The 115,343-nt window shown below is 35.2% G+C and carries 98 protein-coding genes and 2 tRNA genes (2 of these 100 cut by a window edge); 63 read left to right on the forward strand and 37 right to left on the reverse strand.

The window, feature by feature from the left end:
- The 5 genes from LBU54_RS00225 to LBU54_RS00245 all read right to left on the reverse strand — a co-directional run.
- A protein-coding gene (locus LBU54_RS00225) for a thioredoxin family protein (RefSeq protein ID WP_224523704.1) crosses the window boundary here: on the reverse strand, positions 1-103 show its 5' end (the start). 194 nt of this gene lie to the left of the window's left edge; 103 of the gene's 297 nt are visible here — the first part of the coding sequence; its start codon is at positions 101-103; its stop codon lies off the left edge, out of view.
- A 62-nt stretch (positions 104-165) separates the two neighbouring features.
- The gene (locus LBU54_RS00230; RefSeq protein WP_224523706.1) at positions 166-1,410 is read right to left on the reverse strand and encodes a metallophosphoesterase; all 1,245 of its coding nucleotides are present in this window, start codon (positions 1,408-1,410) and stop codon (positions 166-168) included.
- Positions 1,411-1,452: 42 nt separating this feature from the next.
- On the reverse strand, positions 1,453-3,939 hold the full coding sequence (locus LBU54_RS00235; RefSeq protein ID WP_224523709.1) for a beta-mannosidase: 2,487 nt from the start codon (positions 3,937-3,939) through the stop codon (positions 1,453-1,455).
- Positions 3,929-4,618, reverse strand: a complete 690-nt coding sequence (locus LBU54_RS00240; RefSeq protein WP_224523711.1) for a copper homeostasis protein CutC — start codon at positions 4,616-4,618, stop codon at positions 3,929-3,931. The genes LBU54_RS00235 and LBU54_RS00240 overlap by 11 nt, the downstream gene beginning before the upstream one ends.
- 1 nt (position 4,619) lies before the next feature.
- The gene (locus LBU54_RS00245; RefSeq protein WP_224523714.1) at positions 4,620-6,914 is read right to left on the reverse strand and encodes a beta-N-acetylhexosaminidase; all 2,295 of its coding nucleotides are present in this window, start codon (positions 6,912-6,914) and stop codon (positions 4,620-4,622) included.
- A 39-nt stretch (positions 6,915-6,953) separates the two neighbouring features.
- On the opposite strand from LBU54_RS00245, the gene LBU54_RS00250 reads away from it, so the two are divergent.
- The 3 genes from LBU54_RS00250 to LBU54_RS00260 are packed head-to-tail and all read left to right on the forward strand — an operon-like array spanning position 6,954 to position 12,235.
- Positions 6,954-9,899 (forward strand): GH92 family glycosyl hydrolase, encoded by a 2,946-nt coding sequence (locus tag LBU54_RS00250; protein WP_224523718.1) that lies wholly within the window; start codon positions 6,954-6,956, stop codon positions 9,897-9,899.
- A gap of 15 nt (positions 9,900-9,914) precedes the next feature.
- The gene (locus tag LBU54_RS00255) at positions 9,915-11,222 is read left to right on the forward strand and encodes a sugar MFS transporter (protein WP_224523720.1); all 1,308 of its coding nucleotides are present in this window, start codon (positions 9,915-9,917) and stop codon (positions 11,220-11,222) included.
- Positions 11,219-12,235, forward strand: a complete 1,017-nt coding sequence (locus LBU54_RS00260; RefSeq protein ID WP_224523724.1) for an isoaspartyl peptidase/L-asparaginase family protein — start codon at positions 11,219-11,221, stop codon at positions 12,233-12,235. The genes LBU54_RS00255 and LBU54_RS00260 overlap by 4 nt, the downstream gene beginning before the upstream one ends.
- Here LBU54_RS00260 and LBU54_RS00265 read toward each other — a convergent pair.
- A complete protein-coding gene (locus LBU54_RS00265) occupies positions 12,219-13,631 on the reverse strand; it encodes an aldehyde dehydrogenase family protein (protein ID WP_224523727.1) in 1,413 nt (470 codons plus the stop codon). The two genes, LBU54_RS00260 and LBU54_RS00265, sit on opposite strands and share 17 nt — an antisense overlap.
- A 279-nt stretch (positions 13,632-13,910) precedes the next feature.
- Here LBU54_RS00265 and LBU54_RS00270 point away from each other — a divergent pair, with 279 nt between their 5' ends.
- The 15 genes from LBU54_RS00270 (at position 13,911) to LBU54_RS00340 (ending at position 30,576) form a co-directional block, all read left to right on the forward strand.
- On the forward strand, positions 13,911-14,171 hold the full coding sequence (locus LBU54_RS00270; RefSeq protein ID WP_224523730.1) for a hypothetical protein: 261 nt from the start codon (positions 13,911-13,913) through the stop codon (positions 14,169-14,171).
- 126 nt (positions 14,172-14,297) lie between these two features.
- Positions 14,298-17,144: a DNA polymerase I gene (gene polA, locus LBU54_RS00275; RefSeq protein ID WP_224523733.1), complete on the forward strand. Its 2,847-nt coding sequence runs from the start codon at positions 14,298-14,300 to the stop codon at positions 17,142-17,144.
- A gap of 25 nt (positions 17,145-17,169) precedes the next feature.
- Positions 17,170-18,129 carry an L-threonylcarbamoyladenylate synthase gene (locus tag LBU54_RS00280; RefSeq protein ID WP_224523763.1) on the forward strand — a complete coding sequence of 320 codons (960 nt, stop codon included), beginning with the start codon at positions 17,170-17,172 and terminating at the stop codon, positions 18,127-18,129.
- Between the two features lie 86 nt (positions 18,130-18,215).
- On the forward strand, positions 18,216-18,650 hold the full coding sequence (locus LBU54_RS00285) for a universal stress protein (protein WP_224523778.1): 435 nt from the start codon (positions 18,216-18,218) through the stop codon (positions 18,648-18,650).
- A gap of 195 nt (positions 18,651-18,845) precedes the next feature.
- Positions 18,846-19,301 (forward strand): 50S ribosomal protein L13, encoded by a 456-nt coding sequence (gene rplM / locus LBU54_RS00290; protein ID WP_224523780.1) that lies wholly within the window; start codon positions 18,846-18,848, stop codon positions 19,299-19,301.
- Complete coding sequence (rpsI, locus tag LBU54_RS00295; protein WP_111684899.1) at positions 19,301-19,687, forward strand: 30S ribosomal protein S9; 387 nt, start codon at positions 19,301-19,303, stop codon at positions 19,685-19,687. Before rplM ends, rpsI begins: the two co-directional genes overlap by 1 nt.
- Positions 19,688-19,898: 211 nt before the next feature.
- Positions 19,899-20,687 (forward strand): 30S ribosomal protein S2, encoded by a 789-nt coding sequence (rpsB, locus tag LBU54_RS00300; protein WP_224523782.1) that lies wholly within the window; start codon positions 19,899-19,901, stop codon positions 20,685-20,687.
- A gap of 82 nt (positions 20,688-20,769) precedes the next feature.
- Positions 20,770-21,600: a translation elongation factor Ts gene (tsf, locus tag LBU54_RS00305; RefSeq protein WP_224523784.1), complete on the forward strand. Its 831-nt coding sequence runs from the start codon at positions 20,770-20,772 to the stop codon at positions 21,598-21,600.
- A 122-nt stretch (positions 21,601-21,722) separates the two neighbouring features.
- Positions 21,723-22,430 (forward strand): UMP kinase, encoded by a 708-nt coding sequence (pyrH, locus tag LBU54_RS00310; RefSeq protein WP_224523786.1) that lies wholly within the window; start codon positions 21,723-21,725, stop codon positions 22,428-22,430.
- 43 nt (positions 22,431-22,473) lie between these two features.
- On the forward strand, positions 22,474-23,028 hold the full coding sequence (frr, locus tag LBU54_RS00315; RefSeq protein WP_224523788.1) for a ribosome recycling factor: 555 nt from the start codon (positions 22,474-22,476) through the stop codon (positions 23,026-23,028).
- A gap of 64 nt (positions 23,029-23,092) precedes the next feature.
- The gene (locus LBU54_RS00320; protein ID WP_224523791.1) at positions 23,093-24,373 is read left to right on the forward strand and encodes a DUF5686 family protein; all 1,281 of its coding nucleotides are present in this window, start codon (positions 23,093-23,095) and stop codon (positions 24,371-24,373) included.
- Between the two features lie 165 nt (positions 24,374-24,538).
- Positions 24,539-26,959, forward strand: a complete 2,421-nt coding sequence (locus LBU54_RS00325) for an efflux RND transporter permease subunit (RefSeq protein WP_224523794.1) — start codon at positions 24,539-24,541, stop codon at positions 26,957-26,959.
- Positions 26,960-26,980: 21 nt separating this feature from the next.
- A complete protein-coding gene (asnS, locus tag LBU54_RS00330; RefSeq protein ID WP_224523795.1) occupies positions 26,981-28,414 on the forward strand; it encodes an asparagine--tRNA ligase in 1,434 nt (477 codons plus the stop codon).
- Positions 28,415-28,491: 77 nt separating this feature from the next.
- The gene (gene rpoN, locus LBU54_RS00335) at positions 28,492-29,958 is read left to right on the forward strand and encodes an RNA polymerase factor sigma-54 (protein WP_224523797.1); all 1,467 of its coding nucleotides are present in this window, start codon (positions 28,492-28,494) and stop codon (positions 29,956-29,958) included.
- Between the two features lie 9 nt (positions 29,959-29,967).
- Complete coding sequence (locus LBU54_RS00340; RefSeq protein ID WP_224523804.1) at positions 29,968-30,576, forward strand: hypothetical protein; 609 nt, start codon at positions 29,968-29,970, stop codon at positions 30,574-30,576.
- On the opposite strand, the gene LBU54_RS00345 is transcribed toward LBU54_RS00340, so the two are convergent.
- From LBU54_RS00345 to LBU54_RS00380, 8 genes are all read right to left on the reverse strand, one after another.
- Positions 30,571-31,260 carry a porin family protein gene (locus LBU54_RS00345; RefSeq protein ID WP_224523807.1) on the reverse strand — a complete coding sequence of 230 codons (690 nt, stop codon included), beginning with the start codon at positions 31,258-31,260 and terminating at the stop codon, positions 30,571-30,573. The genes LBU54_RS00340 and LBU54_RS00345 overlap by 6 nt on opposite strands.
- 86 nt (positions 31,261-31,346) lie before the next feature.
- Positions 31,347-31,811, reverse strand: coding sequence for an ExbD/TolR family protein (locus tag LBU54_RS00350; RefSeq protein ID WP_224523825.1), 465 nt, complete (start codon positions 31,809-31,811; stop codon positions 31,347-31,349).
- Between the two features lie 11 nt (positions 31,812-31,822).
- Complete coding sequence (locus LBU54_RS00355; RefSeq protein ID WP_224523828.1) at positions 31,823-32,458, reverse strand: ExbD/TolR family protein; 636 nt, start codon at positions 32,456-32,458, stop codon at positions 31,823-31,825.
- Positions 32,459-32,464: 6 nt separating this feature from the next.
- Positions 32,465-32,917: a hypothetical protein gene (locus LBU54_RS00360; RefSeq protein WP_224523831.1), complete on the reverse strand. Its 453-nt coding sequence runs from the start codon at positions 32,915-32,917 to the stop codon at positions 32,465-32,467.
- A 15-nt stretch (positions 32,918-32,932) separates the two neighbouring features.
- Positions 32,933-33,703 carry a MotA/TolQ/ExbB proton channel family protein gene (locus LBU54_RS00365; RefSeq protein ID WP_224523834.1) on the reverse strand — a complete coding sequence of 257 codons (771 nt, stop codon included), beginning with the start codon at positions 33,701-33,703 and terminating at the stop codon, positions 32,933-32,935.
- 75 nt (positions 33,704-33,778) lie between these two features.
- Positions 33,779-33,866, reverse strand: a tRNA-Ser gene (locus tag LBU54_RS00370).
- A gap of 76 nt (positions 33,867-33,942) precedes the next feature.
- A complete protein-coding gene (locus LBU54_RS00375; RefSeq protein ID WP_224523837.1) occupies positions 33,943-34,971 on the reverse strand; it encodes an asparaginase in 1,029 nt (342 codons plus the stop codon).
- 2 nt (positions 34,972-34,973) lie between these two features.
- On the reverse strand, positions 34,974-35,741 hold the full coding sequence (locus LBU54_RS00380) for a TatD family hydrolase (protein WP_224523840.1): 768 nt from the start codon (positions 35,739-35,741) through the stop codon (positions 34,974-34,976).
- A gap of 45 nt (positions 35,742-35,786) precedes the next feature.
- Here LBU54_RS00380 and LBU54_RS00385 point away from each other — a divergent pair, with 45 nt between their 5' ends.
- Both LBU54_RS00385 and LBU54_RS00390 read left to right on the forward strand, forming a co-directional pair.
- Positions 35,787-36,254: a retropepsin-like aspartic protease gene (locus LBU54_RS00385; RefSeq protein WP_224523843.1), complete on the forward strand. Its 468-nt coding sequence runs from the start codon at positions 35,787-35,789 to the stop codon at positions 36,252-36,254.
- A 31-nt stretch (positions 36,255-36,285) separates the two neighbouring features.
- Complete coding sequence (locus LBU54_RS00390; RefSeq protein ID WP_224523845.1) at positions 36,286-36,912, forward strand: response regulator; 627 nt, start codon at positions 36,286-36,288, stop codon at positions 36,910-36,912.
- Positions 36,913-37,413: 501 nt separating this feature from the next.
- On the opposite strand, the gene odhB is transcribed toward LBU54_RS00390, so the two are convergent.
- Both odhB and LBU54_RS00400 read right to left on the reverse strand, forming a co-directional pair.
- Positions 37,414-38,640 (reverse strand): 2-oxoglutarate dehydrogenase complex dihydrolipoyllysine-residue succinyltransferase, encoded by a 1,227-nt coding sequence (gene odhB / locus LBU54_RS00395; protein ID WP_224523847.1) that lies wholly within the window; start codon positions 38,638-38,640, stop codon positions 37,414-37,416.
- A 19-nt stretch (positions 38,641-38,659) separates the two neighbouring features.
- A complete protein-coding gene (locus LBU54_RS00400) occupies positions 38,660-41,437 on the reverse strand; it encodes a 2-oxoglutarate dehydrogenase E1 component (RefSeq protein ID WP_224523849.1) in 2,778 nt (925 codons plus the stop codon).
- A 114-nt stretch (positions 41,438-41,551) separates the two neighbouring features.
- Here LBU54_RS00400 and LBU54_RS00405 point away from each other — a divergent pair, with 114 nt between their 5' ends.
- From LBU54_RS00405 to LBU54_RS00420, 4 genes are all read left to right on the forward strand, one after another.
- Complete coding sequence (locus LBU54_RS00405; protein WP_224523850.1) at positions 41,552-42,097, forward strand: alpha-ketoglutarate decarboxylase; 546 nt, start codon at positions 41,552-41,554, stop codon at positions 42,095-42,097.
- Between the two features lie 208 nt (positions 42,098-42,305).
- Positions 42,306-42,704, forward strand: a complete 399-nt coding sequence (locus LBU54_RS00410) for a hypothetical protein (RefSeq protein ID WP_224523852.1) — start codon at positions 42,306-42,308, stop codon at positions 42,702-42,704.
- A gap of 73 nt (positions 42,705-42,777) precedes the next feature.
- The gene (locus LBU54_RS00415; RefSeq protein WP_224523854.1) at positions 42,778-45,045 is read left to right on the forward strand and encodes a TonB-dependent receptor domain-containing protein; all 2,268 of its coding nucleotides are present in this window, start codon (positions 42,778-42,780) and stop codon (positions 45,043-45,045) included.
- A 129-nt stretch (positions 45,046-45,174) separates the two neighbouring features.
- Positions 45,175-45,642 (forward strand): c-type cytochrome, encoded by a 468-nt coding sequence (locus tag LBU54_RS00420; protein WP_224523856.1) that lies wholly within the window; start codon positions 45,175-45,177, stop codon positions 45,640-45,642.
- Here LBU54_RS00420 and LBU54_RS00425 read toward each other — a convergent pair.
- Positions 45,639-45,986: a hypothetical protein gene (locus LBU54_RS00425; RefSeq protein WP_224523858.1), complete on the reverse strand. Its 348-nt coding sequence runs from the start codon at positions 45,984-45,986 to the stop codon at positions 45,639-45,641. The two genes, LBU54_RS00420 and LBU54_RS00425, sit on opposite strands and share 4 nt — an antisense overlap.
- Positions 45,986-46,960 (reverse strand): polyprenyl synthetase family protein, encoded by a 975-nt coding sequence (locus tag LBU54_RS00430; protein WP_224523861.1) that lies wholly within the window; start codon positions 46,958-46,960, stop codon positions 45,986-45,988. Before LBU54_RS00430 ends, LBU54_RS00425 begins: the two co-directional genes overlap by 1 nt.
- A gap of 120 nt (positions 46,961-47,080) precedes the next feature.
- Between LBU54_RS00430 and LBU54_RS00435 the strand changes: the two genes are divergently transcribed.
- The 8 genes from LBU54_RS00435 (at position 47,081) to LBU54_RS00470 (ending at position 58,147) form a co-directional block, all read left to right on the forward strand.
- The gene (locus tag LBU54_RS00435; RefSeq protein ID WP_224523863.1) at positions 47,081-47,686 is read left to right on the forward strand and encodes a TetR/AcrR family transcriptional regulator; all 606 of its coding nucleotides are present in this window, start codon (positions 47,081-47,083) and stop codon (positions 47,684-47,686) included.
- A 3-nt stretch (positions 47,687-47,689) separates the two neighbouring features.
- On the forward strand, positions 47,690-49,096 hold the full coding sequence (locus tag LBU54_RS00440) for a TolC family protein (protein WP_224523878.1): 1,407 nt from the start codon (positions 47,690-47,692) through the stop codon (positions 49,094-49,096).
- 10 nt (positions 49,097-49,106) lie between these two features.
- Positions 49,107-50,273 carry an efflux RND transporter periplasmic adaptor subunit gene (locus tag LBU54_RS00445; protein WP_224523879.1) on the forward strand — a complete coding sequence of 389 codons (1,167 nt, stop codon included), beginning with the start codon at positions 49,107-49,109 and terminating at the stop codon, positions 50,271-50,273.
- Between the two features lie 5 nt (positions 50,274-50,278).
- Positions 50,279-53,821 (forward strand): efflux RND transporter permease subunit, encoded by a 3,543-nt coding sequence (locus LBU54_RS00450; protein ID WP_224523881.1) that lies wholly within the window; start codon positions 50,279-50,281, stop codon positions 53,819-53,821.
- Positions 53,822-53,954: 133 nt separating this feature from the next.
- Positions 53,955-55,712, forward strand: coding sequence for an aspartate--tRNA ligase (gene aspS, locus LBU54_RS00455; protein WP_224523883.1), 1,758 nt, complete (start codon positions 53,955-53,957; stop codon positions 55,710-55,712).
- 41 nt (positions 55,713-55,753) lie between these two features.
- Positions 55,754-57,535 (forward strand): chloride channel protein, encoded by a 1,782-nt coding sequence (locus LBU54_RS00460; protein ID WP_224523890.1) that lies wholly within the window; start codon positions 55,754-55,756, stop codon positions 57,533-57,535.
- The gene (locus LBU54_RS00465; protein WP_224523893.1) at positions 57,532-57,777 is read left to right on the forward strand and encodes a hypothetical protein; all 246 of its coding nucleotides are present in this window, start codon (positions 57,532-57,534) and stop codon (positions 57,775-57,777) included. Before LBU54_RS00460 ends, LBU54_RS00465 begins: the two co-directional genes overlap by 4 nt.
- 178 nt (positions 57,778-57,955) lie before the next feature.
- The gene (locus LBU54_RS00470) at positions 57,956-58,147 is read left to right on the forward strand and encodes a cold-shock protein (protein ID WP_262899703.1); all 192 of its coding nucleotides are present in this window, start codon (positions 57,956-57,958) and stop codon (positions 58,145-58,147) included.
- 50 nt (positions 58,148-58,197) lie between these two features.
- Here the strand turns inward: LBU54_RS00470 and LBU54_RS00475 are convergent, their stop codons facing one another.
- Entirely contained in the window at positions 58,198-58,647 is a 450-nt protein-coding gene (locus tag LBU54_RS00475; RefSeq protein WP_224523898.1) for a nucleoside deaminase, read from the reverse strand.
- A 13-nt stretch (positions 58,648-58,660) separates the two neighbouring features.
- Positions 58,661-61,294 (reverse strand): T9SS-dependent M36 family metallopeptidase, encoded by a 2,634-nt coding sequence (locus LBU54_RS00480; protein ID WP_224523901.1) that lies wholly within the window; start codon positions 61,292-61,294, stop codon positions 58,661-58,663.
- Positions 61,295-61,511: 217 nt separating this feature from the next.
- Between LBU54_RS00480 and LBU54_RS00485 the strand changes: the two genes are divergently transcribed.
- Positions 61,512-63,296: a 1-deoxy-D-xylulose-5-phosphate synthase gene (locus LBU54_RS00485; protein WP_224523904.1), complete on the forward strand. Its 1,785-nt coding sequence runs from the start codon at positions 61,512-61,514 to the stop codon at positions 63,294-63,296.
- On the opposite strand, the gene LBU54_RS00490 is transcribed toward LBU54_RS00485, so the two are convergent.
- Together LBU54_RS00490 and LBU54_RS00495 are read right to left on the reverse strand one after the other, a co-directional pair.
- A complete protein-coding gene (locus LBU54_RS00490; protein WP_224523907.1) occupies positions 63,270-63,440 on the reverse strand; it encodes a hypothetical protein in 171 nt (56 codons plus the stop codon). The genes LBU54_RS00485 and LBU54_RS00490 overlap by 27 nt on opposite strands.
- A gap of 81 nt (positions 63,441-63,521) precedes the next feature.
- Positions 63,522-64,862 carry a deoxyguanosinetriphosphate triphosphohydrolase gene (locus tag LBU54_RS00495; RefSeq protein ID WP_224523910.1) on the reverse strand — a complete coding sequence of 447 codons (1,341 nt, stop codon included), beginning with the start codon at positions 64,860-64,862 and terminating at the stop codon, positions 63,522-63,524.
- Positions 64,863-65,110: 248 nt separating this feature from the next.
- Here LBU54_RS00495 and LBU54_RS00500 point away from each other — a divergent pair, with 248 nt between their 5' ends.
- Both LBU54_RS00500 and LBU54_RS00505 read left to right on the forward strand, forming a co-directional pair.
- The gene (locus LBU54_RS00500) at positions 65,111-66,382 is read left to right on the forward strand and encodes a hypothetical protein (RefSeq protein WP_224523913.1); all 1,272 of its coding nucleotides are present in this window, start codon (positions 65,111-65,113) and stop codon (positions 66,380-66,382) included.
- A 64-nt stretch (positions 66,383-66,446) separates the two neighbouring features.
- The gene (locus tag LBU54_RS00505) at positions 66,447-69,278 is read left to right on the forward strand and encodes a TonB-dependent receptor (RefSeq protein ID WP_224523916.1); all 2,832 of its coding nucleotides are present in this window, start codon (positions 66,447-66,449) and stop codon (positions 69,276-69,278) included.
- Positions 69,279-69,350: 72 nt separating this feature from the next.
- Here LBU54_RS00505 and LBU54_RS00510 read toward each other — a convergent pair whose 3' ends face one another.
- Positions 69,351-69,707: a toxin-antitoxin system YwqK family antitoxin gene (locus tag LBU54_RS00510; RefSeq protein ID WP_224523918.1), complete on the reverse strand. Its 357-nt coding sequence runs from the start codon at positions 69,705-69,707 to the stop codon at positions 69,351-69,353.
- Between the two features lie 221 nt (positions 69,708-69,928).
- Here LBU54_RS00510 and LBU54_RS00515 point away from each other — a divergent pair, with 221 nt between their 5' ends.
- The 3 genes from LBU54_RS00515 (at position 69,929) to LBU54_RS00525 (ending at position 73,591) form a co-directional block, all read left to right on the forward strand.
- Positions 69,929-70,513 carry a hypothetical protein gene (locus LBU54_RS00515; protein ID WP_224523922.1) on the forward strand — a complete coding sequence of 195 codons (585 nt, stop codon included), beginning with the start codon at positions 69,929-69,931 and terminating at the stop codon, positions 70,511-70,513.
- Entirely contained in the window at positions 70,500-71,180 is a 681-nt protein-coding gene (locus LBU54_RS00520) for a DUF2490 domain-containing protein (RefSeq protein WP_224523926.1), read from the forward strand. Before LBU54_RS00515 ends, LBU54_RS00520 begins: the two co-directional genes overlap by 14 nt.
- Positions 71,181-71,314: 134 nt before the next feature.
- Positions 71,315-73,591, forward strand: coding sequence for an inorganic phosphate transporter (locus LBU54_RS00525; RefSeq protein WP_224523929.1), 2,277 nt, complete (start codon positions 71,315-71,317; stop codon positions 73,589-73,591).
- On the opposite strand, the gene LBU54_RS00530 is transcribed toward LBU54_RS00525, so the two are convergent.
- Positions 73,588-75,345 (reverse strand): Na/Pi cotransporter family protein, encoded by a 1,758-nt coding sequence (locus tag LBU54_RS00530; RefSeq protein ID WP_224523931.1) that lies wholly within the window; start codon positions 75,343-75,345, stop codon positions 73,588-73,590. The two genes, LBU54_RS00525 and LBU54_RS00530, sit on opposite strands and share 4 nt — an antisense overlap.
- A gap of 139 nt (positions 75,346-75,484) precedes the next feature.
- On the opposite strand from LBU54_RS00530, the gene LBU54_RS00535 reads away from it, so the two are divergent.
- Positions 75,485-76,336, forward strand: a complete 852-nt coding sequence (locus tag LBU54_RS00535) for an OmpA/MotB family protein (protein WP_224523934.1) — start codon at positions 75,485-75,487, stop codon at positions 76,334-76,336.
- A gap of 189 nt (positions 76,337-76,525) precedes the next feature.
- On the opposite strand, the gene LBU54_RS00540 is transcribed toward LBU54_RS00535, so the two are convergent.
- The 3 genes from LBU54_RS00540 to LBU54_RS00550 form a co-directional block, all read right to left on the reverse strand.
- The gene (locus LBU54_RS00540) at positions 76,526-78,997 is read right to left on the reverse strand and encodes a ribonucleoside-diphosphate reductase subunit alpha (RefSeq protein WP_224523938.1); all 2,472 of its coding nucleotides are present in this window, start codon (positions 78,995-78,997) and stop codon (positions 76,526-76,528) included.
- A 180-nt stretch (positions 78,998-79,177) separates the two neighbouring features.
- Positions 79,178-80,158: a ribonucleotide-diphosphate reductase subunit beta gene (locus LBU54_RS00545; RefSeq protein ID WP_224523941.1), complete on the reverse strand. Its 981-nt coding sequence runs from the start codon at positions 80,156-80,158 to the stop codon at positions 79,178-79,180.
- Between the two features lie 438 nt (positions 80,159-80,596).
- Positions 80,597-81,169, reverse strand: coding sequence for a DUF3109 family protein (locus LBU54_RS00550; RefSeq protein ID WP_224523955.1), 573 nt, complete (start codon positions 81,167-81,169; stop codon positions 80,597-80,599).
- 89 nt (positions 81,170-81,258) lie between these two features.
- Between LBU54_RS00550 and LBU54_RS00555 the strand changes: the two genes are divergently transcribed.
- The 3 genes from LBU54_RS00555 to LBU54_RS00565 are packed head-to-tail and all read left to right on the forward strand — an operon-like array spanning position 81,259 to position 82,669.
- A complete protein-coding gene (locus LBU54_RS00555; RefSeq protein WP_224523957.1) occupies positions 81,259-81,840 on the forward strand; it encodes a MarC family protein in 582 nt (193 codons plus the stop codon).
- A 17-nt stretch (positions 81,841-81,857) separates the two neighbouring features.
- Positions 81,858-82,058 carry a hypothetical protein gene (locus LBU54_RS00560; RefSeq protein WP_224523960.1) on the forward strand — a complete coding sequence of 67 codons (201 nt, stop codon included), beginning with the start codon at positions 81,858-81,860 and terminating at the stop codon, positions 82,056-82,058.
- On the forward strand, positions 82,058-82,669 hold the full coding sequence (locus tag LBU54_RS00565) for an FAD-dependent oxidoreductase (RefSeq protein WP_224523963.1): 612 nt from the start codon (positions 82,058-82,060) through the stop codon (positions 82,667-82,669). Before LBU54_RS00560 ends, LBU54_RS00565 begins: the two co-directional genes overlap by 1 nt.
- On the opposite strand, the gene LBU54_RS00570 is transcribed toward LBU54_RS00565, so the two are convergent.
- The 4 genes from LBU54_RS00570 to LBU54_RS00585 all read right to left on the reverse strand — a co-directional run bounded on the left by LBU54_RS00570 (position 82,659) and on the right by LBU54_RS00585 (position 85,550).
- Complete coding sequence (locus LBU54_RS00570; protein WP_224523966.1) at positions 82,659-84,266, reverse strand: S41 family peptidase; 1,608 nt, start codon at positions 84,264-84,266, stop codon at positions 82,659-82,661. The genes LBU54_RS00565 and LBU54_RS00570 overlap by 11 nt on opposite strands.
- Positions 84,266-84,697, reverse strand: a complete 432-nt coding sequence (locus tag LBU54_RS00575; RefSeq protein ID WP_224523967.1) for a deoxycytidylate deaminase — start codon at positions 84,695-84,697, stop codon at positions 84,266-84,268. Before LBU54_RS00575 ends, LBU54_RS00570 begins: the two co-directional genes overlap by 1 nt.
- Before the next feature lie 103 nt (positions 84,698-84,800).
- Positions 84,801-85,391 (reverse strand): HupE/UreJ family protein, encoded by a 591-nt coding sequence (locus LBU54_RS00580; RefSeq protein WP_224523970.1) that lies wholly within the window; start codon positions 85,389-85,391, stop codon positions 84,801-84,803.
- A 77-nt stretch (positions 85,392-85,468) separates the two neighbouring features.
- Positions 85,469-85,550, reverse strand: a tRNA-Leu gene (locus LBU54_RS00585).
- 144 nt (positions 85,551-85,694) lie between these two features.
- On the opposite strand from LBU54_RS00585, the gene LBU54_RS00590 reads away from it, so the two are divergent.
- The 3 genes from LBU54_RS00590 to pth all read left to right on the forward strand — a co-directional run bounded on the left by LBU54_RS00590 (position 85,695) and on the right by pth (position 88,122).
- Positions 85,695-86,633, forward strand: coding sequence for a ribose-phosphate pyrophosphokinase (locus LBU54_RS00590; RefSeq protein WP_224523972.1), 939 nt, complete (start codon positions 85,695-85,697; stop codon positions 86,631-86,633).
- Positions 86,634-86,771: 138 nt separating this feature from the next.
- Positions 86,772-87,416 (forward strand): 50S ribosomal protein L25/general stress protein Ctc, encoded by a 645-nt coding sequence (locus LBU54_RS00595; protein WP_224523975.1) that lies wholly within the window; start codon positions 86,772-86,774, stop codon positions 87,414-87,416.
- A gap of 139 nt (positions 87,417-87,555) precedes the next feature.
- Positions 87,556-88,122, forward strand: coding sequence for an aminoacyl-tRNA hydrolase (gene pth, locus LBU54_RS00600; RefSeq protein WP_394370849.1), 567 nt, complete (start codon positions 87,556-87,558; stop codon positions 88,120-88,122).
- A 41-nt stretch (positions 88,123-88,163) separates the two neighbouring features.
- Here pth and LBU54_RS00605 read toward each other — a convergent pair whose 3' ends face one another.
- Together LBU54_RS00605 and LBU54_RS00620 are read right to left on the reverse strand one after the other, a co-directional pair.
- A complete protein-coding gene (locus LBU54_RS00605) occupies positions 88,164-89,063 on the reverse strand; it encodes a PorP/SprF family type IX secretion system membrane protein (protein ID WP_224523980.1) in 900 nt (299 codons plus the stop codon).
- A gap of 28 nt (positions 89,064-89,091) precedes the next feature.
- Positions 89,092-93,381, reverse strand: a complete 4,290-nt coding sequence (locus LBU54_RS00620) for a thrombospondin type 3 repeat-containing protein (protein ID WP_449666789.1) — start codon at positions 93,379-93,381, stop codon at positions 89,092-89,094.
- Between the two features lie 97 nt (positions 93,382-93,478).
- On the opposite strand from LBU54_RS00620, the gene LBU54_RS00625 reads away from it, so the two are divergent.
- The 15 genes from LBU54_RS00625 to LBU54_RS00695 all read left to right on the forward strand — a co-directional run bounded on the left by LBU54_RS00625 (position 93,479) and on the right by LBU54_RS00695 (position 106,407).
- On the forward strand, positions 93,479-94,393 hold the full coding sequence (locus LBU54_RS00625) for a bifunctional riboflavin kinase/FAD synthetase (protein WP_317196314.1): 915 nt from the start codon (positions 93,479-93,481) through the stop codon (positions 94,391-94,393).
- Complete coding sequence (locus LBU54_RS00630; RefSeq protein WP_224523983.1) at positions 94,386-95,693, forward strand: HTTM domain-containing protein; 1,308 nt, start codon at positions 94,386-94,388, stop codon at positions 95,691-95,693. Before LBU54_RS00625 ends, LBU54_RS00630 begins: the two co-directional genes overlap by 8 nt.
- A gap of 89 nt (positions 95,694-95,782) precedes the next feature.
- Entirely contained in the window at positions 95,783-97,054 is a 1,272-nt protein-coding gene (serS, locus tag LBU54_RS00635; RefSeq protein WP_224523988.1) for a serine--tRNA ligase, read from the forward strand.
- Between the two features lie 389 nt (positions 97,055-97,443).
- Positions 97,444-99,246: a tetratricopeptide repeat protein gene (locus tag LBU54_RS00640; RefSeq protein ID WP_224524000.1), complete on the forward strand. Its 1,803-nt coding sequence runs from the start codon at positions 97,444-97,446 to the stop codon at positions 99,244-99,246.
- 70 nt (positions 99,247-99,316) lie between these two features.
- Positions 99,317-99,649, forward strand: a complete 333-nt coding sequence (locus tag LBU54_RS00645; protein WP_224524002.1) for a DUF4286 family protein — start codon at positions 99,317-99,319, stop codon at positions 99,647-99,649.
- Between the two features lie 4 nt (positions 99,650-99,653).
- On the forward strand, positions 99,654-100,439 hold the full coding sequence (gene rsmA / locus LBU54_RS00650) for a 16S rRNA (adenine(1518)-N(6)/adenine(1519)-N(6))-dimethyltransferase RsmA (protein WP_224524015.1): 786 nt from the start codon (positions 99,654-99,656) through the stop codon (positions 100,437-100,439).
- A gap of 50 nt (positions 100,440-100,489) precedes the next feature.
- Positions 100,490-101,860, forward strand: coding sequence for a magnesium transporter (gene mgtE, locus LBU54_RS00655; protein WP_224524017.1), 1,371 nt, complete (start codon positions 100,490-100,492; stop codon positions 101,858-101,860).
- Positions 101,861-101,886: 26 nt separating this feature from the next.
- A complete protein-coding gene (locus LBU54_RS00660; RefSeq protein ID WP_224524020.1) occupies positions 101,887-102,252 on the forward strand; it encodes a cupin domain-containing protein in 366 nt (121 codons plus the stop codon).
- A 2-nt stretch (positions 102,253-102,254) separates the two neighbouring features.
- On the forward strand, positions 102,255-102,968 hold the full coding sequence (locus tag LBU54_RS00665) for a DUF6090 family protein (RefSeq protein ID WP_224524022.1): 714 nt from the start codon (positions 102,255-102,257) through the stop codon (positions 102,966-102,968).
- Positions 102,969-102,995: 27 nt separating this feature from the next.
- Entirely contained in the window at positions 102,996-103,973 is a 978-nt protein-coding gene (locus LBU54_RS00670; RefSeq protein ID WP_224524026.1) for a 2-hydroxyacid dehydrogenase, read from the forward strand.
- A gap of 9 nt (positions 103,974-103,982) precedes the next feature.
- A complete protein-coding gene (locus LBU54_RS00675) occupies positions 103,983-104,393 on the forward strand; it encodes a response regulator transcription factor (RefSeq protein WP_224524030.1) in 411 nt (136 codons plus the stop codon).
- A 102-nt stretch (positions 104,394-104,495) separates the two neighbouring features.
- Positions 104,496-105,002, forward strand: a complete 507-nt coding sequence (locus LBU54_RS00680; RefSeq protein WP_224524032.1) for a DUF4199 domain-containing protein — start codon at positions 104,496-104,498, stop codon at positions 105,000-105,002.
- Positions 105,003-105,021: 19 nt separating this feature from the next.
- Positions 105,022-105,477 (forward strand): DUF1801 domain-containing protein, encoded by a 456-nt coding sequence (locus LBU54_RS00685; RefSeq protein ID WP_224524044.1) that lies wholly within the window; start codon positions 105,022-105,024, stop codon positions 105,475-105,477.
- 4 nt (positions 105,478-105,481) lie between these two features.
- Positions 105,482-105,868 (forward strand): VOC family protein, encoded by a 387-nt coding sequence (locus LBU54_RS00690; protein WP_224524047.1) that lies wholly within the window; start codon positions 105,482-105,484, stop codon positions 105,866-105,868.
- A 59-nt stretch (positions 105,869-105,927) separates the two neighbouring features.
- Positions 105,928-106,407 carry a YtxH domain-containing protein gene (locus LBU54_RS00695; RefSeq protein WP_224524061.1) on the forward strand — a complete coding sequence of 160 codons (480 nt, stop codon included), beginning with the start codon at positions 105,928-105,930 and terminating at the stop codon, positions 106,405-106,407.
- A 37-nt stretch (positions 106,408-106,444) separates the two neighbouring features.
- On the opposite strand, the gene LBU54_RS00700 is transcribed toward LBU54_RS00695, so the two are convergent.
- Genes LBU54_RS00700 through LBU54_RS00715 form a run of 4 tightly spaced genes read right to left on the reverse strand, consistent with a single transcriptional unit; the run spans position 106,445 to position 111,021 of the window.
- On the reverse strand, positions 106,445-107,455 hold the full coding sequence (locus LBU54_RS00700; protein WP_224524065.1) for a carboxypeptidase-like regulatory domain-containing protein: 1,011 nt from the start codon (positions 107,453-107,455) through the stop codon (positions 106,445-106,447).
- Positions 107,445-109,274, reverse strand: a complete 1,830-nt coding sequence (locus LBU54_RS00705) for a GNAT family N-acyltransferase (RefSeq protein WP_224524068.1) — start codon at positions 109,272-109,274, stop codon at positions 107,445-107,447. Before LBU54_RS00705 ends, LBU54_RS00700 begins: the two co-directional genes overlap by 11 nt.
- Before the next feature lie 20 nt (positions 109,275-109,294).
- The gene (locus LBU54_RS00710) at positions 109,295-110,545 is read right to left on the reverse strand and encodes an aspartate kinase (protein WP_224524071.1); all 1,251 of its coding nucleotides are present in this window, start codon (positions 110,543-110,545) and stop codon (positions 109,295-109,297) included.
- A complete protein-coding gene (locus LBU54_RS00715) occupies positions 110,545-111,021 on the reverse strand; it encodes a GNAT family N-acetyltransferase (protein ID WP_224524073.1) in 477 nt (158 codons plus the stop codon). The genes LBU54_RS00710 and LBU54_RS00715 overlap by 1 nt, the downstream gene beginning before the upstream one ends.
- A 127-nt stretch (positions 111,022-111,148) precedes the next feature.
- Here LBU54_RS00715 and fbp point away from each other — a divergent pair, with 127 nt between their 5' ends.
- From fbp to mfd, 3 genes are all read left to right on the forward strand, one after another.
- On the forward strand, positions 111,149-112,153 hold the full coding sequence (gene fbp, locus LBU54_RS00720) for a class 1 fructose-bisphosphatase (RefSeq protein WP_224524075.1): 1,005 nt from the start codon (positions 111,149-111,151) through the stop codon (positions 112,151-112,153).
- A gap of 196 nt (positions 112,154-112,349) precedes the next feature.
- A complete protein-coding gene (locus LBU54_RS00725; protein ID WP_224524078.1) occupies positions 112,350-112,988 on the forward strand; it encodes a transglutaminase-like domain-containing protein in 639 nt (212 codons plus the stop codon).
- 57 nt (positions 112,989-113,045) lie between these two features.
- Positions 113,046-115,343: the 5' portion of a transcription-repair coupling factor gene (mfd, locus tag LBU54_RS00730; protein WP_224524081.1), read on the forward strand. 1,038 nt of this gene lie beyond the right edge of the window; only the first 2,298 of its 3,336 coding nucleotides appear in the window; the start codon lies at positions 113,046-113,048; its stop codon lies off the right edge, out of view.

Here is a 115,343-nt window from a genome sequence, read left to right on the forward strand (position 1 = left end):
CTCGTAAGACTGGATGCATTGCAATGGATTGTTCGTTCCATTCAGTGTAGAAGTCTAATAGAACCGGAATATCGACATCTATTAATTCTCCAAATTTTGACATACGCTAAGGTTTTAGTCGAACGCGTTTTACAAACCTACATAAAAATACGCAAATGTTAACAATTATGCTGGTTTTTCGCCCTTTTTAAGCTCTATAACAGTGATTTCTGGCCATATCCCAACACGCCCAGGAAACGCCAAATATCCAAATCCTCGATTTACATTAATATATTGCCCCAACTCTTCATAAATTCCTGCCCAATATTTATATCGCCATTTTACCGGACTCCATTTAAACCAGCCCGGTATTTCAATACCAAATTGCATCCCATGGGTATGACCGCTCAAGGTTAAATGATAGTGGTAATCATCATTAATTACTTGTTGCTCCCAATGGCTTGGATCATGACTCAGTAAAATCTTAAAGTCATTTTTATCTACTTTACTTGAGGCTTTCTTTAAATCACCTGCTTTTTTAAATCCTCCTTTACCCCAGTTTTCTACACCCACCAAGGCTATTCTTTCGCCCTCTTTTTCAATAAATCTATTTTCATTCAATAACAAATCAAAACCAATTTCTTTTTGGATAAATTTTAACTCTTCTAGATTTTGTTTTTTGTCCTCGGTGTTTTCCCAACGAACATAATCGCCATAATCGTGATTCCCTAGAACCGAAAATAAACCATCTTTAGCCTCCAACTTCTTAAAGATATCTACGTAAGGACGCATCTCCTGAGCCGTATTATTTACCATGTCTCCAGTGAATAAAATGACATCGCTTTTTTGCTCATTTATTAAGTCAATAGCATATTCTACTTTTTTGATATTATCAAAACTTCCTGAGTGTACATCACTGATTTGTGTTAACCTGTAACCATCAAATGCTTTCGGCAAATCCTCAAAATGAAGTGTGTATTTAAGGACCTTAAAATTGTATTTGCCCTTATACATACCATATAAAATTGAAGCTAAAGGAATGGATGCCAATCCTAATCCTATCTGACTTATAAATTTCCTTCTAGAGGGAAAATGCCTTATTTGATTACCGCTAGTGCTGTCATCTTGCATAAAATAACTATAGATACCTTGCGGTATTCTAAAAACATCTTCAGCAAACATTACAGTAATAAGTATCAATTTCGGGACAATCATAGCAATAAGAAATCCTACGGCTAGAGCATTGGCTTGGGAGAATCCTGCACTTCTGTTGAACCCAAAGAATTGATAAATAAAATGCCCAATAACTGCAAAAGTAACAATCCAATACAAGACATACCACCAGTTGCTTTTTGTGACCGTTTTTAAAGATTGAAATGCATAGTAATCTGCAACCCCAATTAAAACAATGAATATTATCCAGCGAATCATATAACCAATTTGTAAATCAAAGTTAGTTAACTCCTTTTGTAGTTATCTTATGAAATTGTTAAAGCTTATGATTTTAAGGTCATCAATAGTTTTTTGTTCCTTTAATCTTGGGTCGTCAGACAGAAAATAAACCCATCTACGCTGACCAGGGTATAAATCGAAAAAGTTCTCATGGAACCAACCCTTATATTTGGTCGATAAGAACACGTCTTTTTGGTATGTGTCTGATGAAATAATAACTTTGATACCATTCTCCATCTTAACCCATTGGGTTTCAAATTTGCCTTGTTTTAGTTTTAGATCCTTTGGCTTTACAAAGAAAAAATGTTCATCTACATAATTAAACCTAGCATCAAAATAAATTTCATCTTTTGGAAATCTAACTTCTGCCAGTGGAAGTTGATATTTTATTTCACTGGAATTAGGCTTAACTGTTATTTGTTTAGAATCTTTCCATAACACCTTATTGTCAAAATCTTGAATAGATACCCTTAAATTGTCTTCAACAGATTCTAAATTGTCATTAACAACATATACATTTAAGGTATCATTTTCTATATGCGATGATACTATTACATTTTTAAAATCATGAGCCATTTGATATTGCATGGCTTTCCAATTTCCAAAATAATCCATACTACTCCATGATACTACTGGCCAACAATCATTTAACTGCCAGTACAATGTTCCCATGTTATATGGCTTAGCTCTGCGTTGTGCTCTTATACCCATAGACATACCCCTAGCTTGTAAGAGTTGGCTCATATAAACATAGTCTTCGGCTTTATCAGGAATTGGATAATCGCGTTGCATGTAGTCTTCAATAAGATGAAATCCTCTTGGATGCTTTTGATGATTAATAAATTCTTCCGAATCTATAACTATAGAATCATTTTGGTTAATATATCTTATGACTTCGTAACTTGGAAACGACTGAAAGCCAAATTCACTCATAAATCGCGGCACATTTTCTTCTAAATGTTCAAATGGATAGGCATCGTGCCATATCCACCAATCATGGGCATCACCCTCTGTTTTGTATTTAGGATTCCCTCGGCCATATTTCGGAGAAGATTCCCAATAATCTGTATCCGAATATTTATTTACAATTTGCGGTAAGAGGGAATCAAATAGTTTGAGATAATTATTCCATATCTCCTCTTTTTCAGCTTCACTCCTTCCTTCTTGCCAACCCCAACGATGCCATGCCTCGGAGTTTTCATTATTGCCACACCATAAGGCCAGAGAGGCGTGATTTCTAAGCCTCTTTACTTGTTCTTGAGCCTCAACTTTTACATTATTTAAAAAGTCCGTATCACCAGGATACATGGCGCATGCAAACATAAAATCTTGCCACGCCAATACACCTTTTTCGTCACATAGTTTATAGAAGTAGTCATCCTCATATATACCACCTCCCCAAACCCTAAGCATATTTATATTAGATTTTACCACATCATTTAATAATCTATCATAATCCTCTCTAGAAACCTTATTTTGAAAACTATGTTGTGGAATATAGTTTGCACCTTTTGCAAAAACTGGTTCGCCATTAACCTTAAAGTAAAAGGATTGCCCAATACTATCTTTCTCAGCCACAAGATTAATGGTTCTAAGTCCTTTTTGAATCAAAGCACTATCCAATATTCTTTGTCCTTCCTTGACGATTACCTTGATATCATATAAATGAGGATCTCCTAGATTATGTGGCCACCAAAGTTTTGGGTTTTCAATTACAACATTAAAATTCTCAGGATTTGCTTTCGGAAATTCCTCATACTCTGCGTAAATGGAATCATTCACATAAATATCATAATTTAAATTTTCTTCAATGCCTGAAACTGAACTTATCTCAATGATAAATGAAGCATTCGTTTCATCAATCTGCATATCTCGCAGATACACATCTTCAATCTTATAATCATTCCAACTCGTCAATTTAATTGGCTTCCAAATTCCTGCAGTATTTAGAACTGGTCCCCAATCCCAACCGTATTGAAACTGTGCTTTACGAGTAAAAATGCGATTCCCTACTGGCAATTCATAAGGTAGTTTTGCCTTTTCAATGGCTTCAAATTTGGAAGGTCGTTCAAAAAGAATTCGTAATTCATTCTCAGGTTTTAGCAACCGTTTAATATTGACATTCCATTCTCTGAAAGCGTTATTAGAATTAAGAATTAAGCTGTCATTTAAATATGCGCTAGCATAAGTATCTAGACCCTCAAAATTTAATTGAAAATGCTTATGCGCTAAAGCTTCTTCATCTAATGAAAATCGTGTGCGATATTCCCAATCTGTCTCAGAAACCCATTGAACTTGTTGTTCATTATTACCGATAAAAGGATCTTCAATTAAACCATTATCCAAGAGATCAGAAAAGACATTTCCAGGTACATTAGCACTATGCCAGACTGTGTCTTCAACATTTCTGAATTCCCAGTTTGAGTGGATTTCGATTGTGATTGGAACATCGTGTTTAGGGCCACAGGCAAAAATTAGTAGAATTAAAAAAAGAGGACTATATCGCATGTAATATTGTTCTTATTTTATTGATGTCTGAAACCGTCTGGTCTTCTGAAAATAAGGACTCTGACTGTGATACTTTACTTGAAGCTGATGAATGAATCTCGCTAAATGCATTTGCCTTAAAAACATTTAAATTACTTGCATTAATCCCACTGCCAGGCATAATTATTATTTCTCCCTTCGATTGAGTTTTTAAATGTTTTAATAGCTCAATGCCTTGTTCAGCACTTGATTTTTGACCAGAAGTTAATACGCGTTCTACTCCCAATTCAATAAGTTGTTTCAATGCAATTAGTGGATTCATAACCTCATCAAATGCCCTATGAAATGTAAAGGACAAGGGCCTTGCAAGATCGATTAAAGCTTTGGTGCGCTCTATGTCTATAGTCTTATCCTTTTTTAATATACCTGAAACAATCCCATCAAAATTGAGTTCTCTGCATAACGCAATGTCCTTTTGCATCTGCTCAAATTCCTCAGCGGTATAGATAAAATTACCTGACCTTGGTCGGATTAATATATGGATTGGAATATGAAGTTTTTCTTTTACTAATCGTAGTAATCCATACGACGGTGTTAGTCCACCAACTGATAATTCCTGACAAAGTTCAATACGATGGGCACCAGCCTCTTGTGCATTTTTTGCAGATTGAAACGAATTGGCACAAATTTCTAATAGCATATCAGTTTATAATAATTTCATCTATAAATGTCCATGCCTTATTTCCTGATCCCTGTTTTCCTTCTGGAATTATCCCATAATTTGGAACTATAAGCTCAATAGATCTCACCTTAACATCAAGTGCTTTTGGCGTTTTAAATTCGTAATCGAAATCAATCAAAACATCGTCTCGTGCATCAACCGATATCTGATCCGTTACTATGGTCCCATCGTCTAAAACAAATTGTAATTTTACTTCTTTTGGTGCATAGATCCATTGGCCATTACCATTGTAAAACCTAGTGCTGATATAATTGACCTCTTTGTTTTTACCTAAATCAATAGATACAGAAATATCCTCACCCCAAAAGCCTAACCATTCTTTATCGCCATAGCGACTATCACTTCCGCTGATACCATTTACTAATCCTATGGCACCACTACCAGCATAAGCCTTGTGGGGTTGTTTATTTATTTCAATCTTTGAACCAACAGCTTTATGAAGCTTGATTTCTTGAGTAAAAATTGTACCCAATTTTTCATCACCACCATAAACTTGGGCCTTAATGGTTGTAGAATTTGAAATAGGGATTTTTTCTGAATACATTATTGAGCTAGAACTAGGTTCAGTACCATCTGTAGTATATCGGATTGATTTATTTTTAGACTGTGTTTTTAACTCAAAGAAAGACAAGCCTTCTTCCGATGACATATTTCCTTCAATTTCATATAAGTGATTTGCATAATTTATATCTAAGGCATCTAATCTGTTGTGAAAATATTCTACTCGAGTAACAAAATCTTCATAGTTCTTATCTTTAGTATTAGACCATACCACTTCACTCATGGCTAATATCCTGGGAAATGCCATATATTCTACTTGGTCTTCATTCGGCATATACTCAGTCCAAACATTTCCTTGAGCGCCCAGAACATATTTTGATTCTTCTTTTGTCAATTCCTCTGGAATAGGATTAAAACTATATACCTTTTCTAGCGGTAAAAAACCACCAATTGCTATGGGCTCATTATAATTCTCAGATTGGTAATAATCAAAGTAGCAATGCGATGTTGGCGTCATAACAACATTATGACCAGCTTTTGCAGCTTCAATTGCTCCATCCATACCACGCCAAGACATTACCGTAGCATTTGGTGCCAATCCGCCTTCGAGAATTTCATCCCAACCAATAATTTGCTTACCCTTAGTGTTAATGTATCTTTCCATTCGAGCTATGAAATAACTCTGTAAACCATGTTCGTCTTTTAAACCTTTTTGTTTAATCAAATCCTGACAATGATCACAGTTTTTCCAGCGTGTTTTAGGTGCTTCATCGCCTCCAATATGGATATACTTTCCTGGAAACAGTTCAATTACCTCATCGATTACATCCTCTAAAAATTTAAAGGTAGTTTCACTTGGGCAGTAGACTTCCTCAAAAACACCCCATTTTTTTGCAGCTTCAACTTGTTCTCCTGTACATCCTAATTCCGGATAGGCGGCTATTGCCGCCTGACTATGGCCAGGCATCTCAATTTCTGGAATTATAGTTACAAATCGATTATTGGCATAAGAAACAACTTCTTTGATTTCTTCTTGTGAATAAAATCCACCATATCGCTTTCCATCAAAATTATGGGGTTGATCGCTATAATGACCGACCAAAGTTTCATTTCTAAATGCCGCTACCGTTTGTAGCTTTGGATACTTCTTAATTTCTATACGCCAACCTTGATCTTCAGTCAAATGCCAATGAAAGCTATTCATCTTAAGCATCGCTAGAGCATCAATGTATTTCTTTATAAAATCTACAGAATACATATGTCTCCCAACATCCAAGTGCATACCACGATACCCAAACGCTGGACTGTCTTCAATGGTTACTGTTGGTATTTTAAAGTGCTTAGGGCCTTTACCTTTTTCAATCGAAACAGGCATTAATTGCCTTAAAGTCTGTACTGCATAAAATGCACCTCTGTCATTATTTGCCTCAATTCTAATTTTTGATTTTGAAACAGTTAAACGATAAGCCTCTTCATTTAACATCGTGTCTTTTAAAAACTCGATATCGCTACCCGATTTTAAATCCAGTCCTGTTCCATCCTTTATAAAGCTCCGAAGAAAATCAGAACTAACAGTAAATGATATATTTGAATTTAGAGTCGTTGCACTGTTAAGCGTAAACATCCCATCATTAACCACTACAGATTTTGGAATGGGGATTATTGCTATGTCCTCAGTCTTGGTGTTCTGTTGTTTACAAGCAGTACATAACAGCAATAAAATACAAAGGCTTAGGAAGGTCTTGAGTTGCATTTTAGTATATTAGATGGATTAAATTTAGGAATCTTTTTCATGAACTTTAAGCCAACCTTTGTTTTTATTATTCTTACCTCATTCTTAAGTTGTAAAGAATCTTCTACAATCACCAAAGCAGAAAAAGACCAACCACTAATTAATTACGTCAATACTTTTATCGGAACGGGTGGTCATGGCCATACCTATCCTGGTGCAACACTGCCATTTGGAATGATGCAATTAAGTCCAGATACACGACTCGAAGGTTGGGATGGATGCTCAGGATACCACTATACGGATAGTTATATCTATGGCTTTTCGCATACACATTTAAGCGGTACTGGAATTAGTGATTATGGTGATGTTTTACTTATGCCAACTAATAGTATTAATTTCAACAATGGTGCAAACGGAAAACCAGGATATAGAGCACATTTTAGTCATGAATATGAGAGTGCTTCACCTGGTTATTATAAGGTAAAACTAGATTCTACGAATATCGATGTGGAATTGACTGTATCACTGCGAAGCGGTATTCATAAATATCGATATCCCTCAGAAGATAACCAATATCTCGTCTTAGATCTTGAACATAGAGACAAACTTCTAGACTACAAAATTCAAAGACTCAATGATTATGAAATCAATGGTTATCGTCATTCCTCAGCTTGGGCAAAAGATCAACGTTTGTATTATCATTTAAAGTTTTCGCATCCAATAAGTGACATTGTTTACGATGAAGGCGATGGTATTCCGGTGGTAAAAAACTACAAATTTGAAAGTAAAAAAGCGGTTTTAAAGTTTGATAACCCAAATAATGAACCTGTCGTAATTAAGGTTGGAATTTCGGCTGTTGACGAACAAGGTGCAAAAGACAACCTAAATGCCGAAATAGGAAATAAATCCTTTGATACTGTTAAAAAAGAAGCGGAAGATTACTGGGAAAGCCAGCTTAATAAAATAGTTGTTGAAAGTGATGCTATTGATAAAAAAACCAACTTCTACACCGCATTGTACCATACAATGATTGCTCCAAATCGCTACCAGGATGTTGATGGCCGCTACAGAGGTATGGACTTAAATATTCATCATGCAGATTTCGATTATTACACCGTCTTTTCTCTTTGGGATACGTATAGAGCGGCCCATCCACTGTATACCTTAATTGAACAAGATCGTACCAATCATTTCATTAATACATTTTTAGCAAAATACGATGAAGGTGGGATTATGCCTATGTGGGATTTGTCCGCAAATTATACCGATTGTATGATTGGCTATCACGCAGTACCAGTTATCGCTGATGCTTATTTAAAAGGCATAAAAAATTATGATGCTGAAAAGGCCCTTGATGCCATGAAGCATTCTGCCACAAGAAATAAATTTGGCTTGGAGGCTTACAAAAGATATGGGTTTATTCCAGTTGATGAAGAAAGTGAATCGGTTTCAAAAACTTTAGAATATGCTTATGATGATTGGACGATTGCTCAAATGGCAAAGAAATTGGGCAAAGTGGACGATTACAAAACTTATATTCAACGTGCTCAGTACTATAAAAATGTATTCGACCCAGAATCTAAATTTATGAGAGGGCGTTTCAGAAACACCTGGTTCTCCCCATTTGATCCTTACGAGGTTAATTTTAATTATACCGAAGCTAACGCCTGGCAATATAGTTTTTATGTCCCTCAAGATATTAATGGATTCATGAACTTACTTGGAGGACCCGAAGCTCTTGAAACTCAATTGGATGAATTATTCACTGCAAAATCTGAAACTTCGGGCAGAGATCAGGCAGATATCACAGGGTTAATTGGGCAATATGCACATGGCAATGAACCAAGTCATCACATGGCGTACTTATACAATTTTGTTGGCCGACCAGACAAAACTCAAGAACGTGTTTATGAGATTTTGACTCAACTTTACAAAAACGAGCCTGACGGAATTTCAGGAAATGAAGATTGTGGTCAGATGAGTGCTTGGTATGTATTTTCATCCATGGGATTTTATCCTGTAACTCCGGGAAATAATCAATATATCATAGGAGTACCATTTTTTGATAAAGCTTCTATTAATCTTGAAAATGGTAATGTATTTACCATTAAAACTTATGACCTTAGCGAAACCAACAGATATATCGACTATGTGTATTTGAATGGTGAAAAATTGCATCGCACTTATCTCATGCACGATGAAATAATGGATGGTGGAACCTTAGAATTCTATATGACTGATAATGCTGCAGTATGGGGAAGTAGAGATAGACAACGACCAACTACCGAAATTACGGACCATATTATTTTGCCATCGCCTTACATTGAAAAGGGTAATATTACGTTTAGGGATTCGACACAAGTCGTTTTAAACACCTCAGAGGACGATGCGAAAATCTACTTTGCATTAAATGGTCAAGACTTTGAATTGTATGAGGAACCATTCCTCATTACCGAAAATTCAGAAGTAAAACTCTATTCTGAAAAAGGCAATTTAAAAAGCCCAGTACTAACTACGCCTTTTTTTAAAATAAATCCCAACCTGAGTATAAAATTAGAAAGTGAGTATGCCAACCAATACGCGGCCGGTGGTAATGATGCGCTTATTGATGGTATTAGAAGTACCAAAAACTACAGAACAGGAAGTTGGCAAGGCTATTGGAATACAGATCTCATTGCAACAGTAGATTTAGGTTCAGTAAAACCAATTTATAATTTAGAAGTGAATTTTTTAAGAGATCAAGGGGCATGGATATTTTTACCAAAGGCTGTTGATATTTTCACGTCCGTTGATGGAAATAATTTTCAAAAACAGATGACTTGGAAATTTAATGCAGAAGGTAAAAACGAGACAATTGATATAGAAACAGTCCACCTTTCAAAATTAGGTGAAGCAAGATTTGTAAAAATCATTGCAAAAAAACTTGGTGATTTACCAGAATGGCATATCGGTCATCCAATGAATGGTAAAAGTTGGATATTTGTTGATGAAATATCTATTGAGTAATAAAACCAACTAAAAATGAATCAATCTAAATCCTATCGCTCATCTTTTATCCTGTTAACTACCCTTTTCTTTTTATGGGGTTTTATTACAGTACTTGTAGATTCTCTTATTCCAAGACTTAGAGAATTATTTACGCTTACCTATTTTCAAGCCGGAATGGTTCAGTTCGCATTTTTTGGAGCCTACTTTTTACTATCCATACCAGCTAGTTATATTCTCTCAAAGATTGGATATAAACGAGGAATTATTCTAGGATTGTTTACCATGGCTTTGGGTTGTCTGTTATTTTATCCTGCAGCATCCTTTCGTGTTTTTGGTATATTTATGTTGGCTTATTTCATACTGGCTGGTGGCATGACAATTTTACAAGTTGCCGCTAATCCTTATGTTGCTGTATTGGGTTCTGAAGATGGTGCTTCTAGTCGTTTGAACTTATCCCAAGCTTTCAATTCATTAGGTACAGCAATTGCTCCTGCTGTCGGTGCCTTGTTTATCTTAAGCGATACCATAAAATCAAAAGAGGAAATTGCTTCACTATCTGCAAATGCAAAAGAAACCTATCTGGCAAATGAAGCTTCAGCCGTACAAAACCCATTTCTTGGTTTGGCTGTGTTTATTTTAGCCATTGCTGGTATATTCTTTTTTGCAAAGCTTCCAAAGCTAATAAGTGAAACTTATACAGGCACATATTTTGAAGCCTTCAAACAAAAAAACTTGATGCTAGGTGTCCTTGGAATTTTCTTTTATGTCGGTGCCGAAGTAGCCATAGGCAGTTATTTAGTCAACTACTTTCTGGATATGAACATGGTAGATGTCATAAAAAATAACAACTTGATGAAGTCTATTGCCGAAAGTATTCTTAACTCAGGACTTACTGAAAACGACAACAAAGCTATTGTTGGTGTATTTGTGACATTCTACTGGTCTGGCGCTATGGTTGGTAGGTTTATTGGATCTTATTTAACTAAAATCATGAAGCCTGGTAAAGTCCTGGGCATATTTGCTACATTGGCCATTTCACTTATCCTTGTATCAGTAAGTACTACTGGATTAGTTAGTATGTGGAGTATTTTAGCTGTTGGGCTTTTCAACTCAATAATGTTCCCAACTATTTTCACTTTAGCCATTGATGGAATTGGTGAATTAAAACCAAAAGGTTCAGGATTATTATGCACTGCCATTGTAGGTGGCGCTATCATTCCTCCTTTATATGGGAAATTTACGGATAATTTCGGATTTAAAATTGCACTACTATTTATTGTCTTGTGTTACACCTACATTTTATGGTACGGTTATAGAAACTCAAAAAAAACAACAGCATGAATCGACGAAAATTTATAAAAAATGCATCGCTTTCAGGTGTAGGTATTGCTCTAGGTAATACTTTGATGTCTTGTAAAGAGACCCCTGAAACTCAATCAGAAATTGCTTTAGAAAATTCGGCAAATGGATCTTTGCCCTTAGTTATTGCAACTTGGCATGTTGAAAATGCTACAGCCAAAGCAATGGAAGTATTGCAATCTGGCGGATCATCTTTGGATGCTGTAGAACAAGGATGTATGGTCGAAGAAGCTAATGAAAAAGGACAATCGGTCGGCAAGGGTGGCTTGCCGGATAGAGATGGAAATGTAACCTTGGATGCCTGTATTATGGACAAATATGGCAACTGTGGTTCTGTTGTATTTCTTAAAGACATCAAACATGCTGTTTCTGTTGCGCGCAAGGTAATGGAGGATACACCTCACGTAATGCTTGCTGGCGATGGTGCTAAACAATTTGCCATCTCAAAAGGCTTTGAAGTTGAAAATCTTTTAACCGAAGCATCAAAGAAAGCTTGGGAGGAATGGAAAGTTAAAAGCGAATATAAACCCATCATCAATATTGAAAATCATGATACTATTGGTATGCTTGCCATTGACAAAAACGGCGATATATCAGGTGCCTGCACCACTAGTGGTCTTGCGTACAAAATGGCTGGACGTGTAGGTGATTCACCCATTATTGGTTCTGGATTATTTGTAGATAATGAGATTGGTGCATGTGTAGCAACAGGTCTCGGTGAAGAGGTAGTTAAAACTGTAGGTAGCTTTTTGGTTGTGGAGTTAATGCGTCAAGGCAAATCGCCACAACAAGCCTGCGAAGAAGCTATTGGTAGAATTGTAAATAAACCAAATAGCAACTACAAAGACTTCCAAGTTGGTTATATCGCGGTGAATAAACAAGGTGAAACAGGCAGTTACTCCATCCATCAATGGTTTAGCATGACTAAGTTTCAAGATGGTAAAAATGAGCAAATACAGTCTGACTTTTATAATAAAGCTAAAACCACTTTATAACGAGCTTAGCCATTTTTTCTTTAAAGTCGTTGTAAGGAGGAAATAAAAACTCTGTCGCACCAAAAAAGTGTTGTTTAATAACGGCACGTTCATTACTAAAGGCTTTAAAACCGAAGAAACCGTGGCTTTTTCCAATACCGCTATTATTAGTACCGCCAAAAGGTAAATTATGATTGGCATAATGAATAATATTATTATTTACACAAGTACCTCCTGCCCTGGTATTAGAAATCACCTTGTTAATATTCGTTTTACTTTTACTGTAAATATAAAGTGCTAATGGACGTTCTTTAGAGTTAATGCAATCAATTGCTTCCTCTAATTCATTAAATGAAATAATCGGCATAATGGGTCCAAAGATTTCCTCATTCAACAATTTTGAGTCATGACTAAGGTCAGTTACAACAGTTGGCGCAATATATTTTGAATCTTCATTGTGTTCGCCCTCTAAAATGAATTTTGCATCGAGCGATTTTGCGTTTTCTAAATGCGCCATTAAGCGTTTGTAATGCTTAGGTGTAACAATTCTTGCAAAAGCATTAGACGTTTCAGGGTTTTTAGAATAGAAGTGTTCAATCCAATTTAAACAGGCATCGATAAATTGTGTTTTTACACTTTCTTGGATCAAAATATAATCTGGAGCGACACATATCTGGCCAGCGTTTAGAAACTTGCCCCAAACTATTTTTTTAGCTGCTTCTTTAATATTTGCACTCTCATCAATAACTGTAGGAGACTTACCTCCAAGTTCTAAAGTTACGGAAGCTAGGTTCTTGGCTGCAGCTGTCATAACAATTTTCCCGACATTGGGTGAACCCGTAAAGAATATGTGATTAAATGGAAGTTCTAATAATTGAGTGGAAGTTTCAACTTCGCCTTCTATTAATGCGATTTCGTCCTCATCAAAAAGGTCATCAATAATCTTAGCCATCAATGCTGATGAGTTGGGTGTCATCTCTGACGGCTTTATTATAGCAGTATTTCCAGCAGCAATTGCCGAAATTAAAGGACCAAAGGTGAGGTTAAAGGGAAAATTCCATGGCGATATGATTAAACAAACACCCTTAGGCTCATAAATATAGTATGAACTGGAACCCAACAAAGACAAAGGTGTTTGAACCTTCTGCTTACGCATCCATTTGTGCAAATGCTTCTTCACATAGCGTATGTCACTCAGTATTTGATAGATTTCTGACAGCTCTGACTCAATAATAGGTTTACCTAAATCCTTACTTAAAGCTTCTTTTATTTGCTCTCGATAAGTGATTTCTATCGCTCGACGAAGTGCATTTAACTTCTTAACTCTCTCATTATAAGTACTTTGTGCAATGTTGAATTGATTAGCTTTTTGCTTTGTAAAAAGCCCAAAATATGGGTTTTTAGTAAATTGTGTCATAATTCGCTCTGATGTTTACTGGGATTCAAGCCGATTTTGTGTATTTCATCGATGTTTTTGCATTTATTTATCCATTCATCCCTAAAAGAGATTATGTTATCCTAAAAACAGCCTATTTTTGGGGGCTGCAGGCCCAATTTGTGTATTTCATCGATGTTTTTTGCGACGCTAAACACGTTATCTATTTATCGTCTTGATTCATCCAAAAAATTAAGTCCCTTCATCGTCTTTGTCATTTCTTTGTGTCGAAGTTAATAGAAAAAATATCTTCAAACAATTATGAAAAAAGGTTTAGTACTTATATTATTTTTAACGATGTCGCTAGCGAGCTTTGCGCAGCAAGAAACAGTTGCAAATAATGAAACTGAACTTGTTGAGACTTCGAAAATGGAAAAAGCCGAAGCTAAGAAATTTACTATTTCTCCTAAGGCTAAAGCAAAATTTTTGAAGATCAATCGTAAAAAGAACAATGAAATCATAAGCATTAAGGCTTACAGAAAAAGTCTTCAAATAAAAACAAAGACTGTAAAACTTTGCTAAGAGCTAATTTTAGATAGTAATTAAGCCGAAACAAATTGTTTCGGCTTTTTTTATTGCTCATTCCTCATTCCTCCGAGAATAAACTTGAAGTTTTTCGTAATTTTATAGACTTCAAAACTTAAATACATGTCGGACCAAAAACGCCTTTTTCTTGTTGATGCCTATGCATTAATTTTTCGTGGGTATTACGCCTTTATAAAAAACCCGAGGATAAATTCTAAAGGAGAGGATACCTCAGCCATTATGGGTTTTATGAACTCGTTATTGGATGTTATAAAACGTGAGCGACCAGACCACTTGGCGGTTTGTTTTGATAAAGGGGGCAGTTCGGACCGTGTTGAAATGTACGAAGCTTACAAAGCAAATAGAGATGAAACTCCCGAGGGTATTAGAACTGCAGTACCACATATTCATAATATCTTAAAAGCCATGCACATCCCGATTCTTGAAAAAGAAGGCTATGAAGCAGATGATATTATTGGGACCTTATCTAGACAGGCAGAAAAAGAAGGATACAAAGTATTTATGGTAACACCAGACAAAGACTTTGCCCAGTTGGTAACAGACAACATATTTATGTACAAACCTGTTTTTGGTGGTGGTTACGAAACTTGGGGAATTCCCGAAGTAAAAAAGAAGTTTGAAGTAGAAAAGCCAGAACAAGTTATTGATTTTCTTGGCATGATGGGAGACTCTAGTGACAACATTCCTGGTCTACCCGGTGTTGGTGAAAAAACAGCTAAAAAATTCATTAACCAATTTGGCAGTATGGAAGGGCTTCTCGCCAATACAGACCAGCTTAAAGGGAAGATGAAAGAAAAGATTGAGGCCAATGGTGAATTAGGCGTGCTATCTAAGGAATTAGCAAGGATTATGCTAGATGTACCTGTAACCTTCGATGCTAAAGATTTTGAACTAGATCACCCAGATATTGAAAAGGTGAAGGAAATCTTTCAGGATTTAGAATTTAGAAGATTGACGGAGAACTTCATCAAAACCTTCAATGGCAATGGTGAAACAACAGTAGCGACTCCAACCGAAACAAATAAAACGGAAAACAAACCAACACCTAAAAAACCACAATCTGCTGGTGCAGGTCAATTTTCATTGTTTGGTGGTGGTGATAATAATGATGGAGAAGAAACTAATCAATATGTAAGAAAGACAGCTGAAACTACGTCACATTTTTACCAGAGTGTCGCTTCTGTAATGGCAACCAAACTCTTTGTAAAAAATCTTCTTAACCAAACATCTGTTTGTTTCGATACAGAAACAACAAGTATCAATCCGCTTCAAGCGGAATTAGTTGGAATAGCATTTTCTTGGGAAGCCGGCAAAGGATTCTATGTGCCATTTCCTGAAGATAAAAATGAAGCGCAAATATTAATTGAGGAATTTAGACCGTTTTTCGAAGACGAAAACATTGAGAAAATTGGTCAGAATTTAAAGTACGATATTAAAGTACTTGCTAAATACAATATTGAGGTAAAAGGTAAATTGTTCGACACCATGTTGGCGCATTATTTAATTAATCCAGATATGCGTCATAACATGGACGTATTGGCAGAAACCTATCTCAACTACACACCTATTTCAATAACAGAATTAATTGGTAAAAAAGGTAAGAACCAACTGTCCATGCGCGACGTACCTATTGAAAAACAAACTGAATATGCCGTAGAAGACGCCGACATCACTTTGCAATTAAAAGAGCATTTTGAAAAGGAATTAGGTGAGGCCAATACCCAAAAACTCTTTGATGAAATAGAAGTTCCATTGCTTAGGGTTTTAGCATCTATGGAGCTCGAAGGCATCAATTTGGATATTGAATTTTTAAATGCCTTAGCTGAAGAATTAAACGACGACATTCAAAACCTAGAACAAAAAATATATGATGAAGCTGGCGAGGAATTCAATATTGCGTCGCCAAAACAATTGGGAGTCATTCTTTTTGAAAAACTAAAATTAGTCGATAAGCCTAAAAAGACAAAAACCGGTCAATACTCCACTGCGGAAGACGTTCTGAGTTATTTAGCCAAAGATCATGAAATTGTGCAACACATTTTAGATTATCGTGGCTTGTCTAAACTTAAAAGTACTTATGTTGATGCATTACCAAATCAAGTTGAACCGCACACAGGCCGTGTTCATACCGACTATATGCAAACCGTTGCAGCGACAGGTCGTCTAAGTAGTAATAATCCTAACCTGCAGAACATTCCTATTCGGACAGAACGTGGTCGTCAAGTACGCAAGGCATTTATTCCAAGAGATGAAAATTACACGCTTTTGGCTGCAGATTATTCTCAAATTGAATTAAGAATTATTGCAGCATTAAGTAAGGAAGAAACCATGATTGAAGCTTTTAGGAATGGCGAGGACATTCATGCATCAACAGCTTCAAAGGTATTTAATGTGCCTATTTCAGAAGTGACTAGAGAACAACGTGGCAATGCCAAAACCGTTAATTTTGGAATAATATACGGAGTTTCTGCATTCGGTTTAAGTAATCAAACCAATTTAACCAGAAGTGAATCCAAAGAATTGATAGACACCTACTACGCAACCTATCCAAAATTGAGAATTTATATTCAAGATCAAGTAGATTTTGCCAGAGACAATGGTTATGTTCAAACAGTTCTGGGTAGACGTCGTTATTTAAAAGATATAAATTCTCGTAATGCCGTAGTAAGAGGTGCGGCAGAACGTAACGCCGTTAATGCACCTATTCAAGGTAGTGCCGCAGATATTATTAAGATTGCCATGATTAGAATACATGACAAGTTAAAAGCTGGAAAATTCAAAAGTAAAATGTTGCTTCAAGTGCATGATGAATTGGTCTTTGATATTTACAGACCAGAGTTAGAAGACATGAAAGTTTTGATTAAAACCGAAATGGAGAATGCATACAAACTCGAAGTCCCATTAGATGTGGAGCTGGACATTGGAGATAATTGGTTAGAAGCCCATTAATTCTCTTATTTTAAGTATATTTTTTATGAGCATTATTTCTAAGGACATATCAAAAGCTGTCAAGCTCCTTAACAATGAAGAATTGGTGGCTATACCAACAGAAACTGTTTATGGCCTTGCTGGAAATATATTTAGTGAAAAAGCTGTGAATGCCATTTTTACCACCAAAGGTCGTCCGAGTTTTAATCCGTTGATTGTTCATGTTGGTTCAAAAGATTGGCTCAAAGAAATAGTAACAACTATTCCTCCAAAAGCAAAACTTTTAGCAGATGCCTTCTGGCCAGGACCAGTTACCTTGGTCCTCCCAAAAAAGGATATTATTCCAAATTCAATTACTGCTGGCAAACCAACTGTTGCTGTGCGTGTTCCAAATCATCCTGTTACCTTAGAGTTACTCAATAAATTAGACTTTCCATTGGCCGCACCAAGCGCAAATCCATTCGGTAGTATCAGTCCAACACTGCCTGAACATGTGGAAAACTACTTTAAAAAAACCATTAAAATGGTGCTTGATGGTGGACCATGTAAGAGTGGCATTGAGTCCACAATTATTGGCTTTGAAGAAGGTGAACCTATAATATATAGATTAGGATCCACTCCCTTGGAAGCAATTGAAACCATAGTGGGATCTGTAATTATTAAAAACAAAAAGGAATCAAGTCCAGACGCACCTGGAATGTTGGAACGGCATTACGCTCCAAAGACTAAAACTATTTTAACAGATAATCTAGTTAAATCCATTAAGGAACACCGCAATAAACGTATTGGACTATTAATCTTTAATGACATTCTTAATGACAGTGGTATTGATTATAAAATAGTCCTATCCGAAACGAATAATCTTGATGAAGCCGCCTCCAAATTATACAGTGCGCTACATTTACTGGACAAGCAAGATCTGGATATTATAATTGCGGAACAGCTCCCTGATTATGGTTTAGGCAAGTCAATTAACGATCGCCTTTTAAGAGCAACAAAAATCTAACCACCCTTATGCTTTTTGAACTGAAAAATTCTTAACTTATAGGATTAATTGATGCAAGGCAGTATGCTGATCTAATTTTCCTAGACATGAAGAATATTTTAATTCCCATAGATTTTAAGGGTAACGAACATCTACTTTTAGACAAGGCATTAGAATTTGCTTCAAATCTTAAGTCTAAGGTATGGTTGCTTCATGTGGCTGCGCCAGATCCTGATTATGTCGGTTTTGAAGCTGGACCACAGTCTGCAAGAGATCATCGAGCAAATAAATTAAAAGAAGAACGAAGGCAAATTCAAGGTTTTGCTAAAAAGTTCGAAGAAAAAGGAATAGATGCAGAAGCACTTCTGATACAAGGTATTACCGTTGAAACTATCTTGGAGAAAACAGAAACACTAAATATTGATTTAATAATAATGGGATATCAAACCTACAGCTTATTCTACAAGATTATTTTTGGTAGTGTTTCTGATAGCTTGATCAAAAAGTCTAATATCCCTGTATTAGTAGTACCCTTAGACTAAATGTGCAACTATACGTTCAAAATGTGATTAGGTCTACAAAACATTCCTGAGTTCGAAGACATCTGATTTTCAGCTTAAAAAAACCTTAAACGCGGTTTGTTAATCCAATTGTTTATCGTAAATTTGCAAACTCTTTTTTGAAGAGGAATGTTTAATCTGTTGCGCTATAAATGTGCAACAATAAATCAAATTAGTGTGGATACATTAAGCTACAAAACAGTTTCTGCTAACAAAGCTACCGTAAACAAGGAGTGGGTTTTGGTTGATGCTGAGGGACAAACTTTAGGTCGTCTTGCTTCGAAAGTAGCAATACTTTTAAGAGGTAAGCACAAACCTAATTTTACGCCACACGTTGATTGCGGTGACAACGTTATTGTCGTAAACGCAGAAAAAATCAACTTAACGGGTAACAAATGGACCGAGAAAAATTATCTCCGTCACACAGGTTATCCAGGTGGACAAAGAAGTCTGTCAGCAACTGAAATGTTTCAGAAAGACCCTACCAGGTTAGTAGAAAAATCAGTAAAAGGAATGTTGCCTAAAAATAAACTAGGGGCACAATTATTCCGAAATCTAACTGTTGTTGCTGGTGCTGAGCACGCTCATGAAGCTCAAAAACCAAAAACAATAAATTTAAACGAATTTAACTAATGGAAGTAATTCACAAAATTGGCCGTAGAAAGACGGCTGTTGCCCGTGTATATGTTGCCAAAGGTAAAGGTAACATTACGGTGAACAAAAAAGACATGGCAGATTACTTTACTACTGCTCCATTGCAGTACAAGGTAAATCAACCTTTAGTCATGACTAACAATGATGGCAACTTTGATATTACTGTTAACGTATATGGAGGTGGTATCACCGGCCAGGCGGAAGCGATACGTTTAGCATTATCTCGTGCAATGTGCGAAGTTGATGCTGAAAACAGAGCAATATTAAAGCCAGAAGGTCTATTAACAAGAGATCCTAGAATGGTAGAGCGTAAAAAATTCGGTCAGAAGAAAGCGCGTAAGAAATTCCAGTTCTCTAAACGTTAATATCCAACAACTCTTAATTCAGAATCTGAAAGCTCAGGTTCTGAATTATTTTATTTTATTGAAAAAATGCTGAATAGTTCAGCATAATTTAAACCAGTTATTGTTGTCCACAATGGAGACATTGGGATTTAGTTTAGCATCTAAATGGTAAAGGCCTTAAACATGACACTTTAACATTGCTAATTCAACAGAACGTAAACTATTACAAAAAATGGAAAAAGTAGAAGTAAAAGAACTACTGGAAGCAGGTGTGCACTTCGGACACCTCACAAGAAAATGGAATCCAAACATGGCTCCCTACATTTATATGGAGCGTAACGGTATCCATATTATTAACCTTTACAAAACTGCAGCTAAGATTGAAGAAACTTGCGCAGCATTGAGTAAAATTGCTGCTTCAGGTAAGAAAATCTTATTTGTTGCCACCAAAAAACAAGCAAAAGATATAGTTGCTGAGAAAGCAGGTGCTGTAAACCAGCCTTATATTACAGAACGTTGGCCAGGCGGTATGCTTACTAACTTTGTGACAATACGTAAGGCAGTTAAGAAAATGTCTTCTATTGACCGCATGAAAAAAGACGGTACATTTAATTCATTATCAAAAAGAGAGAAATTACAAATAGATCGCCAACGTGCAAAATTGGAGAAAAACTTAGGTTCTATATCTGATATGACACGTTTACCAGGTGCATTATTTGTAGTAGATATTATGAGAGAGCATATTGCAATTAAAGAAGCACAAAAATTGAATATTCCAATATTCGCGATGGTAGACACAAACTCGGATCCACGTCAGGTTGATTTTGTAATTCCATCAAACGATGATGCTTCAAAATCCATTAACAAAGTGCTTTCTATTGTTTCTTCTGCCATTGAAGATGGATTAAATGAAAGAAAAGCAGAACGTGCTGACAAAGAAGGTAAACCTAAAAAAGAAAATGCTAAGCCTATAGCCAATAAAACAGAGGCTAAAGTAGCAGTTCAAGAGGAAGAAGAATAAAATAAACTTTAAAAAATATGTAAAAGTCGTTTAGTTCTTTTCTTGTAAGAGTAAATTATGCGACTTTTTAAATTTAAAAATTATGGAAAATACTGTAAAAATTACAGCAGCAGAAGTAAATAAATTAAGAAAAGCTACGGGTGCTGGAATGATGGATTGTAAAAAAGCATTAGTTGAGGCTAATGGAGATTTTGACAAAGCCATTGAAATATTGCGTAAAAAAGGTCAAAAAGTTGCGGCAAAGCGTGCAGATAGAGAATCTACTGAAGGTGCTGCTATCGCAAAAGTTAATGCTAACAAAACTATTGGAGTTTCAATTGTTTTAGGTTGCGAAACCGACTTTGTTGGTAAAAACGAAAACTTTGTTGCTTTAGCTCACGAATTGGCAGATTTAGCATTGACTGTAAATTCTAAAGAGGAATTACTTAAGGCAGAGATTGACGGCATGACCGTAGCAGACAAACTAATTGAGCAAACTGGTGTTATTGGCGAGAAGTTAGACATAAATGCATTTGAGAAAATTGAAGCTCCTTATGTAGGCTCTTACATTCATGCTGGTAATAAAATTGCAACATTAGTTGGATTATCTGCCGATGTAGATGGTGCAGACGTTGTTGCTAAGGATGTTGCTATGCAGGCGGCAGCAATGAATCCTATCGCACTCAACGAGGAAGGTGTTGACGCCTCAATAGTTGAAAAAGAAATTGAAATTGCTAAGGATCAATTGCGTCAAGAAGGTAAGCCAGAGGCTATGCTAGATAATATTGCCAAAGGTAAATTAAACCGTTTCTTTAAAGACAACACTTTAGTTAACCAAGCATTTATTAAGGATAGCAAAGTTAGCGTTGCCGATTACGTTAAAACAATTGGCGATGTTAAGGTTACAACTTTTAAGCGTGTAGCTTTAGGATAAAATCATTTTAACACTTATAAAAAAAAGCCTTCAAACCAGATTTGAAGGCTTTTTTTTGATGGTTTTTTCACTTTTACAGATGCTAATAATTATGTAGCTTTGTTGAACTTTCAAAACATCTCATGAAATACAAAAGAATACTACTAAAGCTGTCTGGCGAAGCATTAATGGGAAGCCGTCAATATGGAATTGACCCAGAACGATTAGCAGAATATGCTCAAGACATAAAAGCAATAACAGATAAAGGCGTACAAGTTGCCATTGTTATTGGGGGCGGAAATATATTTAGAGGTGTTGCTGGAGCAAGTAACGGTATGGATCGTGTTCAAGGGGACCATATGGGCATGCTCGCTACTGTTATAAATGGTTTGGCTTTACAAAGCGCTTTAGAAGATGCCAATATACCAACAAGATTACAAACTGCCATTAAAATCAATGAGGTTGCAGAACCTTTTATTAGACGCAAAGCATTACGCCATCTTGAAAAAGGCAGAGTAGTGATTTTTGGTGGTGGCACAGGAAATCCGTATTTCACAACAGATTCTGCTGCAGTCTTAAGAGCAATTGAGATTGAGGCTGATGTGATTTTGAAAGGAACTCGTGTAGATGGAATTTACAACGTGGACCCTGAAAAAGATACAAGTGCAATCAAGTTTGATCAAATAACCTTTGACGATGTTCTTAGCAAAGGACTTAAAGTAATGGACACAACAGCGTTTACATTAAGTCAGGAGAATAATTTACCAATTATAGTGTTTGATATGAACAAAAAAGGCAACTTGTACAAGGTTGTTTCTGGTGAAAATGTAGGTACAGTGGTCAATTTATAAATTGGCTTAGATTTTGATAACGCTTATTTAAAAGTATAATACGATGAATGAAGAAATTAATTTTATTATAGACACGGCTAAAGAAGCTATGGATGCTGCCATAAAACATTTGGAAAAACAACTAGTTAATATTAGGGCTGGAAAAGCAAGCCCAGCAATGTTGGGTAGTGTCATGGTAGATTACTATGGTGCTCAAACTCCACTTAATCAAGTTGCTAATGTTAACACGCCAGATGGCAGGACTATTTCAGTTCAACCATGGGAGAAAAGTATGCTTCAAGAAATTGAGCGCGGTATTATGATTGCAAATCTAGGTTTTAACCCTATGAATAACGGTGAAACAATTATAATAAATGTTCCGCCATTGACAGAAGAACGTCGTAAAGACTTGGCAAAACAAGCAAAAGCTGAGGCAGAAGATGCTAAAATTGGTGTACGAAGTGCAAGAAAGGAAGCAATGCACGACATTAAAAAAACAGATGCTTCAGAAGATTTGCAAAGCAATGCCGAAATTGACATACAAGAATTAACAGATAAATACGTTAAAAAGATTGACAGCATACTAGACGTCAAAGAAAACGAAATCATGACAGTCTAGTCGGCACAAAAAAAATCTAAAAACATCCCGTAAATAGGGATGTTTTTTTTAACCTGTAATCAATATGATAAAGCATCTTTTTGTTGTTATTGCTTTCTTATTCACAACAAATTGCTTTGCTCAAAACCCACTTGAAAAAGAAACCGATAGCGCTAAAGTCAAGCAAGATTCTATAAAAAAAATTGAATTTCTCAAAAAGCTTGGAAATGGGTATTTGCCTTTTAAATACTTCAATCTTGACTTAAGATATCTTATAAAATTTAACCAATATGAAGGTTTTAGAACAGGTTTAGGTGGCATTACCAATGAGAAGTTTTCAGAACGTTATCGTTTAAATGGCTATCTAGTTTATGGATTTAAAGACAAGCGCTCTAAATACAGTATTGGTGGTGGGTTTAGAATTCATGAGAACTCAAATAGCTGGATAAACTTATCCTACACTGATGATTTACAAGAAACAGGAAGTTCTACATTTTTAACAGACAAGCGTTTTTTTACATTTTTTGAACCTCGACTTCTCAATATAGATTTGTTCCATAGGCACATTACAAAATCTATTTCTCTAGAACACAAGATCTCTAATCATCTTTTATCCGAAACACAATTTGCAACCAGCAAGATCAATCCCACCTACAATTACAATTTTGTCCTAGATGAGGTTAGTTATAATACATTTGATCTAAGTACAGCAAGAATAAGCTTGCAATGGAGCCCTTTTAGTTTATATAAATATCAAAAAGACCGTATCGTTGAAACCAAGGATGGATATCCAAAGTTTACATTGCAGTATACCCAAGGTATAAGAAATATCTTGGGTAGTGATTTCAACTTTTCAAAACTCGATTTTAGAACTCAGCATCGCATAATCCACAAAAACGACGCACAAACTACATTAAGTTTAGTTGCAGGTATTGCTAGTGGTCAAACACCTTTAACGCATCTTTACCATGCCTACCCGAACAATATTAGAAAAGAAACTATTCTACAACGCTTTTCCGTTGCCGGACTAAACAGTTTTGAGACAATGTATTTTAATGAATTTTTTAGTGATAAGTTTAGTACTTTTCAGTTCAAACATTTTCTAAAACCATTCAAAATTTCTGAATGGTTTAAGCCTCAATTAGTTCTTATTTCAAGGCATGCTATTGGCAACATGAAGAGTATAGACAGACATCAAGGAATTAGCTTTGGCACGTTAGACAAGTTTTATTCAGAATCTGGTTTTGAAATTAATAAACTACTATTTGGCTTCGGGCTTAGTTTTGCTTATCGTTATGGCGGTTACCACCTACCAATTTTAGAGGATAATATTGCATTTAAGTTTACCTTCAATTTATCTCTATAACTAATATTATATTCATGTTAATTGAATGGCAAATCCTTAGGTTTTTTCTACCTTTGCGGCTCATTTTGAATGGGATGGGTTTTGTTTTTTGAAGGTTCCTCTCCAAATTGGGACAAAATCGTCAGATTATAAGCCAAAAGAAATGGCCTTTAACTTTTTGAATGCATGTTTAAACTTTTTACAACAGGATTTTGGGAGGCGGTTGCGAGATTAATACTTCGTAATAAAATCTTCATTTTACTTGCTATTATAATAAGCACCATTCTGTTAAGTTTACAGTGGAAACACATGCGCTTCACCTACACTGAAGCCAACCTGCTGCCCGATGACCATGAGGTAAACTTAGTGTATAATAATTTCCTAAATGTCTTTGGCGAGGAAGGTAATCTAGTTGTACTTGGTGTTAAAGATTCTACCCTTTACTCTGTAGAACAATTTAATGCATGGAACAATTTTTCCGATTCCTTTAAAGCCTTTGATGAAGTTGAAACTGTAATCTCCATTAAAGATCTTCAGAAACTCATTAAAAATAAAGCAAAGGAAGAGTTTGAACTCGAACCATTCATTAAAGATTCTATTTCAAGTATAGAAGAATTAAACAAACTTCAACAAGAACTTTTTAAACAATATCCATTTTACGATAATTTTCTGTTCAATTCTGAAACAAAAACAGTACGAACTGCAATCTACCTAAAGAAAGATATTGTAAACACGTCCGCAAGAAAAGATTTCATCATAAATGACCTTGAATCTATGGTCTTTGATTTTGAAGAACAGACAGGATTAGATGTAAGAGTTTCTGGTATGCCATACATCAGAACATTAAACTCGCAGAATATTGTTGATGAAATTGGTCTATTTATAAGTGCTGCACTTTTAGTAACCTCATTAATTTTCTTTTTGTTCTTTAGGTCTTTTAGGGCAACATTTATATCGCTTATTGTAGTATGTATTGGAGTAATGTGGACCTTTGGAATACTTGGCCTTTTAAAATATGAGATAACGGTTTTAACCGCACTGATTCCGCCATTAATAATTGTTATTGGAATACCTAACTGTATTTTTTTAATAAACAAGTATCAACATGAAGTAAAATCCCATGGTAACAAGGTTAAATCCCTACAAAGGGTTATTACTAAGATTGGTAATGCAACATTAATGACCAACGTTACAACAGCATCTGGCTTTGCCACGTTCATTCTTACCCAAAGCAAACTCCTTAAGGAGTTTGGTATTGTTGCCTCACTGAGCATCCTAGCAATCTTTATTTTATGTTTGCTTATTATTCCAATTATATATACGTTTTTACCTTACCCAAAAGAGCGCCATTTAGAACATCTCAATAAGCGTTGGATTGGTGGTTTCGTAGACTGGATGGAGCGCATGGTAAAACATAAAAAAATTACAATTTATGTTACAGGTCTTGTTCTAATCATAGCAAGTATGATAGGTATAAATAAGATTACCATTTCTGGAAGTCTTATTGAAGATATGCCGAAAAACAAACAATTCTTTAAGGATATTCGTTTTTTTGAAAACGAGTTTAATGGCATTATGCCACTTGAAATAATGGTAGACACCAAACGCAAAAAAGGTGTTATGAAACTAAGCACACTAAGGCGCATTAATGAACTTGAAGAGCTTATAATAGAAACACCAGAACTTTCAAAACCGATATCTGTGTCGAGCTTGGTAAAGTACAGTAAACAAGCCTATTATAACGGCAATCCTAAATATTATCAATTACCTACGAGTCAGGAAAATAGTTTTATACTTTCTTATGCTAAAAACTCCAATACAGATGTTGACTTACTTAAAAATTTTGTAGATAGTACGGGTCAGTATGCCCGAATAACTACATTCATGAAAGATATCGGTACCGATAAAATGGAGCGCATTCAAGAGAATCTTCAAAATAAAGTAGATAAAGTTTTTCCAAAAGAACGGTATGACGTAACGCTTACAGGAAAAGCTTTAGTTTTTCAGAAAGGCACTAAGTTTCTAGTTAGGAATCTCGTTATTTCACTAAGCCTTGCCATATTCTTAATTTCCTTGTTTATGGCCTATATGTTCCGTTCGTTCCGAATGATTATTGTATCGCTTGTACCAAACCTATTGCCACTATTAGTTACTGCAGGTCTAATGGGTTATATTGGTGTTCCCATTAAACCATCAACGATCCTAGTTTTTAGTATAGCATTTGGGATATCAGTAGACGATACAATTCACTTTTTGGCAAAGTACCGGCAAGAACTACAAGCAAACCATTGGAAAATTAGAAAATCGGTTTATGCGGCACTGCGGGAAACGGGTGTTAGTATGTTCTACACATCCATTGTTCTGTTCTTTGGATTTTCAGTATTCACAATTTCAAGTTTTGGTGGTACCGTAGCACTAGGCGCATTAGTTTCTGCCACATTGCTTTTTGCAATGCTTTCAAATCTGTTATTATTACCTTCATTATTATTGTCGCTGGAGCGTAATATTGCAAACAAAGAGGTATTAAGGGAGCCAGCAATTAATATTATTCCAGAGGAAGATGATGACGAGGATGAAATTGAAAATAAAGAAGAAAATATATCTTAGCATTTAAAAATTTAAATAGAGATGATGACTAAAACTGTAGCAGAATTACTTTCACAAGAGGTGACCTTGCAAGATGTTACCGTAAAAGGATGGGTTAGAACATTTAGAGCAAATCGATTTATTGCTTTAAACGATGGTTCTACCCTAAATAATATCCAGTGTGTAGTAGATTTCGAAAATTTTGATGAGGCTACATTAAAACGTGTTACAACTGGTGCCGCAATTCATATATCTGGTGATTTGGTTGAGAGTCAAGGAAAAGGACAAAAAGTTGAAATCCAAGTAAAAAAACTTGAGATTTTAGGTGACTCAGATCCTGAAACATATCCCATTCAACCAAAGAAACATTCGTTTGAGTTTTTAAGAGAAAATGCGCATTTAAGAACAAGGACAAGTACATTTAGTGCGATTATGCGAGTGAAGTCATCTCTTTCCTTTGCGGTACACAAATATTTTACTGAGAATGGTTTTTATAATATGCATACACCAATGATAACTGCAAGTGATGCTGAAGGAGCTGGTGAAATGTTTAGAGTCACAACATTAGATGCAAAGAATCCACCACTTAATAAAAATGGCGAAGTTGATTTTAGCCAAGATTTCTTTGGAAAAGAAGCTAATCTTACGGTTTCTGGTCAATTGGAAGCGGAGACTTACGCTATGTCCTTAGGTAAAGTTTACACTTTTGGGCCAACTTTTAGAGCTGAGAATTCTAATACTTCACGTCATCTGGCCGAATTCTGGATGATTGAGCCCGAAGTCGCTTTTATGGATTTAGCAGGTAATATGGATTTAGCTGAAGACTTTGTCAAGTCTGTTATCAATTATATCCTAGAGCATAATCAGGAAGATTTAGATTTTTTAGATAATCGTTTATTTAACGAAGAAAAAACCAAGCCCCAGGCAGAACGAAGCCCAATGCGTCTAATCGAAAAATTAAAGTTTGTCACAGACAATAATTTTAAGCGTGTCAGCTATACCGAAGCCATTGATATTTTACGACAAAGCAAGCCAAATAAGAAAAAGAAATTTAAATATCTAATTGAAGAATGGGGAGCTGACCTTCAATCGGAACACGAGCGTTTTCTAGTTGAGAAACACTTTAAATGTCCTGTGATTCTTTTTGATTATCCAGCTAACATCAAAGCCTTTTATATGCGGTTAAATGACGATGGTAAAACAGTAAGAGCCATGGACGTACTTTTTCCTGGCATAGGAGAAATAATAGGTGGGTCCCAACGCGAGGAGCGATTAGATGTTTTAAAAGAAAAAATGAAAGCATTGGATATTCCCGAAGAAGAATTATGGTGGTACCTTGACCTTCGCAAATATGGTACAGCTGTTCATTCTGGTTTTGGTCTAGGGTTTGAAAGATTAGTGATGTTTGCAACCGGAATGGGCAATATCAGAGATGTAATACCATATCCTAGAACACCGCAAAACGCTGAATTTTAAATTCACAGAAACCTGTCTAGTATTAAAAGCCTGACAGGTTTTTTTATTATTTTTAAAGTTATAAGAGATCTATTTAAATGGCCCTAAAACAATATTTACAATTTAAACTTTCACAAAAGCTTTCCCCTCAGCAAATACAACTGATGAAGCTCATTCAATTACCTACACAGGCTTTTGAACAACGCTTAAAACAAGAGCTAGAGGAAAACCCAGCATTAGATACCGGAAAGGAAAATGATCCCTCAGATGACACCTTTGATGAGTTTGATAACAGTAACGAGGACTATAATGACAACGATACCATTGACGCAGAAGATATTAATGTGGACGAGTATTTGAGTGATGACGAAATCCCTGACTACAGAACACAGGCAAACAATTACAGTACGGATGATGATGAAAAAAGTATTCCTTATGCATCCGGCACCTCCTTTACCCAGCATCTCATAAATCAATTAAATACGTTTAGGCTAACAGATCAGCAAGAAGAAATAGCGCATTTTTTGGTTGGCAGTGTAGATGAAAGTGGTTATATAAGGCGGTCCTTATCCGATATTACAGATGATCTTGCATTCACCCAAAATGTATATACAAACGAAGAAGAGGTAGAAGACGTTCTTAAAATTGTGCAACAATTAGATCCTGCTGGTGTTGGCGCTCGCAATTTACAGGAATGCTTGAGTATTCAGTTACACAGAAAAGAGCAAAACTCAGATGTAGAATTAGCGATTGATATAATTGACAAAGCGTTTGAACAATTTACAAAGAAGCATTACAAGAAATTGATGCAAAAATTTAGCATTAATGAAGAACAGCTAAAAGATGCCATAGAAGAAATTGAACGGCTTAATCCTAAGCCAGGAGGATCTTATGCAGGCAATAATAAAATCATAGAACATATAGTTCCTGACTTTGCAATTAAAATTATAGATGGCGAATTAGAGTTAACACTAAATGGTAGAAATGCGCCCGAACTTCACGTATCTAGGGAATACAACAATATGCTCAAAGGCTACAAAGACGCAAAAGAGAAGTCTAAAGCTCAAAAAGACGCAATACTATTTATAAAGCAGAAACTTGATGCGGCAAAGTGGTTTATTGAAGCTGTAAGGCAAAGACAGCAAACTCTTTTTGTTACCATGAGTGCCATAATGAACTATCAAAAAGAGTATTTCCTCACGGGTGATGAGCGTAAGCTAAGACCAATGATATTAAAAGATATTGCTGATGAAATTGACATGGACGTTTCTACGATTTCTCGTGTGGCAAATAGTAAATACGTAGATACGCCTTATGGTACAAAATTGATAAAAGAATTTTTCTCTGAATCAATGATAAACGATCAAGGTGAAGAAGTTTCTACAAGAGAAATCAAAAAAATCCTTGAAACGGTTATTGAAGAAGAGAATAAGAAAAAACCGTTAACTGACGACGCACTCTCAAAGATACTAAAAGAAAAAGGGTACCCTATCGCAAGACGCACTGTGGCAAAATATCGTGAGCAATTAGATATCCCTGTAGCCAGATTAAGAAAAAAGATTTAAATTCCTGGGATGAAGAATTTCATTTTAAAAAGTATTTCATTCGTTTTTCATCCTTTGATCATGCCATTATTGGGTGTGTTGTTTTATTTTTCAAAAACACCGAGATTCATACCTGACCCAATCATAAAGGCCAAAATATTTTCAGTAGTAATACTAACCATAATATTGCCAATTTTACTTTTCTTTTTACTTAAAACGATCAATAAAGTAGAAACCATTTACTTAAAAACAACAAGAGAACGAGTTGTTCCCCTATTAATTAATTCAATCATTATTGCACTAATAATTATTCGTGTTATGACGCCGAGTGAAATTGAGGAGCTTTTTTATTTCTTTTTAGGTATTTTGTTTTCTAATATTATTTGTTTAATTCTAGCGCTCTCAAAGATTAAAGCTAGCATTCATATGATCGCTGCATCAGGCTTTTTTATGTTTGCCGTTGGCATTGGTATTCATTATCAAATTAATATCAATGGTACTATAGCATTAATGATGATCATTTTGGGTGCAATTGCTACTTCCAGGCTACATTTAAATGCCCATACAAATCAAGAGCTGATTACAGGGATTTTTACTGGTTTACTACCACAATTATTGCTTTTGAATTTTTGGTTATAAGATGTAAAACATCAGGCCTAGCCTTACAATACCCATATCAAGCGTATCACTATCGAGTCTCGCGTTTTCATTAAAAATTGAATTTAACCCATAATAGGCGTGGAAGTTCCATGTCCCATAACCTACACTAAGAGTTAGTCCATATTGAAACCTATTAAAAGCGTCAATATTGTACAATTTAACATCTTCTATATTACTTGTAAGCTTTGTTGAATTGTAAATCATATAGCCAAGTTTAAATCCAGTATATATGCGCCAAAAATTATAGTCTGTAGCTGTTGAGGTTCTCCATCGCAGTTCAAGAGGCACCTCGATTAAATAAGTTGAAAATTTATTTTTAGAGACGTTTAATTCATTTTCATTAAGTATATCAAAACGAATCTCCTTTCCCTCTTCAGTTATTCCCAAATTTTGATTGTAGGAATTTGATGAAAACCCTATACCTAATCCTACAGCAAAATCTCTATCAGAATTAATAGGCATATCTCTAATAAATCCAATATGAAAGCCGGTTGAAAAACCGCTCTGTGATAGTCCATCCGGTTTAGAATTCAGTAGATTATAAGTTACCGATGCATAGAACTGATCCTCTCTATAATTCTTATATAACTCAGAATTATCAATAGATTGGGCCATCCCAATACCCCAATAAATTAGTGCATATAAAAGAATTAAGTATTTCATTTGTTTAAATCTACAAAAACTTTGACTGCAAAATAAAAAACGCCTTGATTACTCAAGACGTTTTTCTAAATTAAGATTTTCTATTTCTATTGCTCAGCTTTTGCATTAGTTATATACATAACTTTTAATGTGTTTGCCTTGCGCAACTCTTGCTTAATATCAGAAACGAGACCAGCATGAGTATCTTTATCTACTTTAAGTCCAACAACAATTTTACTTTTCAACTCCTCGTTCATATCTGCTTGAGCTTGCAGTACTGAGGCCTGAATATCTTCTACACCAATAAAAGCATCATTAAACTGTATTCTTGGCTCTTCACCAAATTGTTTAAATTGACTACTCGGTTTACCTGCATAGATAAACGTTGTTCTATCTTTCTTTAATTTTTCTACCTGATCAGCGCTTGGTAGTCTGTTCTCTATCATAAGGGAACTATCTCTCATTACTGTTGCTACCATGAAAAAGAAAAGCAACATAAATACAATATCAGGTAAGGATGCCGTAGAAATAGCTGGCAATTCGCTTTTACCTCCTTTTTTAAACTTTGACATAATTGTTACTTTTAATTTTTATCTGGTTCTGCTTCAGAAAGTTTAAGTGGGAAAAGTGTCTTAATGGTTTCTATACGTTCATTAAGTACCTCATCTTTCTTAAATTGGTTCTTTTCTTTCTCTGCAAGCATTGCTGCAAAGACCTTCTCCTCGTTCGGATAAAACCGCTTGTAAAGTCTTGCCGCTTCTCTTTCTCTTAAAAAGTTATACGCCGCAACAAGTTCATTTTGTACCTCTATGTATTTTTCATAAGATGTTTCCCTATCATGCTTCATAGAAATAATAGCCTTATCGGGATGATCCGAAGAACTTGGTGACCTTTTCCCTTGGCAATAGTCACAACGCTTTCCTTCCGCATTTTCGCCTCCACCATTATCTAGAAATTCTATTGCTGCCTTTCTGAGGTCTTTCAATTCCATTTGCTCATCCTCAACTAACAACTGGTTTCTGCGGTTAATGAGAACAGTAAATAAGTTCTTTTCTTTAATAATAGGAGGTTCAACCTCAGAATCATCAATTGGAGGTAAACTTCTTAGGATTCCCTTGTCCTTTTCGATCGTAGTTGTTACCAAGAAAAAGATAAGTAATAAGAAGGCAATGTCAGCCATTGATCCTGCATTTACTTCGGGTGCTGCTCTTTTTGCCATATTCTATTATTTACTAATTACTTTTTTAACTCCTGAGAAAATCATTGCTAATGCCGCAACAATTATTAATATGTAAAAAGCTGTTAATCCTGCTCCTACCATTTGAGATTGACCTTCTGTAGCCATTCCTTCTTGTAACTTATATTGTACCGGATCTCCACCAGACATTGCGTAAGAAATAACTAAAACTGCTGCAAAAGCTCCAAAACCAATTAACGTATTTTTTAATCCAGAAGTATTTGTAAATAAATTTTTGACTACAAAAACAACTACAAAAAACAATACAAGTCCAAGGATTATGTACGCCACAAATGCAATTGGATCTACTATGGCAGTGTCTCCGTTTAGCGCTGCAGCTTTGATCTCGTCGTCACCCTTTGATATTATTCTCGCCAGGAAAACAATACCGGCAACACCAAGTAAGCCAGCTACTATTTTTAATATTTTGTGTAAATTCATAATTAAAGTGGTCTTTTATTTTTTGTGTCTTACTAATAAGTCCATCAGTGTGATAGATGCATCTTCCATATCATTTACAATACTATCGATTTTAGCAATGATGTAGTTGTAGAAAATTTGAAGAATAATTGCAACAATAAGACCAAATACCGTTGTTAAAAGTGCTACTTTAATACCACCTGCTACCAATGAAGGTTGCATATCACCAGCAGCTTCAATTTTATCGAAAGCTTGAATCATACCAATTACCGTACCCATGAAACCAAGCATTGGTGCTAGAGCAATAAATAATGAAATCCAAGATACATTTTTCTCTAACTGACCCATCTGCACACCACCGTAAGCAACAACAGCCTTTTCAGCAGCATCAATATCCTCATCTGCTCTGTCAAGTCCTTGATAGAATATAGATGCAACCGGTCCTTTTGTGTTTCTACAAACTTCTTTAGCTGCTTCAATACCACCTGATGCTAAAGCGTCTTCTACATTCTGGGTTAATTTTTTAGTGTTTGTTGTTGAAAGATTTAAAAAGATAATTCTCTCTATTGCTATTGCTAGTCCTAATATTAAACATAAAAGTACAATTCCCATGAAACCAGGGCCACCTTCTATAAAACGCTTTTTTAATTCTTGGTGGAAACTCAAATCTTCACCAGATGCCTCTGCATCATCTTGAGTCATTGTTGTTACAGTTGCTGTTGCCGTTGCATATGTTGTAGCATTAGCATTAACAGTTCCGATAGCCATTAAACAAGTTATGGCAAGGATAGAAAATAATCTTTTCATTGTTCTTAATCTTAATTTAATTAGTTAAAGTGTTAAAGATAAAAAAAATAATGTAATCAAGGCCTAAAATATAAGCAGAGAGGAAGGGATTCGAACCCTCGATACCCTTTTGAGGTATACACACTTTCCAGGCGTGCGCCTTCGACCACTCGGCCACCTCTCTGTACATTTTTAACATAAAATTACAGGCTGGCAAATAACGAAAAAAACTTTAAACACTAAAATTTGAGGCGTTAATTTTAGGACATTTCACCTCTAAGAGGCTTTTCAAAATAGTATTGAAATTCTTGGGGTTTAATATTATACCCTATAAGGTACATCAATTTTGCCACGGCCGCCTCTGTTGTAATATCCTTTCCTGAAATAACACCAATTGATTTTAGCTTGGCGCTTGTTTCATATTGTCCCATGATAACACTGCCACCAGAGCACTGGGTTACATTAATAATGTAAATACCCTTGTCTATAGCATTCTTTAACAAGTTAATAAACCATTCTTCGTTAGTAGCATTACCAGAACCATAAGTCTCAATAATTAAGCCCTTCAAATTTTTTGCATCTAAAACCGCTTCAACAAATGGTTGTGAAATACCTGGGAATAGTTTTAGTACTCCAATATTGGTGTCTAATTGGGTTCTCACAATAAGATTGTTTCCCGTAAAATCCTCCCGTCGCAAGAATTCATGGTTAATCTTAAGATGAACGCCAGACTCAGCAAGCATGGGGTAATTTGGTGAGGCAAAAGCTTCGAAGTGATCTGCATTTATTTTTGTCGTTCTGTTTCCTCGGTAAAGTTTGTATTCAAAATATAGGCAAACTTCTCTTATTATTGGCTTGCCATCCTTGTGAAGAGATGCCAGTTGTATTGAGGTAATTAAATTTTCTTTGGCATCTGTACGTAAATCTCCAATTGGTAATTGAGATCCTGTAAAAATTACAGGTTTGTCTAAATACTCCAACATGAAACTTAATACCGATGCAGAGTAACTCATTGTATCACTTCCATGAAGTACAATAAAACCGCTATAATTTTCATAGTTTATCTCGATGATCCTTGCAATGGCCTCCCAATAGATTGGGCTCATATTAGAAGAATCTATTGGATCATCAAAAGACACTGTTTCAATATTGCAGTCCAACAGTCTTATTTCAGGAATTTTGACTAATAAGCTATTGAAGTCAAACGCTTTTAAAGTACCTGTTGTGGGTTCTTTAATCATCCCAATTGTTCCACCTGTATAAATAAGAAGTATGTTTTGCCTATCCATCTTTAAATGCCAAATACACTTTTCGAATTATCCGTTGTAATTTGTGCAATTTCTTTGATATCCATATCATAAAGTTCGGATAATTTTTCTAATACTTTAATTATGTATAGACTTTCATTGCGTTTACCTCTGTAAGGCTTTGGTGCTAAATAAGGCGCATCGGTTTCTATAACAATGTGCTTCAAGTCTATCTGATTAATAAACTGATCTATTTTACCATTTTTAAAGGTAACTACGCCACCAATCCCTAATTTCATATTATAAGATAGTGCTTTTTGTGCTTGCTCTAAATTTCCCGTAAAACAGTGAAAAATCCCAAAGAGGTCATTAGAATTTTCTTCCTCGAGCACCTTAAATATTTCGTCAAATGCGTCTCTACAATGAATAACAATGGGCAGGCCGTACTGCTTTGCCAATTTTATCTGATGTTTAAATGCCTCTATTTGAATTCCAAGTGTTGATTTATCCCAATACATGTCAATACCTATTTCACCAACAGCAAAAAATTTCCGCTTCGCGAGCATCTCTTCCACATGTGCCAATTCAGTTTTATAGTTTTCTTTGACATGCGTTGGATGAAGGCCCATCATAAGAAAAATATTCTCAGGAAATTGACGCTCTAGCTGTAGCATTGCATCTGTATAAGTTGAGTCTATCGCTGGAATGAAAAACCGCTTTATATCTGCATCAATTGCGCGCTTAATCATTTCGTTTCTATCATCTTCAAAAGCTTCGCTATACAAATGGGTATGTGTGTCTGTTATAATCATTTTGCAAAAGTAACGGATTGGTATATATTTACACAAAGTGATACTATGGAATCTTTACAGGACTTTCTTCTTAACAAGGGTTATTCTAAAATCAAACTAAAATTTACTAAAACCAACCATTTTGAAATTAGAGCATACATCAATGGTGTAAAAGGGCGTTTTATTTTAGACACAGGTGCATCCAGTAGTTGTGTTGGATTTGAAGCTGTAGATAGATTTAAATTAAAAGTTAAAGATTCTGAAATTAGAGCGGTTGGTGCTGGCGCATCTAATTTGGAAACTAAAATTTCAAAATCTAACAATTTGAAAATCGGTAGATGGAAAAGAAGCCGTGTTGTTCTTATATTATTTAACCTCTCGCATGTAAATAATGGTCTAATAAATCACAATGCAGAGCCAGTTGATGGTATTATTGGTGCCGACATCCTCAAGAAAGGTAAAGCTGTGATAGATTATCAAAAAAAATACCTTTATTTAAAAATGAAGGATGTTTCTTTACAGAATCATGCTTAGTATCAAATTAAAGGTAAAAACGAATTAAGTCATGAAACCAGCTATTGTTATTGCAGATGATCATCCTTTGGTCTTAAAAGGCTTGACGGACTTTTTAACTGAAAAGAAATATAATCTCATCGCCAGTGCCAACAATGGAAAAGTAGCGCTCTCTTTAATAAAAGCACATCAACCAGATATAGCTATACTTGATATTAAAATGCCTTTTTATACTGGTTTAGAAATCGCACAAAAGTGCAAGGAATCTAATTTGCCTACAAAAATCATTTTGATAACTCTGGAAAAAGAAGAATCAACATACAAAGAAGCCAAAAACCTTGGTATTTATGGTTATGTTTTAAAAGAGTTTGCGCTGGAAGAAATTGAAAACTGTATTGCCTCAGTGGTTAACGGACACGCCTATTTTAGCCCAGAGCTTATCGCCTATATAAAAAGAGATGATACTCCAAAGCAATTAAAAAATCTCACTCCAACAGAATTGAAAATTCTAAAACGAATCTCAAAAAATAAGACTGCAAAAGAAATTGGTGAGGAATTATGCTGTTCCCCTCGTACAGTCGAAAAACATAAAAGCCATATTATCAGAAAACTAAATATTTCGAAAACACCTAACAGCCTTCTTAAATGGGCTAAAGAACATCAAAAGCATTTGGCTTAAAATATACGTAAGGTTACGTATAGTATCGTATTAATTTATTTTTGATCTTTACATTGTTATTAATTAAGGGTTAATAACGAGCTATTAATTAGTTCTTAGGGGATTATTAGAGCCTTGAACAACTTGTTCGAGGCTCGTTTTTTTATGAACTATTAAAAATACGTAAGGTTACGTATAGTATGGCTTTGTTATTATCCTCATCTTTACATTGCTATTAATCGGACGCCTCAGATTAAATTCTGAAAAGCTCTGGATTAATTGCTTTTTCCAGAGCTTTTTTAAATATCATATTATGAATACGTTAAACAAAAATGCTACTAAAAAGGATAAGATAGTTATAGGTTTTTTAATTGTATGTTCAATTATAGTAGTATCAGCCAACGTTGCAGTTAATTTTTTTAGTTAATTTTAGTTAGTTGTTCTTTAAGTAAGTAATTACAAGAACAAAAAAAGCGCAATCTATCCAGTTGCGCTTTTTTTATTCTGTCCATTTAAAATACTTTACATCTCCAAAGCTTTCTTTGGATCATTATCCATTAACAACTCTATTGGATTTTCTAAGGCTTCTTTAACTGCTACCAAGAATCCTACAGACTCCTTGCCATCAATTATTCTATGATCGTAAGATAAGGCAACATACATTATAGGACGTATTTCCACCTTACCATTTACTGCAACAGGTCGCTCAACAATATTGTGCATACCAAGGATACCACTTTGCGGTGGATTTATAATGGGTGTAGAAAGCATACTTCCAAAAACACCTCCGTTAGATATTGTAAACGTACCTCCTGTCATTTCATCTACTGTGATTTGACCATCTCGTGCTCTAATTGCCAAACGCTTCACCTCAGATTCAACACCTCTGAACGTAAGGTTCTCAGCATTTCTTATCACTGGAACCATTAATCCTTTTGGACCAGACACTGCAATACTTATATCACAAAAATCATAGGATATCATTTCCTTTCCATCTATCATTGAATTCACAGCAGGATACATTTTAAGTGCCCTTACAACAGCTAACGAAAAGAAGCTCATAAAGCCTAAACTTACGCCGTGTTTTGCTTTAAAATCCTCCTTGTACTGTTTTCTAAGATCAAAAATTGGCGTCATGTCTACCTCATTAAATGTGGTTAACATTGCTGTTGTGTTCTTGGCTTCAACTAGTCGCTCTGCAACCTTGCGTCTTAGCAAAGACATTTTTGTGCGTGAACTACTTCTATTGCCTCCTGTTGGCGTTCCCATTGAAGGCACAGCATTTACAGCATCATCTTTTGTTATTCTTCCATCTTTACCTGTACCCTGTACCGTTGAAGCATCTATACCTTTTTCTGCCAATATCTTTTTAGCTGCTGGACTCGCTGTACCAGTAGCATACGTTTTGGTTTCTTGGGTGACTGCTGCAGGTTTACCCTCTTCCTTCTTAGGTGTTTCTTCCGTCTTCTTTTCTTCAGTAGGTGCTCCGTTACCATCACCTTCCGGTTTTGATGCACTCGTATCAATTAAACAAACTACCTCACCAACTGCTACGGCATCACCTTCTTCAGCTTTTAAAGTAATTGTGCCACTCGCTTCTGCAGGTAGTTCTAGGGTTGCCTTATCACTATCTACTTCTGCAATTGCTTGGTCTTTTTCTACATAATCCCCATCTTCTACCAACCACTCTGCAATTTCTACTTCTGTAATGGATTCGCCTGGTGAAGGCACTTTCATTTCTAAAATCATGGACTTATTTATTTAAGCTCTATTTTGAGTTTTTATTGTACTTCTTTTGATTGTTCTTGGTAATATCAAAAACAAAATCTATTACTTCTTGATGTCTCATCTTAGAGCGTAATGAACTTCCTGCTGCAGGTGCACTGTAAGGCCTTCTGCTTGCTGCCCTAAAATTTTTGGCTTCATCAAAATGCATTAAAATATGGCTGTACGCACCCATATTACGCGGTTCTTCCTGTGCCCAGACAATGTCGTCAGCGTTTTTATACTTTTTTATAACGTCTTTCATCGCTTCAACTGGCAAAGGAAATAATTGCTCAACTCGCACTAAAGCAACATCTTGACGCTCTAGTTTTTCTCTTTCATCCAACAAATCATAGTAAAATTTACCTGTAACAAAAACCAGTGTTCTCACATTATTTTGCTCAACCTCAGCGTCATCAATCAAGGTTTGAAAACTACCGTTTGCAAATTCATCGACAGTTGAAATTACTTTAGGATGTCTCAATAAGCTTTTTGGCGTAAAAACAATTAGAGGTTTTCGGTAATTGGCCTTCATTTGTCTTCTCAAAAGATGGAACATATTTGCAGGTGTGGTACAATCTGCCACAAACATATTGTCCATGGCACATAGTTGTAGATAACGCTCCATACGACCTGATGAGTGCTCTGCCCCTTGCCCTTCATAACCATGAGGTAGTAACATGACAAGTCCATTCTGTGTTTTCCATTTATCCTCTCCTGCAGATATGTACTGATCTATCATAATTTGGGCTCCATTACTAAAATCCCCAAATTGTGCTTCCCAAATGGTGAGCGTATTAGGACTTGCCATGGCATAGCCATAGTCAAATCCAACAACTCCATATTCTGATAATGAAGAATTAAAAATATTAAACTGTCCCTGATCCTCTGCGACGTTTTTTAATAAAATGATTTCTTCCTCACTATCTTCTACTTTCACAACCGCATGTCGGTGTGAGAACGTTCCTCGCTCTACATCCTGACCTGAAATTCTAACATTATAGCCTTCTTTTAAAAGTGTACCATAAGCCAAATGCTCTGCCATTGACCAGTCTAAACGGTTTTCGTCAAACATGGTTTGTCTAGACTCTACCAAACGTTGTATTTTTCTTATAAATTTTTTGTCTTTTGGTAATGAGGAGATCGCTTTAGTTACCGCCTTGAGGCTTTTTTGTGAAACCCTAGTGTCTATCGGTTTCATCATTTCCACCTCATCAACCCGCACAAAATCCTTCCATTGCTCTTGCATGAATGGAGAAATAATTGTCTTTTCTATCTTTCTGGAATCTACTAATTTTTCTTCAAGTTTTTCCTTGTATTCTTTTTCTATTTGAGACACATATTCCTTGTCTATTATGCCTTCAGCCAGCAGTCGTGCGGCATAAATATCTCGTGGATTTTTGTGTTTGGATATTGCTTTATACAAAAGTGGTTGGGTAAACTTAGGTTCGTCACCTTCATTATGTCCATATTTTCTGTAGCCAAGTAAATCAATGAACACATCACGTTTAAATTGCATTCTAAAATCTAACGCAAAGAGTGTGGCATGCACGACGGCTTCTGCATCGTCTGCATTAACGTGCATTACAGGTGATAAGGTAACTTTACCCACATCTGTACAATAGGTACTTGAACGACCATCTAGATAATTAGTAGTAAATCCTATTTGATTATTCACCACAATATGCACAGTGCCATTGGTTTTATAGCCATCTAGTTTGGCCATTTGTACAACCTCGTACACTAATCCTTGTCCGGCGATGGCGGCGTCTCCATGCACTACTATTGGCAAAACTTGAGATTTGTCCTTAATCTCATTTTTATCTTGCTTGGCCCTTGCTATCCCTTCTACAACAGCACCAACAGTTTCTAAATGTGAAGGATTTGGTGCGATACTTAAATTTATGCGTTTCCCTGTATCAGTTGCTCTATCACTTGTCCATCCTAAATGGTATTTTACATCACCATCAAAGATTTCTTCTTCATAATCCTTACCGTCAAATTCGCTGAAAATGTCCTTTGCAGATTTTCCAAAAATATTTGTGAGTGTATTAAGTCTTCCTCTATGCGCCATCCCCATTACAAATTCCTTAACACCATATTCTGCTGCTTTTTCTATCATGGCATCAAGCGCAGGAATAAGTGATTCATTCCCTTCTAATGAAAATCGTTTTTGCCCTACATATTTAGTGTGTAAGAAGGACTCAAAGGAGACCGCTTCGTTTAGTTTTCTAAGTATATTTTTCTTTTGATCTGACGTAAACTGAGGGTGATTATCGTTAACGTTCAGTTTATCCTGAATCCATTGGATTTCCTCAGGCTTTCTTATATACATGTACTCAACACCAATTGAATCACAATAAATTCGCTCTAGGTGATCAATTATAACTTGTAAGGTATTTGGTCCTAAACCAATAACTTCTCCAGCAGAAAAAACGGTTTGTAAATCATCCTGGGATAATTCAAAATTCTCAAGTGCTAAAGTTGGCACATATTTACGTCTTGCACGGACCGGATTGGTTTTGGTAAACAAATGGCCCCTACTTCTGTAACCATCAATTAATTTAACAACCTGAAATTCCTTGTGAAGTTGTTCTGGGATCTGGGTAGAAACACCTTCGACTATTTCACCGTCGAAACCATAATTTTCAGAGCCAAAATCATACCCTTGAAAAAAGGCTCTCCAGCTAGGTTCTACAGAATCAGGATTTTTTAAATATTGGTCGTATAAATCAGCAAAATAAGCTGTGTGCGCTGCGTTGAGAAAGGAATATTTATCCATTACTTTTTTTGAGCCGTTGACGTTTCAACAAAATTTCTCCAAAAATACAACTTTTACCAAATATAGATATGGTTTTATTATATTTATAACAAATAGAAAACCCGAATTATAGAGATGGCAAAATTGAACACCAATAACCTCAAAAGATTATGTTTTTATTTAATATTTACTGCGTTTTTTAGCACTTTTTCATTTGCGCAAAACACCTTTAATGGTCCAAGTAATTTTTGGGATAATGTCCAGTTTGGAGGTGGCCTTGGTCTAAACTTTGGCAACGGCTTTTTTACGGGAGCCATTTCACCAAATGCATTATATAGATTTAGCCCATTTGTAGCGACAGGCGTTGGACTAAACTTTCAATACAGTTCACAACGCGATGTTTTTAAATCTACTGTAGTTGGTGGAAGTGTCATTGGTTTATTTAGTCCGGCAAGGGAAATTCAACTTTCCACGGAATTCGAGCAGCTTTATGTAAATAGGGATTTTGATCAACAGTTTATTTCCAATGCAGATGACAGCTATTGGTATCCAGCCCTTTTTCTTGGTGTGGGCTATACTAGTGGGCGCATGACATTTGGTATACGGTATGATGTACTTTATGACGAAGATAAAAGCATTCAGCCCGAAGCTTGGATGCCCTTTGTGAGATTTTGGTTTTAACAAAAATTACACCCATATTAAAACTATTCCCATACTAAAAGAAAGTAACAAACAGAATCTCCTGTCAAAATTTTACGATTAACTAAAATTGGGCTCTTAACCTTAATTATTAATTAGAAATACAAAAAAAAACAAGTTGCCTTCTAGTGTTTAATTTTTACTGATAAATATCAGTTAATTAAAAATATTATAATCTGAAATTTGCAGGGTGATATCACAATTATTACATAAAACCACTGCCCTGCTTCTTACCATTCTATTATTAGCAAATAATCTCAATAATATTATTATTGTAACCGATTTTGTGGTTAATCAAGATTTTATTGCGAAAACGCTCTGTATTCAAAAAGAGGAACAAAAAGGATGCATGGGTAAATGCTATTTAAAAAAACAATTGGAGGAAGCGTCTACACAAGACGAGAAGCAACCTTTACAAATTCAAAACAGAATTGAATTATCGTTATTTATTTTAGCTGACAAAGATTTGTCAGTCAAAACAAAATCATCTTTTCAATTTAATAAAAAGAATCTTTTCTTTTATAACAAAGGCTTAACACCTTTTCAGATCGTTTTTGAAATAACACATCCTCCAGAAAAATCTGCATAACGCATTTTATTTAACCCAATGATTTACAATCAAGCGGTTGCTTCAAGAATATAACATAAACAAAAAAGCAGTTATGTATTTTTATAAAACATTACTAATTAGGGCAGTCTTGACCCTAGTGCTTGCATTTGTATCAATTTCAACAAATGCTCAAAAAAAGATAAAAGCACAACTTCTTGACATTTCAAATGCGGCACCCATTGTAGGAGCTTCCTTTAAATATGGAACCCAAAATGGCACAACCGATACAAATGGCAATTTTTATTTTATTTACGAAAAAGGTGAGACATTATATCTTTCGCATATAAACTATAGTGAATGGTCTTTGGACGATTCTCAAGTAATTGATCTTAGTAACCTAGGCATTATATATAAAGAACAAGTAACCATTGACCTTTATCCCGTCACTGTAATTTCATTACGATCAAAGAAAAGTCCAATAGAAGAAGTTCAGCTAGAGTATAGCGATCAACTAGCTCATGATGCAGCATCAATTTTACGCAAAAACCCTTCAATAAATGCCGTCATAAAAGGAGGTAGCTATGGATTTGATCCTGTTTTTAGAGGATTCAAATACGATCAACTCAACATTGTATTAAACGGAGCACAAAGTGCTACAGCGGCATGTCCTAACCGTATGGATCCTCCGACAAGCCAAATGGCACCAAATATGTTAAATCGTATTGAAATACTCAAAGGTCCTCATGCATTGCGCTATGGCACTGGCTTTGGCGCAACCATCAATTTCATACCTGAAGAGCTCAGATTTACAAACAAAAACGACCTTTACGGTAGAGTGTCTACCGGTTACGATGGTAACGGAAATGTATTCAGAAATGAAGGCTTGGTAGGTTTTAGCGGAAAATTTCACGATGTTGCGTTTTTTAGTTCTTGGTCACAAGGCAATGACTATACCACAGGTAATGGTGATGAAGTAGCTTCTGATTTTAACAGAGGTAGCTTTGGAACAAATTTAGGTTTCAAAATTACCGAAAATCAGCAACTGAGACTATCTGCAGTGTATAACGTTGCTAGGGATGCCGATTTTCCCGCTTTGCCAATGGACTTAAGAAAGGATGATACGTGGTTATTTAATTTGAGGCATGATGTAACAATTGAGAAAAAACATTTAAACTCTTGGAACACCACGGTATTTGGCTCCTTTGTTGATCATTTAATGGATAACTTGCTTAAACCTTTAGACCCAAGAATGCTAAATGCCCAGACCAACGCAACCACCTACAATTTTGGCGGTAGAACAGAGGGAATCTGGTATTTTAATAAATCTAAACTTTTTGCTGGTGCAGATTTTAGACAAGAAGGTGCAGATGGCACACGAGAGCGAGAATTTCTTATGGGCCCAAATGCAGGGAATACGTTTAACGATAATGTATGGTTAGATAGTAATATTGCAAAAACAAGTCTATTTGCAGAATATCATTTTAAAATCAATAAAATGAAAGCTGTTGTATCATCACGTCTAGAATATAACAATGGTACTATTAATAATCTTGCAGAGGAATTTGAACAAACCAATGACAATTTGGACATTTCACAATTTAATCCTAGTTTCAGTTTTGGCTTAACGAGAAAATTAGATAACAAAGCTTCGCTAGGTCTTTGGATAGCTAGAGCTCAACGTAGTGGTGGTCTTACCGAGCGTTATATCAATTTTTTTCCTGTAGGCCAGGATCCATATGAATTAGTTGGTAATCCGCAATTAGCTCCAGAGGTTAACAATCAAGTTGACCTCACATTTCAGTGGCAAGACAAAAAGACTTCTCTTAATGTCGATATTTTTGCAGGTTATCTTCAAGATTTCATATCATCTTTCATTGATACAGATCTTTCTCCAAGACTACCTATGAGCCCAGGCGTAAGGCGCTTTACAAATATTAAAGACGCTTTTAAAACAGGATTTGAGATCAATTGGCATCAGCAAATACTTAATAATCTAGTTCACCAAGTTGGCGTTGCTTACACCTATGCTGAAGACTTAGAACGTGACCAGCCACTGCCAGAAATTGCACCTTTAGATTTTAGATACACCTTAACAGGCAATTTTCTCAATGAAAAGTTATTACCAGAGATAGCTTTTAGACACGTGTTGGAACAATCGCGTATTTCTCCAGAATTTGGCGAAACAGAGACACCATCATTTTCCAGACTAGATTTTAGAGTAGCATATCAATTTTCAGAATCTAGTAATATTACTGGTGGTATAAATAACATATTTAATGCTTACTATTATGAGCATCTTAATAGATCTGTAAGAGGAAATAATCTTCCTATCTATGCTCCAGGACGAAACGCATATGTTTCGGTTAATTTTACTTTCTAAGCAAACTCTTTAAGGGCTCAATTATTTTATTGCCTCATTCAATTTTTAAAATTTTAAAAATTGAATGAGGTTTTATTTAAGAAATAATAATTTAATTTTAACTTGTGACTACTATATAAACTATCCCATATGAAATCAATAGAAAAACTTATTTATCTGTTAGCAATCGCATTTTTTTTCAATTGTGGTGAAAACAAAAAAACCGAAAATGTTAGCTATGGCAAAACTGACACACAGAAGGTACCAGCATCAGAGCGTGTAGATTTAAAAAACAAGGGTGTAGGTCCTATTACATCCGTAGACTTACCGTTAGTAGTTGACGAAGAATTAGCCAAAAATGGGGAAGAAGTTTATAGCAAATTATGTCTTGCCTGCCATATGGTTGATCAAAAATTCATAGGTCCTTCACCTAAAGGTATCCTTAAACGCAGGAGCCCTGAATGGGTAATGAATATGATTATAAATCCCGAAAAAATGGTAAAGGAAGATCCGCTGGCTAAAGACTTATTGGAAGAATATAATGGCTCACCAATGGTAAGTCAAAATGTAAGCAAGGAAGAAGCAAGAGCAATTTTAGAATACTTTAGGACACTTTAATATACATTTCGAAACCATACCTTTTGCCACTCGCGTTGAAGAATTAAAAAAGTAACCGCTTCAGATATTTTTTGAGTATTGGTTTCCTCTATTTGCCTAATTTTTAGTTCGGACACATCTACTTGATATAGCAAATTGAGATAATCTGAAAACTTATTTTCAATAAGATATTGTATAGTTTCTTGCAGTACTAATTTTAGGCTTGTTGGTAAGGTTTCCTTGTCAAACTCCAAATCTATATTGGCGTATAGCAAATCTTTATTGAGCTGAACTATTAGCTTTTTGTATAGATTTAGTTCTTCGGCCTTAACTATGAGCTCATTAAACGTTGCAGGCAAAGCCATTATACACGTCGTTTCATTAATTGTTCGCCAAAAAGTCGCAAAACTTGCTTATTCTCATTTGCAATATTAATTGAATCTAAAACGCTGAAAGCGCTATTCGTATAGTCTTTAACAGCAACTTGGGTTGCTTCTTCTGCGCCGGAAGCTTCGAACAAAGCCTTGACCTTGTTAACTTTTTCATCTTTTTCTATACTTTGGTTGCCCATAATATCAATTAAGGAGTCTTGTTGCTTTTGTGTTCCTAATTCCAAAGTTTTAAGATAGAGGTATGTTTTTTTATTCTCAATGATATCGCCACCTACTTGCTTGCCAAAAGTTTCGGGATTACCAAAGGCATCTAAATAATCGTCTTGCAACTGAAAAGCAATACCTAAAAGACGCCCAAAATCATAAATGGCTTTCTGATCAGTATGAGATGCATTCGCAACAATTGCTCCCATTTGCATTGCGGCACCCACCAGTACAGCTGTCTTGTACTCAATCATTTTGAGATACTCTTGTATGGTTACATCATTTCTTGTTTCAAAATCTATATCGTACTGTTGCCCTTCACATACTTCCAGTGCTGTTCTACTAAAAAGTGTAATGAGCGACTTGAAAGTATCTGAATCATAACTTTCAAAAAACTGATATGCCATAATCAACATTGCATCTCCAGAAAGGATTCCTGTATTTAAATCCCACTTGTCATGTACGGTTTGCTTTCCCCTTCTAATGGGAGCTTCGTCCATTATATCGTCATGAACTAAAGTAAAGTTATGAAACACCTCTACAGCCAATGCAGCATTAAGTGCTTGTTTTGCATCTACTCCAAAAACCTCAGCAGACATTAACGTCAAAACAGGTCTTAAACGCTTACCTCCTAATTTAAGGATGTATGTTATAGGCTCATATAAGTTTGATGGATCCTTGGATACTGCATAATTCTCAAGGTAATCGATAACTAAACTCTGATAGGTCTCAATCTTTTGCATAATACAAATTAAAGCTTTAAGCCTCTTTTAAGCTAATGTTAATCATGTTAAATTAATATTAAAACTTAGGAAACTTTTTTTGTTTTTAAAGTTTCCTCGTTTAAATTTGCCATTTCAATTATGAGAGAAAAGATTATACATAAGGCATCTGAATTATTTCTAACACTTGGTTTTAAAAGTGTAACGATGGACGATATTGCTTCCGCGATGGGCATATCTAAAAAAACTATATATGTTCATTTTAATAATAAAACTAAACTAGTTGAGGCTGTAACATTTACATTATTTGAAAATATCTGCGATGGTATCGATTGCATTTGTTTAGACGCAAAAAACCCTATTGAAGAGTTATACGATATAAAGATGTTTGTGATGCAACATTTAAAAAATGAACAAGCATCACCCATTTTTCAATTAAAAAAATATTACCCAAATATTCATGATGCATTAAAAAGCAAGCAATTTGAAAAAATGCACCAGTCCGTTTCAGAAAGTCTTACAAAAGGCATAGAAACAAAATTGTTTAGACCAAATATAGACGTAGAGTTTATCGCTAGACTTTATTTCAACGGGATGACTGGTATTAAAGATGAAACCATCTTTCCTAGGGATAAATTTTCTATGGAATATTTAATTGAAAACTTCTTAGAGTACCATCTAAGAGCCATTGTAACTGAAAGAGGGTTCGAAATCCTAACTCAATTTATAACTAAAAATCAATCTTAAGAAATGAAATATATACCTAACCTGTTTTTTCTTTTATTTTTTATAACTGGGTTTGCTCAAGATATTCCAAGCAGTTTAAGCCTTCAAGAAGCCATAGATTATGCATTAAAGAATAATAGACAAGCTAAAAATGCAGCTAGAGACATTGAAGCTGCTAAACAACAAAAATGGGAAACTACCGCGACAGGATTACCTCAGATAAATGCTAATGTCAATTACCAAAACTTTCTAAAGCAACAGGTTTCTTTACTCCCAAACGCCGCTTTTGATAATAGGCAAGGAATAATTGATACTGTTGAAGAATTTTTTAATCTTAGTGCTAATGGTTCACCTCAACCGCTTGATGGCTTCACCGAGATTATCTTTGGCACAAAACAAAATGTTAATGCATCTGCCTCATTGAGCCAACTCTTGTTTGATGGTTCGTATTTGGTCGGATTACAATCTGCAAAGGTATTTCTTGAAATATCAAAAAATGCCAAAGATAAAACCGATCTCGAAGTAAGAGAAAGTGTAATTAATGCATACGGTAATGTTTTATTGGCTCAAGAAAGTGTCATTATTTTAGAAAAAAATATTAGCGTTCTTCAAAAAAATCTAGATGAAACAACCAAGATTTTCGAAAATGGTCTTGAAGAAGAAGAAAGTGTAGAGCAATTACAAATCACATTAGCGAATCTTCAAAGTAATCTAAATAATAGCAAACGTCTTAGTGGAATTGCATATCAGATGTTTAATATCGCTATTGGTGTAGACTACAATGCTAATATTGCACTCACTGACAATCTTGAAAGTCTTACCGAAAAAAATATCTCCTTAGACGTTATAGTAGAAGAAAATGATGTAACCTCAACGGTAGAATATAAGATTGCTGCGAACGATAAAGAATCTAAAGCGCTCTTACTTAAGCTTGAAAAAAGTAAAGCGCTTCCTAGATTAAGTGCTTTTCTAAATGGTGGTTATTTAGGTTTTAGTGACCAATTTACATTCTTTGACAGTGATCAAAGATGGGCCGGTTTTTCAGCATTTGGATTTAATCTTGATATTCCGATATTTAGTTCGGGAATGCGCAGTGCCGCAACACAACGTGCACGCATTAATCTTGAAAAGGCAAAGGACGATTTAACTGAGACAGAGCAGTTATTAAATTTACAAATCCAGACTGCAAAAAGCAATTATAAATTTGCATCTGAAGATTACTTCAACAAAAAACGAAATCTAGAACTTGCAGAACGTATTGCACAAAAAAACGAAACTAAATTCTTTGAAGGTATTGGCTCTAGTTTTGAGTTAAGACAAGCACAAACACAGCTTTATGATGCCCAACAGCAAATACTTCAAACCATGCTAGACGTAATTAATACGAAAGCAGAATTAGAAACTATAACAAATACACCATCCAAATTTTAAAATAATCATCATGAGAAAAATAGCAACTGTTTCTATAATAAGCGTCCTTTTATTTACCTGTTCAGGATCCGATAAAAAGCAGAGTATTGAAGACATTATAGGCTCCAACGATATCACTACCATTCAAGCCAAAAAGAACGAATTGGTAAATGAACAGCAACTACTAGCTCAGGAAATTAAGCAACTAGATGAAAAACTAAAGGAGATAAGTCCAGATAGAAATATTCCTTTAATTACTACACTAACTGCTAAGGCAGAAGAGTTTAAACATTATATTGAACTTCAGGGCAGTGTAGAAACCAAAAAAAATGTAGTAATTACTCCAGAGATGCCAGGAATTTTAACACGCGTTTACGTAAAGGAAGGAGATAAGGTGTACAAAGGACAGCTACTCGCAAAAATTGATGATGGTGGATTAAGTCAACAATTGTCAGCGTTGCAAATTCAGGTAGATTTGGCAAAAACTACATATGAACGCCAAAAGAGATTATGGGAACAACAAATAGGCAGTGAAATTCAGTTCTTACAAGCCAAATCAACTTACGAAAGCAATTTAGAATCTATAAATCAACTAAAACAGCAATTGGCAAAGTCTAACGTAAGAGCTCCATTCTCTGGGGTTATAGACGATGTTATAACAGAGCAAGGTAATGTTGTTGCTGCTGGCCAAACACAACTTATGCGAATTGTTAATCTTAACGATATGTATATAGAAACAGATGTCCCAGAAAGTTATATAACTAGCGTTGTCAAGGGTAAAGAAGTAGAGATTACCTTTCCCGTGTTGGGAGAAACTGTTTTCTCTTCTGTTAGACAAACAGGAAATTTCATAAATCCAGCAAATAGAACATTCAAAGCAGAAGTTGTTGTGCCAAATAAAAGCAAGAACATTAAACCTAACCTTACCGCGAGATTAAAGATAAATGACTATAGTAGTGAAAACGCCATTCTCATACCTCAAAGTATTATTTCCGAGAATTCATTAGGTGATCAGTATGTATATGTAATAAAAGATAAAGAAGATGACAACGCAGTAGCGCACCAAACCATTATCCAAACGGGTAAAACACAAGGCGACAAAATTGAAATATTATCTGGAATAAAAGCTGGTGAAGAACTTATAGTGGAAGGTGCAAGAAGTGTAAAAAACAAACAATCTGTTAAGGTTAAAAACTAACATCAATGACTAAAAAGAAATTCAAAAAGGTAGTTGATAAAGAGTTTAAATTATCCTCTTGGGCCATACACAACAAAACCACAATGTATGTAGCCATAGTTATGATTTTATTCCTGGGTATATCTGCGTATTTTAATATGCCGAGAGAGAGCTTCCCAGAAATAAAGGAAACCAAGATTTATATAAGCACGTTATTTCCAGGAAATACGGCTGAAGACATTGAAAAATTACTTACTGACCCACTAGAAGACAAACTAAAAAATGTAAGTAATGTTGTAGAGATTACCTCAACCTCACAGGAAGATTACTCTATGGTCATTGTAGAATTTGATGAAGACATTTCAGTAGAAGCCGCTAAGCAGAAAGTCAAAGATGAAATAGATAGTGAGACTGCAGGAGAAGACTGGCCTACATTTAACGGTGCTAAAGTTGAACCAAATGTTTTTGAATTGAGCTTGTCTGAAGAAATGCCAATATTAAACATAAACATTTCTGGGGATTACCCCGTTGAGCGCTTAAAAGAATTTGGTGAATATCTTGAAGACGAAATTGAAGACTTACCAGAAATCAAGCAGGTAGATATTCGTGGTGCACAGGAAAAAGAAGTAGAAGTTGCAGTAGATGTCTATAAAATGATGGCATCTAGGGTAAATTTTAATGATATAACAGGTGCTATTAGTAACGGCAACATGACTATGTCTGCTGGAAATTTTATTACTAGTGGACAAAGAAGAACAATAAGGATAATAGGTGAAATCGAATCTCCAGACGACTTAGAAAACTTTGTGGTTAAGTCAGAAAATAATAGTCCCATTTACCTTAAAGATATTGCTACAATTAAATTTAGACCAAAAGACAAAACAACATATGCAAGAGAATTAAACCCGGAAACTAATATCGGTGAAGCCGTTGTTATGCTGGATGTTAAAAAGCGATCTGGCAAAAACATGGTTGCTGCAGCAGAAAAGATTGAACAAATTGTTAATAAAGCAAAAACAGAAATTTTTCCGCCAGATTTAAGGATTACAACAACAAATGATCAATCATCTAAAACAATAGGGCAAGTTGATGATCTTGTTAACAACATCATCTTCGGGATTATTCTAGTAGTTACCGTTCTCATGTTTTTCTTAGGATTTAAAAATGCTCTTTTCGTAGGGTTTGCCATACCAATGTCAATGTTTATGTCCTTAATGATTTTAAATCTATTAGGATATACTATGAACACCATGATTCTTTTTGGCTTAATAATGGGGTTGGGTATGTTAGTAGATAACGGAATTGTTGTTGTAGAAAACGTTTACAGGCTTATGGATGAAGAAGGCTTGTCCAGATTAGAAGCCGCTAAAAAAGGAATAAGTGAAATCGCTTTTCCAATTATTATTTCTACTGCAACCACAGTGGCTGCATTTATTCCTTTGGGATTATGGCCAGGACTGATGGGACAATTTATGATTTACTTCCCAATTACGCTTTCTGTTGTTTTAGGATCTTCTTTAGTTGTTGCAATATTCTTTAATTCCGTTTTAGTTTCTCAGTTTATGACAACTGAAGACAAAGAAATGCCTCTTAAACAAATAGTGAGAATATCTATTATACTAATTGGTTTTGGTGCAATTATAGTAATTTTTGGTGGCGCATATAGAGGATTGGGAACTTTAATGATTGTTACTGTAATACTACTTTGGATTTATAGATTAATTTTAAGAAACGCTTCAATTGGTTTTCAAACTAAAGTTTTAACCAGACTTGAAAACGCTTATGAAAACACCCTTACTACATCCTTAAGAAGTTGGAGACCGGTTGCAATAGCAATAGGAAGTCTGTTATTATTTTTTATAGCATCTGGAAGTTTTGGCGCATCAGTAGCTAGCCAACGCACAAAAATTGAGTTCTTCCCAGATAATAAGCCAAATCAGATTATAGTATATATTGAATATCCTGAAGGAACCGATATAGAAAAAACAAATAAAATTACAAAAGATATCGAGAGCAAGGTTTATGCTATTCTGAATAACCCAGAATATATTTCGGAGGGAAGTAATTTTATGGTTGAAAGCGCCGTGTCCCAAGTTGGTGAAGGGGCAGGAAATCCTATGACAGACGGTGGATCTGTAGCAGAAATGCCGCACAAAGGTAAAATTACGGCATCTATGCGAGAGTATAAATTTCGTAAGGGTAAAGATAGCGAAGATCTACGTCAAAAAGTACAACAGGCCCTTACAGGAATTTATCCAGGTGTTTTAATTTCTGTTGAAAAGGATGCCAACGGCCCACCGGTTGGACCACCAATTAATATTGAAATTGAAGGAGACGATTATGACGAGCTAATTGCTGTTGCAGAGCGTATGCGTACGTTTATAAATTCAAAAAATATTGCGGCAATAGACGAGCTGAAGATTGATGTAAATAAAGACAAACCTGCAATGCAAGTGGTTGTTGATCGCGAAAAAGCCGGTGAATTAGGCGTTAGTTCAGGACAAGTTGGCCAGCAATTAAGGAATTCCTTATTTGGCACTAAAGCAGGTATCTATAAAGAAAACGGTGACGATTTTGATATTTACGTCCGATTTAATGAAGACCTGCGCTATAACAAAAGTGCGCTGTTCAATCAAAAAATAATATTTAGGGATATGGCTTCAGGCCAAATCAGGGAGATTCCGGTTTCGACTGTTGCAAAACAAAACAATAATTCCGGCTTCAGTGCAATAAAGCATAGAGATACTAAACGTGTTGTAACAGTTTACTCTTCACTAGCACCTGGTTATGTAGATGCACAAGCTGTGGTAACCCGAATTCAAAATGAAATGAAAAATTTTGAAGAACTACCAATGGATATAAAAATTGACTATACAGGTCAAATTGAAGAACAAAATAAGGAACAGGCATTCTTGATGAGTGCATTTTTCGCTGGACTCTTTTTAATTTTCCTTATCCTTATATTTCAATTTAACTCAGTATCAAAACCTGCGATTATTATGATTGCGATATTCTTAAGTTTAATTGGTGTATTTGGTGGCATTGTAATTACAGGTGCATCATTTGTTATTTTAATGACAATGATGGGTATAATATCCCTCGCTGGTATTGTGGTGAATAATGGTGTTGTTTTATTGGATTATGCACAATTGTTAATTGACAGAAGAAAGAACGAGTTAGATTTAGACACCTCAGAATTTTTACCAAAAAATGAATTATTGCAACAAATTATAAAAGCTGGTAAAGCGCGTTTAAGACCAGTATTGCTAACTGCGATTACAACAATTTTAGGTTTGATACCATTGGCAATAGGACTTAACATTAATTTCTTCACTTTAATGAGTGAGCTAGATGCAAACATTTATTTTGGTGGTGACAACGTTATATTTTGGGGTCCATTAGCATGGACAGTTATCTATGGTTTGTTTATTGCAACGTTCTTAACGCTAATTGTTGTACCTGTTCTATTCTATTTAGCTATGAGTTTTAAATTCTGGTTAAAGACCAAATTTGGTGCAAATGAAATCAAGTTAGAAACCATAGAAGAACAAACTCCTATACTTGAGTAATTAAGTGTAGTGATTAATAGCCAAAAGCCTTAACAATTGTTAAGGCTTTTTATTTATTTATCTTCTGAAGTTGATTAAATTTGCAGCGCTCTTCGACAGAGATTACAACAAAGTCGATATTTAATTTTTCAATATGTTTAGAAGTCATACTTGTGGTGAGTTAAGAACCGCACATAGCAAAACTGAAGTAACTTTAAGTGGCTGGGTGCAAGGTGTAAGGGATAAAGGATTCATGATTTATGTAGACCTTAGGGATCGCTATGGTATTACACAATTGTATTTTGATGAAGAAAGCACACCAAAAGCAATTATGCTAAAAGCCCAGAAACTTGGGCGTGAATTTGTAATACAAGCCAAAGGTACCGTTGTTGAGCGCGCATCAAAAAATCCAAATATCCCAACTGGAGATATAGAAGTTCTGGTTTCTGAGCTTACCATTTTAAATACATCTTTGGTACCACCATTCACAATTGAAGATAAAACCGATGGTGGTGACGATTTACGCATGAAATACCGCTATCTGGATATTCGTCGTAATCCTGTTAAGGAGAGTCTAATTTTTAGGCATAAAGTAGCTCAGGCAGTTAGAAATTACCTTTCAAATGAAGGCTTTATTGAAGTCGAAACGCCCTATTTGATTAAATCTACACCCGAAGGCGCACGTGATTTTGTTGTACCTTCTCGTATGAATGAGGGACAATTTTATGCACTGCCTCAATCACCACAAACCTTCAAACAGTTGTTAATGGTGGGTGGTATGGATAAATACTTTCAAATTGTAAAATGTTTCAGAGATGAAGATTTAAGAGCTGACCGTCAACCAGAATTTACACAGATTGACTGTGAAATGGCTTTCGTTGAGCAAGAAGATATTTTAAACACGTTTGAAGGATTAACGCGCCATTTACTTAAAGAAATTAACGGTGTAGAAGTTGAAAAATTTCCGAGAATGCTCTATGATGACGCTATGCGACTCTACGGAAATGATAAGCCAGACATTCGTTTTGGAATGCAATTTGGCGAATTAAATGACGTGGCTCAGCATAAAGACTTCAATGTTTTTAATAATGCTGAATTGGTAGTTGGTATTGCTGTACCTGGTGCAAATTCGTTCACTAGAAAAGAAATCGATAAACTCATTGATTGGGTTAAACGTCCACAAATTGGTGCCTTAGGTATGGTATACTGTCGTTGTAATGAGGATGGCACCTTTAAATCATCAGTTGATAAATTTTACAATCAAGAGGATTTAGCCAAATGGGCGGAAATTACAAGAGCAAAGCCAGGTGATTTAATTTGTGTATTATCCGGCGAAACAGATAAGGTAAGAGCGCAACTTAGCGCACTGCGCATGGAAATGGCAGAACGCCTAGGTTTACGCAAATCAAACGAATTTGCACCACTTTGGATTATGGATTTTCCATTATTAGAGTGGGATGAAGAAACAGAACGATTCCATGCGATGCATCATCCTTTTACCTCTCCCAAACCCGGTCAGTTAGACTTGTTAGACACAAACCCAGGAGATGTTAAGGCTAACGCCTACGACTTAGTGTTAAACGGTAATGAGATTGGTGGCGGATCCATACGTATTCACGACAAACCAACTCAAGCCATAATGCTAAAACATTTAGGATTTTCTGAAAAGGAGGCAAGAGCCCAATTTGGGTTTTTAATGGATGCATTTGAATATGGTGCACCACCTCATGGTGGAATTGCATTTGGACTTGACAGACTAGTTGCTATTTTAGGAGGACAAGAGACCATAAGGGATTTTATTGCGTTCCCAAAAAATAATTCTGGCAGAGATGTTATGATAGATGCACCTGCACCGATAGATGAAGAACAACTTGAAGAATTGAGCTTAAAACTCAATCTGAAGGCTAAATAATTATGATCCTGCTTAGTGCAGGATTTTTTATAGTTTAGGGTATGCCAATAAATTCTAAATTTTTCAAGCGTATTCATATTTGGAGGTATAAACATATCTCCGAAAAAAACTTCATTTTTTTATTGAGTTTGATTATTGGCTTACTGGCAGGAATTATTTCTGTCTTTATTAAAAATATCACTTTCGCAATAGAGGCTATTTTTGAAAAAGGTGTTATTCTATCCGAAAACAGTATTTATTTTATTCTACCCATTCTGGGTTTACTTTTGGTTTACCTGTTCGTAAAATATGTGTCAAAAAAACCTAGTGAACACGCCATCCCGTCCATATTATTTTCATTGTCAAAACGAGATGGTATTATAAATAAAAGAAACATTTACCTCCCTCTAATTACCGCACCCTTAACTGTAGGTTTTGGAGGTTCTGTAGGATTATTAGGCCCAGCAATTGCATCAGCTTCGGCAATGAGCTCTAATATTGGTAGATTGTTACATATTGACAGAAAGACAAGAAGTTTGTTAATTGGTTGCGCCGCGGCAGGAGCAATTGCTTCGATTTTTAAGTCGCCTATTGCTGCCATAATTTTCGCAATAGAAGTCTTTAGTTTAGATCTCACATTTGCTTCACTTTTACCACTTTTGATTGCATCGGTATCATCTGTCATTACATCGTATTTCTTTTTAGGTGACAGTGTCTTATTCAACTTTAACGTTACCGAAAAATTTGTTATTAAGGATACCTTATTTTATATCGTCCTTGGAATAGGTACAGGTATCGCATCAATATATTTTTCGAAAATCTATTTTGGGATCACCTCTCTTTTTAATCGCTTTAAATCAGCAAGACAAAAACTCATATTTGGTGGAATTGCTATTGGTGTCATGTTATTCTTTATTCCACCGCTTTATGGCGAAGGCTTTGGATTTATTAATGACTTACTACTTGGAAATGACATTAAAGCACTTGGCAGTAATCCTTTTGAAGAATATTTGGATAATATTTGGATTGTAATAGGATTACTTTTTGGTATTACCATTTTTAAGGCCATCGCAATGACTACAACTTTTGCCGCTGGTGGAACTGGTGGAATTATCATACCAACTTTAGTAATGGGCAGTGCCTTAGGTAATGTTGTTGCAAAGGTTATCAATAACTGTGGTTTGGGTTTCTCGGTTTCAGAAGCAAATTTCACTCTGATTGGTATGGCAGGATTAATTGCTGGTGTACTACATGCTCCATTAACAGCAATTTTTTTAATTGCTGAAATTACAGGTGGCTACGAACTGTTTGTCCCACTAATGATAACTGCTTCCATGTCTTTTATCATAAACAAAAATGGTTTAGATCACACTATTTATACGAAAGAATTACTTGAAAAGGGTGCTCTGCTAACACAAGACAAGGATAAAAGTGTTCTTACGTTGATGAAGCTGGATGCGGTTATCGAAACGGATTTTATTCAATTACATCCCGAGATGACTCTTGGCGATATGCTAAAGGAAGGTGTTTCGAAGTCTAACAGAAACCTTTTTCCCGTAACAGATCACGAAAATAACTTTATGGGAATAATTATGTTAGATAGCATTAGAACTGTGATGTTTGATCAAACCCTTTATAATTCCACAACGGTTGAAACATTCATGCAAAAACCGCCTGAGTTTATTCATTATGAAAATGATTCAATGGAGGTTATCATGAAAAAATTTCAATCGTCTGGTGCATGGAACCTACCAGTTATTAAAAAGAATAAGTATTACGGATTTGTTTCAAAATCTAAACTTTTAACGGCATATCGCCGTGAATTAATTAATTTCACATCATGAAGTTGTTAAAAGGATTCACATTTATAGCATTTATTGCCGCTTTGGCAAGTATTGTGTGCGGTTTTGTTTTGGAAACAGAATATGCCCAAAAACTTATTGGTTTTGGCGTAATTGGTATTTTCTTTATTGTATTCCCTCTATTCTCTTATTACCGATGGAAGGGTAAAAGCATGAAAGACTACATGCTTACTAAGGAAAACCTGGATAAAATGAGAGAAAATCAAAGAATTAACAAATATTAATTTTCTATTTTAATATTGTTCTCTTACTCCTTAATTGCTTTATTTATAGGCCCTAGCTAGGTATTTTCTTAAATATTTATAACGTTTTAGTTTTCACATAATTAAAATAAAACAATAATTTAACCTTTGGCATTGGTTAATCCCCTACCTTTGAATTTTAATTTTTTATTTATTTATAATGACTGGAACAGTTAAATTTTTCAATGATTCAAAAGGATTTGGATTCATTACAAACGACGAAACAGGAAAAGACATTTTCGTACACGTATCAAACCTTAATGGTTTAGAACTTCGTGAAGGTGATAATGTAGAGTACACAGAAGAAGAAGGAAGAAAAGGTATGGTTGCATCAAACGTAAGCATCCTTTAAGATATACTTTATTACAGTTTCAGCGCCCAACCAATGGTTGGGCGTTTTTTTTAATTTAAGTTTCGTTTTTCAATAAAAAAGCGTTTTAGGAGATTTGAAGCTTCATTCTCTAATATTCCTCCTAGTACTTCTGTTTTTGGATGGAGTTTGGTTCCCATAGTTCTAAAACCTCGTTTCTCATCCGTTGCCCCAAAAACAACTCTAGAAATTTGGCTCCAAAAAAGTGCTCCTGCACACATTTGACAAGGCTCTAATGTAACATACATAGTACAACCCGTAAGATATTTTCCTCCCAAAAAATTAGAAGCCGATGTTATAGCTTGCATTTCTGCATGAGCAGTAACATCGTTCAAAAGTTCTGTTAGGTTGTGAGATCTCGCAATTATTTTATTCTTAATCACAATAATTGCTCCGACTGGTACTTCGCCTTTATGAAAAGCCTCTTCTGCTTCCTGAAGGGCTTTTTTCATAAAGTAAGTATCGTCATATGGGTTAATCATACCTCAAAGATAATTAGTTCTTAATTATCTTCTCATTATAGTTTACCGTATCACTTTTAATGTTAAGAATATAAATACCTGTCTTAAGATTTGCCGTATTAATTGTAATTGAACCAAGCAGACTGCTTTCTTGACTTAATACAACTCTTCCATTAACATCTATTAAAGTAATCGAAGCCTTCCCTAGATTCTCAGTAGTACTTATGGTTAGTTCTGTTTGTGTTGGATTCGGATAAACATTAAAATTACCAATTGCGAATTCATCAACACTTAATAGGTCAGAACAATTATTAAGAGAAGGGTCGTCACTCGGTGGCATTGAAAAATCTTCTGTTTGATCTGTGCGGATATCTGCATCCCCCTGTGTAGCGTTATACCCAAGTCCACGCGCTGCAAAAACTTCCCATATTGTACATTGGTCTACTCCACCAGTTAATAAAGTATCTGCAGCCAAAAGGGCATCTCTACCATCAATAAATCCAGGACTGCATGGTTGCATTTTAAGGGCTTGTACTACAAGTTCCATTATTTTATTGTTTCCTCCATCACCATTAAACAGATCTGGATCAAAACCATACTTATCAATATAGGCCCAAGTTAGGTCCCAAAGTGCTGTTGCCCAAACTGAACCTATTCCATGAGGCTGACTAATGCTTGGATTATTAGTAACACCATAAGTCAATTCATTTATTGCAAAATCAGGACTATAACGTCTAGGTCTAATTCCACCACCTGTTGTAGGTTGGCTAATGGCAAACGTACCAATACCTCGGGCATCATCGGCAGTATCTGTTTCGTACATAGTAATCATTAATCCAAACCAATCGGACCATCCTTCACCCATTTGCTCTGCATTAAATAAGCAATTGGCTGCCGAAGGCCCTCCGGTTGTTCTATTAGATATTCCATGACCATATTCATGCGCAATAATTCCGTTGTCAAAGTCTCCATCTACTTGAAATGGGCCATTATTTACAAGTGTTGCATTAATTGTATTAGCATTATTAGCAAGCGATGCAATTATAGCTTCACCATCTGCTTGATTAACCATTATTGATGGTATTGTTACGGAAGCACCTACTGCACCTGGACCCATTATTATAGGATCATCAGGAACATTATTCACCATTATTACTGCTACTGCACCAGCATTTTGTGCTGCTAGCACCTTTACTCCAAATTCGCACTCGCCTCTTCTGATAATAGCAATTTTGCCATTTAAAAAAGCTGTATTTGTTATTGGATCACAAGCGTCCAAAACATCAGCCGCTAAATCCGTAGCTAACGCTAATTGAGTGGCGATTGGTGTGGTTGACAGAGGATTACCAAAACTAGCTTGTACGCCAGAATAGCTCCCCGTAGCGGTTCCATTTAGTATTTCTAGAGGATCGTTTAATGGTCCTACAGGAGACCACAAAAACATTGTCATAACAGGATTTTGACCATCCGGAGGCGTACCAAATGTTGCATTATTTAGGCCACTTCCGTCCTGTGCATCAGCAACCACCTCATCTCTCTGCAAACCTTGATTACCATAATTGTTTGCTTGAAAATTACCTGCTCTTTCATCAAAACCATGATGATACCAAATATCATGCATCATATTATTTAAGTAGAACAAATTGGTAATTGCAACATCTTCATAGCCCGCTGGTGGCTGGTTCAAATCCAAAGGAAAATCAAAGGTTAAACTTGATGTTCCATCTGGTTGATAACCAGGAGTAAAAACTTGTCCATCCCTATCTTCCTGTGCAAAAACGTTGTTCCCTCTTGTTGTGGTATGTTCTGGTCCAGGTACTCCGTTTTCGTCATGCCAGCCAAAAGGTGAGGCAACAGGACTTGCAGGATTTACAACTAACTGACGTGGACCATGATTAGGACTTTCTGCTGGCAATGCAAATACATTGTAACTTGCACCATCAACTAAAACTGAGGATGGTGAAATCATTTGATTGTAAAAATTCATCTCCTCCTCTTGGTCTAGATGTGTATGATCCTTTTCAAATGTACATGTAAGCAAAAAGTCGTTAATAGTAATAATGTCATTATTGGTTGCGTCAATTCTAACACTATACCAATGTGAGTTATCATTTGCAAATACTACAACATCCCATGCTAAAGTTAAACCATCATTTGTTGGCGCATATACTAGCTCTACATTAATATCCCTTTGTGATATGCCGGCTTTTGAATACACATATGTATTTCCTGTCTTTTCTAATTGTACCAATCCATTCACCATACCTAACTCAAAGTGGTTTGCCAATGCATAGATAGCAGACTCAGGTGATTGAGATGCGGTATTTGTATTGATTTTATTTGCAATGTCATTCATGAACCTATTCGCATAGTAAAACACTTTATTGTCCTTAACTACTACAGTAGAAATGGCATTAAAAATATCTATACCTTGATATGTCTGATTTAAATAAATATAATTTACTCCTGCATCATCTTGGTATGAATCTCTTACTACAATATCTTCTATATCTGCGGTTTCAAGATTCAATTCTTCTTTGTTATACTTTAAATAGTCTATTATCAAAGTTCCAAATTCTGATTCTTCAAGAGCGGCCTGTGAGAATGAAATTTGAGATACGAATAAGAGCATAAAAAGCCACGCAAAACCAAAGTAGTTTTTTTTCATTTTGAATTTTAAATTAGTGATTAGTCAAGAAGGCAATACATTAGTATGACTTCGCAATTTTTTTTACGAAAATAACAAATAATTGAAAAATTCTGAAAAAGTGATGCTAATCATTAAGAAAATTGGTCTTTTTCGACCTACGAACTCAACAATATAAAAGTCACCTCGTTGTTATTATAATTTTTTACCTCAGCTCAAATTCTTGTATTTTTGTTTGATGAAAGAAGGACTCTTAGATCATATAAATACACCTGATGATTTACGCAAGTTACCTGTTGAAAGTTTAGCAGAAGTATGCAAGGAACTAAGACGTTTTATCATCAGTATTGTAGCAGCCAAAGAAGGCCATCTTGGCGCTAGTCTTGGAGTTGTAGAGCTTACCATTGCATTACATTATGTTTACAATACACCTGATGATTTACTAATTTGGGATGTTGGTCACCAGGCTTATGGTCATAAAATACTAACAGAAAGAAAACATCTATTTGATACCAATAGACAACTCAACGGATTAAGCGGATTTCCGACAAGAAGCGAAAGCAAATATGATACCTTTGGTGTTGGCCATTCGTCTACCTCTATTTCTGCTGCACTTGGCATGGCTATAGCTTCAAAATTAAAAAATGAGCAACGACATCATATTGCGGTAATTGGCGATGCTTCTATTGCAAGCGGTATGGCCTTTGAAGGTTTAAATCATGCAGGTGTCACAGATGCAAATCTATTGGTGATTTTAAATGATAATGCTATTGGGATAGACCCGAGTGTAGGTGCATTAAAGCAATACCTTACCAATGTTAAGAAAGGCACCCAAAAGCAGGATAATATTTTTGAGGCCTTAAATTTTAATTATTCAGGACCGGTTGATGGCCACAATTTGCCTTTGCTCATTGACGAACTTGAACGCTTAAAAACGATTGAAGGCCCAAAACTGTTACACATTATAACAACTAAGGGCAAAGGCTTAAAACAGGCTGAAGAAAATCAAGTACAGTATCATGCGCCTGGAAAATTCGATGCTACCACAGGTGAATTAATTAGTAAATCTACTTCTAATGCGCCACCAAAATATCAAGATGTTTTCGGTGAAACCATAGTTGAGCTTGCATCTAAGAATGAGCGAATAATAGGCATTACACCAGCTATGCCAACAGGAAGTTCACTTAGATACATGATGGATAAATTTCCTGACAGAGCTTTTGATGTAGGTATTGCCGAGCAACATGCCGTGACACTGGCAGCAGGAATGGCTACTCAAGGTTTCATACCATTCTGTAATATTTATTCAACTTTTTTGCAACGGGCTTATGACCAAGTAATACACGATGTGGCACTTCAAAATTTACCCGTAGTCTTTTGCTTAGACAGAGCAGGTTTGGTTGGTGAGGATGGCGCTACGCATCACGGTGTATTTGATTTGGCTTACCTAAATTGCATTCCTAATCTTGTGATTTTTGCGCCTCGCAATGCCATAGCTTTGCGCAATATTATGTATACCGTACAATTAGGAATTGACTTCCCGATTGCAATTCGCTATCCACGAGGTAGAGGACATATTATTGATTGGAAACAAGAATTTAAGATTATTGAAATTGGCAAAGGGATTTGCCTAAAAGAGGGAGAGGATATTGCAATTTTATCCATTGGGACAACAGCTAGAAATGTAGAACTCGCTCTCACTGACATTGAACATAGTACTCAAATTGGGCATTTTGATATGCAATTTGTGAAACCTCTTGATGAGGATTTATTACATGATATTTTCAGAAAATACAAAGCTGTAATTACAATAGAAGACGGCACAGTGAATGGTGGTTTTGGTAGTGCAATACTGCGTTTTGCAAACACCAATAATTACAAGCACCCCATAAAAATAATGGGCATTAAAGATAAATTTGTTGAGCATGGCAGTGTAGCTCAACTACAACAACTTCAAAAATTAGATGTACCAAGTATTATAGTAGAAATAGAAAATTTAAGATTCGCTTTCAATAACTGCTAGATTGTTTTCGTTTTCCGTTTTCTCAATCTGAGTTTTTATTGGCTCTACTTCGTGATTTTTATCGGTTGAAAGGTCATCAATCAAAATTAGGCAGGTCACAACAACAAAGAAAATGACCAGGCCTCCTAAGATATTATTTTTCATAAGTAGGTTTTTTTGAGGCTAATTCGTCTCTAAGAAAGGTTATTAAACGATAAAAAACAAATAATTTCGATGAAATGCAATCTACAAAATAGTGCCTTTCAATCTTTTATAAAGTAGCATGGCATTTGTATCAGATAATTTTGAAATAAAAAGACATATGGTAATTAGATTTTTGTACAAAGACGCGTTGCTCAGTTTTACATTTTCTGGAAGTGTTTTTAATAGTAACTTATCATAATTAGACATTTCATCTTTAAAAGAATGATATGCCACTTCACCGTATGCGATTAAAAGCTGATTTAAAATTTCATAACCGGCAATTTCCTTATCTATAACTTCTTTTGATTGATAAACATTTTTGATACTTATTGTAATGATATCTTCTATTTGAGCCTTGTATTTACACACATCCAGAAGCGCAGTTTCAAACTTACCCTCTAATATGAGCGTTTCGTTTTGCATGAATACATTCGCCGCCTCTTCTATTAAATTACCTATAGCCAAAGCTCTTAAATAACTAACACGATCTTCTTTGGTACTTAATTGATTGTATTTTGTCGCGTTTATGTTGTCCCTCACCAAATTGATGAGATATTCCAACGCATATTCTTCTTCAATCAAACCTAAATTAATGCCATCTTCAAAATCAATTATGGTATAACATATATCGTCAGCAGCTTCTACGAGATAGGCTAAGGGATGTCTGCAAAAACTTAAGTGTTCTTTGTTGCGTTTTAACAACCCTAGCTCATTGGCCACATCAATAAACATGTCTTTTTCGCTTTGAAAAAATCCGTATTTCTTATCAGCAATATGTGAAGTAGGTTTTGTTGGAAGCGATTCTTTTGGATATTTCATAAATGCACCTAAAGTGGCATAGCTTAATCTTAATCCTCCTTCTCTTCCATTTCGGCTTTCTGTGAGTATCTTAAATCCATTGGCATTCCCTTCAAAATCACACAAGTCTTGATACTCCTTAGCACTTAAATACGATTTAAATTTAGCACCTTTACCCTCTTTAAAATATGACCCAATGGCTTTTTCTCCGGAATGCCCAAAAGGTGGATTACCAATATCGTGAGCCAAGGAAGCCGCTGCTACGATTGTGCCAAAATCGTTCATCTTGTAACCATGTATGGTTTCCAAATGAGGGTGCTTTTTGAGGAGGAGTTCACCTACTTTACGGCCAAGTGATCTTCCAACAACGCTAACTTCAAGGCTATGGGTTAGGCGTGTATGCACAAAATCTGTTTTAGATAATGGTACAACCTGTGTTTTATCTTGTAAGCTTCTAAATTCTGAAGAAAATATTATCCGATCATAGTCTACTTCAAATCCTAAACGTGCTTCATCTTGTTCTTTTCTTAACCTTTTATTTGTATCGCCAAAGCGTTTAAGAGATAGTAATTGGTCCCAATTCATTATAGATAATTTACTGAAATGCAAGATAGAAATTTGACTTTTAAATCTGTAAAATATTAGACGTCAATATAGATGGATTTTCAATGTTAAGTTAATGCTGCTTCATTATGTGAGTGCTTAAAGTTTAGCTAACACACTACTAACCTTTTAATTACAAACGTTTAATTTTTGATTAACTCTAGAGTGTGATTATCAGTGTTTCTTTGCATCACAATTATAAAACAAAACTGTTATTTAAATTTTAAATCATGAAAAAATTAATTTTAATCGCGTTAGTAGCTTCAACACTTGTATTTACAGGTTGTTTTAAGGACGATGATACTCCCATAATAATTGAAGAAATTACAATTATAAACAACAACAATCCAAATGGTGGTGACGACTGCCCGATTATATCAGTAACAGGACTTATTAGTGAAAGTACCACATGGACTCCCGATAACATTTACCAACTTAACCAAAAGGTGGTAGTTGGCGATGGTGTTACGCTTACAATTAATCCAGGCACCATTATAAAAGGTTCTGCAGGAACAGGCTCTCTAGCTTCTGCATTAATCGTTGCAAGAGGTGGAACACTAAATGCACAAGGAACGGCAGACCAACCAATCATTTTTACATCAACTAGTGACAATATTACTTGCGGACAAACCGCAGGGACCAACTTAGATCAAGATGATCGAGGACTTTGGGGAGGCCTTATCGTATTAGGGAATGCACCTTGTTCTTTCTCAGGTGATATCACAGAAGCTCAAATTGAAGGTATTCCTGCTGATGATACGTTTGGTTTATATGGTGGTACTGATTCAGAAGATAGCTCTGGCGCAATCAGTTATGTCTCTATTCGTCACGGTGGTGCATTAATTGGTGAAGGAAACGAGATTAATGGTTTAACACTTGGTGGTGTTGGAAGTGGCACTTTGATTGATAATATCGAAGTTGTCGCTAATGTTGATGACGGAATTGAATTTTTTGGTGGTACAGTAAATGCAACAAACCTATTAGTTTGGGCTCAAGGTGATGATGCCTTAGATATTGACCAAGCCTATTCAGGTACAATTGATAATGCAGTTGTTGTTCTTGGTGATATTTCTGATCACGCATTTGAAATTGATGGACCAGAAGGTACAGGAAATGGTGCATTTACGCTTAGAAATGCAACCATAATTGGAAATACGGTAACCTCTAATGGCGAGTACGCAGATTACAGAAGTAACGCACAAGGGTTTACTGAAAACGTTTTTGCTTTTGGATTCAAAGACAATTCTGATGTAGAGTTAGATAACGATGGTGTAGCTACAAATTACAACGATGGTTTACTAACATTTGGTACTTGGGAAATAATTTTACCTCAAGGTGTTACTAATGTAGAAGATATTTTCGTTAATAGAGCAGAAAATGTTACCGTCACAGGTTTTGGTTCTACTGCAACAGCAGTTACTGCCGGCACTGAAACAGTAGGTGCTACAACTTCTAACTTAAGCTGGACTTACGCCAACATAGCAGGTGGCTTAGGTTTCTAAAAATTTAATTTATACTCATACCCATCATTTACAAGGTAGGTGATGGGTTACTACAATTTTATATATGAAAAATACACAAAACATCTTAGTTTTTGTCTTATTTCTTGTAGGCTGTTTTGCTTTTTCGCAAGGAAAAGTAACTGGAACAGTTATAGATGGTGAGTTTAACGAGCCTATGGCCTTTGCTAACATCTTAGTAAAAGGCACTACCACTGGTACGACTTCTGACTTTGATGGGAAATACGAGCTTGAATTAGATGAAGGTACTTATACTTTGGTATTTTCTTTCGTAGGTTACAATACAAAAGAAATTACCGATATTGTAGTAACTTCAGGAAGTTCAGTAATTGTTGATGTCGTTTTAGAAACCAATTCTTTGGATACAGTTGTTATTACAACTTCAACGAAACGGAATACTGAAAGTGCAGTTTTAAACCTTCAGAAAAAATCCGTAGTTGTATTAGATGGTTTATCTGCCCAAGCAATTCAGAGTACTGGTGCAGGCAATGTTGCCAGTGCAGTTAAAAGTGTGCCTGGTGTTTCTATCCAAGGTGGCAAATATGTTTATGTGCGTGGTTTAGGTGATCGTTATACCAAGTCTATACTAAATGGTGTGGACATACCTGGATTAGATCCTGATAGAAATACCATTCAGATGGATTTATTTCCTACCAACATTTTAGACAATGTAATTGTATTAAAATCTGCCTCTGCCGAATATCCCGCTGATTTTACAGGTGGTATTGTTGATATTGTAACTAAGGATTATCCTTCAAGGCCTGAGTATTCAATCTCTCTTGGAAGCGGTTATAACCCAGATATGCACTTTAATAATCAGTATTTAACGTCATCTGGTAGTGATACTGATATATTAGGTTTTGATGATGGTACCAGAAATTTACCAATAAATAGATATCAACCAATACCCAGTACGTCTGAGAATAAATTATTATTAACCTCGTTGACCAATAGATTCGCTAAAGAACTTAGAGCTAAGCAAGAAACTAGTGGAATGAACTTTGATTTTGGTTTTACACTCGGGAATCAATACGATGTTGGTGATGATAAGCTCGGGTATTTGGCATCTTTTTCATACAAAAACAATACGACGTTTTATGAAAACAGAGTTGATGGGGCTTACATTAAAAATCCACTGGACAGATCAGTTAATGAGTTGCTTGCTTCTTTAGACTCTCAGGGTTCTGAAGGTATAAACAATGTTATTTTGAATGGTATGTTAGGTGTAGCGTACAAAACCGATAAATCTAAATTTAGAGTAAACCTTTTACACATTCAAAATGGTGAATCTACTGCTGGTTTTTTTAACCAGAACATTTCACAGGATGGTACAGGTGGCGGTTTTGAGCCATTGACAAAAAATTCAATCACTTATACAGAGCGTTCAATAACAAACTTGTTACTAAGTGGTCAGCACCGTTTGAGCGATGATGAAAACGCATTGAATTTTGAATGGAAATTGTCACCGACCTTTTCTAAGGTTATGGATAAAGGGCATAGAATAACACCTTTGCAACAAAGTGATAATGGTGACTCCTTTTTATCACCATCTGCCTCAACCTTCCCAATTCAATTATGGAGAAACTTATTGGAGGAATCTTGGGCTGGTAAGGCAGATTTTGACAAAACCATTGATTTATTTGGAAGACCTGCAAAAATTAAGTTTGGTGGTGCGTACACCTATAAATTCAGAGATTTTAGTATTGATGATTATACATTTAATATTCAAGGCGATCAATCATTTATTGCAAATGGTGATGTAGATAATTTGTTAGATTCTGACAATATTTGGAATCCAACCACAGATGCAGGAACTTATTTAATTTCAATTGATGTTTTTAATCCTATAGATGCCTATGAAGGTGAGCAACATATTGGTGCTACATACTTTTCAACGGAATTTAACATCAATGATAATTTAAAAACGGTATTAGGTTTAAGAACTGAATTTTTTAATTCGTTTTATACAGGAACGAGAGATAATAATACTATCTTCTTTAATAGGGATTTGATATTGGATGAATTTGATTTCTTCCCATCAGCAAACCTGATTTATGCTTTGAATGATAATTCTAATTTAAGAACGTCTTACTCTAGAACAACAGCACGTCCTTCGTTTAAAGAAGCGTCTGTTTCGCAAATTTTTGATCCTATCACAAACCGTTTGTTTATTGGTAATATAGATGTTGTTCCAACTTATGTTAATAATTTTGATTTAAGGTATGAGCGTTTTGGAGATAATGGACAAATGTTTGCTGTCAGTGGTTTCTATAAAGATTTTACAGATCCTATTGAACAAGTATTCTTCCTTAATGCACCAACGCAATTAACGGTTGGTAACTTGGGAGATGCTATTGTTTATGGTGCTGAATTTGAAATTAGACAACGTTTAGGGTTTATTTCTGAAGACTTAGATAACCTTAAGTTCAATGCAAACGTATCAGTAATAAAATCAGAATTATCAATGTCAGATGATGAGTTTGAAGGAAGACAGCGAGGTGCAAGAGATGGTGAAACCATAGATAGAAAACGTGACTTACAAGGCCAAGCACCTTATTTGATCAATGTTGGCTTAAATTATAATGATTCAGATAAAGGATTCAGAACTGGATTATTTTACAATGTGCAAGGTGAAACTTTAGAAGTTGTAGGTATTCGCGAAGTTCCAGATGTATATACCAAACCTTTTAATAGTTTAAATTTTACATTGAACAAAGCTTTTGGAGAACAAAAGCGTTCTTCTATTGATCTTAAAGTGAACAATATTTTAAATAGTACTAGACTTAGTGAATACGTGTCTTTTAGAGCTCAAGACCAAGTATTTACGCTCAGAGAACCAGGCACTGAAATATCTTTAGGTTATACCTTTAAGTTTTAAGGGACAATTAACAGTTAGTTAAAAAAAAGCTCTCCTAGTGAGGAGAGCTTTTTAATTTGAAGTGTATTGCTTTTATTTATCTCTAATTGCGACTTTTGTTTTGTTATTCCACTTATTGACACTGACAATTTTCGAGTCAATATAATCTACTTCTTTTAGTGAATCACCTTCCCAGAAAAACCATTTACCAACTTTCTTCCCCCCTTCATAATTACCAATAGCAACTTTATTACCATTCGCGTCAAAGCTTTTCCATTCTCCATGCAATTTGCCATTACTGTCAAATGCTCCCATTTGGTGAATTTCTCCATTGTCATAAAAATAAGTTACATAAGTTATATCACCATCCTTTTCAACTTTTGGCGCATTATCTTGAGCGTAGGTTATACCGACGGCTAACATTACTAGTACTACAACTATCTTCTTCATTTTATTTGGGCTATTATTAATTATTACATAACAAACATAACATATATTTTACATTTATCCAACATTTACATAACATTAAATTAACATTAAGTTTTTAATTATCTTATTTTAAGGTATTTATAAATCACTTGAAATGGTTTTAGAAAACATTTAAAGGATTAAAAACGAAATGTTCTTATCTTTAATTTCTATTAGAAATAATTAGCCGCCCTCAATGTATAATGAGTAACAAAGTCTTTCTTATAATTTGTTTTGCGTTTTCAGTTGCACTCTCATTTTCTCAAACTAAAAATGAAAAGGAAGAGCGTATTAAAAAAGAGGCGTTCCCTAAAATTGCTTTATTATCTCTAGATGCCTTACCTCAATCTTGCAACCGATTTAAGTTTTACCGGGAAACCGATGGTGATAAAAAAAGTTATGAAGTAAAATTTAAATATAACCGAAAACTTTACAGTGTTGAGTTTAATAGTGAAGGCATTCTTGAAGATGTAGAGGTTAAAATTAAACCAAAATCGATTCCTCTAGGTATTCATACCAACATAAAAACTTATCTCAAAGGTAATTTCGATAAATACAAGCTAATCAAGGTTCAGGAACAATATATTTACAGTGGTGAATCCTTTGGCAACGAATACCTCAAAACCATTTTACTTAATACTAAAGCCACGCCACCTAACTTTGAAATTATTGCTGAAGTAAAGCAAAACAAAAAACGAACTATCAAAGAGTTTACTTTTAATTCTAAGGGTGAGTTTTTAAGTGCTCGTATATTAAATAGAACATCCTACGAACATGTGCTCTACTAAACGGTTAGTCCTATTACTATCAATAATTCTCTGCTATACTGCCTATTCCCAAGAAGAATTTGAAGGCCTTGGCGAATCTGAATTTGCACTTAATCACAGATTTAACCCTGACTATAAATTAAATTTTTCAATTCGCTCCAGATACTTCATGTATCGTAACAAAAACTTCAACTTTGAAAATAGACAGTTAGATTTTATTCATTTCTCCACTATTAATTTTGATTACTACCATAGTCTAAGCTTAGGCATTCAGTTTAGAGTACGAGAATCTATAGATGGTGGCAGTAACGAACTACGACTAACCCAACAATTTAATTATACGAAAACAAATGAATCCTTTAGGTTTGGACATCGCCTACGTTTAGAACAACGTATTTTTGATGATTTAACTGCTTTACGGCTACGCTACCGATTTGCTATTGATACACCATTAAACGGCGAAAAACTGAATATTGGTGAAAGTTATTTTCTTACGGCTATGGAGGCACTGCTTAGTTTGGCTAATGCAATTAAACCACAAATGGGTCATAGAACTACTGCACAAATAGGTTGGTTGTTGTCAGAAAAATCAAAAATTCAAATAGGACTGGAATATAGATTTGAAGCCTTTAATATTACCACGGAAGAAAAGTTATTCTTACTTTCGTCTTTTATTCTCAAAATTTGATGGCTCGCATGCACTGAAAGTCGAGAATATTAAAGGCCTGAGTAGAGATTTAGGCTTATTTAAATATAACAATTAGGTAACACTACCTTCAAATTATTTAAGGTATTTTGTATTCAATTTTATGATCCCTTAACATGGAAAACCTTTATATCTACATGCTTGCCGCATTGGCTTTCCTAGCAATTGCAGATTTGATAGTTGGCGTAAGTAACGATGCTGTAAACTTCTTAAACTCCGCAATTGGCTCAAAGGCAGTTTCCTTTAAAACTATTATGATTGTTGCTAGTCTTGGTGTTGCCGTGGGTGCACTTACATCTAGTGGTATGATGGAAGTTGCTAGAAAAGGCATTTTCAATCCTGGAGAATTTATGTTTAATGAGATTATGATCATTTTTATGGCCGTAATGCTCACAGATATATTGCTATTAGACTTTTTTAATACCCTTGGTCTTCCTACATCTACAACGGTTTCAATCGTTTTTGAACTACTTGGTGCATCTGTGGCAATAGCACTAATCAAGATATACAGCAATGATGCCGAAAACATAACCGCATTAACGAGCTACATTAATAATTCAAAAGCTATTGAGATAATTTTGGGGATTCTACTTTCTGTAGTAGTTGCTTTTACCATAGGAGCTGTAATACAATATATTTCTAGACTTCTTCTTTCGTTTAAGTTTGAAGAAAAACCTATTGTTTATAGTGCCATATTTAGTGGTTTTGCTATTACGTCCATAATGTATTTTATAATCGTTAAAGGTCTAAAGAATGCCACATTTATACCGTCTACCGTAAATGAATTTCTTGATACAAATCCTTATACGTTCATCGGTATCAGCTTTTTGATATTTACATTACTTTCCTATATCGCAGTAGAACTTTTTAATGCAAAAATCTATACTATTATTATCGTCATTGGAACATTTGCGCTTGCCGTAGCCTTTGCAGGTAATGATTTAGTCAATTTTATTGGTGTCCCTATCGCAGCATATAATTCTTACGAAGCTTGGGTTGTAAGTGGTGTAGCGCCTTCAAATTATGTAATGACGGCATTAGGTGAGCCAGTGCAAACAGAGCCCTTATTACTATTAATCGCTGGATTGGTAATGGTATTAACACTTTGGTTTTCGAGTAAAGCAAAAGCTGTAGTTAAGACCTCTGTTGATTTATCACGACAGGACGAAGTCAAAGAACGTTTTGAACCAAACTTTTTATCTCGAAATATTGTTAGACTTTCCATTGGTTTAAACGATAGCGTAATGCGCCTGTTACCACAGTCATTTAAAGGTTGGTCTAATAATCAATTTGTGCAACCTACTACATTTTTAAAGAAACAAGACAGACCTGCTTTTGATTTGGTCAGGGCCGCAGTTAATTTAATGGTAGCGAGTGTTTTAATCTCTATAGCTACCTCAATGAAATTGCCGCTTTCAACAACTTATGTAACTTTTATGGTCGCTATGGGAACATCTTTGGCAGACAGAGCCTGGGGCAGTGAGAGTGCAGTGTACAGGGTTGCTGGAGTCCTTAATGTTATTGGTGGTTGGTTCTTTACTGCCTTAAGTGCATTTGTCGCGGCATCGCTAATGGCTTATGTTTTATTTATTGGAGGGGGTTATGCCTTAGTAGGATTATTTGTCCTTGCTATTTTCCTATTGGCAAAAAACTATCTTACGCACAGAAAAAAAACCAAAGAACAACGAGAAGAAGACCACTTAGAGCGCGCTGAAAGTAGTTCTACGCAAGGTGTTATTCATGAAAGCGCCTCAAATATCGCAAATGTTGTAAAACGCGGTAACAAAATTTATACCTCAGCGATTAATGGACTTGCGACACAGAATCTTGCCACTTTAAAAAAGAACAGAAAACAGATCTCTAAATTATCGGATGAAATTGACGATTTAAAAGACAACATATTTTATTTTATTCGCAATCTTGAAGAACCAAGTGTGTCGGCCAGTAATTTTTATTTAAACATCCTTGGCTCATTACAAGACATGACGCAATCCTTGGATTACATTTCAAGAGCAAGTCATAAGCACATTAATAATAATCACAAGAAATTAAAATTCAGCCAAATCAAAGAGCTAAAGGACCTGGACGAAAAAATGGAAACGTTATTTGTAGCAACTCAAAATGCGTTTGAATCGCGTTCTTTTGAAATGATTGGAGAGGTTATAGTGCAAAAACCTATCGTATTTAACCTTGTAAAAGAAAAAATACAGCGCCAAGTTGAGCGCACGAGGACAGAAGAATCTAGTCCAAAAAACACCACTTTGTACTTTAGTTTATTGTTAGAGACAAAAGATCTATTAACCGCCGCTATGAATTTGCTCGAAGAATACTATAGTGCACACGATAGTTCTGTAGAACCTGCAAAGGCAAGCAATACAGAAGAATCTAGCTAGGCAGAAACACTAACATTATTTTCTATAAGTATATCCTTTTTACCATACAATAACTCTGCTACCTCAATTAATTTATCAATCATAGTGTTTACGTTTTCTTCATCATTGTATAGCGAAGATGCCATATCTACCGTAATTAAATCGTCTCTTATTAACTCCTGAACTTTAATATTGCTTGTTGCTATATTTTGATTGAGCTCCTTTCTAAGTTTAACGAGCTTTGCATGGTATACTTCATTTTCTTCTTCTGTTCTAAACAAATGAATCATACGCAAAACCTTTACCGTTTTATTTCGCAACTTATCATATTCTTTCTTTATATATTTATTCTCAGAGTTTAGATATAAGGTTACATTTCTACTTAATTCCAAAACTTCTTTTAGAATTTCGACCATTTTTCTGTTGGCCACCTTTAATTCTAATAAGCGATTGTTCTGTACTTCTGTTAGATTAAGGTTACTTTGTGCTTTTGTAGCATAGCTTATAATTTCTCCATATATCTTCTTGACCTTTGTGTTATATAGCTCCCGTACATCTGTATCCATCTGAACATTTGACTTTTTAATGACCTTTTTAACTTTTAAATCAGACTTTATATCTGTTCTTCTTATGCTTAGCGCATGAGAAACAATTTCAAAAATTGCATTTTTAAATAAGTATTTTGTTTCTTTTGTTATCGCCGCAATTGCAGTCTCAGGATACTTTAAAACACCTTTTGAAAGGAACTTAGGCTGATCAATTTCTTTTGCTTGCATTTCCTCTTCTGGTACTATCTTTTCTACAAGCTTAGCAATAGGTTTGACAAACCATACCAACAAGAATGTATTTGCAATATTAAATGTTGTGTGAAATAGCGAAATAGCTACTGGAACTGCTCCTGCACTTACAAACGGCGATTCTGAACCTAAATAAACTACTAACCAGCTTACCATTTTTAAAAAAGGATAAAAAAGAATAAGCATCCACAACACACCCAATAAATTAAAAATTAAATGCGCTCGCGCAGTTTGCTTTGCCTTATAGTTTCCAATTATTGCAGCCAAATTTGCAGTAATCGTAGTACCAACATTTTCACCCAAAACCATAGCTGCAGCAAATTCAAATGGTATCCAACCTTGAGCGGTCATAATTAATGTCAATGCCATAGTTGCACTCGAAGATTGAATAACAACCGTTAATACCGTTCCAATTAATAGGAACAACAAAATAGATATAAAACCCATATCCGTATACCGTGATAAAAATGACAGTATCTCTGGGTTACTGTTTATATCAGGCATGGCATCCTTTAAAAACTGAAGTCCAATAAAAAGAAGGGCAAAACCAATAATGAAGCTTCCTAGGTTTTTAAAATTCTCCTTTTTTAAGAAGGTAAAGCCAAAACCAAAACCAACAAGGGGTAAGGCAATAGCACTCATGCTAACTTTAAAGCCCAATATTGTAATTAACCACGCTGTTATGGTCGTACCAATATTTGCTCCCATAATAACACCAATAGATTCGACTAAGGTGAGTAAACCTGCATTGGCAAAGCTCACAACCATTAAAGTTGTTGCCGACGAGGATTGTATTACCGACGTTATTAAAAAACCTGTACCAATACCAAGTACTCTATTAGATGTCATCCTGGCTAAAATGGAACGCATTTTATTACCTGCAAGCAATAAAAGCGCATCGCTCATCACCTTCATACCAAAAAGAAAGACGCCTAAGGCACCCAGTAACTGTAATATTTCGGTAAAACCGTACTCCATTTATTGTTAATTGAATATTAAGTTAATGTAAATTAAATGTTAGCCAAAAGATTCGAAAAAATAATTTTCATTTCAACGTCTTTTTTGGCTGTTTCGTCGTATATGAAAATGAAACCATTATTAAAACAAAAACCAACAAATGAAAAAAATTTCAATCTTACTAATTACTGTGTTAGTATTGAGCTCTTGTGTCTCTAAAAAGAAATATTTAGCTCTGGAACAAGAAAATGGAGAGATTAAAAGTGAACTTACTAAAACAAAGGTAGCAAAAGAAGACCTAGAAACTAAGTTTGCAAAAATCCAAGCAAGAGTTGATGACTATAACGCAAAAATCAATTCATTAAATGAAGATGTTGAAGGCCTAAAAATCGAAAATGATATTAAACTCGATGTCAATGCGGATGGAACAGTAATTTCTAATGAGAGTAAACGTAAAATGCTTGCAACTTTAGAAAATGTTGACCAAGCTAAACTTGCTAATGGCAAAACGTTAAAAGACTCAATGAATTTGGCTATTCAGTATAACCTCGAGAAATCTATGGATACGTCAGAATTAAACGAAGATGAAGATATCGCAGTAAACATCAACGAAACGGTTGTTATGATCTCAATTTCAGATAAGATGTTATTCAACACAGGTAGTTATAGGTTAAGTAATAAGGCCAATTCTATTTTAGAAAAATTAGCCGATGTTATTAAATCAGAAGAAAGTATCGATGTTATGGTAGAAGGCCATACAGATTCTAGATCAATTAATACTGAAAAAATTACAGACAACTGGGATTTGAGCGTCTTAAGAGCTACTTCTGTTGTAAGAAGACTACAAAACAAATACGGTGTAAATCCTGAACAATTAATTGCTTCTGGACGCAGTAGCTATCAACCATTAGTACCAAATGACTCAAGAGAAAATCGTTCTAAAAATAGAAGAACACGCATTATATTAATGCCAAACATTGATAAGTTTTTCGCATTAATGGAAGCTAATTAATCCATTGACCTGCAAAGGCAATAAACATGAAGCACCCTCCCGTACAGTTCGGCATTGGGTGCTTCTTTTTTAACCCTTATGTTTCAAAAAAGTAAAACGTTATCGCGTTTTAAATTCAATTTGCTTAAGAAAACAAAAGCATCTCTATTACGAGATGCTTTTTCAATTAAACTAAATCTGAAATTAATTCTAAGAACCACACATTAAACAGTCGTCTCCTTCATTTGACTTTGCCTGAGCAATTAAAGCCTTCATTTCTTCTGGTGACATTGGTTCTACCTCTGTTGTCTCTTGTGTAAACTTGGCTGCCGTTTTAGCTGCTTTAGCTTTTTGCTTAGCTACTACAGTTTCTTCAGAAACTTTTACAGTCTCTGCAACAGGTTGTTCTTTTTTCTTGTTTGTGAGCGTAAATTTAATGGCGTCTACTGCACTCTTTGTTCTTAAGTAGTACATTCCTGTCTTTAAGCCGCTCTTCCAAGCATAGAAATGCATTGAAGTGAGTTTTGCCATTGTTGCACCTTCCATGAACAGATTGAGCGATTGTGATTGGTCAATGAAGTATCCGCGCTGACGAGACATATCAATGATATCTTTCATACTCAACTCCCAAACCGTTTTATAGAGTTCTTTAATATCTTCTGGAATCACATCTATATTTTGGATAGATCCATTCGCTCTCATTATATCCTGTTTTAAAGACTCATTCCATAAGCCAAGTTCTACTAAATCCTCAAGTAAATGCTTGTTTACAACAATAAATTCTCCTGATAGTACTCGTCTAGTATAAATATTAGATGTGTAAGGCTCAAAACACTCATTGTTTCCTAGAATTTGTGAGGTACTCGCAGTTGGCATTGGTGCAACTAATAACGAATTACGCACACCATTTTTTGCAACTTGCTTTCTTAATTTAGCCCAGTCCCAACGGCCACTTAATTCTTCATCTTTGATATTCCATAAATTGTGTTGGAATTCTCCTTGACTAATAGGAGAACCTTTATAACTTTGGTAAGGCCCATCTGCCTTGGCTTCCTCCATAGATGCTGTCACTGCAGCATAATACAGCGTTTCAAAAATATCTTGGTTTAAGGCTTTAGCCTCATCACTTGTAAATGGCAGGCGCAACTTAATAAACGTATCCGCCAGCCCTTGCACACCAAGACCAATTGGTCTGTGTCTCATGTTAGAATTCTCTGCCTCTTTAACAGGATAATAATTTCTATCAATTACTCTGTTTAAATTCTTCGTAACACGCTTTGTGATTCTAAATAGCTCCTTGTGATCAAACTCTCCGTTTTTAACAAACATTGGTAAAGCAATAGAAGCCAAATTACAAACAGCAACCTCATCTGGAGAGGTATACTCTAAAATCTCAGTACACAAGTTTGAAGATTTTATTGTACCTAAATTTTTCTGATTAGACTTACGGTTTGCTGCATCCTTGTACAACATGTAAGGCGTTCCTGTTTCGATTTGGGACTCTAAAATTTTCTCCCATAGTTCTCTTGCCTTGATTGTTTTGCGTCCTTTACCTTCCTGTTCATATTTGGTGTAAAGTGCTTCAAACTCTTCACTATGCGTATCTGCTAATCCTGGACATTCATTTGGACACATTAGGGTCCACTCGCCATCTTCCTGAACACGCTTCATAAATAAATCCGAGATCCACATCGCATAGAATAAGTCTCTAGCACGCATTTCTTCCTTACCATGATTTTTCTTGAGGTCTAGGAAATCAAAAATATCTGCATGCCATGTTTCTAAATAAATTGCAAAACTACCTTTACGTTTTCCACCACCTTGATCTACATAGCGAGCAGTGTCGTTAAAAACCCTTAGCATTGGAACGATACCGTTTGATGTTCCGTTTGTACCCGCAATATAACTTCCTGTTGCTCTTATATTATGTATAGATAATCCTATACCTCCAGCAGACTGTGATATTTTTGCGGTTTGCTTTAATGTATCATAGATTCCATCAATGCTATCATCTTTCATTGTTAACAAGAAACATGATGACATTTGTGGTTTTGGTGTTCCGGAGTTAAATAAGGTTGGTGTAGCATGTGTAAAATACTTTTTAGACATTAACTCGTACGTCTCTAAAGCTGCATCCAAGTCATTTAAATGGATGCCGATTGAAACCCGCATTAACATATGCTGAGGACGTTCTGCAATTTTGCCGTTTAGCTTTAAAAGATATGAACGCTCCAAAGTCTTGAAACCAAAATAATCATAACCAAAATCACGGTTATAAATAATTGCAGAATCTAATGTGTCTTTGTTTTCCTTGATTACATTATAAACCTCATCTGATAGAAGTGGTGCTTTTTTCCCTGTACGTGGATTAATGTATGTATACAAATCTTCCATAACCTCGCTGAAAGATTTTTTTGTGTTTTTATGTAAGTTAGAAACAGATATTCTTGCGGCTAGTTTTGCATAATCTGGGTGACTTGTAGTCATTGTAGCTGCAATTTCAGCTGCTAAATTATCAAGTTCACTAGTTGTTACGCCGTCATACAAGCCTTCAATTACTCTCATGGCAACCTTCACAGGGTCTACTAATTCGTTTAACCCATAGCACAGCTTTCTTACACGAGCTGTGATCTTGTCGAACATCATTGGTTCTTTACGACCGTCTCTTTTAATTACATACATACATCAGATAGTTTTAAGTGTTTCCTGAATACACCCTCAGAAAAACGTTAGTTAGTTATGGCGGACGTTAATTGTGCAACATCCACTTAGTTGAATTGTTAATTTTTTTTGGACTATTCCTTTTTAAATAGAGGAATAGGGTTGGCATTGAATTTTTTGTCTTTTTGGGGACTAATTCAATTAAAAATCAGCGTCGAAAGTAAATTTATCTTTCTCCTCTTCTTTATTAAGTACACCTGCCTTTTGGTATTCTGACACACGCTTTTCAAAGAAATTAGTTTTTCCTTGTAGTGAAATCATATCCATGAAATCAAACGGATTGGACGCATTGTATTCTTTTTCGCAACCGAGCTCTCCTAAAAGTCTATCGGTTACAAATTCTAAATACTGTGTCATTAATTTGGCATTCATACCTATTAAGCTTACTGGCAATGACTCTGTAATAAACTCACGTTCTATATTTAGGGCATCAACAATAATCTCTCTAATTCTTTCTTTTGGTACTTTATTAACTAAGTGGTGATTGTGTAGGTGAACGGCAAAATCACAATGTACACCTTCGTCTCTAGATATTAACTCGTTAGAAAACGTTAATCCAGGCATTAATCCTCTTTTCTTTAACCAGAAAATAGAACAAAACGCGCCTGAAAAGAATATCCCTTCGACAGCTGCAAACGCTATTAAACGCTCTGCAAAACTCGGGGAATCAATCCATTTTAAAGCCCAGTCTGCCTTTTTCTTAATGGCTGGGAAATTTTCAATGGCCTTAAAAAGAATGTCTTTTTCAGCTTCGTCCTTAACGTAGGTGTCTATTAATAAAGAGTAGGTTTCACTATGGATATTCTCCATCATAATTTGGAATCCGTAGAAAAACTTAGCTTCACTATACTGTACTTCGTTTACAAAATTTTCAGCTAAGTTTTCGTTTACGATTCCGTCACTTGCGGCAAAAAAGGCTAAAATATGTTTTATGAAATATCTTTCATCATCATTTAACTTAGTAGACCAATCGGTTAGATCTTGGTGTAGGTCAATTTCTTCTGCGGTCCAAAAACTTGCTTCTGATTTTTTATACCATTCCCAAATATCATGGTGTTGAATTGGAAAAATCACAAATCTATCTTTGTTTTCTGCTAAAATTGGTTCTACTGTTTGAGACATTTTAATATGTTTTTAAATGGGATTAAACGAAAATATTTTGTTGTGATTTGGGACTGACAAAGATTCAAAATTGTATAAGATAATGAAAGGCAATCTTATAAACGTTGTCAACAAGTTTTTAACAACAGTCGTTTTCTCGTTAGAAACCAAGTCTAGGTCTAAAAAAAATGTATTTAATTGATTATCAATATATTAATTAATATGTTGGGGGTTTTGAGTATTTGCATTTTTGTAATCTTTTTCATATTAATTATAATCTAAATAGGCGTATTTCCTATCATTTTAATTTTTGTTGAAAATGTGATTAAAAAAATGTTTTGCACAATTAGTTTACATCAAATTTTATTAGTAACAGATTATATAATTTAATTTTTTAAAGAAAAAACGAAGTCAACCATTGCGAATAAATCGGCATTGCAATTATGTGGCAGATACTAATTACTTATTGAAGTTTTTTAATGCAACTTTCTCTAATTCTGAATACCAATGTTCGCCAAATTTACGAATCAGCGCTTCCTTAACAAATTTGTAAATGGGCACTTGTAATTCTTTGCCCAAGGTACAGGCATCATCACATATTTCCCATTTTTCATAATTAACTGCTGTAAACTCGGAATAATCTCTTGTCCTAACAGGATATAAGTGACAAGAAACTGGCTTCTTCCAATCAATGACACCTTGATTGTAGGCTTCTTCAATAGCACAAAGAGCTGTCCCTCGGTCATCAAAAATAACATATGCACATTCTGCGCCATTAATTAATGGTGTCTCCAGCTCACCATAACTTGTATTAACAGAGGTGCCTTGGGCTTCGATAACTTCAATACTTTCCTTTCGAAGAAACGGTTTAACCTTTGGGTAAATTTCGTCTAAAATCTTTACTTCTTCTTTATCTAAAGGCGCACCTGCATCGCCATCTACGCAACAGGCTCCCTTGCAAGCAGAAAGATTGCAAACAAAATCCTTTTCTATAATATCCTCTGAGACTAATGTTTTGCCCAACTGAAACATGTGGCAAAAATAATTAAACTTTACAGTTATTTAGTATTGAATTTCTGTAATTAAATCGCACCTTTGCGGCAAATTTTAAAACGAGAAAAATGCAACTCAATTTTAAAGAAATATTTACCGCCTTTATGGTACTTTTTGCTGTTATCGATATTGTCGGTAATATCCCTATCATTATAGATTTACGCAAAAAGGTTGGCCATATTCAGAGTGAAAAGGCCTCCTTAATCGCTGGTGTTATAATGATTGTCTTTCTATTCTTGGGGAAGAGTCTTTTAAATCTCATTGGCATAGATGTTAATTCTTTTGCAGTAGCTGGTGCATTTGTCATATTCTTTATTGCGCTAGAAATGATCTTGGGTATAACACTCTACAAAGACGAAGACCACAATGCTTTAACAGCTTCAGTGTTTCCGCTCGCATTTCCATTGATAGCAGGTCCAGGAAGTTTAACCACACTGCTTTCATTACGCGCTGAGTTTGAAATCCAAAATATCATCATAGCTGTAATTAGTAATGTTATAGTGATATACATTGTATTAAAGACATCTGCAAAGATTGAGAGAATTATAGGTGCAAACGGAATTAATATAATAAGAAAAGTTTTTGGTGTAATTTTGTTAGCAATTGCCGTGAAGTTATTTGCAACTAATATTAAAGCCTTGTTGGTTTAATTTAAATTGATTGATGTATGAAGATTCTAACAACTGTATTAACCATTATTGCCATTGTACTTATTATTTTTAATGCTACGAAAATAGACTTTAACGCACCCTTTAAAGACGAAAGTTATACAGCTGTACTTACTGTTATCGCTGGACTTTGTGCTGTAATATTGCTTCAAATATTACGATTATCTAAAAAAATTGAAGCCCTGCAAAAAAAGCGCTAATGAAGTTTGATGTTTTGATCATAGGTGCAGGTGCTGCTGGAATGTCTTGCGCGTTAGTTCTTGGGTCTGCTCAAAACAAACCTTTTGCCGATACTAAAAAGATTGGAATCATTACACACCAAAAGAGCTCTCACCTTCAAAATGCACTGTTTAATAATGTTTTGGGATTGACACCCGGAACTTTAGGTCGTGATATATTAACACAAGGAAAAGCACAGTTACAAAACTTATATCCTCATGTTGTTCAAATTGAAAAGGAAAAGGTTACTTCCATTAAAGAATTTCGCGAAGGTTATAGTGTAACAACCAATAAAAACAGTTATACTTCTGCTATAGTGGTGGTTGCCGTTGGCTACACCAGTTTAATAACTATTAAAGGCCTAGAAGAATATATAGCGGCGCATCCGAGGGCAGTTAAAGAAAAAGATCGAATTTGGTTAAAAAACACTGATCATCTAATAAAAAAGAACCTTTATGTTGCCGGCACACTTGCTGGTTGGAGAAGTCAATTTGCAATAGCTAGTGGCAGTGGCGCCCAAGTGGCAACTGATATCCTTACCTTATGGAATTATGGTACACATACCAAAGTGCACGATAAAGTTACTGCCTGAAATTAGGATACTCAGTACTCAGTAAAATTACTTCTTGTACCATTTTATCATCTCTATTGATAATTTCCTCAAATGTATTATCGTCAAATAACTGACGCCCTAAAGTCGCTTTGATGAGACGTTTAATTTCATCTCTGTAAGCTACGAATGATACATTTGAATCTTCCTTAAAATTTACATAGTCTTTGAAACGCAGTGCCATTTCATCATTAACTTCAAAGTTGTTTATGAAATCATATTTTGTATAGTCTTGGTACCTCCTTCGGTCTTTATCGAGTTCTTCAAAAACAAAAAAGCCAAATAGTCCTCTACGTCTCATGTAATTAATCATTTCATTATCAAACGCACTGTCTACAGGAACAAATATATCCGGAATGATACCTCCACCACCGTAAACAACCTTACCCTTTGGAGTAACAAACTTTAATGAATCATCTACCCTGATATTGTCTGAATCTGTTAATTCGCCTGTACGGAGTCTTTTAAAATAATCCCTATGGTAGCCTCTACTGTTCCCATTTTCGTAAGGTCTTTGTATCGATCTACCTGTTGGTGTGTAATATCTAGAAACGGTTAGTCTTATGGCGCTACCATCTCCCAAAGCCATTTCGCGCTGGACCAAACCTTTTCCATAAGATCTTCTGCCAACAATAATTCCCTTGTCGTTATCCTGTAGTGCGCCAGCAATTACTTCACTTGCAGAAGCCGAATTTTCATTTATAAGAATATAGATTTCATTATTTTCGAATTCGCCTCGTTTAGTTGCATAGGTTCGTTCTTCCCTCCCTTTTTTATCTCTTGTAAAAACAATTAATTTCTTATCTTCTAAAAACTCGTCTGCTATTTGCTCTGCGATACCAAGGAAGCCACCAGGATTATCTCTCAAGTCCAATACTAATTTTGAAGCACCTTGATTTTTGAGTTCTTTTAGTCCAGACTTGAATTCTTTGTAGGTTGATTCAGCAAAACGATTTATTTTTATATACCCCAAATCGTTAGTAAGCATGTAAGACGCGTCAACACTTTTGATCGGGATGTCTTTACGAACCACATCGAACTCCAAAAGATTCTTTTCGCCCTTTCTAAATACGGTTAGTTTAACTTTGGTATCCTTATCACCTTTCAATTTATTAGCTATGATATCGTTTGTAATGGTGCGGCCATGAATTGTATCACCATCAGCTAATAAAATTCTATCTCCACTTAAAATACCGGCTTCTTCGCTTGGCCCTCCTTCTGTAGGTTTAACTACGGCAATTGTGTCGTTGTACGCATAAAAGTTTATCCCAATACCCACAAAGTCGCCCTTCATGTTTTCGGTAATACGCTCTAATTCCTTTTCTGGTATGTAAGTAGAATGTGGGTCTAGATTATCTAATATGCCATTGACCGTCACATCTACAATACTATCGGTATTTACCTCATCAACGTATTCGTAGTCAATATAGTCAATTAGCCTGTTTAACTTATCTTTTTTGCTATTGGTGGTAAATAATCGATCTGAAGTATCTGTGAAGTTAAGCTTACCGCCAATAACTACGCCAGTTGCAATTGCTACCCCAATTATTAGTGGTATGTACTTATTTTTTGTTGCCATTAAGATTCTAGGTCTCCTATAAATTCTATTTCCACACCCGCTTTGCTCAAAAATTGCAAACCAGAATCGTCTTTATACCCTTCATGATATACAACTCTCACTATTCCAGCTTGATGTATTAATTTGCTACATTCCTTGCACGGAGAAAGTGTTATATAAAGTGTTGCACCTTTGCACGACTGTGTAGACGAAGCTACTTTTAAAATAGCATTGGCCTCAGCATGCAATACATACCATTTTGTATAGCCCTCGTCATCTTCACAATAATTCTCAAAACCAGTTGGTGTACCATTGTAACCGTCAGAAATAATCATCCTGTCTTTTACTATTATGGCACCTACCTGCTTTCGCTTACAGTGCGATAGCCTGCCCCATTCTTTTGCAATTCTCAAATACGCTTTATCGTATCGTCTCTGTTTGGTTTTTGACATGCGCGTGTTTATTGCACAAACGTACAATGTAAATAACGAAGATAAAAGTATACTATTTTATACACAATGTGCTAGGAGTTAAAGTTTTACCAAACTTTGCAGTCTAGTTTAACAAATCACTACTGGTAATCATGGGTATAACTAGGCCAACTACTACGGCTGACAACACCATAACCCAATCTCTTTTTGAAAACCTGAAAATGGTTTGAAAAAGGAATCCTAGAAACAAGACGACAAAAACAACAATTATTTGAGCGATCTCAATCCCTAAAGCAAACTCAATTAAAAGTTCGAGTTTATTTTGTGATTGACCAGCGAACATCTTGAATTCCCGAGCAAAACCAAGTCCATGAATAAGACCAAAAAATAGAGTAATAAAAAGCAAGAGACTTAATTTATTAGATCTTTCTTTTTTTCCAGCTGTGAAGACGTTATAAACTGCCGCGATCAAAATGGTTACTGGAATTAAAAATTCGACTAATTTACCATTTACAGAGACTATACCATAAGCCGCTAATACTAGCGATAAGGTGTGACCCAGGGTAAATAGTGAAACTAAGATTAGTACACGCTTCCAATCTTTAAAAATATAAGGAACTGCTAAAACCATTAAAAACAAAACATGGTCATAGCCATTAGGGTCAAGTACGTGATTAATGCCATATTGAACATTAAACCAAAAATTTTCTAACATAATTCTTCATTTGGGCTAATTCAAAGGTACAATTAAAATCATAAAAAAAGCCTCAAGATAGTCTTGAAGCTTTATTGTACTCAAGGTGGGAATCGAACCCACACTCCCGAAGGAACTGGATTTTGAATCCAGCGCGTCTACCAATTCCGCCACTTGAGCAAAACGGGACGACAAAAATAGAAAATATTTCTCTTGAGCCAATAAAAAAGGGGTAGTTTTATACTTCTATGCGCAAATTATTTTCCTAAATTTGCGCTTTATCTTTAACCCTGATTAATTAACTCTAATTACCATCTAATTACCATGCCATTTGCCACAGAAGCCAAAATTTTTACATGCTCCCAAAGTCGTTACCTAGCAGAAGAAATTGCAAAAGCCTATGGTGAGAAATTAGGGAATGTCATTACCTCTACATACAGTGATGGAGAATTTCAACCTTCATATGAAGAATCCATTCGAGGTACTCGAATTTTTATAATAGGGTCTACTCATCCAGGTCCCGAAAATTTAATGGAAATGCTTTTAATGATTGATGCCGCCAAGCGTGCATCAGCAAGGCACATTACTGCGGTAATGCCTTATTTTGGTTGGGCTAGGCAAGACAGAAAAGACAAACCAAGGGTGCCTATTGCCGCGAAGCTTGTTGCAAAAATGTTGGAGGCTGCCGGAGCAACTCGAATTATTACAATGGATTTGCATGCAGATCAGATACAAGGATTTTTTGAAAAACCAGTAGATCATCTCTTTGCGTCAACTATATTTTTGCCTTACTTAAAAAGTTTAAACTTAGAAAACTTAACCATAGCATCTCCAGATATGGGAGGTTCTAAACGTGCATACTCCTATTCAAAAGCATTGTTGAGTGATGTTGTTATTTGTTATAAGCAACGTGCAAAAGCGAATGTTATTTCCCATATGGAACTAATTGGAGACGTTACCGGTAAAAACGTAGTTTTGGTTGATGACATGGTAGATACTGCTGGCACTTTAACTAAAGCTGCAGATCTAATGATGGAGCGTGGCGCATTAAGTGTAAGAGCAATTTGTACGCATCCTATTCTTTCAGGAAGCGCATATGAACGACTAGAAAATTCAGCACTGCAAGAACTTATTGTTACGGACTCCATTCCTCTTAGAAAGGAAAGTAAAAAACTTAAAGTTTTAACTTGTGCAAACTTGTTTGCAGAGGTTATGAACAATGTTCACAACAATCAATCCATTAGTAATAAATTTATACTCTAATTTATCGGCTTCACTTTTGTCTACTAGTGATTATTTACATTAAAAAAAGTTGCTAAATACTAGTATTTCAACGATATATTCTTAAATTTGCACCCCTTTTACAGGGATAAATCATATTTAATAATAAACAATTTCAAAATGAAATCAATTACAATCAATGGATCTCAAAGAGAAAGCGTAGGCAAAAAGTCAACAAAAGCCTTACGTAATGCTGGTCAGGTTCCTTGCGTATTATACGGAGGAGATAAGCCACTACATTTCTCTGCACCAGAATTGGCTTTCTCAAAGTTAGTGTATACTCCAGATGCGCATACTGTTGTGATTGCCTTGGAAAATGGCGAAACTTATAATGCTGTAATGCAAGATATTCAGTTTCACCCCGTAACAGATAGAATACTTCATGTAGACTTCTATCAAATATTTGAAAATAAAGAAATCACTATGGATATTCCTGTTAAAACAGTAGGAACGTCTAAAGGTGTTTTAAATGGTGGTAATTTAAGAAGACCTTATCGTAAATTAAGAGTAAAGGCTATTCCATCTAAATTACCGGACTTTATTGAAATTGACATTACTCCATTAAAAATTGGAAGTAAGTTATACATCAGTGAATTAAGAAATGACGATTATAAGTTACTACATCCAGACAACACGGTTGTTTGCCAGGTTAGACGTAGTAGACTTGCAATTGTTGATTTAGAAGAGGAAGAAGAGGAAGGAGCAGAAGAAGGAGCAACTGCAGATGCAAGTGCAGATTCGCCTGCTACCGAAGCTCAAGAATAAGCAAAGCTTTACAGCATACAAAAAAAGCATTCTATAACGGAATGCTTTTTTATTTTTGCACAAACATGTATGCATGTGGGATAAAATTAGAAAGTGGCTTGGTTTTGGTAGTGCTAAAAGAGAAGTACAATTTAACACGATGAAAAAGTATTTGGTTGTTGGTCTTGGTAATATTGGTGAAAAATATGCTGGTACTAGACATAATATTGGTTTTCAGATTTTAGATCATTTAGCCAATACAGAAGAACTGTCTTTTAAATCTGCAAAGCTTGGTGATATTTCCTCATTAAAAATAAAAGGACGCTCCGTCCTATTATTAAAACCTAGTACCTACATGAATCTCAGTGGTAAGTCAGTTAAATATTGGCTTACTAAGGAAAAAATACCTGTAGAAAACCTCCTTATTATTACTGACGATCTAAATATTCCATTTGGGACCCTGCGATTAAAGACAAAAGGAAGCGATGGTGGTCACAATGGCTTAAAAGATATTCAAGAAAAGTTGCAAACCACAAAATACAATAGATTTAGATTTGGCATAAGTGATAGCTTCAATAAAGGAAGTCAAGTTGATTATGTTCTTGGTGAATGGACTGAAGAAGAAAAAACTAAATTAAAGGAGCGACTTGACAAATCTGCAGAATTGATTCGTTCTTTCGTTTTTTCTGGAGTCAACAATACAATGAATCAATTTAATGGAAAATGAAAAAAGCCGTCAAATAACGGCTTTTTTCATTTACTTAAATATTAATCTGTTCTGCTAAAGACGAATCTAATAAAGACTTCGTGCGTACCATTACTGTTATTTGAAATTTCATCTCTAGTTGAGCTTTCATAGGCATAACCTATATCCAACCAATCTGCAAGGTTTATCATCATTAGACCACCAAAAGCTTCATCTGTACGGTATGCAAGTCCAACTTCAAATCTATTGTAAAACCTAAAGGCTCCCGTTAGATCAACCGATAGCGGTGTCCCATCTACATACCTAACCATTGTAGATGGTCTAAACTCAGTATTGTCACTAATCCTAAAGTTGTACCCGCCTGAAATATATATATGAGCTTCTTGAGTCGCTTGGGTTACTCTCCCATCGGCTTCGTCTAGTCGTTCCGTGGACAATATTCTTGGTACAGAGAGCGATACAAAATACTTGTCGTGCATTAAATAAGCACCAGCTCCAAAATTCGGTCTAAAACCGCTATCAATATTACCCAATGCAGGGTCGTCTGGCAAACCAATATTTGTGAGATTTCCTCTATCTATATCGTAAGTGCTACCACCTGCTTTTAAGCCTAAAAATAGATCTGCCGTTTCCGAAACTTGCAGTTTATAAGAAAAATCAATGTTAAAACTTGTTTGATTTTCAATAAAAACCTGGTCACTTACTATAGATAAGCCTATCCCAACCTTTTCTCCTAATGGTCTTGAATAAAAGAAACTCTGCGTTTCTGGTGCTCCAATTACACTTATCCATTGACTTCTAAAATTCGATGTTAGGTTGGCCGTACCATCAGCTCCAGCATATGCAGGATTGATAACATTCATTGTGTATCTATACAACGTATAATTTGGTTCTTGTTGAGCATATACAGACTCAAACAAAAGAATTGCAATTATGATTAATGTGTTTTTATATAATTTCATTGTGTTCATTTATTTAAGTTATATATGCTTAAAGTGTTAGGTAAATCCATCCTGTTAATACGACTGTACCATCACCATTTTGATCAACCTGATAATAATATGATCCTGTTGGTAATGTATCACCACTATAAGTACCATTCCAATCGTTATTATAACCTCGAGTACTAAACACTTCTCTTCCCCAGCGATTAAATACCTTGACACTTGCATTAGGGAATCTATCTGCATTAATAATAATCCATGTATCATTTATACCATCACCATTTGGTGTTAGTACATCATTGACAATTAACCCATCACAAACATCTCCTATACCGTTTCCATTTACATCTTTTTGATCTGGGTTTACATCAAACTGGCAATTATCATCTATGTCTAGTACACCATCATTATCGTCATCATCATCACAGATATCACCTAAACCGTCCATGTCATTATCTGCTTGGTCTGGGTTTGGAGTTGTTGGACAATTATCAACAGCATTTAAAACACCATCTCCATCAATATCCTCATCACAGACATCTCCTATACCATCGTTATCCAAATCCGCTTGATCTGTATTGGCTGTTTCTGGACAGTTATCATCATCGTTTTGAATTGTATCACCATCTATATCATTTGGATCTCTTGTGCCACAGACTTCTAGTGTAAACTCTTCAATTGTTCCACCATCTAAGGCGCCAAAAGTATCTGTTACGGTTAAGGTCCAAGTCCCTGCAGAGAAATCGCCATTAAAATCGTTTAAATCTCCTTCTGGAATAAACGTTCCAGTGAATGGTGCAGATGCTCCCGTAATAGGTATTGAAGCGTCTTGATCAAACGTTGTATCTATATAATCTTGGGCAAATATCGCACCATTACCTGTAGATAACTCCACGGTAACTCCTGTTGGGCTAGTAATGAAAACATCCAAATCACTCACCCAGGTATGGGGAATTGTAATGGTTACGTTAACATCAGAAATAATGAGAACTTCCTGAATATCAACACTTACAGTATATGTTGCATCTTCGCCACTATCTGCAATTGTAACAGGTGTTTCACTAGATGTCTGGATATCACATTCTATATCACAAACATCTCCAATCCCGTTATTGTTAAAATCTGATTGATCTGCATTAGGTGTTTCAGGACAATTATCATCCACATTTAAAACACCGTCACCATCGATATCGTCATCACAAACATCTCCAATCCCATCATTATCGATATCAGATTGGTCAACATTTGCAACAGTAGGACAATTATCCTCATCGTTTGGTATGCCGTCACTATCGATATCTGGCTGAGGACTTCCGCAAATTTCAAGTGACCAGCTATCTATGCTTCCTGTGTCTATCCCGGCATTGTCCGAAACATTCAAAGTCCATGTTCCACCAGAAAATCCACCTATTAAAACGGCAAGGTCTTCATCTGGCAAAAATTCTCCTGTAAAAGGTGCCGAGCCATCTGCAATTGGAGTTGTTGCATTGGTGGTGAATACCGTACCTATAAAATTATCGCCACTTCCACCATTTCTATCAGATAAAATAACCTCTGTACCATTTGGTGCTCTTAAAGTTAAGATTAAATCGGCATCGAACGTATGAGTAATATTCACCGTAACTATAATATCTGTTATAAGAGACGTAACGGGAACATTAATAGAAGATTCTGCTCCTACTGGGTTATTATCAGGGATATTTATTGGTGTATCTGATGAATTGTAAACCGTACAAAATATATTGGCAGTTGTAAATGAAGCCTCTGAATAATTACCTTGTCCACAATCGTTTATACTTCTAACCCTCCAAAAATACGCCGTTACTATATCTAAAGTCGTAACAATAAAAGTTGGATCTGTAACACTTCCATTAGCAACAATATTTGTAAAACCTGTATCTGTTGCAACATCAATTTCATATGAAGTTGCATTAGGATCTGCATCCCAAGTGAATACAGCATTACTTGCTTCAACAGTGTCAGAACCATCAGCTGGCGTCAATAAATTTAGAGTTGGATAGTTTGTGTCAAAAACGTTAAATGATACATCTGACGATTTTGTAATAGCTCCTGACGTCCCAGTTAATTGAATAGGATAATTGCCAATTGCAAGTCCACCTATTCCTGATATTGTGACTGTAACAGTAGTGCCATCTGCCGTTGCACTTGTTGGAGCAAACGTAGCTGTTGTGCCTGCAGGAAGACCTGTTGCACTAAAATCAGTTACTCCAGAAAAACCAAGAAACGTGTTATAGGTGAACGTATAAACTACATCATCAGGTGAGCAAACATCAATATTGGATTCATCTACATTTAAAACAAACTCAGATTCTTGAAGCGAAAAATTCGTTGAATTAATTGCATAGAATATATTATTATTGCCTTCAACCTTAACTCTGGCTGAGGATGAGTCACCTCCCGTTATAGGCACTGTAACAACGTGCTCACCATCATTGGGCACGTTAGATGCCATTACAAAAGGAAATGTAAAGCCGCCATCTGTAGAAAGTAATATATTAACTGTTGGTGTATTCACTGCGCCACTATCAGTTCCTGCAACATCCCATGTAACTGTCTGATTAGATCCAGCATCCCAAGTTTCATTCGTAGTTTGTGATGTTACAACAAAAGGTCCTGCGCCATCATCAACTGTTACTCCCATGCTATCAAAATCACTTTGTGGTGTTTGACCCACACCATCTGCCTCACTTCGGTCTCTTACAGTTAAGGCATAATTCAAGGTTCTAGACACATTTGAAACCGATTCCCAGGATGAATTGTCTACCGTTTCAGCAGGAAACTGTTCTGTTAATTCGCCAGCAATTACACGTTCAATTATTGGCATGTATCTATCTGGTGATGTGCTAGGTGGTCTGGATCGCCAAACGGAACCAGAGGTTAAATTAGGTCCAAAATTCCCTGAGGTTGTTACGCCATCATCTATTTGTTCCCATGTATAAGTGAGTATATCCGCTGTATCGGGATCAGTTGCATTTCCTCGAAGAACAAATGCGGTCCCAATTGGTATGGTATAATCATCACCGGCATCTGCAATAGGTGGATTGTTGGTTATTGCAGTTCCAACCCAACAAGTCCGTGTCTGTAAATTATTTAATATTTGAAGAATACTATAGTAGTGAAAATAAGGGTCAGAATGATCCTGTACATCATTTGGGCCTGTAATACCGGCATAGCCCATTATTGTGGTTCCACTTCCTGGTTCTGCATTAACACCTGTGCCTTCACTGCTGAATGAAAAGGTGTGATTTGCTCCCATCTGATGGCCAATTTCGTGAGGAACATAATCGATATCAAAGAAATCGGACATATACGGTCCACCATCATTGTCTAAAAATGAATGCGATGAAAATCCTGATCCTTTGGAGCCATCTACACAAACACAGCCTATACATCCTGCATTACCATTGTTACCTCCAAAATGGAATAAGTGGCCGACATCATAATTATCTTCACCAACTATTGATGTTAAAGTACCTTGTAATTCTCCGTTAAAACTTCCGAAATAAGGGTCTGTAGCAGTATCTGTAAATATTATCTCTGTTCCTGTTACCAATGTAAAGGTAACAGCCATATCGACTTCAAAAACTTCATTAGATCTGTTTAAGGTAGATACAACTTGTGCAAGTGCATCCTCTGCTGGCCCACCATTACCTGCGTCTCCATCATCCCAAAATCCAGTATATTCAGCTGTTGTAGAAATCGCAATTCTAAATGTTCTTAAGGTCTGGTCATTTGCGTCTCGACCTGTTAAGTTGCTTGCATCAATCGGGAAAAACTCTTCAGTTAAACAACTAAAATCTTTTATGTCTTCTATTCTAACTTCTCTAGAATAATTTATGTATTCAGTATTGTTTGTCCTAGTCAATGGTACGGTAAAACTCACTGGTTCATTTGGAGATGAAATCATAGTTTGGAGACCCTGCGGTGTGACACTAAATCTAGCCCTTGTCCCAGGTTTGTCAATACTAAAACCTAAGTAGGTTTTAATTTCGGGATATAATTCAGATAAATCACTTGATAAAACTGGCGCTTCAACGACATTAAATTGAACCAAATCCCCTTCATGGTTTGGAAGAAAAACTCTAACTGGCGATTGTGCAGTATTATCACCTCTAAGCGGTGCTTCGATAAGTTGTTCTTTTAAAGCATCTATATTAAGTCTAAAAGTTTGATAGTGCTTCGGATTAAGTTGCGATTGATTGACATTAATTAGCTCTGTTCGCTGTGTTTGTTGCCAATAGTTCTCTTGGGAGAATACTGAAAATACACATAAAAACATGGATAATGACAAAACAAAATGTAGCTTTGTTTTCATAAATTGTTGTGTAGAATATTAAAATTCTCCGAATTTAAAATTTTCTAAAGAAACACTAAATAGATTGTCAAAAAAATTATAAAATTCTTATCCATTCTTGAGTTTGACTGAAAAATCAGCAAAAGTTACAACAATAGGGACATTTGACGGCGTTCATATAGGGCATCAAAAAATATTGAATCGCGTGGTTAAACTTGCCAAAAAGCGTGGTTTTGAACCTGTTGTACTTACTCTTTTTCCACACCCAAGAATGGTTCTACAAAAAGACGATTCCATAAAACTTCTAAACACAATTGATGAGCGCGTAACAATTTTAAAGTCTTACGGCATTTCAGAAGTCGTAGTTAAAGAGTTTACCAAAGAATTTGCAAACTTATCTGCGCGAGACTACGTGCAAAAGATTTTAATTAATGAATTAAATACCAAACAAATTGTTATTGGGTATGATCATCACTTCGGCAAAAACAGAAGTGCAAATATTAATGACCTAAGACTTTTTGCTGAGGAATTTAAATTTACTATCGAGGAAATCTCAGCACAAGACATAAAAGATGTAACGGTTAGTTCTACCAAAATCAGGAATGCTTTAAATAATGGACAAGTTGCATTGGCCAATAGTTACTTAGGTTATAATTACTTTATTACCGGAAAAGTTGTAAAAGGTAAAGGGTTAGGTCGTAAGTTAGATTTCCCAACTGCCAATATTTATATAAAAGAAATCTACAAATTAATTCCTGCTGATGGAGTTTACGTCGTAAAATCGTCTTTTCATAATAGAGTAGTTTACGGTATGATGAATATTGGCAGTAACCCAACTGTTAGTGGTAAAGGCAGGTCCATTGAGGTAAACTTCTTTAATTTTAATGAAACGATTTATGGCGACATATTTAAAGTCGAATTTTTAAAACGACTTAGAAGTGAGCAGAAATTTGAAAACATTAATGCTCTAAAAGCACAATTGAAGAAAGACAGGTCTGATGCCCAAGATTACATCAAGCAACTAAATGAATAAAATTTTATTCAGACATATTGACAATTCTGGACTTGTAGTTTTTAGAATATTCTTTGGTCTCTTGTGTTTTCTAGAGTCTGTTGGTGCAGTGGTAACAGGTTGGGTAAAACGAACTTTAGTAGAGCCCGAATTTACATTTTCATTTATCGGGTTTGAATGGCTTCAACCATTACCAGGAAACTGGATGTATATCTATTACATAGTAATGGGTGTTTTTGGCCTTCTAATTATGGTTGGCTATAAATACCGATTTAGTATGCTTATGTTTGCTTTTATGTGGACCGCAACATATTTAATGCAAAAATCCGCATATAACAATCATTATTATCTCTTGTTTATTTTAAGTTTTTTAATGGTGCTTTTACCTGCACACCGTTATGCCTCAATTGACGTAAAACTAAATCCCAAAATAAAAAGTATTTCGATGCCAGCTTGGTGTAGATGGCTCTTTGTGATACAGTTGTTTATACTTTACACCTACGCTTCAATTGCCAAATTGTATCCGGATTGGTTGGATACTTCGGTAGTTGCATTATTAATGAAAGGTAAAGCTGGATACCCAATAATTGGAGAGTTCTTGCAGCAAAAAGGAACCCACTATTTTATTGCCTATGGAGGTATTTTGTTTGATGGTCTCATAATTCCGTTACTGCTATTTAAACCAACACGCCGAATTGCTTTTTTTGCATCAATCTTTTTTCACTTGTTCAATTCAATAGTATTTCAAATCGGTATTTTCCCTTACCTATCCTTAGCATTTAGTTTATTTTTCTTTAGACCTGAAACTGTTAAAGGAATTTTCCTAAAGAAAAAACCGCTCTATAAAGACCAAGAAGTTATTATTCCAAAAAATGCAAAGATCATTTCATTTGCCTTTATAATCTATTTTGTAATACATCTTGCATTACCCTTAAGACATTATTATTTTGAAGACGATGTGCTTTGGACTGAAGAGGGTCACCGCCTAGCCTGGCGTATGATGCTCAGGGCAAAATCTGGCAGTGCAACCTATAAGGTTGTAGATGTAAATTCAAAACAAACAATACCAATAAATCTCAACGATTACCTCACAAAAAAACAACAACACGGTGCTAAAACAAAGCCAGATTTTATTTGGCAATTTGCCCAACATCTTAGAAAGGACTTTGCTAAAAAAGGGCAATCTGTGAAAGTATACGTTCGTTCTTATGTAAGCGTTAACGGTAGGCCTTCCAAACCTTTTATAAATCCTAAAGTAGACATTGCCAATGAGCCATGGCATCACTTTAAACACCACGTCTGGATATTACCTTCAAAATAGAGTTTGCTTTTGTTTTTATCTGGTTAAATTCTTTTTACTTTTGTTTTTCGCCTTTAAGGCCTAAAGGCCACACCTTAATTAATAAAGATATGTTACAGGTTGCATTCATCCGAGAAAATAAGGAGGACGTTATCCAAAGATTAGCAAAGCGAAATATTGACGCATCTGCTATGATTAATGAAGCCATAACTCTTGATGAAGAAAGAAGAGCACTACAAGCTAAACTAGACAACACCAAAGCTGAATCTAATAGTATATCTAAAGAGATTGGGATTTTATTTAAAAATGGTCAAGCGCAGGAAGCAAATGAGCTGAAAACGAAAACAACCCAACTAAAGGAAGAAGCGAAAATCCTTGAGCAAGACCTTAACACTAAGGTTGAGACACTGAATGAACTTTTATACAAAATCCCAAATGTTCCTAATACCATTGTACCAAGTGGTAATACCGACGAAGACAACGAAGAGGTGTTTAGGGAAGGTGAGGTGCCAAGTCTTTCGGAAAGTGCACTTCCCCATTGGGAATTAGCAAAAAAGTATGACATTATTGATTTTGAACTAGGTACTAAGATTACTGGTGCAGGGTTTCCTGTTTATAAAGGAAAAGGTGCAAAATTACAACGTGCCTTAATAACCTATTTTTTAGATAAGAATACCGAAGCAGGATATACCGAGTACCAAGTTCCTCATTTGGTTAATGAAGCTTCAGGATTTGGAACCGGACAATTGCCAGACAAAGAGGGACAGATGTATCATGTAACTGCAGATAATCTCTATTTAATCCCAACAGCAGAAGTACCGGCAACTAATATTTTTAGAGATACAATACTTAATGAAAACGATCTGCCAATAAGTGTTACAGGTTATACACCATGTTTTAGACGTGAGGCGGGCAGTTACGGTGCGCATGTACGCGGTCTAAATCGATTGCACCAATTTGACAAGGTTGAAATTTTAAGAGTCGAGCATCCTAATAAATCTTATGAGGCATTAGACAGTATGGTGGAACATGTTAAGGGTATTCTTAAAGAATTAAAACTACCTTATCGAATTTTACGCCTTTGTGGAGGCGACCTAGGTTTTACCTCTGCACTTACTTACGATTTTGAGGTGTTTTCTACTGCACAAGATCGTTGGTTAGAAATTTCCTCTGTTTCCAACTTTGAAACCTTCCAAGCTAATCGTTTAAAGTTACGGTTTAAAAACAGTGATGGGAAAAATGAACTATGCCACACCTTAAATGGAAGTTCTCTTGCGCTTCCAAGAGTTTTAGCAGGTATTTTAGAAAATTACCAAACAGAGAATGGTATAAAAATACCTGACGTATTAGTGCCATACACTGGATTCGACCTAATTTCCTGACCATATTTACCCTTTTTATTTGGGTTATATGTTAAAAAAAAATGTTTTTTGTCGATTTTTCGTGTATTTCTTCGTTTATTTTCATTATTTTCGTCAAGTTAGTAATCCAAATCGATAACTAACCTATAAATGAAAAACATAAAACGACTCGTTTTGCTCGCAACTTTAGTTGTTATGGTAAGTAAAGTATTGTTTTAAAAACTAACATTCTAAACAAGAAAATAAAGAAACCTAGACAAAGTAACTGAATCATATTTTTATAACGAATAATGATTAATAGCACATTTATTTTGCTGGTCAAAATGCCTAAGCTCACCGTTTAGGCATTTTTTTATAATAACATTTACAATAAGTGGTTTCGCCATTTGTTATATTTACAAAATAGTGCTATGAAAAATTCACTTTTCCTTTTTTTAGTCCTCTTTGCACCGTTTTTTGGCTCTGCCCAAAATAACGAAGTATTGGCAGATAGTTACTATAAAAAAGGCGAATTCAAAAAAGCACTGGTTATTTATCAGAACTTACTAAAGGAGAAGCCCTACAGCTATAACTTCTTGTTTAAACTCGTTGAGACACATCAACAACTTGAGCAGTTCGCTGAGGCCCAGGATATACTTATTCAGCGATTGGAAAAACGACGAAACCCTACTCTGGTGGTAGAACTAGGTTACAATTACCAACTTCAAGACAGTTTAGAAAAAGCCAAGGACTTATATGAGGAAGCTATTGCGTATATCGATGATAAACCCAGCTATATTTATAGTATAGCTCGAAAATTCGAGGATCATTCTTTACTAGAAGAGGCAATTAGGATTTACGATAAAGGTAAGACACTAACACCAGACAAAAACTATAGCATTCAGCTCGCTAGGATTTATGGTGATCAAGGTAATATTGAAAAAATGTTTGAAAATTATATTGATTACGTTGAATATAAACCCAACTATCTCAACAATATTAAACGTGCAGTAAGTGATTTTATCTCAGAAGATAAGAGCAATGAAAACAATGTGTACCTAAGACGCCAACTACTTAAAAAAATTCAGCAAAACCCAAATCCTTATTGGTATGAAATGTTAAGTTGGCTTTACGTGCAGGAAAAAGCGTACGCTAAATCTTTTGTGCAGGAAAAAGCGCTATACAAAAGAAATCCTGTAAGTTTAGATCGCATTGTAGAATTGGCAATAACAGCATTGGATGACAATGACGCCGAAACTGCTAGAGATATTTTTAACTATATTCTAAATGCAACACAAGATGCCAGTACGGCACTCACTGCACACCAGTACATTTTAGAGATTGATTCTAAAAACGCAGATGATAAAGCACTTATTCGTATAGACAAAAAATACAATGAATTATTTGAGGAATATGGACTTTCTGAACTTACTCTACCGTTGCAACTTGCCTATGGTGAATTCCTAGCCTTTTATAAAAATGACACAATACAAGCAACTGCCTTTCTTAGACAAAGTATGAAACTAAATATTAGTCAGTTTCAAGAGGCGACTGTTAAATTATTGTTGGCCGACATATTGGTATTACAGGAAAAATTCAATGAAGCTCTTATCTTCTATTCTCAGATACAGGCCAATATGAAGAATAGTACAATCTCACAAGAAGCAAGATTTAAAGTTGCAAAAACAAGTTATTACAAGGGCGATTTTGATTGGGCAGAATCACAACTTAAAATACTTAAATCGTCAACCTCACAACTCATTGCAAACGATGCATTAGACCTTAAATTACTTATATCTGATAATAAGTACCAAGACAGTTCGCGTACGGCATTAAAATTATATGCGAAGGCTGATCTTTTTACTTTTCAGAAAAAGACAACCAAAGCAATTGATGTGCTCGATAAAATTCTGGAAGAACACAAGGGTGAAAGCATTATTGACCAAGCGCTTTTCAAACAAGCGCAACTATACACAGAAATTAAACAGTATGATAAAGCAGAGTCAAATTATTTATTAATCATTAAAGACTATAAAGAAGATATTTTAATGGATGATGCCCTTTATCATCTGGCTGAACTATATAATACACGACTGTCAAGACCAGAAGATGCGAAACAATTATACGAAACTATTGTTTTTGAACATGAGGATAGCATCTATTTTATTGAAGCACGAAAAAAATTCAGAATACTGAGAGGTGATAAAAATTATGAAATATTCATGGGTGGCTAAAGCTTTAATTTAGATCTGCTCGAACTTTCTTTTTATATCCAATCCATAATCTCAATTCAAAATCTAAACAATGTTAATATACAATGTAACCGTAAATATAGATGACTCTGTTCATGATGAATGGCTCAATTGGATAAAGGAACATATTCCACAGGTTTTGGCCACTGGAAAGTTTACAGAAGCCAAACTCACAAAGGTCTTAGTAGAAGAAGAAATGGGAGGCCAGACCTATTCCATTCAATACAAGGCTCATAATAGAGAAGCACTGAATAAATACTACAATGAAGATGCAGACCGATTAAGACAAGATGGCTTAAAACGATTTGCAGACAAAATGCTCGCCTTTAGAACAGAGTTGGAAATTGTAGACGAGTATACCGTAAATTTTACTAATTCAAATTAAAATAGTGCCAAGCAATAAGCAAGTTCGTGCAAAAAAACATCTAGGCCAACATTTTCTAAAAGATGAAAACATAGCCCAGAAAATTGCTAATACACTTAGTTTAAATTCATACAAAGACATCCTCGAAATTGGTCCAGGTATGGGTGTGCTAACCAAATATTTACTAGAAAAAAAAACATCCATTCACGTAATAGAAATCGATTCAGAATCTGTTTCCTATTTAAAAAATCACTATCCACAATTAGAAAATAGAATTTATGAAGAGGATTTTTTAAAGTATGACCTCAACAAAATTTTTAATGGTAGAAGCTTTGCAATAACGGGTAACTTTCCTTATAATATTTCATCACAAATAGTATTTAAAACTTTAGAAATTCGTAGTCAGGTACCAGAATTTTCTGGTATGTTCCAAAAGGAAGTAGCTCAACGCATTTGTTCTAAAGAAGGCTCAAAAATTTATGGTATACTATCTGTACTAACACAAGCCTTCTACGAGGCTGAATATTTGTTTACAGTACCATCTTCCGTTTTTAATCCACCACCAAAAGTAGATTCTGGTGTACTCATTTTAAAACGTAAAGAAAATTATCTACTCCCTTGTGATGAACAATTGTTTTATAAAGTTGTAAAGACAGGATTTCAACAACGCAGAAAAACACTCCGTAATAGTTTAAAAATTTTTAATCTTTCAGATAATTTAAAAGCAAATGCTATCTTTGGGAAGCGTCCAGAACAATTAAGTGTTACAGATTTTATTAATCTTACAGCACTAATTCAAAATGACAATTAATTAAACGTAAATTGTCATTTTTAGTTTTGTTACGAACAGGTTTAAATTGAATGGAAGAAATCCAAGATAACATACAATTTCAGCTAACTGATGAGCTTATTGAGCAGGTTGAAGTTCTTGTTGAAAACCAAAACGACAAGGAGCTTATTAAATTACTTAATGAGTTTCACTATGCTGATATTGCCGAGATTCTGGATGAGTTAGATCTAGATGATTCCATTTACCTTATAAAACTACTCGATTCTGAAACGACATCGGATATCCTGACGGAGTTGGATGAAGATACAAGGGAGAAAGTTCTAAAAAACCTTTCTGCAAAAGAAATCGCTGAAGAGGTTGAAGAGTTAGATACCGATGATGCAGCAGATCTAATCGCAGAACTTCCAGAAGAAAGGCGAGCTGAGGTCATTTCTAAAATTGAAGATGAAGAGCATAGAGAGGAAATAACCGAACTTTTAAAATACGAAGACAATACAGCTGGTAGTTTAATGGCCAAGGAATTGGTTAAGGTTTATGAAACTTGGACGGTTGCTGGTTGCTTAAGACGTATAAGAGGCCAGGCAAGAGAAGTAACCAGAGTGCACTCAATTTACGTAGTTAACAAGCAAGAAAAATTAATCGGGCGTTTGTCTCTTAAAGACTTAATCGTTGCCAAAAGTGAACAAAAAATAGCAGAAATTGCCAAGGATAATGTAGATTTTGTTCATGTGAATGATGATGTAGAAGATGTTGCTAAAGTAATGGCAAAATACGACCTTGAAGCCATACCTGTTGTAGATGATTTACAAACATTGTTAGGCAGAATAACCATCGACGATATTGTAGACGTCCTTAAAGAAGAAGCGGATAAAGATTATCAATTAGCTGCAGGTATTACCCAAGATGTTGATTCTGATGACAGTATAATAGAACTTACTCGTGCTCGATTACCTTGGCTGTTCTTAGGACTTATTGGAGGTGTCGGAGCCTTTGTAATTATGGAAGGCTTTCAGGAGGCCTTTAGTCAATATGCAGTACTATTCTTCTTTACGCCATTAATCGCAGCGATGGCAGGGAACGTTGGTGTACAATCTAGTGCAATAATTGTTCAAGGTCTAGCCAATGACGATATAAAAGGTAGTATAAATAGTAGGTTATTAAAAGAGATGTTATTAGCAACATTAAACGGCGTAATACTAGCTATTGTTCTCTTCCTTTTTGTCTGGATTTACATCGGTGAATTTGACAAAGCTATTGCAATTTCAGTATCACTAATAGCAGTAATAATAATTGCTGGTCTAATTGGGACATTTGTGCCATTATTTTTAGATAAACGAGGAATTGATCCCGCAATTGCGACTGGTCCATTCATTACAACTAGTAATGATATTCTGGGCATACTACTCTATTTCTGGATTGCCAAATTAATCCTTGGTATCTAATCCTAAGGTCTTCGTATCTTTGAGTTATGAAAGCCATTAGCATTAAAGAGAAATTTTCAAAGTTTAGTAAAAACTGGCATCCACATCAAATTGCCCTAGTTGATGACATGCAAGTAATTTTGGCCAAACTCAAAGGTGAATTTGTATGGCACAGCCACGAGCAAGAGGACGAATTATTCCAAGTTGTTAAAGGAACACTTTACATGCAATTTAGAGACCGAACAGAAATCGTTAAAGAAGGTGAACTAATTGTCGTACCAAAAGGTGTTGAGCACAATCCTAAAACCAAAGACGATGAGGAAGTGCATGTGTTGTTGTTCGAAAAAATTTCAACTGCACATACTGGGAATGTTCAGCATGAAAAAACACAAACTGAATACCCCAAGATTTAATTATGATTAAATTTTTTAGAAAAATACGCTACGAACTTATGAGTGAAAACAAGGGAGGTAAGTACTTTAAATATGCTATTGGTGAAATTGTCCTCGTGGTTGTGGGTATTCTTATTGCGCTACAAATTAATAATTGGAATGAAGGGAAAAAAACAAAGAAGTTTGAACATGAGATATTGAGAGATATCGCAGATGCCATTGATGGCAATTTCTTTCAAATAGATTTGAGTCTTAGAAACAACCAAGCTGCTGTTGCATCCGCAAATATTATTCTTAACGCCTTAGAAAATAATTTACCTTATCACGACTCTTTAGATTTCCATTTTTCTAAATCTATATCATGGGTTAGTGCTAAATTTAACAATCCCGCATATGAGAGTCTTAAGTCATATGGTGTCAATTTAATTACAAATGATACTATAAGAAGTCTTATTAGTATATATGACAATGGTTGGATGGAGACCTTAGCAGAAAGACAAGAAAATTATTTTTATAATACAGCATCACCAATTTTAACCAAGTTGTTTGATAAGGTAGCTATGAGAACAAAAATGAAACCTTTTGATTATGATAGATTAAAGGATTCTCAAGAGTATATTAGTATCTTAAATACATCTATCTCTAATAGAGAGGATCAAACATTCTGGTATAAAGAGTGGAAAGAATCATTAGATTTTCTTTTAAAGACTATCAACAATGAATTAAAAAATAATTAAAAAGTTCTGCCTTTACAGGAAGTGAAAATGACCATATTACACCTTGATAAAAACCACGACTTACTCATAAATCAACTGAATCAACTAGGATTTACAAATCATGAAGATTATAGTTCTTCTAAAGCTGAAGTAGAGGCTAAAATTTCTTCCTATGACGGAGTTATCTTGAGAAGTCGTTTTACAATTGACAAAGAATTTTTAGACAGAGCAACCAATCTTAAATTTATTGGTCGTGTTGGCGCTGGATTAGAAAATATTGATTGCGATTATGCCGATAAAAAAGGTGTTTATCTTATTTCCGCTCCAGAAGGCAATCGAAATGCTGTTGGAGAACATACATTAGGCATGATTCTATCTTTGTTCAACAATTTTAACAGAGCCAATCGAGAGGTAAGACAAGGTAAGTGGTTGCGCGAAGAAAATCGTGGTGTAGAGTTAGATGGAAAAACGGTTGGAATCATAGGTTACGGAAATATGGGAAAAGCCTTCTCCAAAAAACTAAAGGGCTTTGATGTTGAGGTGCTCTGTTATGACATTAAAGACAATGTAGGCGATGAAAACTGCAAACAAGTAACGTTAGAAGAACTTCAAGAAAGAATTGATGTCTTGAGTTTACATACACCACAAACGGCTTTGACAATAAACATGGTAAATACCACATTCATCAATAATTTCAAAAAGCCATTTTGGTTAATAAATACGGCACGTGGCAAAAGTGTGGTGACTGAAGATTTAGTTAGTGGATTAGAGTCTGGGAAAATACTAGGTGCAGGATTGGATGTATTAGAATACGAAAAATCCTCTTTTGAAAATTTGTTCAAATCTGAAGAATCTAAATTCAGGTGGATGCGAAAAGGAAAAAAATCAAATTTACCCGATGCCTTTCAGTACCTTATAAATGCAGACAATGTAATTCTTACACCACATGTTGCGGGATGGACCGCTGAAAGCCACATTAAACTCGCACAAACTATTGTAGATAAAATCAAAGCGAAATTTTGCTAATTTTAAGTCATGAAGAAAACTATCCTTGTTTTTGGATTACTTATTTTGGCATTGCTCTTGCTTTTTCAATTTGGCAAGTACACCATTATTTCAGGTGATATTAACATCGAAATTGTAATATCTGTCATTGCTGTCGTTTTCTTTTTCGTGGGTATTTACATCAATAAAAAAAGCTTGAACACACAAACCTCAGCAGCTGTCGATATTGATCATAATAAAATAAAAGATTTGGAGATCACATCGAGAGAATACGAGGTATTGAAATATATTTCTGAGGGCCTATCAAATAAGGAAATTGGTGAGCGATTATTTTTATCTGAAAGCACCATTAAAACCCATGTTTCTAATTTATTGCTAAAGTTGAATGCCAAACGTAGAACACAAGCAATACAAATCGCCAAAAACTTAAATATTATATAATATATCCAATTTTAGACTAAAGTACCAAGGCTATGGTACTTTAGTATGACCCTCAAAACTACTACTGAATTTACTTTTGCTGTGAATAAAAAATCATAACACATGAAAAATACAGTATTAAAATTTGGTAGCTACGGTTTAATATTAGGAGCCGTTATATTTGGATTAGCATTGACCTTAGGAAAGGGTCTTAGCACCTCAGCTCAGGAAATCATTGGCTATGGTTCAATGATTGCCGCTTTATCCTTTGTGTACTTTGGAATAAAACACTATCGAGATATCGTAAATGAAGGAAAAGTTTCGTTTAGCAAGGCACTTTTAATAGGTCTACTAATTTCTGCCTTCGTTGGTTTAGGTGTAGGAATAATGGATTATTTATACACAACGGTTATTAATCCAGATTTTGCGCAAGACTATCTTAAGACGACATTAGAATCTTATAAAACCATGTATTCTGGTGAAGAACTAACCGCCAAAAAAAACGAATTAATAAAACAAATGGAAGATTACGGTAGCTCTGGTTTTATGGCGACCCTCATGTTCTTTACAGTGCTTCTTATCGGATTAATCATTTCAATAATTTCAGGACTAATTTTACAACGTAAATAACAACTAAATCAATAATATTATGCATAACAAAATAGACACGCCCGAAGATTATATTAATCAACTTCCAGAAGAACGAAAGGTGCCCATTAGAAAACTGCACAATCTGATAAAAGATAATATGCCAGTTGGTTTGGAGGCAGGTATAGGTTATGGCATGTTGGCTTACTATGTACCCAAATCAAGATATCCTTCAGGTTATCACTGTAAACCTTTTCCTCCATTGCCATTCATTAATCTGGCATCGCAAAAGAATTTTATTGCACTTTACCACTCTGGCCTATATGCAAAAAAAGACCTTTACGATTGGTTCGTTGCCGAGTATCCGAAGCATGCAAAATATAAGCTTGATATGGGTAAAAGTTGCATGCGTTTTAAAAAGGTCGATGACATCCCATACCCTCTTATTAAAGAATTATTGGGAAAGATGTCTGTTAAAGAATGGATAGCCATTTATGAAAAATCTTTAAAAAAATAGCAAGATGAAAAAACGAGTTACTGGAATTGGTGGTCTTTTCTTTAAAAGTAAAGATCCAAAGGCCTCAAGAGAATGGTACAAAAAACACTTAGGCTTTAATACAGACGACTACGGCTGTACATTTTGGTGGAAAAACAAAGAGGGAAATGATTGTACTACACAATGGAGTGCTTTTAAGGATGATACCGAATACTTCAATCCTTCAAAAAAAGACTTCATGTTTAATTATCGGGTTGAAGATCTAAAAGGCCTTCTTAAAATTTTAAAAGATGAAGGTGTAACAATTGTAGGTGATATGGAGACATATGAGTATGGAAAGTTTGCATGGGTTCTTGATAATGAGGGTAATAAAATTGAATTGTGGGAACCGATTGATGCTGCTTTCAAATAAATTAGGTTACTTTTTTTATTAACTTTATAAATACTATTAACCATAAAAACAACTTAAAAATGGCAGACGATAATAAAGATTTAAAAGACGACCTAGATGATATGATTGGCGATGCCAAAGAAAGTGCAAAAAAAGCTGGGGATAAAATAAGCCAAAAGGCAAGTGAAATTGCGGATGATGCAAAAGAATTGGCTGGTGAAGCAAAGGAAAAAGCAACAGAATTTGCTGATGATGCAAAGGAAGTTTTAAGTGATGGTAAAAATATTGCAATTATAGCGCACCTAACTATTATAGGATGGGTAATCGCTTTGGTTATGAACTCCAATAATAAAACTGAAATAGGATCTTTTTATATAAGACAAATGTTAGGGCTATCAATAATTGCCTTTATCACTTCCTGGATACCAATACTTAATTTTTTAATATTTATTGTCCTTTTTGTTGCATGGATAATGAGTCTTGTAGGGGCGTTTAGTGGCGAAAAGAAAACAACCTTTTTGTTTGGCAATCAATTTCAAGAGTGGTTCAAAGGACTTTAAAGTAATTAAAAACCCAGAAATGTATTTCTGGGTTTTTTTATTTGTCTAAACCAAAATCTGACGGCAAAGTATCACCAATACGCTGGTCTCCCAACCATCCTATTAAATACACTCCAATTATAGGTGCATAGTTACCATAAACATCAATATAGATTTTATCTGTTTTTAGCTCAAAACTAGATTGTTTTGCTCTTCTATAAAGGATCGTGATGTTAGATTTCAAGGAAACGGATTTTATTCCTTTTTGTTTAGTATCTGATATTGTAATATAATCCCATTCATTGACTCTTTTGCCCTTACTAAAAACCTGATAACCGTTACTCTTAAGGTCTTTATTAAAAAGTGCTCTAATGAAATGCTGAACAGATCCTTTAAAAACCTTTTCCCGATTTTTCTTTACTCGCCTTTTTAGACCATTAGTAAGATCCTTGTAAAAAGACGTACCAAGATAAGTTACAGCGTTGAGTTTAAAATATTGCTCTTCAACATCGACGACGCTATAACTAGCTTCAAAATCTATAATATCAAAATCTATCTCGTACTGAAGTGCCCTGTTTTTTACTTTAACTGGAACAGGAGAACTTGCATACAAAGTCTTATTGTCACTATCATAATATAAGATGAGCTTGTCTTCGTTCAATATTCTGCAAGAGTTGGCAAAACGAGAGGTGCCTAAAAACTCTTTTTTGAACAAATTAAGTTTTTGGGCTCTGGTTAATTCATCATCAAAATTTACGTAGACCTCATCAAGTGTATTGGTAGCAACATTTAACTCAACAATAATATTGCTTTTAGATCTGTAATCGCTTATAATAATCTTCTCGTATCCTAAAAAGGAAATTACCAAATTAGACTGAACAGCATCATTATAAACAATAGAAAATTCGCCTCTTTCGTCTGTTGTTGTACCTATGGTTGTATGATCAAAGTAGACTGATGCGGTTTCTAATGGCTCACGCGTAAATTTATCTATTACGGTTCCAGTAAGAGTCTGAGACAATATAAACGAAGGGCAAACTAATAAGACTAATAAGATTTTATTTGTCATTATTTTCCATAAATTTTTGCTCTAGCTCAGCCTGAAATTCCTCCATAACCGGTCTTACAGTACTTTCAGGAAGATCGGCAATTTTTATGTACATAAGGCCATCTACCGCGTTATTGAAGAGAGGATCTACATTAAAAGCTACCAGCTTTGCATTCTGCTTAATGTATTTTTTTAGTAATACAGGCAATCTCAATGCACCAGGTTCTACCTCATCAATAATTTTATCAAATTTATTTAGGTCCGCTTCTGTTGAATCAAAAACGAAATCCTTATCTGCATCTTTGAGCTTTACTTTAAACTCCTTTTTTGGATGCACGTATTGTGCAACATAGGGATCGTAGTAATGCGACTTCATGAACTCAATCATCAAGCTTTTAGAAAAGTTTGAAAATTGGTTACTAATGCTAACACCTCCAATAAGATACTTATGTTCTGGATATCGTAAAGTGGTGTGGACTATACCTTTCCATAACAAAAACAATGGCATGGGTTTCTGCTGGTACTCTTTTATGATAAATGCACGACCCATTTCAATGGATTGACTCATCATTCTATAAAGTTCTGGTTCAAACCTGAAGAGATCTTGCAAATAAAACCCATCAATACCAAATCGTTCAAATATCTTTGCACCAAGACCCATTCGGTAAGCACCAGCAATAATATTATTTTCGTTATCCCACAAAAACATGTGGTGGTAGTAGGTATCAAACTTGTCTAAATCTATAGCTTCATTTGTACCTTCGCCAACTTCTCTAAAGGTGATTTCACGAAGTCTTCCTATTTCTTGTAAAATATTTGGTATATCCTTAGCAGAAGCTAAAAACACCTCATAATTTTTGCTTTGGAGTAGTCTGCAGTCATTTTGCCTAAGAAAGTTTACTTCGTTAACCATTATTTCGGAGTCAACTGGAGTTACTATTCGTTTTGGAGATTTCGGAACCTTTACAGTAGATTTTATATTTTCTAAAATCTTTGATTTACTCTCAAAGGTATTAGACAACATATAAGTTTTTCGTCTCAGAAACTCTGAAAATTCAGCTAAGGTCTGATGCTCCTTTTGATCTTTTACGGAAATAGGTTTACCCACCCTAACTTTAATCACCCGTCTTTTTTGGGTTAATAATTCTGAAGGTAATTTAGCTGTTCTCAGCGTATCACTAATCTTGGATAGCCTGTAGAACAGTCTGCTGTTTTTTGCATGAAAATAAATTGGCACTACTGGTACTTCAGCCTTTTGTATAAGTTTCATAGCTGCTTCTTCCCATGGCTTGTCTACCACTAACTTACCATCTCTATAAGTTGAAACTTCTCCAGCCGGAAATACCCCTAAGGGACTTCCTTCCTTTAAATGAAGAATTGCATTCTTAAATCCTGTAATACTACTTTTAACATCCTTTCTGTCCTCAAAAGGATTCACCGGCATTATGAATGGTTTTAATGGTTCTATTCTATGCAATAAAAAGTTTGCTATAATTTTAAAATCACTGCGTTGCTCTAACATAATTTTTAATAACAGTACACCATCTATACCTCCCAAGGGATGATTCGAAATTGTTATGTAGGGTCCTTCTTTTGGCAGACGGTTAATGTCTTCGTCTGGAATTTCAAATTTTATCTGAAATTCATCCAAAATGCCATTTAAAAACTCGAGATCTTTGAGATGTTTATTCCTATTATAAATCTTATTTAGTGTAGAAATTTTGAGGACTTTCATTAAAATCCAACCAAAAAAGGTTCCTATAAAACCGTATTTGTTAGCATTGATTGCTTTGGCTACTTCCTTAGCAGTTACTAATCCAATTTCGGTTGATTCACCCATAAAACAAATGTAATAACTATTTATTTAGTAACAATTTGAACTGTTTGTTGTGTTAATTGCTTTAGCAAAACTGTTTTCCCCTTTTCTAATGACTGTATTGCTTCGTTATTGTAATGCCTTATAGTGTAAAGACTTACGTTATCATAACTTGTAACCTTAAATTTCGCCCGTAAGTGTTGCAATAATTTTTCAAGATTATTATAAATATTATCAATGCATACCGAGAAACTTATTGCTGAATTCTGAATAACATCTACTTTCATTTTATATAAATGCAAAAGATTAAAAATAGCGCTAATGTTTTCTTCAACGATATAGGAAAAATCTAGAGACGAAAGTGATATTAAGGTTTGGTTTTTCTTTACGATAAAACAGGGTATTTCAGGATCAAGCGGTTTGCCTTTGCTCACGCATGTACCATTATCTTTTGGGTTTAAAAACGACTTTACATATAAAGGTATCTCTTTGCGTTGTAACGGTTGTAAGGTTTTAGGATGTATTACCGAAGCACCATAAAAAGCAAGCTCAATAGCTTCGGTGTATGAAATCTGATGAAGCAATTGTGGGTTTTCAAAATAACGCGGATCGGCATTTAAAACTCCAGGGACATCTTTCCATATGGTTACACTATTCGCATTAAGACAATACGCAAAAATAGCAGCAGTGTAATCGCTTCCTTCCCTGCCTAAAGTTGTTGTGAAATTGTTGGCATCACTCCCCAGAAAACCTTGAGTAATATTTAATTTAGAACTATCAAAACTCGAAGAAATTCTTTCCTGAGTAAGTTCCCAATTGACATTTGCTCTTCTATAATAGTTGTCTGTTTTTATAAAATCTCTTACATCCAACCAATTATTCTTTAATCCTTTATAATTTAAATAATGACTAATTATGGTAGTAGATATTAATTCTCCAAACCCTATTGTTTGGTCATATACGAAATTATAATCTGGTGATTTGCTATGTTTGAAAAATAAGTTGAGTCCATCAAAAAGGTTTTTAATAGAAGTAAAAACCGGGTTTTGATCGTTTTCAAATAAATCCAATAGAATTTCATTGTGGTATTTTATAACGTCATGAATAGCACTTTGTAGCTCAGATTTATTTTCAAAATAATTTTTAACTACAACTTCTAAAGCATTGGTGGTTTTGCCCATTGCTGAAACAATGACTAGCGTATTATCATATCCTGTATCTTTTAAAACTTGTACTAAATTTTTAACTCCGTCTGCATCCTTTACCGAAGCACCACCAAATTTATAAACTCGCATTACAAATTCTTTATATAATTATCTATTGCTATTTCATCTAATTGTACTACATCCCAATCGCGTAAAATCCTTGCGCCTTTACTTTCATAAAATTTAATGGCAGGTTCATTCCAATCCAAGACCTCCCAACCTAATCGTTTTACACCACGATTTTTCGCATATTTTACAACCTGATCTAGTAGTGACGTTCCCAAGCCTTTTCCTCTAAAGGCTTCACTTACAATTAGATCTTCCAAGTGTAAAACTTCGCCTTTCCATGTTGAATATCTCGGGTATATTAAAGCAATGCCTTCTACTTGATTATTTACTTCAACAACAAAACATGTAAATTTAGGTTTAGGCCCAAAACCGTCTTCCTCAAGTTCTTCCAAAGTTACTTCAACAGCGTCGGTTTCTTTTTCAAATACTGCCAATTCCCTAATAAGTTCTAAAACTCTGGGCATATCCTGTTTTGTTGCAAGTCTCGGTTGGCACATACTATTTAATAAGAGAAATCAAATATAATTCAAAACAGACGTTACTTAACAATTATTTTAATTTACGCAATCGTTATAGTTTGTAAATTAATACGATATTTGTTGATATTAATCAATATATTGCTTCATGTCTCACACCAATCAAACTCTTGGCGAGTTTATCATTGAAAATCAAGCCTCTTTTAAATACACATCGGGTGAATTGTCTCGTTTAATCAATTCAATAAGGCTAGCTGCCAAAGTTGTTAATCACGAAGTTAACAAGGCAGGCCTTGTCGATATTATTGGTAATGCTGGCGACACTAACATTCAAGGTGAAGATCAACAGAAGTTAGATGTGTATGCCAATGAGAAGTTTATCCAAACCATGACCAAGAGAAATATTGTATGTGGCATTGCGAGCGAAGAAGAGGATGATTTTATAGCCATTAATAGCCAAGACGAAAACCATCAAAATAAGTATGTTGTATTAATTGATCCTCTTGACGGTTCTTCAAATATTGATGTAAACGTATCCGTGGGTACAATTTTCTCTGTTTACAGACGCGTAACCCCAGTTGGAACTCCTGTGCAGCTAAAAGATTTTCTGCAAAAAGGAAACCAGCAAGTTGCTGCAGGCTATGTAATTTATGGTACCTCAACCATGCTGGTATATACTACAGGTGATGGTGTTAATGGGTTTACCTTGAACCCAGCTATTGGTTCATTTTATTTGTCACACCCAAATATGGAATTTCCAGAAGATGGAAAAATTTATTCTGTAAATGAGGGTAACTACATCCACTTCCCAAAAGGTATTAAGGATTACATTAAATATTGCCAGATGGAGGAAGGTGATAGACCTTACACGTCGAGATATATTGGTTCTTTAGTTTCGGATTTTCACAGGAACATGATAAAAGGTGGTATTTATATGTACCCCAAAAGTTCCAAAAATGCCAAAGGCAAACTTAGATTGTTGTACGAATGTAATCCAATGGCCTTTTTAGCCGAGCAGGCTAATGGAAAAGCAAGTGATGGTTTCAGTAGAATAATGGATATTGAGCCTACCGAACTTCACGAGCGCGTACCTTTTATTTGTGGCAGTAAAAAGATGGTTGAAAAAGCCGAAGAATTTATGCGAAATGCATAAAATAACAAAGCGCCTCCTGGTCAATTTTAAACTGTACCTGTTTCTTTTCTTTTAGTTCATATTTTTATATGCCTTCCAAAAATTCGTCTACCTCATTTTGGAAACAGCTTAAGCGGTAATTCAAGAGCTCTAAGTTCTATATTATATGCCATAATTGATACAAGAAAAGCAAAATAATTCTATATATATTTGATTTATGAATACCAAATATCTAAAAGAGACGTATTACTACGATTACAACAGTCCCATAATTCAGGACTTAATTATGGAGATTCATCACTTAAAGACAGAACAGGAAAAGATAAAAGGGCTTTATCTCAAAATTAGAGATAGCTGGCGATACAATCCTTATGATATTGGCCTAACTGAAGAACATTACAAAGCCAGTATCATTGCAAATAAAGAAGAAGCGCATTGTATTGATAAAGCCATTCTTTACATAGCAGGTCTACGCGCATTAAATATTCCTGCGAGATTACGTCTAGCCAAAGTTTCGAATCATATAGCGGTAGAACGTTTAGAAAAGAAATTGGGCACTAATGTGTTGGCACCACATGGATTAGTGGATGTTTATTTTAAGGGTTATTGGAAAAAATGTTCGCCGGCTTTTAATAAGGAACTTTGCGACTTATATAATGTTGCAGTTCTAGATTTTGATGGCACTGAAGATTCAATACTGCAAGAATACAATAAAGACAATAAAAAATTTATGACCTATCTTGAAGATTACGGTGATTTTGAGGATGTCCCTTTAGATTACATTAAGTCTATTTTCAGAAATCAATATCCAGATTTGTATAAGAGATATTTGGGAGCTACTGATATTAAGTTTTAAACCTTTTTTAGACAAAACATACTTATCTTTGCCACTTCACAAAAAAGAGAATAACTAGTGGGCAAAACCCTTATCTCACAACCCTTTTCACAGACTTTGCAAGTGCAAAATCTGCAGAAAGCTACTGCCCAGTCCAAAAATTACATATACTTAAAGGGTTTAGTTGGCTCTTCATTATCAATTGTTGTAGCCGAAGTTTTTAAAACCTCGGAAAAACCGTTTTTGTTGGTTTTTGATGATAAAGAAGAAGCTGCTTATTACCTTAATGATTTAGAACAGCTCATTAATGATAAAGATGTTTTGTTTTATCCCGGAAGCTATCGCAGACCATACCAAATTGAAGAGACCAACAATGCCAATGTTTTACTTAGAGCTGAAGTTTTAAACAGAATAAACTCGCGTAAAAAACCTGCAATAATTGTAACCTATCCCGATGCATTGTTCGAAAAGGTTATAACCAAAAAGGAACTCGAAAAGAACACGCTGAAAATAGCAGTAGGAAACGAATTGAGTATAGAATTTGTAAATGAGATATTGTTTGAGTATAACTTTAAACGTGTCGATTTTGTAACAGAACCTGGAGAGTTTTCTGTAAGAGGAGGAATTGTTGATGTCTTTTCTTTTTCTCACGACGAGCCTTACCGTATCGAATTTTTTGGCGATGAAGTTGACAGCATTAGAACTTTTGATGTCGAAACTCAATTATCCACAGAGCGTATAAAAAAGGTTAGTATTATTCCTAATGTTGCCAATAAGTTTATAGAAGAAAAACGTGAGAGTTTTTTGAAATACATCTCTTCAAAAACCATTGTATTTTCAAAAAACAGTGACCTTATTTTCTCAACAATTGATGATTTTTATGCAAAAGCGGTAGAGGCTTTCAAAGCACTTTCATCCGAGATAAAACATGCCTCGCCTTCAGAATTATTTTGTGATTCAAAATTGCTTAAACAACAATTTATTGACTATAATCTCATAGAATTTGGCAATACCTCATATTTCAATGGGGATTTAATAGAATTTCAGACAAAACCTCAACCAGCATTTAACAAGCATTTTAACTTGCTAATTGAAGATTTAAATGAAAATCATAACAATGGTATTACCAATTATATTGCGTGTGTTAGCGAGCAACAAGCAAAGCGCTTTCATGATATTTTTGATGATGCCGAAGAATACGTACATTATAATACTGTTGTTATTTCACTTTATGAAGGCTTTATAGACGAGCAACAAAAGATTGCGGTTTATACCGACCATCAAATCTTTGACCGCTATCACAAATTTCATCTAAAGAATGGCTATGCCAAAAAGCAAGCAATTACATTAAAGGAACTAACCAATCTGGAAATTGGTGACTACGTAACACACATTGACCACGGTATTGGGAAATTTGGAGGGCTCCAAAAAATAATGGTTGAAGGCAAAAAACAAGAGGCAATAAAACTTGTTTATGGCGAACGTGATATTCTATATCTGAGCATACATTCTCTACATAAAATTACCAAGTTCAACGGAAAAGACGGCAAGCCACCAAAAATATACAAGCTTGGTAGCAAGGCTTGGAAAAATCTAAAACAAAAAACCAAATCCCGTGTTAAGGAAATTGCCTTTAACCTCATAAAACTCTATGCTAAACGAAAACTGAAAAAGGGATTTCAGTATGCTCCAGATAGCTATTTACAGCACGAACTTGAAGCTTCTTTTATTTATGAAGACACGCCAGATCAAGTAAGCTCAACACAAGACATAAAAAATGATATGGAAAGTGAACGTCCTATGGACCGCTTGGTTTGTGGTGACGTCGGGTTCGGGAAAACCGAAGTCGCTATTAGAGCAGCTTTTAAAGCTGTAGATAATGGCAAACAAGTGGCTGTTTTAGTACCAACAACCATTCTTGCCTATCAACATTTCAGAACCTTTAAAGAGCGTTTGCAAGATTTTCCTGTTACCGTTGAATATATAAATAGATTCAGAACTGCAAAGCAAAAACGTGAAACCTTAGAAGGTTTGGAAAAGGGCAGTGTTGATATTGTTATAGGTACTCATCAGCTTGCCAACAAAACGGTAAAATTTAAAGATCTAGGATTACTCATTGTAGATGAAGAACAAAAATTTGGTGTGGCGGTAAAAGAAAAACTTAAGACAATTAAAGAGAATGTAGATGTATTGACACTTACGGCAACTCCCATTCCGCGCACCTTGCAGTTTAGCCTAATGGCCGCACGAGATTTATCGGTAATTACAACACCTCCACCAAATCGATATCCCATAGAAAGCCATGTCATTAGGTTTAACGAAGAGACAATCCGTGATGCTATAAGTTATGAAATTCAACGTGGTGGACAAGTCTTT

The organism is Winogradskyella alexanderae (assembly GCF_020166335.1).
GTDB lineage: Bacteria > Bacteroidota > Bacteroidia > Flavobacteriales > Flavobacteriaceae > Winogradskyella > Winogradskyella alexanderae.

Excerpts from the sequence above, each read along its gene's own strand:
- LBU54_RS00230 (WP_224523706.1), bottom strand. The coding sequence starts at position 1,410 with ATGATTCGCTGGATAATATTCATTGTTTTAATTGGGGTTGCAGATTAC.
- LBU54_RS00235 (WP_224523709.1), bottom strand. The coding sequence starts at position 3,939 with ATGCGATATAGTCCTCTTTTTTTAATTCTACTAATTTTTGCCTGTGGC.
- LBU54_RS00240 (WP_224523711.1), bottom strand. The coding sequence starts at position 4,618 with ATGCTATTAGAAATTTGTGCCAATTCGTTTCAATCTGCAAAAAATGCA.
- LBU54_RS00245 (WP_224523714.1), bottom strand. The coding sequence starts at position 6,914 with ATGCAACTCAAGACCTTCCTAAGCCTTTGTATTTTATTGCTGTTATGT.
- LBU54_RS00250 (WP_224523718.1), top strand. The coding sequence starts at position 6,954 with ATGAACTTTAAGCCAACCTTTGTTTTTATTATTCTTACCTCATTCTTA.
- LBU54_RS00255 (WP_224523720.1), top strand. The coding sequence starts at position 9,915 with ATGAATCAATCTAAATCCTATCGCTCATCTTTTATCCTGTTAACTACC.
- LBU54_RS00260 (WP_224523724.1), top strand. The coding sequence starts at position 11,219 with ATGAATCGACGAAAATTTATAAAAAATGCATCGCTTTCAGGTGTAGGT.
- LBU54_RS00265 (WP_224523727.1), bottom strand. The coding sequence starts at position 13,631 with ATGACACAATTTACTAAAAACCCATATTTTGGGCTTTTTACAAAGCAA.
- LBU54_RS00270 (WP_224523730.1), top strand. The coding sequence starts at position 13,911 with ATGAAAAAAGGTTTAGTACTTATATTATTTTTAACGATGTCGCTAGCG.
- polA (WP_224523733.1), top strand. The coding sequence starts at position 14,298 with ATGTCGGACCAAAAACGCCTTTTTCTTGTTGATGCCTATGCATTAATT.
- LBU54_RS00280 (WP_224523763.1), top strand. The coding sequence starts at position 17,170 with ATGAGCATTATTTCTAAGGACATATCAAAAGCTGTCAAGCTCCTTAAC.
- LBU54_RS00285 (WP_224523778.1), top strand. The coding sequence starts at position 18,216 with ATGAAGAATATTTTAATTCCCATAGATTTTAAGGGTAACGAACATCTA.
- rpsI (WP_111684899.1), top strand. The coding sequence starts at position 19,301 with ATGGAAGTAATTCACAAAATTGGCCGTAGAAAGACGGCTGTTGCCCGT.
- rpsB (WP_224523782.1), top strand. The coding sequence starts at position 19,899 with ATGGAAAAAGTAGAAGTAAAAGAACTACTGGAAGCAGGTGTGCACTTC.
- tsf (WP_224523784.1), top strand. The coding sequence starts at position 20,770 with ATGGAAAATACTGTAAAAATTACAGCAGCAGAAGTAAATAAATTAAGA.
- pyrH (WP_224523786.1), top strand. The coding sequence starts at position 21,723 with ATGAAATACAAAAGAATACTACTAAAGCTGTCTGGCGAAGCATTAATG.
- frr (WP_224523788.1), top strand. The coding sequence starts at position 22,474 with ATGAATGAAGAAATTAATTTTATTATAGACACGGCTAAAGAAGCTATG.
- LBU54_RS00320 (WP_224523791.1), top strand. The coding sequence starts at position 23,093 with ATGATAAAGCATCTTTTTGTTGTTATTGCTTTCTTATTCACAACAAAT.
- LBU54_RS00325 (WP_224523794.1), top strand. The coding sequence starts at position 24,539 with ATGTTTAAACTTTTTACAACAGGATTTTGGGAGGCGGTTGCGAGATTA.
- asnS (WP_224523795.1), top strand. The coding sequence starts at position 26,981 with ATGATGACTAAAACTGTAGCAGAATTACTTTCACAAGAGGTGACCTTG.
- rpoN (WP_224523797.1), top strand. The coding sequence starts at position 28,492 with ATGGCCCTAAAACAATATTTACAATTTAAACTTTCACAAAAGCTTTCC.
- LBU54_RS00340 (WP_224523804.1), top strand. The coding sequence starts at position 29,968 with ATGAAGAATTTCATTTTAAAAAGTATTTCATTCGTTTTTCATCCTTTG.
- LBU54_RS00345 (WP_224523807.1), bottom strand. The coding sequence starts at position 31,260 with ATGAAATACTTAATTCTTTTATATGCACTAATTTATTGGGGTATTGGG.
- LBU54_RS00350 (WP_224523825.1), bottom strand. The coding sequence starts at position 31,811 with ATGTCAAAGTTTAAAAAAGGAGGTAAAAGCGAATTGCCAGCTATTTCT.
- LBU54_RS00355 (WP_224523828.1), bottom strand. The coding sequence starts at position 32,458 with ATGGCAAAAAGAGCAGCACCCGAAGTAAATGCAGGATCAATGGCTGAC.
- LBU54_RS00360 (WP_224523831.1), bottom strand. The coding sequence starts at position 32,917 with ATGAATTTACACAAAATATTAAAAATAGTAGCTGGCTTACTTGGTGTT.
- LBU54_RS00365 (WP_224523834.1), bottom strand. The coding sequence starts at position 33,703 with ATGAAAAGATTATTTTCTATCCTTGCCATAACTTGTTTAATGGCTATC.
- LBU54_RS00375 (WP_224523837.1), bottom strand. The coding sequence starts at position 34,971 with ATGGATAGGCAAAACATACTTCTTATTTATACAGGTGGAACAATTGGG.
- LBU54_RS00380 (WP_224523840.1), bottom strand. The coding sequence starts at position 35,741 with ATGATTATAACAGACACACATACCCATTTGTATAGCGAAGCTTTTGAA.
- LBU54_RS00385 (WP_224523843.1), top strand. The coding sequence starts at position 35,787 with ATGGAATCTTTACAGGACTTTCTTCTTAACAAGGGTTATTCTAAAATC.
- LBU54_RS00390 (WP_224523845.1), top strand. The coding sequence starts at position 36,286 with ATGAAACCAGCTATTGTTATTGCAGATGATCATCCTTTGGTCTTAAAA.
- odhB (WP_224523847.1), bottom strand. The coding sequence starts at position 38,640 with ATGATTTTAGAAATGAAAGTGCCTTCACCAGGCGAATCCATTACAGAA.
- LBU54_RS00400 (WP_224523849.1), bottom strand. The coding sequence starts at position 41,437 with ATGGATAAATATTCCTTTCTCAACGCAGCGCACACAGCTTATTTTGCT.
- LBU54_RS00405 (WP_224523850.1), top strand. The coding sequence starts at position 41,552 with ATGGCAAAATTGAACACCAATAACCTCAAAAGATTATGTTTTTATTTA.
- LBU54_RS00415 (WP_224523854.1), top strand. The coding sequence starts at position 42,778 with ATGTATTTTTATAAAACATTACTAATTAGGGCAGTCTTGACCCTAGTG.
- LBU54_RS00420 (WP_224523856.1), top strand. The coding sequence starts at position 45,175 with ATGAAATCAATAGAAAAACTTATTTATCTGTTAGCAATCGCATTTTTT.
- LBU54_RS00425 (WP_224523858.1), bottom strand. The coding sequence starts at position 45,986 with ATGGCTTTGCCTGCAACGTTTAATGAGCTCATAGTTAAGGCCGAAGAA.
- LBU54_RS00430 (WP_224523861.1), bottom strand. The coding sequence starts at position 46,960 with ATGCAAAAGATTGAGACCTATCAGAGTTTAGTTATCGATTACCTTGAG.
- LBU54_RS00435 (WP_224523863.1), top strand. The coding sequence starts at position 47,081 with ATGAGAGAAAAGATTATACATAAGGCATCTGAATTATTTCTAACACTT.
- LBU54_RS00440 (WP_224523878.1), top strand. The coding sequence starts at position 47,690 with ATGAAATATATACCTAACCTGTTTTTTCTTTTATTTTTTATAACTGGG.
- LBU54_RS00445 (WP_224523879.1), top strand. The coding sequence starts at position 49,107 with ATGAGAAAAATAGCAACTGTTTCTATAATAAGCGTCCTTTTATTTACC.
- LBU54_RS00450 (WP_224523881.1), top strand. The coding sequence starts at position 50,279 with ATGACTAAAAAGAAATTCAAAAAGGTAGTTGATAAAGAGTTTAAATTA.
- aspS (WP_224523883.1), top strand. The coding sequence starts at position 53,955 with ATGTTTAGAAGTCATACTTGTGGTGAGTTAAGAACCGCACATAGCAAA.
- LBU54_RS00460 (WP_224523890.1), top strand. The coding sequence starts at position 55,754 with ATGCCAATAAATTCTAAATTTTTCAAGCGTATTCATATTTGGAGGTAT.
- LBU54_RS00465 (WP_224523893.1), top strand. The coding sequence starts at position 57,532 with ATGAAGTTGTTAAAAGGATTCACATTTATAGCATTTATTGCCGCTTTG.
- LBU54_RS00470 (WP_262899703.1), top strand. The coding sequence starts at position 57,956 with ATGACTGGAACAGTTAAATTTTTCAATGATTCAAAAGGATTTGGATTC.
- LBU54_RS00475 (WP_224523898.1), bottom strand. The coding sequence starts at position 58,647 with ATGATTAACCCATATGACGATACTTACTTTATGAAAAAAGCCCTTCAG.
- LBU54_RS00480 (WP_224523901.1), bottom strand. The coding sequence starts at position 61,294 with ATGAAAAAAAACTACTTTGGTTTTGCGTGGCTTTTTATGCTCTTATTC.
- LBU54_RS00485 (WP_224523904.1), top strand. The coding sequence starts at position 61,512 with ATGAAAGAAGGACTCTTAGATCATATAAATACACCTGATGATTTACGC.
- LBU54_RS00490 (WP_224523907.1), bottom strand. The coding sequence starts at position 63,440 with ATGAAAAATAATATCTTAGGAGGCCTGGTCATTTTCTTTGTTGTTGTG.
- LBU54_RS00495 (WP_224523910.1), bottom strand. The coding sequence starts at position 64,862 with ATGAATTGGGACCAATTACTATCTCTTAAACGCTTTGGCGATACAAAT.
- LBU54_RS00500 (WP_224523913.1), top strand. The coding sequence starts at position 65,111 with ATGAAAAAATTAATTTTAATCGCGTTAGTAGCTTCAACACTTGTATTT.
- LBU54_RS00505 (WP_224523916.1), top strand. The coding sequence starts at position 66,447 with ATGAAAAATACACAAAACATCTTAGTTTTTGTCTTATTTCTTGTAGGC.
- LBU54_RS00510 (WP_224523918.1), bottom strand. The coding sequence starts at position 69,707 with ATGAAGAAGATAGTTGTAGTACTAGTAATGTTAGCCGTCGGTATAACC.
- LBU54_RS00515 (WP_224523922.1), top strand. The coding sequence starts at position 69,929 with ATGAGTAACAAAGTCTTTCTTATAATTTGTTTTGCGTTTTCAGTTGCA.
- LBU54_RS00520 (WP_224523926.1), top strand. The coding sequence starts at position 70,500 with ATGTGCTCTACTAAACGGTTAGTCCTATTACTATCAATAATTCTCTGC.
- LBU54_RS00525 (WP_224523929.1), top strand. The coding sequence starts at position 71,315 with ATGGAAAACCTTTATATCTACATGCTTGCCGCATTGGCTTTCCTAGCA.
- LBU54_RS00530 (WP_224523931.1), bottom strand. The coding sequence starts at position 75,345 with ATGGAGTACGGTTTTACCGAAATATTACAGTTACTGGGTGCCTTAGGC.
- LBU54_RS00535 (WP_224523934.1), top strand. The coding sequence starts at position 75,485 with ATGAAAAAAATTTCAATCTTACTAATTACTGTGTTAGTATTGAGCTCT.
- LBU54_RS00540 (WP_224523938.1), bottom strand. The coding sequence starts at position 78,997 with ATGTATGTAATTAAAAGAGACGGTCGTAAAGAACCAATGATGTTCGAC.
- LBU54_RS00545 (WP_224523941.1), bottom strand. The coding sequence starts at position 80,158 with ATGTCTCAAACAGTAGAACCAATTTTAGCAGAAAACAAAGATAGATTT.
- LBU54_RS00550 (WP_224523955.1), bottom strand. The coding sequence starts at position 81,169 with ATGTTTCAGTTGGGCAAAACATTAGTCTCAGAGGATATTATAGAAAAG.
- LBU54_RS00555 (WP_224523957.1), top strand. The coding sequence starts at position 81,259 with ATGCAACTCAATTTTAAAGAAATATTTACCGCCTTTATGGTACTTTTT.
- LBU54_RS00560 (WP_224523960.1), top strand. The coding sequence starts at position 81,858 with ATGAAGATTCTAACAACTGTATTAACCATTATTGCCATTGTACTTATT.
- LBU54_RS00565 (WP_224523963.1), top strand. The coding sequence starts at position 82,058 with ATGAAGTTTGATGTTTTGATCATAGGTGCAGGTGCTGCTGGAATGTCT.
- LBU54_RS00570 (WP_224523966.1), bottom strand. The coding sequence starts at position 84,266 with ATGGCAACAAAAAATAAGTACATACCACTAATAATTGGGGTAGCAATT.
- LBU54_RS00575 (WP_224523967.1), bottom strand. The coding sequence starts at position 84,697 with ATGTCAAAAACCAAACAGAGACGATACGATAAAGCGTATTTGAGAATT.
- LBU54_RS00580 (WP_224523970.1), bottom strand. The coding sequence starts at position 85,391 with ATGTTAGAAAATTTTTGGTTTAATGTTCAATATGGCATTAATCACGTA.
- LBU54_RS00590 (WP_224523972.1), top strand. The coding sequence starts at position 85,695 with ATGCCATTTGCCACAGAAGCCAAAATTTTTACATGCTCCCAAAGTCGT.
- LBU54_RS00595 (WP_224523975.1), top strand. The coding sequence starts at position 86,772 with ATGAAATCAATTACAATCAATGGATCTCAAAGAGAAAGCGTAGGCAAA.
- pth (WP_394370849.1), top strand. The coding sequence starts at position 87,556 with ATGAAAAAGTATTTGGTTGTTGGTCTTGGTAATATTGGTGAAAAATAT.
- LBU54_RS00605 (WP_224523980.1), bottom strand. The coding sequence starts at position 89,063 with ATGAAATTATATAAAAACACATTAATCATAATTGCAATTCTTTTGTTT.
- LBU54_RS00620 (WP_449666789.1), bottom strand. The coding sequence starts at position 93,381 with ATGAAAACAAAGCTACATTTTGTTTTGTCATTATCCATGTTTTTATGT.
- LBU54_RS00630 (WP_224523983.1), top strand. The coding sequence starts at position 94,386 with ATGAATAAAATTTTATTCAGACATATTGACAATTCTGGACTTGTAGTT.
- serS (WP_224523988.1), top strand. The coding sequence starts at position 95,783 with ATGTTACAGGTTGCATTCATCCGAGAAAATAAGGAGGACGTTATCCAA.
- LBU54_RS00640 (WP_224524000.1), top strand. The coding sequence starts at position 97,444 with ATGAAAAATTCACTTTTCCTTTTTTTAGTCCTCTTTGCACCGTTTTTT.
- LBU54_RS00645 (WP_224524002.1), top strand. The coding sequence starts at position 99,317 with ATGTTAATATACAATGTAACCGTAAATATAGATGACTCTGTTCATGAT.
- mgtE (WP_224524017.1), top strand. The coding sequence starts at position 100,490 with ATGGAAGAAATCCAAGATAACATACAATTTCAGCTAACTGATGAGCTT.
- LBU54_RS00660 (WP_224524020.1), top strand. The coding sequence starts at position 101,887 with ATGAAAGCCATTAGCATTAAAGAGAAATTTTCAAAGTTTAGTAAAAAC.
- LBU54_RS00665 (WP_224524022.1), top strand. The coding sequence starts at position 102,255 with ATGATTAAATTTTTTAGAAAAATACGCTACGAACTTATGAGTGAAAAC.
- LBU54_RS00670 (WP_224524026.1), top strand. The coding sequence starts at position 102,996 with ATGACCATATTACACCTTGATAAAAACCACGACTTACTCATAAATCAA.
- LBU54_RS00675 (WP_224524030.1), top strand. The coding sequence starts at position 103,983 with ATGAAGAAAACTATCCTTGTTTTTGGATTACTTATTTTGGCATTGCTC.
- LBU54_RS00680 (WP_224524032.1), top strand. The coding sequence starts at position 104,496 with ATGAAAAATACAGTATTAAAATTTGGTAGCTACGGTTTAATATTAGGA.
- LBU54_RS00685 (WP_224524044.1), top strand. The coding sequence starts at position 105,022 with ATGCATAACAAAATAGACACGCCCGAAGATTATATTAATCAACTTCCA.
- LBU54_RS00690 (WP_224524047.1), top strand. The coding sequence starts at position 105,482 with ATGAAAAAACGAGTTACTGGAATTGGTGGTCTTTTCTTTAAAAGTAAA.
- LBU54_RS00695 (WP_224524061.1), top strand. The coding sequence starts at position 105,928 with ATGGCAGACGATAATAAAGATTTAAAAGACGACCTAGATGATATGATT.
- LBU54_RS00700 (WP_224524065.1), bottom strand. The coding sequence starts at position 107,455 with ATGACAAATAAAATCTTATTAGTCTTATTAGTTTGCCCTTCGTTTATA.
- LBU54_RS00705 (WP_224524068.1), bottom strand. The coding sequence starts at position 109,274 with ATGGGTGAATCAACCGAAATTGGATTAGTAACTGCTAAGGAAGTAGCC.
- LBU54_RS00710 (WP_224524071.1), bottom strand. The coding sequence starts at position 110,545 with ATGCGAGTTTATAAATTTGGTGGTGCTTCGGTAAAGGATGCAGACGGA.
- LBU54_RS00715 (WP_224524073.1), bottom strand. The coding sequence starts at position 111,021 with ATGTGCCAACCGAGACTTGCAACAAAACAGGATATGCCCAGAGTTTTA.
- fbp (WP_224524075.1), top strand. The coding sequence starts at position 111,149 with ATGTCTCACACCAATCAAACTCTTGGCGAGTTTATCATTGAAAATCAA.
- LBU54_RS00725 (WP_224524078.1), top strand. The coding sequence starts at position 112,350 with ATGAATACCAAATATCTAAAAGAGACGTATTACTACGATTACAACAGT.